The sequence below is a fragment of the Thiobacillus sp. genome, assembly GCF_013693775.1.
GTDB lineage: Bacteria > Pseudomonadota > Gammaproteobacteria > Burkholderiales > Thiobacillaceae > Thiobacillus.
Map to the genome: position 1 here is coordinate 288,358 of NZ_CP059257.1, position 115,343 is coordinate 403,700.

Annotated in this window: 116 protein-coding genes, 5 tRNA genes and 3 pseudogenes (2 of these 124 only partly in view); 70 read left to right on the top strand and 54 right to left on the bottom strand. The window is 62.7% G+C overall.

Annotated elements, in window-relative coordinates:
* Both HZY77_RS01395 and HZY77_RS01400 read right to left on the bottom strand, forming a co-directional pair.
* Positions 1 to 276, bottom strand: partial view of an HD-GYP domain-containing protein gene (locus HZY77_RS01395; RefSeq protein ID WP_296818006.1) — the beginning only. 933 nt of this gene lie to the left of the window's left edge; 276 of the gene's 1,209 nt are visible here — the first part of the coding sequence; it begins with the start codon at positions 274 to 276; its stop codon lies off the left edge, out of view.
* Between the two features lie 149 nt (positions 277 to 425).
* Positions 426 to 782 (bottom strand): thermonuclease family protein, encoded by a 357-nt coding sequence (locus tag HZY77_RS01400; protein ID WP_296818008.1) that lies wholly within the window; start codon positions 780 to 782, stop codon positions 426 to 428.
* Between the two features lie 334 nt (positions 783 to 1,116).
* Between HZY77_RS01400 and HZY77_RS01405 the strand changes: the two genes are divergently transcribed.
* Entirely contained in the window at positions 1,117 to 1,407 is a 291-nt protein-coding gene (locus HZY77_RS01405; RefSeq protein ID WP_296818011.1) for a high-potential iron-sulfur protein, read from the top strand.
* 161 nt (positions 1,408 to 1,568) lie between these two features.
* Here HZY77_RS01405 and HZY77_RS01410 read toward each other — a convergent pair.
* A tRNA-Arg gene (locus HZY77_RS01410) sits at positions 1,569 to 1,645 on the bottom strand.
* A 238-nt stretch (positions 1,646 to 1,883) separates the two neighbouring features.
* Here HZY77_RS01410 and HZY77_RS01415 point away from each other — a divergent pair.
* The 20 genes from HZY77_RS01415 to HZY77_RS01510 all read left to right on the top strand — a co-directional run bounded on the left by HZY77_RS01415 (position 1,884) and on the right by HZY77_RS01510 (position 14,590).
* Positions 1,884 to 3,107 (top strand): site-specific integrase, encoded by a 1,224-nt coding sequence (locus HZY77_RS01415; protein ID WP_296818013.1) that lies wholly within the window; start codon positions 1,884 to 1,886, stop codon positions 3,105 to 3,107.
* Between the two features lie 57 nt (positions 3,108 to 3,164).
* Complete coding sequence (locus HZY77_RS01420; RefSeq protein ID WP_296818015.1) at positions 3,165 to 3,419, top strand: type II toxin-antitoxin system HicA family toxin; 255 nt, start codon at positions 3,165 to 3,167, stop codon at positions 3,417 to 3,419.
* Positions 3,416 to 3,751: a type II toxin-antitoxin system HicB family antitoxin gene (locus tag HZY77_RS01425; RefSeq protein WP_296818017.1), complete on the top strand. Its 336-nt coding sequence runs from the start codon at positions 3,416 to 3,418 to the stop codon at positions 3,749 to 3,751. The genes HZY77_RS01420 and HZY77_RS01425 overlap by 4 nt, the downstream gene beginning before the upstream one ends.
* 492 nt (positions 3,752 to 4,243) lie before the next feature.
* A complete protein-coding gene (locus HZY77_RS01430; RefSeq protein ID WP_296818019.1) occupies positions 4,244 to 4,873 on the top strand; it encodes a hypothetical protein in 630 nt (209 codons plus the stop codon).
* Entirely contained in the window at positions 4,870 to 5,274 is a 405-nt protein-coding gene (locus HZY77_RS01435; protein ID WP_296818021.1) for a hypothetical protein, read from the top strand. The genes HZY77_RS01430 and HZY77_RS01435 overlap by 4 nt, the downstream gene beginning before the upstream one ends.
* Positions 5,275 to 5,514: 240 nt before the next feature.
* On the top strand, positions 5,515 to 5,742 hold the full coding sequence (locus tag HZY77_RS01440; RefSeq protein ID WP_296818023.1) for an AlpA family phage regulatory protein: 228 nt from the start codon (positions 5,515 to 5,517) through the stop codon (positions 5,740 to 5,742).
* Positions 5,743 to 5,745: 3 nt separating this feature from the next.
* Positions 5,746 to 7,260, top strand: coding sequence for a DEAD/DEAH box helicase (locus HZY77_RS01445; RefSeq protein ID WP_296818025.1), 1,515 nt, complete (start codon positions 5,746 to 5,748; stop codon positions 7,258 to 7,260).
* Entirely contained in the window at positions 7,241 to 7,444 is a 204-nt protein-coding gene (locus HZY77_RS01450; RefSeq protein WP_296818027.1) for a primase-helicase zinc-binding domain-containing protein, read from the top strand. Before HZY77_RS01445 ends, HZY77_RS01450 begins: the two co-directional genes overlap by 20 nt.
* Before the next feature lie 76 nt (positions 7,445 to 7,520).
* Positions 7,521 to 8,216 carry a toprim domain-containing protein gene (locus HZY77_RS01455; RefSeq protein ID WP_296818030.1) on the top strand — a complete coding sequence of 232 codons (696 nt, stop codon included), beginning with the start codon at positions 7,521 to 7,523 and terminating at the stop codon, positions 8,214 to 8,216.
* Entirely contained in the window at positions 8,213 to 8,407 is a 195-nt protein-coding gene (locus HZY77_RS01460) for an AlpA family phage regulatory protein (protein ID WP_296818032.1), read from the top strand. Before HZY77_RS01455 ends, HZY77_RS01460 begins: the two co-directional genes overlap by 4 nt.
* A gap of 124 nt (positions 8,408 to 8,531) precedes the next feature.
* Positions 8,532 to 9,563, top strand: coding sequence for an AAA family ATPase (locus HZY77_RS01465; RefSeq protein ID WP_296818034.1), 1,032 nt, complete (start codon positions 8,532 to 8,534; stop codon positions 9,561 to 9,563).
* A gap of 404 nt (positions 9,564 to 9,967) precedes the next feature.
* Complete coding sequence (locus HZY77_RS01470) at positions 9,968 to 10,438, top strand: hypothetical protein (protein ID WP_296818036.1); 471 nt, start codon at positions 9,968 to 9,970, stop codon at positions 10,436 to 10,438.
* 74 nt (positions 10,439 to 10,512) lie between these two features.
* Complete coding sequence (locus HZY77_RS01475) at positions 10,513 to 10,953, top strand: Bbp16 family capsid cement protein (RefSeq protein ID WP_296818038.1); 441 nt, start codon at positions 10,513 to 10,515, stop codon at positions 10,951 to 10,953.
* Between the two features lie 14 nt (positions 10,954 to 10,967).
* On the top strand, positions 10,968 to 11,639 hold the full coding sequence (locus tag HZY77_RS01480) for a hypothetical protein (protein ID WP_296818040.1): 672 nt from the start codon (positions 10,968 to 10,970) through the stop codon (positions 11,637 to 11,639).
* A 796-nt stretch (positions 11,640 to 12,435) separates the two neighbouring features.
* Complete coding sequence (locus HZY77_RS01485) at positions 12,436 to 12,888, top strand: hypothetical protein (protein WP_296818042.1); 453 nt, start codon at positions 12,436 to 12,438, stop codon at positions 12,886 to 12,888.
* 12 nt (positions 12,889 to 12,900) lie between these two features.
* Positions 12,901 to 13,428: a hypothetical protein gene (locus HZY77_RS01490; RefSeq protein WP_296818044.1), complete on the top strand. Its 528-nt coding sequence runs from the start codon at positions 12,901 to 12,903 to the stop codon at positions 13,426 to 13,428.
* Between the two features lie 15 nt (positions 13,429 to 13,443).
* Entirely contained in the window at positions 13,444 to 13,626 is a 183-nt protein-coding gene (locus HZY77_RS01495; RefSeq protein ID WP_296818046.1) for a hypothetical protein, read from the top strand.
* A complete protein-coding gene (locus HZY77_RS01500) occupies positions 13,623 to 13,847 on the top strand; it encodes a hypothetical protein (RefSeq protein ID WP_296818048.1) in 225 nt (74 codons plus the stop codon). The genes HZY77_RS01495 and HZY77_RS01500 overlap by 4 nt, the downstream gene beginning before the upstream one ends.
* Before the next feature lie 6 nt (positions 13,848 to 13,853).
* Positions 13,854 to 14,114: a helix-turn-helix domain-containing protein gene (locus tag HZY77_RS01505; protein WP_296818050.1), complete on the top strand. Its 261-nt coding sequence runs from the start codon at positions 13,854 to 13,856 to the stop codon at positions 14,112 to 14,114.
* Entirely contained in the window at positions 14,111 to 14,590 is a 480-nt protein-coding gene (locus HZY77_RS01510; RefSeq protein WP_296818052.1) for a hypothetical protein, read from the top strand. The genes HZY77_RS01505 and HZY77_RS01510 overlap by 4 nt, the downstream gene beginning before the upstream one ends.
* A gap of 2,075 nt (positions 14,591 to 16,665) precedes the next feature.
* Here HZY77_RS01510 and HZY77_RS01515 read toward each other — a convergent pair.
* From HZY77_RS01515 to HZY77_RS01540, 6 genes and pseudogenes are all read right to left on the bottom strand, one after another.
* Positions 16,666 to 16,742: transfer RNA gene (locus HZY77_RS01515), tRNA-Arg, on the bottom strand.
* Between the two features lie 119 nt (positions 16,743 to 16,861).
* A tRNA-Ser gene (locus tag HZY77_RS01520) sits at positions 16,862 to 16,955 on the bottom strand.
* Between the two features lie 43 nt (positions 16,956 to 16,998).
* Positions 16,999 to 18,228 carry an aspartate kinase gene (locus HZY77_RS01525; RefSeq protein ID WP_296635932.1) on the bottom strand — a complete coding sequence of 410 codons (1,230 nt, stop codon included), beginning with the start codon at positions 18,226 to 18,228 and terminating at the stop codon, positions 16,999 to 17,001.
* A 47-nt stretch (positions 18,229 to 18,275) separates the two neighbouring features.
* Entirely contained in the window at positions 18,276 to 19,574 is a 1,299-nt protein-coding gene (gene rlmD / locus HZY77_RS01530) for a 23S rRNA (uracil(1939)-C(5))-methyltransferase RlmD (RefSeq protein ID WP_296818054.1), read from the bottom strand.
* Positions 19,571 to 20,346: pseudogene (locus tag HZY77_RS01535) on the bottom strand (3'-5' exonuclease). The gene rlmD and the pseudogene HZY77_RS01535 overlap by 4 nt, the downstream one beginning before the upstream one ends.
* 36 nt (positions 20,347 to 20,382) lie before the next feature.
* Complete coding sequence (locus tag HZY77_RS01540) at positions 20,383 to 21,675, bottom strand: HDOD domain-containing protein (protein WP_296818056.1); 1,293 nt, start codon at positions 21,673 to 21,675, stop codon at positions 20,383 to 20,385.
* 103 nt (positions 21,676 to 21,778) lie between these two features.
* Between HZY77_RS01540 and HZY77_RS01545 the strand changes: the two genes are divergently transcribed.
* Entirely contained in the window at positions 21,779 to 23,224 is a 1,446-nt protein-coding gene (locus HZY77_RS01545) for a DUF4139 domain-containing protein (RefSeq protein ID WP_296818058.1), read from the top strand.
* On the opposite strand, the gene pgi is transcribed toward HZY77_RS01545, so the two are convergent.
* Positions 23,214 to 24,866: a glucose-6-phosphate isomerase gene (gene pgi, locus HZY77_RS01550; protein ID WP_296818060.1), complete on the bottom strand. Its 1,653-nt coding sequence runs from the start codon at positions 24,864 to 24,866 to the stop codon at positions 23,214 to 23,216. The genes HZY77_RS01545 and pgi overlap by 11 nt on opposite strands.
* A 106-nt stretch (positions 24,867 to 24,972) precedes the next feature.
* Here pgi and HZY77_RS01555 point away from each other — a divergent pair, with 106 nt between their 5' ends.
* Complete coding sequence (locus HZY77_RS01555; RefSeq protein ID WP_296818062.1) at positions 24,973 to 25,299, top strand: hypothetical protein; 327 nt, start codon at positions 24,973 to 24,975, stop codon at positions 25,297 to 25,299.
* Positions 25,296 to 25,457 carry a hypothetical protein gene (locus HZY77_RS01560; protein WP_296818064.1) on the top strand — a complete coding sequence of 54 codons (162 nt, stop codon included), beginning with the start codon at positions 25,296 to 25,298 and terminating at the stop codon, positions 25,455 to 25,457. The genes HZY77_RS01555 and HZY77_RS01560 overlap by 4 nt, the downstream gene beginning before the upstream one ends.
* A gap of 67 nt (positions 25,458 to 25,524) precedes the next feature.
* Here the strand turns inward: HZY77_RS01560 and HZY77_RS01565 are convergent, their stop codons facing one another.
* The 5 genes from HZY77_RS01565 to HZY77_RS01585 form a co-directional block, all read right to left on the bottom strand.
* Positions 25,525 to 26,034 (bottom strand): SCP2 sterol-binding domain-containing protein, encoded by a 510-nt coding sequence (locus HZY77_RS01565; protein ID WP_296635914.1) that lies wholly within the window; start codon positions 26,032 to 26,034, stop codon positions 25,525 to 25,527.
* Positions 26,035 to 26,355: 321 nt separating this feature from the next.
* A complete protein-coding gene (locus tag HZY77_RS01570; RefSeq protein WP_296818066.1) occupies positions 26,356 to 26,802 on the bottom strand; it encodes a hypothetical protein in 447 nt (148 codons plus the stop codon).
* A 216-nt stretch (positions 26,803 to 27,018) separates the two neighbouring features.
* Entirely contained in the window at positions 27,019 to 27,945 is a 927-nt protein-coding gene (locus HZY77_RS01575) for an MlaD family protein (protein WP_296818068.1), read from the bottom strand.
* Positions 27,942 to 28,349, bottom strand: a complete 408-nt coding sequence (locus tag HZY77_RS01580) for a hypothetical protein (RefSeq protein ID WP_296818071.1) — start codon at positions 28,347 to 28,349, stop codon at positions 27,942 to 27,944. The genes HZY77_RS01575 and HZY77_RS01580 overlap by 4 nt, the downstream gene beginning before the upstream one ends.
* A 26-nt stretch (positions 28,350 to 28,375) precedes the next feature.
* Entirely contained in the window at positions 28,376 to 29,170 is a 795-nt protein-coding gene (locus tag HZY77_RS01585; protein ID WP_296818072.1) for an ABC transporter permease, read from the bottom strand.
* A gap of 84 nt (positions 29,171 to 29,254) precedes the next feature.
* Between HZY77_RS01585 and HZY77_RS01590 the strand changes: the two genes are divergently transcribed.
* The 4 genes from HZY77_RS01590 to HZY77_RS01605 all read left to right on the top strand — a co-directional run bounded on the left by HZY77_RS01590 (position 29,255) and on the right by HZY77_RS01605 (position 33,705).
* A complete protein-coding gene (locus HZY77_RS01590; RefSeq protein WP_296818074.1) occupies positions 29,255 to 29,785 on the top strand; it encodes an SH3 domain-containing protein in 531 nt (176 codons plus the stop codon).
* 304 nt (positions 29,786 to 30,089) lie between these two features.
* Positions 30,090 to 30,722: a M48 family metalloprotease gene (locus tag HZY77_RS01595; protein ID WP_296818077.1), complete on the top strand. Its 633-nt coding sequence runs from the start codon at positions 30,090 to 30,092 to the stop codon at positions 30,720 to 30,722.
* Positions 30,719 to 32,935: an adenylate/guanylate cyclase domain-containing protein gene (locus HZY77_RS01600; protein WP_296818079.1), complete on the top strand. Its 2,217-nt coding sequence runs from the start codon at positions 30,719 to 30,721 to the stop codon at positions 32,933 to 32,935. The genes HZY77_RS01595 and HZY77_RS01600 overlap by 4 nt, the downstream gene beginning before the upstream one ends.
* A gap of 2 nt (positions 32,936 to 32,937) precedes the next feature.
* Positions 32,938 to 33,705, top strand: a complete 768-nt coding sequence (locus tag HZY77_RS01605; RefSeq protein WP_296818081.1) for a 3',5'-cyclic-nucleotide phosphodiesterase — start codon at positions 32,938 to 32,940, stop codon at positions 33,703 to 33,705.
* Positions 33,706 to 34,042: 337 nt separating this feature from the next.
* On the opposite strand, the gene HZY77_RS01610 is transcribed toward HZY77_RS01605, so the two are convergent.
* The 7 genes from HZY77_RS01610 to HZY77_RS01640 form a co-directional block, all read right to left on the bottom strand.
* Complete coding sequence (locus HZY77_RS01610; protein WP_296818083.1) at positions 34,043 to 35,077, bottom strand: hypothetical protein; 1,035 nt, start codon at positions 35,075 to 35,077, stop codon at positions 34,043 to 34,045.
* Between the two features lie 86 nt (positions 35,078 to 35,163).
* Positions 35,164 to 35,895 carry a DUF302 domain-containing protein gene (locus HZY77_RS01615; protein ID WP_296818085.1) on the bottom strand — a complete coding sequence of 244 codons (732 nt, stop codon included), beginning with the start codon at positions 35,893 to 35,895 and terminating at the stop codon, positions 35,164 to 35,166.
* Between the two features lie 52 nt (positions 35,896 to 35,947).
* On the bottom strand, positions 35,948 to 38,476 hold the full coding sequence (locus tag HZY77_RS01620) for a response regulator (protein ID WP_296818087.1): 2,529 nt from the start codon (positions 38,474 to 38,476) through the stop codon (positions 35,948 to 35,950).
* Positions 38,477 to 38,480: 4 nt separating this feature from the next.
* Positions 38,481 to 39,548 (bottom strand): ABC transporter ATP-binding protein, encoded by a 1,068-nt coding sequence (locus HZY77_RS01625; protein WP_296818089.1) that lies wholly within the window; start codon positions 39,546 to 39,548, stop codon positions 38,481 to 38,483.
* 6 nt (positions 39,549 to 39,554) lie between these two features.
* Entirely contained in the window at positions 39,555 to 41,144 is a 1,590-nt protein-coding gene (locus HZY77_RS01630) for an iron ABC transporter permease (RefSeq protein WP_296818091.1), read from the bottom strand.
* Between the two features lie 88 nt (positions 41,145 to 41,232).
* Positions 41,233 to 42,240, bottom strand: coding sequence for an extracellular solute-binding protein (locus HZY77_RS01635; protein WP_296818093.1), 1,008 nt, complete (start codon positions 42,238 to 42,240; stop codon positions 41,233 to 41,235).
* A gap of 146 nt (positions 42,241 to 42,386) precedes the next feature.
* Positions 42,387 to 42,863, bottom strand: coding sequence for a C40 family peptidase (locus HZY77_RS01640; RefSeq protein ID WP_296818095.1), 477 nt, complete (start codon positions 42,861 to 42,863; stop codon positions 42,387 to 42,389).
* 75 nt (positions 42,864 to 42,938) lie between these two features.
* Between HZY77_RS01640 and HZY77_RS01645 the strand changes: the two genes are divergently transcribed.
* Positions 42,939 to 43,628, top strand: a complete 690-nt coding sequence (locus HZY77_RS01645) for a DUF6781 family protein (RefSeq protein WP_296818097.1) — start codon at positions 42,939 to 42,941, stop codon at positions 43,626 to 43,628.
* 133 nt (positions 43,629 to 43,761) lie between these two features.
* Positions 43,762 to 45,441 carry an AarF/UbiB family protein gene (locus HZY77_RS01650; protein ID WP_296818099.1) on the top strand — a complete coding sequence of 560 codons (1,680 nt, stop codon included), beginning with the start codon at positions 43,762 to 43,764 and terminating at the stop codon, positions 45,439 to 45,441.
* A 9-nt stretch (positions 45,442 to 45,450) separates the two neighbouring features.
* Here the strand turns inward: HZY77_RS01650 and HZY77_RS01655 are convergent, their stop codons facing one another.
* Complete coding sequence (locus HZY77_RS01655) at positions 45,451 to 47,724, bottom strand: EAL domain-containing protein (protein WP_296818101.1); 2,274 nt, start codon at positions 47,722 to 47,724, stop codon at positions 45,451 to 45,453.
* Positions 47,721 to 48,548: an alpha/beta fold hydrolase gene (locus tag HZY77_RS01660; protein ID WP_296818103.1), complete on the bottom strand. Its 828-nt coding sequence runs from the start codon at positions 48,546 to 48,548 to the stop codon at positions 47,721 to 47,723. The genes HZY77_RS01655 and HZY77_RS01660 overlap by 4 nt, the downstream gene beginning before the upstream one ends.
* Positions 48,549 to 48,695: 147 nt before the next feature.
* Between HZY77_RS01660 and HZY77_RS01665 the strand changes: the two genes are divergently transcribed.
* On the top strand, positions 48,696 to 50,663 hold the full coding sequence (locus HZY77_RS01665) for an ATP-dependent DNA helicase (RefSeq protein ID WP_296818105.1): 1,968 nt from the start codon (positions 48,696 to 48,698) through the stop codon (positions 50,661 to 50,663).
* A 138-nt stretch (positions 50,664 to 50,801) separates the two neighbouring features.
* Here the strand turns inward: HZY77_RS01665 and HZY77_RS01670 are convergent, their stop codons facing one another.
* From HZY77_RS01670 to trxB, 4 genes are read right to left on the bottom strand one after another with little or no spacing between them, the layout of a single operon-like run.
* Positions 50,802 to 51,332, bottom strand: a complete 531-nt coding sequence (locus HZY77_RS01670) for a peroxiredoxin (RefSeq protein ID WP_296818107.1) — start codon at positions 51,330 to 51,332, stop codon at positions 50,802 to 50,804.
* A gap of 18 nt (positions 51,333 to 51,350) precedes the next feature.
* On the bottom strand, positions 51,351 to 51,689 hold the full coding sequence (locus tag HZY77_RS01675) for a Smr/MutS family protein (RefSeq protein ID WP_296818109.1): 339 nt from the start codon (positions 51,687 to 51,689) through the stop codon (positions 51,351 to 51,353).
* Between the two features lie 56 nt (positions 51,690 to 51,745).
* Positions 51,746 to 52,012 (bottom strand): hypothetical protein, encoded by a 267-nt coding sequence (locus HZY77_RS01680; RefSeq protein WP_296818111.1) that lies wholly within the window; start codon positions 52,010 to 52,012, stop codon positions 51,746 to 51,748.
* Between the two features lies 1 nt (position 52,013).
* Positions 52,014 to 52,973 (bottom strand): thioredoxin-disulfide reductase, encoded by a 960-nt coding sequence (gene trxB / locus HZY77_RS01685; RefSeq protein ID WP_296818114.1) that lies wholly within the window; start codon positions 52,971 to 52,973, stop codon positions 52,014 to 52,016.
* Between the two features lie 109 nt (positions 52,974 to 53,082).
* Between trxB and HZY77_RS01690 the strand changes: the two genes are divergently transcribed.
* From HZY77_RS01690 to HZY77_RS01715, 6 genes are all read left to right on the top strand, one after another.
* Complete coding sequence (locus tag HZY77_RS01690) at positions 53,083 to 55,359, top strand: DNA translocase FtsK (protein WP_296818116.1); 2,277 nt, start codon at positions 53,083 to 53,085, stop codon at positions 55,357 to 55,359.
* Positions 55,356 to 56,057 carry a 2-C-methyl-D-erythritol 4-phosphate cytidylyltransferase gene (ispD, locus tag HZY77_RS01695; protein WP_296818119.1) on the top strand — a complete coding sequence of 234 codons (702 nt, stop codon included), beginning with the start codon at positions 55,356 to 55,358 and terminating at the stop codon, positions 56,055 to 56,057. The genes HZY77_RS01690 and ispD overlap by 4 nt, the downstream gene beginning before the upstream one ends.
* Positions 56,050 to 56,532 carry a 2-C-methyl-D-erythritol 2,4-cyclodiphosphate synthase gene (ispF, locus tag HZY77_RS01700; RefSeq protein ID WP_296818121.1) on the top strand — a complete coding sequence of 161 codons (483 nt, stop codon included), beginning with the start codon at positions 56,050 to 56,052 and terminating at the stop codon, positions 56,530 to 56,532. Before ispD ends, ispF begins: the two co-directional genes overlap by 8 nt.
* The gene (gene thpR, locus HZY77_RS01705) at positions 56,525 to 57,082 is read left to right on the top strand and encodes an RNA 2',3'-cyclic phosphodiesterase (RefSeq protein ID WP_296818123.1); all 558 of its coding nucleotides are present in this window, start codon (positions 56,525 to 56,527) and stop codon (positions 57,080 to 57,082) included. Before ispF ends, thpR begins: the two co-directional genes overlap by 8 nt.
* Positions 57,083 to 57,462: 380 nt before the next feature.
* Positions 57,463 to 59,355: an FG-GAP-like repeat-containing protein gene (locus HZY77_RS01710; RefSeq protein ID WP_296820776.1), complete on the top strand. Its 1,893-nt coding sequence runs from the start codon at positions 57,463 to 57,465 to the stop codon at positions 59,353 to 59,355.
* A gap of 12 nt (positions 59,356 to 59,367) precedes the next feature.
* Complete coding sequence (locus tag HZY77_RS01715) at positions 59,368 to 62,799, top strand: RHS repeat domain-containing protein (protein ID WP_296818125.1); 3,432 nt, start codon at positions 59,368 to 59,370, stop codon at positions 62,797 to 62,799.
* A gap of 780 nt (positions 62,800 to 63,579) precedes the next feature.
* On the opposite strand, the gene HZY77_RS01720 is transcribed toward HZY77_RS01715, so the two are convergent.
* The 14 genes and pseudogenes from HZY77_RS01720 to gspG form a co-directional block, all read right to left on the bottom strand.
* Positions 63,580 to 64,248: a nucleotidyl transferase AbiEii/AbiGii toxin family protein gene (locus HZY77_RS01720; protein WP_296818127.1), complete on the bottom strand. Its 669-nt coding sequence runs from the start codon at positions 64,246 to 64,248 to the stop codon at positions 63,580 to 63,582.
* A 42-nt stretch (positions 64,249 to 64,290) separates the two neighbouring features.
* A complete protein-coding gene (locus HZY77_RS01725; RefSeq protein ID WP_296818129.1) occupies positions 64,291 to 64,878 on the bottom strand; it encodes a type II secretion system protein in 588 nt (195 codons plus the stop codon).
* Positions 64,865 to 65,245 (bottom strand): prepilin-type N-terminal cleavage/methylation domain-containing protein, encoded by a 381-nt coding sequence (locus tag HZY77_RS01730; RefSeq protein ID WP_296818131.1) that lies wholly within the window; start codon positions 65,243 to 65,245, stop codon positions 64,865 to 64,867. The genes HZY77_RS01725 and HZY77_RS01730 overlap by 14 nt, the downstream gene beginning before the upstream one ends.
* Positions 65,246 to 65,249: 4 nt before the next feature.
* Positions 65,250 to 65,726: a type II secretion system protein gene (locus HZY77_RS01735; RefSeq protein ID WP_296818133.1), complete on the bottom strand. Its 477-nt coding sequence runs from the start codon at positions 65,724 to 65,726 to the stop codon at positions 65,250 to 65,252.
* Between the two features lie 2 nt (positions 65,727 to 65,728).
* Positions 65,729 to 67,690: a secretin N-terminal domain-containing protein gene (locus HZY77_RS01740; RefSeq protein ID WP_296818135.1), complete on the bottom strand. Its 1,962-nt coding sequence runs from the start codon at positions 67,688 to 67,690 to the stop codon at positions 65,729 to 65,731.
* A gap of 1 nt (position 67,691) precedes the next feature.
* Complete coding sequence (locus tag HZY77_RS01745) at positions 67,692 to 68,210, bottom strand: hypothetical protein (RefSeq protein WP_296818137.1); 519 nt, start codon at positions 68,208 to 68,210, stop codon at positions 67,692 to 67,694.
* Positions 68,207 to 68,512 (bottom strand): GspMb/PilO family protein, encoded by a 306-nt coding sequence (locus HZY77_RS01750; protein WP_296818139.1) that lies wholly within the window; start codon positions 68,510 to 68,512, stop codon positions 68,207 to 68,209. Before HZY77_RS01750 ends, HZY77_RS01745 begins: the two co-directional genes overlap by 4 nt.
* The gene (locus HZY77_RS01755; protein ID WP_296818141.1) at positions 68,482 to 68,739 is read right to left on the bottom strand and encodes a hypothetical protein; all 258 of its coding nucleotides are present in this window, start codon (positions 68,737 to 68,739) and stop codon (positions 68,482 to 68,484) included. The genes HZY77_RS01750 and HZY77_RS01755 overlap by 31 nt, the downstream gene beginning before the upstream one ends.
* Positions 68,736 to 69,251, bottom strand: coding sequence for a hypothetical protein (locus HZY77_RS01760; RefSeq protein WP_296818143.1), 516 nt, complete (start codon positions 69,249 to 69,251; stop codon positions 68,736 to 68,738). Before HZY77_RS01760 ends, HZY77_RS01755 begins: the two co-directional genes overlap by 4 nt.
* Positions 69,252 to 69,253: 2 nt before the next feature.
* Positions 69,254 to 69,595, bottom strand: coding sequence for a hypothetical protein (locus HZY77_RS01765; protein ID WP_296818145.1), 342 nt, complete (start codon positions 69,593 to 69,595; stop codon positions 69,254 to 69,256).
* A complete protein-coding gene (locus HZY77_RS01770) occupies positions 69,592 to 70,020 on the bottom strand; it encodes a hypothetical protein (RefSeq protein WP_296818147.1) in 429 nt (142 codons plus the stop codon). The genes HZY77_RS01765 and HZY77_RS01770 overlap by 4 nt, the downstream gene beginning before the upstream one ends.
* A complete protein-coding gene (locus HZY77_RS01775) occupies positions 70,001 to 71,677 on the bottom strand; it encodes a GspE/PulE family protein (protein ID WP_296818149.1) in 1,677 nt (558 codons plus the stop codon). Before HZY77_RS01775 ends, HZY77_RS01770 begins: the two co-directional genes overlap by 20 nt.
* Complete coding sequence (locus HZY77_RS01780; protein WP_296818151.1) at positions 71,674 to 72,858, bottom strand: type II secretion system F family protein; 1,185 nt, start codon at positions 72,856 to 72,858, stop codon at positions 71,674 to 71,676. The genes HZY77_RS01775 and HZY77_RS01780 overlap by 4 nt, the downstream gene beginning before the upstream one ends.
* A 9-nt stretch (positions 72,859 to 72,867) precedes the next feature.
* Positions 72,868 to 73,298: pseudogene (gspG, locus tag HZY77_RS01785) on the bottom strand (type II secretion system major pseudopilin GspG).
* A gap of 174 nt (positions 73,299 to 73,472) precedes the next feature.
* Between gspG and HZY77_RS01790 the strand changes: the two are divergent.
* From HZY77_RS01790 to HZY77_RS01840, 11 genes are all read left to right on the top strand, one after another.
* A tRNA-Val gene (locus HZY77_RS01790) sits at positions 73,473 to 73,549 on the top strand.
* Between the two features lie 195 nt (positions 73,550 to 73,744).
* Positions 73,745 to 75,658 (top strand): threonine--tRNA ligase, encoded by a 1,914-nt coding sequence (gene thrS, locus HZY77_RS01795; RefSeq protein ID WP_296818153.1) that lies wholly within the window; start codon positions 73,745 to 73,747, stop codon positions 75,656 to 75,658.
* A gap of 118 nt (positions 75,659 to 75,776) precedes the next feature.
* The gene (gene infC / locus HZY77_RS01800) at positions 75,777 to 76,301 is read left to right on the top strand and encodes a translation initiation factor IF-3 (protein WP_296820778.1); all 525 of its coding nucleotides are present in this window, start codon (positions 75,777 to 75,779) and stop codon (positions 76,299 to 76,301) included.
* Positions 76,302 to 76,457: 156 nt separating this feature from the next.
* On the top strand, positions 76,458 to 76,655 hold the full coding sequence (rpmI, locus tag HZY77_RS01805) for a 50S ribosomal protein L35 (protein ID WP_296631552.1): 198 nt from the start codon (positions 76,458 to 76,460) through the stop codon (positions 76,653 to 76,655).
* A gap of 12 nt (positions 76,656 to 76,667) precedes the next feature.
* Positions 76,668 to 77,027, top strand: a complete 360-nt coding sequence (gene rplT / locus HZY77_RS01810; protein ID WP_296818156.1) for a 50S ribosomal protein L20 — start codon at positions 76,668 to 76,670, stop codon at positions 77,025 to 77,027.
* Between the two features lie 167 nt (positions 77,028 to 77,194).
* On the top strand, positions 77,195 to 78,214 hold the full coding sequence (gene pheS / locus HZY77_RS01815) for a phenylalanine--tRNA ligase subunit alpha (RefSeq protein ID WP_296818158.1): 1,020 nt from the start codon (positions 77,195 to 77,197) through the stop codon (positions 78,212 to 78,214).
* 16 nt (positions 78,215 to 78,230) lie between these two features.
* Positions 78,231 to 80,576 (top strand): phenylalanine--tRNA ligase subunit beta, encoded by a 2,346-nt coding sequence (gene pheT / locus HZY77_RS01820; protein ID WP_296818160.1) that lies wholly within the window; start codon positions 78,231 to 78,233, stop codon positions 80,574 to 80,576.
* A gap of 91 nt (positions 80,577 to 80,667) precedes the next feature.
* Positions 80,668 to 80,979, top strand: coding sequence for an integration host factor subunit alpha (locus HZY77_RS01825; RefSeq protein WP_018508200.1), 312 nt, complete (start codon positions 80,668 to 80,670; stop codon positions 80,977 to 80,979).
* On the top strand, positions 80,957 to 81,325 hold the full coding sequence (locus HZY77_RS01830) for a MerR family transcriptional regulator (protein ID WP_296818162.1): 369 nt from the start codon (positions 80,957 to 80,959) through the stop codon (positions 81,323 to 81,325). The genes HZY77_RS01825 and HZY77_RS01830 overlap by 23 nt, the downstream gene beginning before the upstream one ends.
* Before the next feature lie 47 nt (positions 81,326 to 81,372).
* A tRNA-Pro gene (locus HZY77_RS01835) sits at positions 81,373 to 81,448 on the top strand.
* A 134-nt stretch (positions 81,449 to 81,582) separates the two neighbouring features.
* On the top strand, positions 81,583 to 82,167 hold the full coding sequence (locus tag HZY77_RS01840) for a Fe-Mn family superoxide dismutase (protein WP_296818164.1): 585 nt from the start codon (positions 81,583 to 81,585) through the stop codon (positions 82,165 to 82,167).
* A gap of 50 nt (positions 82,168 to 82,217) precedes the next feature.
* Here HZY77_RS01840 and HZY77_RS01845 read toward each other — a convergent pair whose 3' ends face one another.
* A complete protein-coding gene (locus HZY77_RS01845) occupies positions 82,218 to 82,901 on the bottom strand; it encodes a DUF6499 domain-containing protein (protein WP_296818166.1) in 684 nt (227 codons plus the stop codon).
* A 1-nt stretch (position 82,902) separates the two neighbouring features.
* Positions 82,903 to 83,250 (bottom strand): hypothetical protein, encoded by a 348-nt coding sequence (locus HZY77_RS01850; RefSeq protein ID WP_296818168.1) that lies wholly within the window; start codon positions 83,248 to 83,250, stop codon positions 82,903 to 82,905.
* A 79-nt stretch (positions 83,251 to 83,329) separates the two neighbouring features.
* Between HZY77_RS01850 and HZY77_RS01855 the strand changes: the two genes are divergently transcribed.
* A complete protein-coding gene (locus tag HZY77_RS01855) occupies positions 83,330 to 83,677 on the top strand; it encodes a hypothetical protein (RefSeq protein ID WP_296818170.1) in 348 nt (115 codons plus the stop codon).
* Here HZY77_RS01855 and HZY77_RS01860 read toward each other — a convergent pair.
* Positions 83,620 to 85,086: a protein adenylyltransferase SelO gene (locus HZY77_RS01860; protein WP_296818172.1), complete on the bottom strand. Its 1,467-nt coding sequence runs from the start codon at positions 85,084 to 85,086 to the stop codon at positions 83,620 to 83,622. The two genes, HZY77_RS01855 and HZY77_RS01860, sit on opposite strands and share 58 nt — an antisense overlap.
* Before the next feature lie 345 nt (positions 85,087 to 85,431).
* On the opposite strand from HZY77_RS01860, the gene HZY77_RS01865 reads away from it, so the two are divergent.
* Positions 85,432 to 86,613, top strand: a complete 1,182-nt coding sequence (locus tag HZY77_RS01865; protein ID WP_296818174.1) for an MFS transporter — start codon at positions 85,432 to 85,434, stop codon at positions 86,611 to 86,613.
* Between the two features lie 146 nt (positions 86,614 to 86,759).
* Here the strand turns inward: HZY77_RS01865 and selD are convergent, their stop codons facing one another.
* A complete protein-coding gene (gene selD, locus HZY77_RS01870; protein WP_296818176.1) occupies positions 86,760 to 87,830 on the bottom strand; it encodes a selenide, water dikinase SelD in 1,071 nt (356 codons plus the stop codon).
* A 63-nt stretch (positions 87,831 to 87,893) separates the two neighbouring features.
* Between selD and senA the strand changes: the two genes are divergently transcribed.
* Positions 87,894 to 89,051, top strand: coding sequence for a selenoneine synthase SenA (gene senA / locus HZY77_RS01875; protein WP_296818178.1), 1,158 nt, complete (start codon positions 87,894 to 87,896; stop codon positions 89,049 to 89,051).
* A 7-nt stretch (positions 89,052 to 89,058) separates the two neighbouring features.
* On the opposite strand, the gene moaA is transcribed toward senA, so the two are convergent.
* Positions 89,059 to 90,060, bottom strand: coding sequence for a GTP 3',8-cyclase MoaA (gene moaA, locus HZY77_RS01880; protein WP_296818181.1), 1,002 nt, complete (start codon positions 90,058 to 90,060; stop codon positions 89,059 to 89,061).
* 89 nt (positions 90,061 to 90,149) lie between these two features.
* Here moaA and mobB point away from each other — a divergent pair.
* The 7 genes and pseudogenes from mobB to HZY77_RS01915 all read left to right on the top strand — a co-directional run bounded on the left by mobB (position 90,150) and on the right by HZY77_RS01915 (position 96,221).
* A pseudogene (gene mobB / locus HZY77_RS01885) lies at positions 90,150 to 90,649 on the top strand (molybdopterin-guanine dinucleotide biosynthesis protein B).
* On the top strand, positions 90,624 to 91,817 hold the full coding sequence (gene glp, locus HZY77_RS01890) for a gephyrin-like molybdotransferase Glp (RefSeq protein ID WP_296818183.1): 1,194 nt from the start codon (positions 90,624 to 90,626) through the stop codon (positions 91,815 to 91,817). The pseudogene mobB and the gene glp overlap by 26 nt, the downstream one beginning before the upstream one ends.
* A gap of 117 nt (positions 91,818 to 91,934) precedes the next feature.
* The gene (locus tag HZY77_RS01895) at positions 91,935 to 92,063 is read left to right on the top strand and encodes a MoaD/ThiS family protein (RefSeq protein ID WP_296818185.1); all 129 of its coding nucleotides are present in this window, start codon (positions 91,935 to 91,937) and stop codon (positions 92,061 to 92,063) included.
* A 4-nt stretch (positions 92,064 to 92,067) separates the two neighbouring features.
* A complete protein-coding gene (gene moaE, locus HZY77_RS01900) occupies positions 92,068 to 92,526 on the top strand; it encodes a molybdopterin synthase catalytic subunit MoaE (protein ID WP_296818187.1) in 459 nt (152 codons plus the stop codon).
* Between the two features lie 181 nt (positions 92,527 to 92,707).
* Positions 92,708 to 93,247 (top strand): cytochrome b, encoded by a 540-nt coding sequence (locus HZY77_RS01905; protein WP_296766092.1) that lies wholly within the window; start codon positions 92,708 to 92,710, stop codon positions 93,245 to 93,247.
* 384 nt (positions 93,248 to 93,631) lie between these two features.
* Entirely contained in the window at positions 93,632 to 94,234 is a 603-nt protein-coding gene (locus HZY77_RS01910; RefSeq protein WP_296818189.1) for a YceI family protein, read from the top strand.
* Positions 94,235 to 94,268: 34 nt separating this feature from the next.
* Positions 94,269 to 96,221 (top strand): U32 family peptidase, encoded by a 1,953-nt coding sequence (locus HZY77_RS01915; protein ID WP_296818191.1) that lies wholly within the window; start codon positions 94,269 to 94,271, stop codon positions 96,219 to 96,221.
* Positions 96,222 to 96,296: 75 nt separating this feature from the next.
* Here the strand turns inward: HZY77_RS01915 and HZY77_RS01920 are convergent, their stop codons facing one another.
* Positions 96,297 to 96,953: a DUF599 domain-containing protein gene (locus tag HZY77_RS01920; protein WP_296818193.1), complete on the bottom strand. Its 657-nt coding sequence runs from the start codon at positions 96,951 to 96,953 to the stop codon at positions 96,297 to 96,299.
* 139 nt (positions 96,954 to 97,092) lie between these two features.
* Entirely contained in the window at positions 97,093 to 97,290 is a 198-nt protein-coding gene (locus HZY77_RS01925) for a hypothetical protein (RefSeq protein WP_296818195.1), read from the bottom strand.
* A gap of 300 nt (positions 97,291 to 97,590) precedes the next feature.
* Here HZY77_RS01925 and HZY77_RS01930 point away from each other — a divergent pair, with 300 nt between their 5' ends.
* A complete protein-coding gene (locus tag HZY77_RS01930; RefSeq protein WP_296818197.1) occupies positions 97,591 to 99,087 on the top strand; it encodes a sensor histidine kinase in 1,497 nt (498 codons plus the stop codon).
* Positions 99,087 to 100,448 carry a sigma-54 dependent transcriptional regulator gene (locus HZY77_RS01935; protein WP_296818199.1) on the top strand — a complete coding sequence of 454 codons (1,362 nt, stop codon included), beginning with the start codon at positions 99,087 to 99,089 and terminating at the stop codon, positions 100,446 to 100,448. The genes HZY77_RS01930 and HZY77_RS01935 overlap by 1 nt, the downstream gene beginning before the upstream one ends.
* A 13-nt stretch (positions 100,449 to 100,461) precedes the next feature.
* On the opposite strand, the gene HZY77_RS01940 is transcribed toward HZY77_RS01935, so the two are convergent.
* On the bottom strand, positions 100,462 to 100,797 hold the full coding sequence (locus tag HZY77_RS01940; protein ID WP_296818201.1) for a LysR family transcriptional regulator: 336 nt from the start codon (positions 100,795 to 100,797) through the stop codon (positions 100,462 to 100,464).
* A gap of 88 nt (positions 100,798 to 100,885) precedes the next feature.
* Here HZY77_RS01940 and HZY77_RS01945 point away from each other — a divergent pair, with 88 nt between their 5' ends.
* The 5 genes from HZY77_RS01945 (at position 100,886) to HZY77_RS01965 (ending at position 103,058) form a co-directional block, all read left to right on the top strand.
* Positions 100,886 to 101,344 (top strand): DUF302 domain-containing protein, encoded by a 459-nt coding sequence (locus HZY77_RS01945; protein WP_296766113.1) that lies wholly within the window; start codon positions 100,886 to 100,888, stop codon positions 101,342 to 101,344.
* Between the two features lie 68 nt (positions 101,345 to 101,412).
* A complete protein-coding gene (locus tag HZY77_RS01950; protein WP_296818203.1) occupies positions 101,413 to 101,568 on the top strand; it encodes a DinB family protein in 156 nt (51 codons plus the stop codon).
* A gap of 52 nt (positions 101,569 to 101,620) precedes the next feature.
* On the top strand, positions 101,621 to 101,995 hold the full coding sequence (gene crcB / locus HZY77_RS01955; RefSeq protein WP_018508224.1) for a fluoride efflux transporter CrcB: 375 nt from the start codon (positions 101,621 to 101,623) through the stop codon (positions 101,993 to 101,995).
* Entirely contained in the window at positions 101,992 to 102,306 is a 315-nt protein-coding gene (locus tag HZY77_RS01960; RefSeq protein ID WP_296818205.1) for a DUF190 domain-containing protein, read from the top strand. Before crcB ends, HZY77_RS01960 begins: the two co-directional genes overlap by 4 nt.
* A gap of 20 nt (positions 102,307 to 102,326) precedes the next feature.
* On the top strand, positions 102,327 to 103,058 hold the full coding sequence (locus tag HZY77_RS01965) for a sulfite exporter TauE/SafE family protein (protein WP_296818208.1): 732 nt from the start codon (positions 102,327 to 102,329) through the stop codon (positions 103,056 to 103,058).
* Between the two features lie 3 nt (positions 103,059 to 103,061).
* Here HZY77_RS01965 and HZY77_RS01970 read toward each other — a convergent pair whose 3' ends face one another.
* From HZY77_RS01970 to HZY77_RS01980, 3 genes are all read right to left on the bottom strand, one after another.
* Positions 103,062 to 104,573, bottom strand: a complete 1,512-nt coding sequence (locus HZY77_RS01970; protein ID WP_296818210.1) for a diguanylate cyclase — start codon at positions 104,571 to 104,573, stop codon at positions 103,062 to 103,064.
* Positions 104,574 to 104,814: 241 nt separating this feature from the next.
* A complete protein-coding gene (locus tag HZY77_RS01975; protein ID WP_296818212.1) occupies positions 104,815 to 105,765 on the bottom strand; it encodes an MBL fold metallo-hydrolase in 951 nt (316 codons plus the stop codon).
* 31 nt (positions 105,766 to 105,796) lie between these two features.
* On the bottom strand, positions 105,797 to 109,360 hold the full coding sequence (locus HZY77_RS01980) for an EAL domain-containing protein (RefSeq protein ID WP_296818214.1): 3,564 nt from the start codon (positions 109,358 to 109,360) through the stop codon (positions 105,797 to 105,799).
* 217 nt (positions 109,361 to 109,577) lie between these two features.
* On the opposite strand from HZY77_RS01980, the gene HZY77_RS01985 reads away from it, so the two are divergent.
* Genes HZY77_RS01985 through ppx form a run of 4 tightly spaced genes read left to right on the top strand, consistent with a single transcriptional unit; the run spans position 109,578 to position 113,747 of the window.
* On the top strand, positions 109,578 to 110,105 hold the full coding sequence (locus tag HZY77_RS01985) for a hypothetical protein (protein ID WP_296631465.1): 528 nt from the start codon (positions 109,578 to 109,580) through the stop codon (positions 110,103 to 110,105).
* The gene (locus HZY77_RS01990; RefSeq protein ID WP_296818216.1) at positions 110,105 to 111,022 is read left to right on the top strand and encodes a CobD/CbiB family protein; all 918 of its coding nucleotides are present in this window, start codon (positions 110,105 to 110,107) and stop codon (positions 111,020 to 111,022) included. Before HZY77_RS01985 ends, HZY77_RS01990 begins: the two co-directional genes overlap by 1 nt.
* A 20-nt stretch (positions 111,023 to 111,042) precedes the next feature.
* Complete coding sequence (locus HZY77_RS01995; RefSeq protein ID WP_296818218.1) at positions 111,043 to 112,266, top strand: spore maturation protein; 1,224 nt, start codon at positions 111,043 to 111,045, stop codon at positions 112,264 to 112,266.
* Positions 112,263 to 113,747: an exopolyphosphatase gene (gene ppx, locus HZY77_RS02000; RefSeq protein ID WP_296818221.1), complete on the top strand. Its 1,485-nt coding sequence runs from the start codon at positions 112,263 to 112,265 to the stop codon at positions 113,745 to 113,747. Before HZY77_RS01995 ends, ppx begins: the two co-directional genes overlap by 4 nt.
* A gap of 24 nt (positions 113,748 to 113,771) precedes the next feature.
* Here ppx and HZY77_RS02005 read toward each other — a convergent pair whose 3' ends face one another.
* Positions 113,772 to 114,488 (bottom strand): DUF1223 domain-containing protein, encoded by a 717-nt coding sequence (locus HZY77_RS02005; protein ID WP_296818223.1) that lies wholly within the window; start codon positions 114,486 to 114,488, stop codon positions 113,772 to 113,774.
* Between the two features lie 451 nt (positions 114,489 to 114,939).
* Between HZY77_RS02005 and cfa the strand changes: the two genes are divergently transcribed.
* On the top strand, positions 114,940 to 115,343 hold the 5' end (the start) of the coding sequence (cfa, locus tag HZY77_RS02010) for a cyclopropane fatty acyl phospholipid synthase (RefSeq protein ID WP_296818225.1). It continues 769 nt past the right edge of the window; 404 of the gene's 1,173 nt are visible here — the first part of the coding sequence; it begins with the start codon at positions 114,940 to 114,942; its stop codon lies beyond the right edge, outside the window.

Consider the following 115,343-nt stretch of genomic DNA (forward strand, 5'->3'; position numbering starts at 1 on the left):
CGATGCCGGTTTGAGCGCATCGATTCCGGGTGCAATCTCGGTATGCATCACAGCGGTAACCGATGGCCCGGGTTCTTCCTTGGCCGTGGGTATGTCGAGGCCTTTGGCGACATCGATCCAGACCTCGGTGATGCCGCTATCGCAGATGCGGCGGATGTCCTCGGTGTCCGTNNCAGTAAACTTGCTGCGCCAGAATGGATGTTCCATCCATGAGCCGCACAGCCCATGGAGATGCATGCCCAGTTGCAGATCTCGGGCCTTGATTTTCTTGAGCACGGCGTTTATTCGATCAATCTATTTAATGGCCATTCTAGGTGAAAACGACGTTTTGTACCGGACATGATTCCTGGATATGTCCGTTTCAGCATGATTCGTCGGTGTTCGATCTTGCCGAGCCTGATCCGTGGCATCGCCATTGCCTGGTACTAGCGATGGCGGGCCGTGCCTGATTGGCAATAGTCAGGCAAGGGGAGCTTTTGTGCCTCCGGTCTTTCAATCGGCCAATATCGGCCGCCGGATACAGCGGGGCAGTCCCGGGCCAGACCAGCCCGGATCACCGCTGCGGCAATATCTTGTCCGGCCACATAACAAATCCCGACTTCGTGCATTTGAAATTGAGTTCCATCAAGCGTGCAGTGCACCGGCTCGCCTTCCGCATAATGTTCCAGGAATGCTGTTGCTTCATTTCCACCGGACTGCTGGTTGTCTGGGGCTGCGATGCCCAGTAAACGCACCTTGATTGTTCCATGATCGGTGGTGACGTGAATCGTATCGCCGTCCACGACATGGGCCGTGCCGGATATTTCAGATTGTGCGAAGACCGGAAGTGAGACCAGAAGGCAGAGCAGGCCAATTTTTTCATCGTGAACTCCCGTGTATTCTGGGACTCATAATTCTACTGCCTCAGCACATGCGAAACAGGGCGCCGGATTGGAGGCAGTTTTTCTTGTTTGAACGGAACGGTGAAAACAGGATCACTGTGTCTTTATTTGATATATATTAGGCACGATCTGATTCAGGCGTAAGCCCAAGTCAGCCTCAAGGCGAACCGGTTCCCTGTCGTCACGTAGTATGCCGGAGCGCCATTTATTAACCGCCAGCAAAAGGAAGCCAGCAATGAAAGAAGAACAGAAGCCTTCACGTCGTCAATTCCTGAAGATCAGCGGCGCAGCGCTCGCCATAATTCCCGTGGTCGCTGTATCGGGAAAGGCAATGGCCGCAACCAATGCCGCCATGCGCACTTCGATGAAATACCAGGACAAGCCCAACGGAGACAAGCACTGCGCAACCTGCATGCATTTCGTTCCGGGTAAAACACCGAAGGCGCTTGGCGGCTGCAAGATNTTTCCCGGAGACACCGAAATCTCNCCGCAGGGCTATTGCGTGGCTTGGGCTGCCGCCAAGTAGTTATCAGTAATCAATGAGTGATTCACGCATCTGAGCGAAGGCAGGCATGGATGCGCACGTGAGGCGGTGATTCGTTCACCGGCGGGCCAGCTTTACGCCGAAAACACGATCTACTGTTGAAATGAAAGGCCGATTCCATTTGGAATCGGCCTTTTGTATGGTGGTGCGCCCGAAGAGATTCGAACTCCTGACCCCTTGGTTCGTAGCCAAGTACTCTATCCAGCTGAGCTACGGGCGCTTTGAAGGTTGCGCATTATACGCAGTTTTGAGATATTGGACAGATGAAATCTGTCTGCAATCTGAATTTGGCGGAGACGGAGTCCGCCAAAGCATGGTCCGCTACAGTCCGTCACGGTAATGGAGTTGCGCGCATAGAGCCTTGCTGCTGTTGGTTTATTTACTGTTTGTAATACTAGAAAGTTCGTATTCGTCCGCTATAATCCAGCTATCAAATGGTGGGTATGGTGGAGGGTAGAATGTTGAGCGAACTGAAGATCAAACACGCGAAGCCTGGCTACTTGCTGGATGACAACGGGCTTTACCTGCAAGTGTCGAAGTCCGGAACGAAGTCCTGGATATATCGCTACCAGATGAACGGCCGACGCCGTGAGATGGGCTTGGGTGCCTTGGTCGACGTCCCCGCCAAAGAGGCGCGCCGTCGCGCTGCACAGGCCCGCGCCCTGGTACACGACAAGATCGACCCTGTTGAACACCGCAAGCAGCAGGCGGCTGCTGCAGCCGCAGAAGCTGCGAAGATAGAAGCCGGCGCCGTGACGTTCAAGCAAATGGCGCAGGCGTTCATTGAGAAGGAGCGGGTTGGCTGGAAGAACGCCAAGCACGCCTCACAGTGGGAGAACACGCTTGAAACCTATGCTTACCCGGTAATGGGAAATGTGCCGGTCGGTGAGGTGGACACCGCAATGGTGCTCGAAGTCGTCAAGCCCCTTTGGCTTACGAAGACCGAGACGGCGACGCGCTTGCGCGGGAGGATCGAGAGGATTCTTTCTTACGCCAAGTTCGAGGGTTTTCGGGAAGGGGAGAACCCGGCTGCATGGCGCGGACACCTTGAGAACGTGCTCCTGAAACGGTCCAAGGTTCGTCCGCCAAAGCACCTTGCGGCCCTGCCATACGGCGAGATGAGTCAATTTATTGGCATGTTGCGCGAACGCCANGGGGTCAGCCAGTTATGCCTTGAATTCGTGATCCTCACCGGTTGCCGCAGCGGCGAAGCCCTTAAGGCAACCTGGGGAGAGATCGACATGGAAAAGGGCGTTTGGATCATCCCGGCTTCGAGGATGAAGGCTGGCAGGGAGCATCGGGTGCCCCTCTCGGAGTCGGCGCTGGCCGTGCTCAAGAAGGCCGAGGAGGTGCGTCAAAGCGATTTCGTGTTTCCTGGGGCGCGCAGNCGAAAGCCGATGTCGGATATGAGCCTCACCATGGCCTTGCGCCGGTTGCACCCTGGATGCACTGTTCACGGTTTCCGTTCATCCCTTCGAGACTGGGCGGCGGAGGTAACGGACTACCCCGGAGAAATGGCCGAAATGGCATTGGCGCACGCGGTCGGCAACAAGGTGGAAGCGGCTTACCGGCGCGGCGACATGTTCGAGAAGCGCCGCCAGATGATGGCCGATTGGGCCGCGTGGTGCGAACCGAAGATGGCCGACAACGTGCGACCGATCCGAAGCAAGAAAGCGGCGTGACGATCTCGATCAAAAGAAAACGCTTTACATGGTTCCATTATTTGATACCATTCAAACATGAATGCCAGCCACCGCAAGACACTGATCGCCGTCTTTACCGACCCGGTCTCCAAGACACTTGAGTGGCGCCGCATCGAGGCATTGCTGGTGGCTGTCGGCTGCCAGGTGATCGAGGGCAACGGGTCACGCGTTCGCTTTGAGAAGGCGGGCCATATAGCCACCTTTCACCGGCCGCACCCTGCCAAGGAGGCGAAGCCCTACCAGGTGCGCGATGCAAGGCAGTTCCTGGAAAACCTTGGAGTAAAGCCATGAGCACGATGACACACAAAGGGTTCGCTGCCCGGGTCGAATACAGCGAAGAGGACGGCTGCTTCATCGGCCACATCGCCGGCATACAGGACGTGATCGGCTTCCACGGCGAGAGCGTTGCCGAGTTGAGGGCCGCTTTCGAGGAGGCCGTCGAGGACTATCTGGAGACCTGCCGGAAGCTGGGCAGGGAGCCGAGTCGCCCTTACTCAGGGCAATTCCGACTGAGGCTCGCCCCTGAGCTTCACGCTCGCGCCGCCATGGTGGCGGAGTCGCACGGCAAGAGCCTAAATGCTTGGGTTTCCGACGTGATCGAGAAGGGTATTACCGCCGCCTGACGGTCCTCGGGCAAAAGCGGGCCGGCAGGGTGCGTCAACACCCAACCAGCCCTGACCACAAAGCAACCTGTTTAGGAGATTGCATATGGCTGAAGCCAATCGTACCAGCAACGCGCACGACATGCCTGTGCGCGAGTACAACCAACTCCCTGGGGAGACCTCATTTACGGCACGAAGGAGCAGCTGCAGAGTATCGGCATCGCTGTCGGAATGGCGTTTCCCGGCGAACCCGGNGGACCGAAGCGCAGCCTTCGAGTTACAGATCCCCGCGGCCTCACTGCGAAGGTGGAGGCTTCTGGATACAAGGGGAAGGAATTTTCAGCGNNTGAGCATTCCTTTCCTGGTCGGGACATACCCGCTTCTGCCTCCTCCATTTTTGCTCCAGGCGTAAAAAGGAAGAGCTCACATGGGGCNGACTCGTATACGGGCACGGCTCTAGCGCTCGCTGCTGCCGGTTTAGTTCGCTATGAACGACTTCCGGGGCAGCCAGGAATGCGCAAGACGATAGTGACGATATTGCCCGACGGCTCGCTCCCTACCGGCGCGCCAACGGCAAATTGTCGAGAGGCCCGCGAGCCGGGGTCGATTCATATCACCAGAAAATCGAAGACGACATACCGCGTTGACGTTATGTTGCCCGACCATGAGAAGGAGCGCCGGCGTGAAGAGCAGTCTCGTGCTGAGCGCGAATGGGAAACCAGGATGAAGTCTTTGCCGCGCCCCGCGCCATTGTGCCGCACCAGCCAGGAACTTAGGGAAATTGAGGCCGCAAAAGACCTGATGGACTCGTGGCCCAAGTCTGCGGGCGCGTTCCGCGAGAGTTCACTCAACTATGCCGATTTCAGCCTCGGAATGCTAGAGGGCATGTTGCTTGATGGGCGTAGCGGCGGCTATCGGCTGTCTGACGATGCGGCACGTCGGTTCGAGGGGCTGGTGGATGAAATGATGGCGTTGATCAAGACGGGGGCGATCGTCATGGATCATGCACTGCGGGACAAGAACACGCCGTCTTGCGTTTTCAAAGCGGTGAAAGCCGCAGAGGAAAGCGCGCTGGCTCAGTACAGCGGGAACGTGGTTCCGTTTCGATCTCGGCAGACGCATCGCAAAAAGGGTTTATCGTGAACGACGACACATCATCTCTTGCCATGCAATCAGCAGGCCTTGCTGCGAGCACGTCTCGACAACTGCTTCGATCAGACGGTGAACAAACATTGCTCACAGCCCCTGTACCGCCAGAGATTGAAGCAGAGATGCGCCGCAAGGAAGAGCGGATCGAACGGGCGCGAATTCTGGTTCTGGAAATATGGCTTCAGGCCTACAAGTCCGGCGATTTGACGCTAGAGAAGCTGTGCATGAAGTCCAGGCAGGCGCTTAAGCGTGTTGGGGAAGGACACCGCCAGCGTGCTCTAGGCCAAATGCTCGACGCCGCTTTGGGGGCTTATGAAAGAGGCGAGGTTCCGCCGCGGTCGCGCGGAAATAAAGGCGAGCCCCTCATCTGCGTGAGCTTGCGAGGGGTTTGGTGACGATCGCAAATGAGGAATACGGCCACCCACTGAATCGCGCCGGTACTGACAAGCCAAGCGCCTTTGAGCGTGCTGCGGAAATTCTCACTGATCTTGGGGTGGGTGGCTTAACTCCGCGACAGATCGAGGAGTGGCACTACGAACCACCGAAGTAATGAGAATAGGCTGGGATTATTGATCTAACTGGAAAAACGAGGATGCACGTAACGGTCGGCAACGGCCATTTACGGAGCATCCCGAATGAACTACCAACTACCTGAAACTGGCTTTCTTCGCCTGTCTCAAATCATCGGCAACCCGAAAGCCGATCCACCGATCCCCGCGATCATCCCGGTCAAAAAAACCACTTGGTGGAACGGCGTCAAGAGCGGCATCTACCCCAAACCAGTAAAACTCAGTCCGCGCGTCACCGCCTGGCGTGTCGAGGACATCCGCAAGTTTATCAACGCGACGAACAGCGAGGGCTGAGCCATGACGGCCCCCGTCGAGCTTCGCCCCTACCAGGCGAATGCCATCGATCTGGCCAGGGAAAACGGTCGCGCCGGTGCCCTGCGGCAGATAATCTACTCGCCCACCGGCAGCGGCAAGACCGAGATCGCCATCGAGCTGATCCGCTCAGCCAACAGCAAATGCAAGCGCGTGGCCTTCATTGCCAACCGCATCGAGCTGGTCGAGCAGGCAGCGCGCCGGCTTCGTCGATCAGGGCTGAATGTCGGCGTGCTGCAGGGCGACAACACCCACCGGCTCGACGCGCCCGTGCTGGCGTGCTCGATCCATACCGTGGCCCGGCGTGGGCTGCCTGACATCGATCTGATCGTGATCGACGAGGCCCATGGGGTCGCCGGTTCTCGGCACTATCGGGAACTCCTCTTCCGGTACAACTTCATGCCGGTGATCGGACTGAGTGCCACGCCGTTTGCCAGGGGGCTAGGCAAGCACTACACAGAGCTAGGCGGGCCGCTGTTCGAGCGCATCGTGAAGGCCGCGAGCATCCGGGAACTGATCGACCTGGGCTTCCTGGTCGACTGCGACATCTTCGCGCCGTCCGAGCCTGACTTGTCGGGAGTGAAGCTGCGCAAGAACGAATTCGGAGAGTACGACTACGCCGAGAAGCAACTCGCGGCGGTCGTCGACAAGCCGTCCCTGGTTGGCGACATCGTGACCCACTGGAAGCGACTCGGCAACAACCTGCCGACCGTCTGCTTTGCCACCAGCATCGCCCACAGCAAGCACATCGCCAACGAGTTCAACGCCGCCGGAATCCCGGCCGAGCACATCGACTGCCACACCGACGAGGAAGAGCGCCGCGGCATCCTGGAGCGAGTCGGCAGCGGGCAGACGAAGGTAATCAGCAACGTGGGGATACTGACGGAAGGATGGGACTTCCCGGCCTGCGGCGTGATGATCCTGGCGCGGCCGACGCGAAGCCTGACCCGCTGGATTCAGATGGCTGGCCGGGTGCTGCGCCCCTATCCGGGAAAAGAGCGCGCCACCATTCTCGATCATTCCGGCAGCGCTGCGCGCCTGGGATACCCGACTGATGACCTACCGCTCGAACTGGATGACGGCACGCCGAAGAAATCCAGCGGCACCCGGCAGAAGGACGAGCCGAAGCCGAAGAAATGCCCGTCCTGCAGCTACGTCAAGCCGCCCAGCGTCCACGAATGCCCGGCCTGCGGGTTCAAGCCAGAGCGGCAGTCCGAGGTCGAGGTGGAGGCCGGCGAACTCGTCAGGCTCAAGCGCACCAAGAAGCCGACACGGGAAGAGAAGCAGGCTGCGTATTCCGCCTTGCTTTGGATGGCGCGCGAAAAGGGCCGCAAGCTTGGATGGGCTGCGCACATTTACCGCGACATCTTCGGGGTGTGGCCGAGNGGGCTTGATGACGTTCCGGCGCCAGCATCGGAAGCCCTGATCAACTTCGTGAGGTCACGAGATATTCGCCATTCCAAGCGGAAGGAGGCGGCCAATGCTGCAGCCCGTCCGTGAGCTGGCACACGGTCGCTGGCCCGGCATTCTGTCCCGCTTCGGCCTGACCGACAAGCAGCTATCCGGCCGGCACACGGCATGCCCTGTCTGTGGCGGCAAGGATCGATTCAGATTCGACGACAAGGAGGGGCGCGGGACGTTTTCTGCTCGCACTGCGGCGCTGGCGATGGTGTTGCCCTGGTGATGGCGCTACGCGGTTTCGACTTCAGGACGGCCGCCCAGGAGATAGAGGCTATCGCAGGGTGGTGCAGCCGGTGCCAGTGGCGAAACTCCCCGACGAGACCCAAAAGCTGGATGCGCTGCGGCGTGTGTGGAGCGAGTCCAAGCCCCTGGCCATGGGTGATGAGGTGATGCGCTACTTGGCTTGGCGTGGGCTCGATCTCTCGACGCCACCCGACAACCTGCGACTGCACCCGGCCCTCCAATACCACGACGGCGACAAGTTCATCGGCAAGTTCCCGGCGATGGTCGCGCTTGTCCAGGCACCAGACGGTACGGGCGCAACCCTGCATCGAACCTATCTTAAGGAAGGCCGCAAAGCACCTGTCGAGTGTCCGAAGAAATTGATGTCCGGCAAGCCCGTCACAGGGGCCGCCATTCGACTTTCTGGGGTGGATGAAGGGGTAGGCATAGCCGAGGGCATAGAGACGGCCCTGGCGGCTTCTATCCAGTTCGGCATTCCTGTCTGGTCATGCGTCACGGCGCACGGCATCGAAACGTTCGAGCCTCCTGCCGGCGTGAAGCGCATCACGATCTTTGCGGACAACGACGCCAGCTTCACCGGGCAGAAGGCCGCCTACACCGCCGCTTTCCGCCTGGTGCAGCGGGGCTTCGACGTGGAGGTGAGGGTGCCGCCGACAGTCGGCGACTGGCTTGACGTGCTGGAGGGTGCGCGTATTCCCCGGCCACAAGCCGACACTGAACGCACGGGACAACACAAGGAGCAACACGGATGAAGCTCATCAGCTACGAAGCTGTGCAACGAATGCTCGGCGGAGAGGAAGGGCCGAGTCGGCGGACGATCGAGCGTATGGTCGACCGTGGCGAGTTCGTTCAGCCGGTGCAGGTTGCGCCCAGGCGATTGATGTTCGTGCAGGATGAGGTCAATGCCTGGATCAAGCAGCGCCAGCGCAAGGGGACGGCATGACGATAGAAGCCATCGCACATTCGCCACCTATGGCGGCCGCACAAAAGAAACGCCCCACGAAGGGCGGGGCGCACAAGGTAAAACACTCAATGACCATGGTAGCACACAGAAAAATCAAGGCCGCATGACGGCCGACCCGTTCGGTGAAATTGCGCCGTCGCAAGATGAACTGAGCGTCGTGTTTGCCGACGAGCTGCCGGAATCCTTCACGCCGCCGGATGAAATCGTCCAAGACGTGCTCACGTCAGGTGGCGGAAGCATGCTGTATGGCGACAGCAACAGCGGAAAGACNTTTTTCGTGATCGACATGGCGTGCGCCGTTGCGCGCGGCGCCACCTGGATGGGAAAGCGTACGGAGCCGGGGCTGGTTGTCTATCTTGCCGCGGAGTCGCCCGAATCCGTGCGAAGCCGCCTGCAGGCGTATCAGCGACACCATCGGGTGCGAGTGCCGAATCTTGCAATCGTCCAAAGCCCTATAGACCTGTTTGACGGCGAGTCGGACACGGATGCTGTGATTCGCTTGGTGCGCCAAATCGAGCGCGTCCGGGGCCAGAAGGCGCGTCTGATCATCGGCGACACATTGGCGAGGATGTCGGCAGGCGCCAACGAGAACGCAGGTCAGGACATGGGCCTGGTGATCCGCCGCTTCGACCGGATTCGCACCGAATGCCGCGCGCACTTCCTGATGATTCACCACTCTGGCAAGAACGCGGCAGCAGGCTCTCGCGGGTGGAGCGGGGTGCGCGCCGCCGTTGACACTGAAATCGAAGTCACAGACTCCCCAGCCGGTCGCTGCGCAGAGCTCACCAAGCAGCGGGATCTGTCCAGCAAGGGGCTGCGCATCGGGTTTCGCCTCGCCGTGGTGCCATTGGGTGAAACCAAGTGGGGATCGCCGGCAACCAGCTGCGTCGTGGAGCCTACTGACGCTCCACAGAAGGCGTCTGGCAAGCGGCCCAGCGAAGTCAGAGGGGCGATCATCGAGATGCTCAGGGCGCAGGGAAAGCCGATTCGGAAAGCCGGGGTCGCAAAGCATTTTGACGGCCGGTACACGACGAGTGCCGTTTATCGCGAACTCAAGAAGATGGGCAGCGACGGAATTGTGAGAGAAATCGCCGGAACCGTTGAACTGCTTGGCTTTGACAGTGGTGCCAAATGATGCCGAATAGTGCGAATCACCAATCGGCACCACGGCAAAAATAGTGCCAATTGGTGCCGAGTCCTTTAGGACGGCACCAATCAGCACTATGCCCGGCATTGTTGCCATGCTCGGTATCGCCGCGACACTTCGGCGACACCCGGCGACACCCAAGCGGAAGTATCAGGAGTGGGGGAATGCCCTAGCCATGAGAGAGGGTGGTGGAACTGAGCAGCCGCATCCAATCATGGCGGGGCAAAGCGGGCGTAGGCTGCAACTCATAACTGAACTTGGCGCGAGTTCCTCACAGCCCGCCGGAATCGAGTATGGCGGAGCAATAATCCGCCCGGTGAGCTTGATTGCTGGGCATTACGGGCATTCACGCATAACTACCCGCCACAGTACCCACCACTATGGAGGCAAGAGTGACCGATCTTGATTTCCTCAAGCAAGCCCACGCCGCCCTGCGCGATGCGGCCAATGCCGAGCGCGACCCGGACAAGCGCCGGCACCTGGGCGTACTACGCGACGAGGCGTGGTACAGGATGACCGGCCGCATCGTCTTCGAGCTTGCCGACGGCGTGTGCCTGGTCGACGGCGTGCCAGTTCACTATCGGTCGAGGGGCGTGCCAATCGCCTGGCTGGTCCTCGCTGCTCACCGGCACCGCACCGGGCTAGGCCGAGTTGAATGGTTCTATCCTGGCACCAGCGGGCACCGTTGCGCCGTGCAAGCCCTGCGCCGCGCCGCCGATGAGCTTGAGCGCGTATCGGTCAGGCTGGCGAGCGTGATCCGCAGCATCGGCACCCACGACGGCACGCTGGTCGTGAGAGGGGACGCGGGCGCCATCGAGTGCGTATCGCCTACGCTTGCGCGTGCCGTACGAGGGGGCGCGTGACTTCCGCGTGACTTTTCAACACTGACCGCGCAACCCACGCGATGCTGAGGCCATCTTCAACCAGGAGCCCCGCCATGCTGCTCGATGCAAACCTGCAACTGTCCAACGCCCAGGCCGTCACCGTCACGGCCTTTTCCACGAACACCGTTGACCAGGGGGCCATCCCCATGGTCCAGCGTAAGCCGCTGTATGCCGCCATCACCGTTGACCAAAGCGCGACCGCTGCCGGCGCGGCAACCGTCACCTTTCAGCTGGTGAGCTCGGCCAGCGCCAACCTGTCGAGCCCCACCGTGCTGGGCTCATCCGACGCCATCCCCATCAGCGACCTGGTGGCCGGCCGCAAGCCCATCTTCGTCAAGGGCGCCATGACCAGCATGCCGGCCGGCCATCGCTACGTAGGCCTGCAGTACATCGTCAGCACCGGCCCGCTGACTGGCGGCGCGTTCAGCTGCTGGCTCACTGACGACGACATCAACACCGGCGCAGTCTATGCCGGCGGCTTCAACGTGGCTTAACCAGGAGCGCGACCATGCCCACCAAAACCCAAATCCTCTACGAACAGATCCAGGAGCTCGAAACCGAGCTGGAGAATGCCGACCGTGCACACCGCACAGCGGTGAACGATGTGGCTGCCTCGCCCAGCGATGCGGACGCGCGCAACCGGGCGCGGGAAGCCGCCACACGCGGCGCCGACCTGCGCGGCGAGCTGGCCGTGATGCGCCAGGCGCTCGCCACCGCCGAGGAGGAAGAGCGCAGCGAGGAAGTCCAGGAACGCAAGCGCGAAGCGGTCGCGGCACTGCGCCGGGCCGAGGCGCTGGCGCCCAAGTGCATCAAGGCCAGCGAAGCGATCGACGAAGCCCTGGTGAATCTTGCCAAGGCGGTGCGCGCGCGGGTTGAAGCGGTCGACAAGTTCAAGGACCAGGTTGTCGACTTCTACCGCCTCGGCGCTGGTGAATTACACAACCCTTGGGACATTCACATGGTTCGCTCCGGCATCACCGATTCGGCGAACAACGCGATCGCATGCCAGATCGAGGAAGCAGTGCGCCCCCTGAATGCGCGCCAGTACAGCATGTCGTTCAATTTCGTACGCAATAGCCCCGACGAGCCCGAGCTTGCTGCGCGTGACACGGCGCGCGCAATCGACGGCGCGATCATGGCCGCCAAGTCCGCAGCGAGTAACCGGGGCCTCCCGCTATGAGCTACCGCACCGCCGCTGAACTGGGCGAGGCGATGTACGGCACGCCCTCGGAAGCCTCAACACCAGCCGCACCNCCACAGCAGCGGTCGCCCTCCGAACTTGCCGAAGCGCTCTACGGCACGCCCGACCCGGCAGCGCGGCCCCGAGCGCGCCGCAGCTTCGAACCGAGGCCGAACTCGGCGAAGCGNATGTACGGCAAGCCGCCGCCCCCGCCGGTCCAGCAGCCGCCATCGGATGAACCCACCCAGGCGCGCACCGCCGAGGAACTGGCCGAAGCCGCCTACCCCAAGCCGCCCGAGCCGGTGCAGCTCGACCCGGTGCCGGCCGAGGTGCAGGAACTGCGCGACGACGTGGCCCGGCGCCTCTACTCGGCGCAGGACACCTTCCGCGATGCCATCCCCGACGCGGACGAGGCGCAGCGTGCGGAACTGGCGGCGCAAGGCATNCACCCCGAGGCCGGGCGCAAGGCCACGGCCGAGCTGCGCGAGATTGCCGCCGACCTCGACCTCTCGCCGGCTGACGTGGCGAAGGTGCGGCAGCGCGCCACCCTGGTGCGCGACACGCAGCCCGATGTAATCGCCCAGCGCGAGGCCACCGTCGACGCGCTGAACCGCGAATTCGGCAACGACGCCAAGCAGGCATGGCGCGATGCCCGCGCCCTGGTGGCGCGCGATCCACGCGTCGGCCGGATGATCGAAGCGATGGGCGTCGGCGACGACCCCGAGGTGGTGGTGATGATCGCCCGCATCGCCCGCCAGCAGCGCGTTGCAGGGAAACTCAAGACGAGGTGAACGATATGGCCGCATCCACTGACCTGCAGCGCGACCTCGGTGCCACCATCGCCCATGTCGTCGGCCAGGCCGTCGTCGCACGGGCAGCCGGATGCGACATCCACCTCGCTGTGGATCTGCACTCGGATGGAGGGCATTTCGAGGGGGAATGCTGGGTGCGTCACCCGGACGGCGAGCTGCCCGAGCATGCCAAGCGCCCGCTCGGCGTGGCCGGGTGCCTTGCCTCGCTTGCCTTCCTGCGCGGATCACCTGACGAGCTCGACGCCGCAGAGCTGTTCGACCAGCTGCAGGCCGGTGAAGTCCACCTGTCACCCGCCGACGCGCAGATGGCCGAGGGCTTCACCCTCGCCGATGTGGCGCACGCACTCGACACCCTGCGCGCCCGCTGGCCGGTTGTCGCCGACGAGGTGGTGCGCATGTCGCCGCAGATTTTGAACAACATCGCCACAACACACTGAAAGGAGCCCTGAATGCCCACCATTTCACCTATCGGAACCGCCTCCCTCGCCCTGCAGGCCGCTGGCCTCGCCGCCAGTACGGTCGGCAGCTACTACTCGGCCCGCTTCCAGAAGAACCAGCTCGCGTTCGACGCCAGCATGGCCGACATCAACGCGCGCATTTCCGAACTTGGCGCGCAGTCCGCACTCGATCAGGGGCAGCGGCAGGTCGGCGCGCTGACCATGCAGGCCGGGAATCTGAAAAGCCGCCAGCGCGCAGCCCTCGCGGCAAATGGCGTCGACCTCGGCGAAGGCAACGCCGCCGAGATTCAGGCCTCGACCGCGATCATGTCGGAAATGGACAAGAACACGCTCGAAGCCAACGCCGTGCGCACGGCATGGGGCTACCGGACGCAGGGCACCAACTACCAGAATCAGGCCGTGATGGATCGCGGCGCCGCCGGCGGAATCAGCCCGTTTTCTGCTGGCGTCGTATCCCTGCTGACGGGTGGCGGGCAGGTTGCCGCGTCGTGGTATCAGCTGGACAAGGCATCACGGTAAGCGGCGGATAAGCCAGTGAAAACGGCGCAGCTCATCCCGAACCGGCTCGGCGCGAAGCTCACTCCCGAAGAGCGGCTTGCCGAGCGATACATTGACCAGCCGGCGCGCCTGCTGGAGCTGGCGGCGGAAACCCGCAATCGGGCGCTGTACCAGGTTGCGCGCGACATGTTGAGAAAGCCGAAGCGCGGCGAGGCATGATCCACGGCACTTCGTACATCGAGACAGCAGACACGCCCACCACGCGGGGCGATGAAGTCTACTCAACGCTCGAGGAAGTCGCCGCAGCGCTCTCCGAGGAGGAAGGCCGCACGGTGACAGTTCAGGAGGTGAGGAAGATCGAGTTCATGGCGCTGCGGAAGCTGCGCCGGATGCTGGCCACGATGGGCTTGACGTCCATGAATATGTTACCGGGAGACTGAGAAAAGATGCTCACGAAAATCGAGATTCTGTTCTGCAACGCCATCGGCAAGCTTGTCGGCACGTCGCACGGGATGGTGCGGCACGGCGATGATGTCGTCGCCAAGGCCCGCGAGATGCACGCGGCTGGCGTGGGGTATCGTGCCATTGGCAAGGCGCTCGGCGTCCATCGCTCAACCGTCCAGTCATGGGTCGGGAAGAGCGGCAACAAGAGCCGGAACGTCGAACCTGTCCGCATCAAGGTTTGCAGCCGAACGGTGCGGCCATGACGGAAGAAGCGAAGGTTGAGCGGGATGAGGCTGGAAAGCTTCTCCCTGGTCATGGCCTGAAGTCACCGGGGCGCCCGCATGGCAAAAGCCCGTCTGAGCAGGTGCGAGAGCTTATCGAGCCGCACAAGGAATCCATTATCGCCAAGGCCGTCCAGCTCGCCACTATGGGCGACCCGACCAGCATCAAGGTGTGCCTGGAGCGACTGGCGCCAGCGCCTCGCCCGGAAGCCGAGAAGGTGGTCGTGCCGGGCTTGAAGGAGGCAAAGACGCTGCAGGAAAAGGCGACCGCGATCCTTGCGGCGGTGGCTGACGGACAAATCAGCGCCGAGGCGGGCGACAAGCTGCTGCGCATGCTCGACACCTACGCGAAGGCGGTGGTGGTCGACGAACACGAGCGGAGGCTGCGCGCCCTCGAAGGCAAGCCGCCGATCGAAGGCAGCACAGGGCTGCTGCAACACGAGGACAAACCGGAATGACGGCCATCAACATTTCCCGCCGGCTGGAGAAGATCGAGGCCGCGCAATCCATCGCCCATGACGTTCGCGCCGAAATCCTTGCCGCGCGGCGCAAGCCGNNCCCGCCGACCCACACGCGAGAGGAATTGCAGGCACTCGCCGTAACGCCTGGCGACGTGGGGCGGATCGCCCGCGGGTGGTTGCGCATCGGGTTCGTCGCCGAGCGATCGACGCGCCGCAAGATCGACCCGGCTGCCGCATTGGCTGGGATGGCCGGGTACTTCTACGACAAGCCGCTGGCCTTCGTCCTGTTCTCCTACGAGTGGGACCGCGACCGCTCGCTGCAGGTTGTCAAGCTGCCCGAAGAATACCGCTCTGCCTATGACAGCGAGCACGGCCCCGATGCCTGGGCCTGCGAGTTGCTGGAGAGCGCGGGCCGGCAGGTGCGCGAGCGCGGCTTCAACGGCCGGCAAGCGGTCGATTCCATCAGATCCGCGATCAGCAGCGGCCATGGCATCGGCAAGAGCGCGATCACCGCATGGCTGGTCAACTGGATCATGAGCACGCGCCCCAACTCCCGCGGCGTGGTGACAGCCAACACGGCCCCGCAATTGGAATCCAAGACCTGGGCGGAAATCGGCAAATGGAACAAGCGCTGTATCTTCGGAGAGTGGTTTGATGTCACGACCGGAAAGGGCGCGATGCGCATGACCATGGCCGAATATCCCGAGTCCTGGCGCTGCGACGCGCAGACATGCCGGGAGGAAAACAGCGAGTCCTTCGCCGGCCTGCACGCTGCCGACTCGACGCCGTTCTACATTTTCGACGAGGCGAGCGCGATCCCGGCCAAGATTTGGGAGGTTGCCGAAGGCGGCATGACCGACGGCGAGCCGATGTGGTTCGCGTTCGGCAACCCGACCCGTACCGGCACCAAGTTCTTCGAATGCTTCAACGGCCAGCGCCACCGCTGGAACACGCGCCAGATCGACAGCCGCACATGCCAGATCACCAACAAGAAGCAGATCGAGGAGTGGGTGGCCGACTACGGCATTGGCTCGGACTTCGTGAAGGTGCGCGTGCTCGGCGAGTTCCCCAGCGCGTCCAGCCTGCAGTTCATCTCGCGCGATGTGGTCAACGATGCCCAGGCGCGAGAAGTGTCCAGCGAGCGCCACGAGGCTTTCGTCGTCGGCGTCGACCCGGCACGCTTCGGCGATGACAGCAGCGTGATATGGACGCGCTGCGGGCGTGATGCGCGTTCCTGGGAACCGATCAGGTTGAAAGGTGCCGATACAATGACACTTGCCGCCCGCGTGGTCGAGCATGTCAACACGCTGCGCATGGCCGGCAACCTCGTCATCGTCAATGTCGACGGCGGCGGTGTGGGCGGCGGGGTGATCGACCGGCTGCGCTCCGTCGGTTTTGATGTGAACGAGGTTCAGTTCGGCGGCCGGGCGATGGATCCGCGCAAGTGGGCGAACCGTCGTGCCGAGATATGGGGCGCGATGCGTGAATGGCTGGCCGGTGGGGCGATCCCGAAGGACGAACTACTGGCGACCGACCTCACCAGCGTCGAGTACGGCTACAACGCCGCCGACGCCATCTTGCTGGAGAAGAAGGAGAGCATGAAGGCGCGCGGCTTGGCGTCGCCTGACTCGGCGGACGCCCTGGCGATCACCTTCGCAGTGCCGGTGCCGGTGGGGAGTCTTGACGACATCGGCCGCGCTGTCACGCGCAATGTGCCGGAGTATGACCCGTATGATGGCATGAACCATGGGCACGAGCCGCTGATGCTCGCTAATCGGACAACTTGACTGTCAAGAATGGGGTATCGTAGCAAGTAGGAACTGGTCAAGCATTGAGGTGATCGACATGCGGAACAGCACAAAAGCTCTCTTGCTTCTGACCGGGGATTTGTCGTTTTACTGGCGGCAAGTTTTGCGCTGACCGCGCTGTTCAGCGAGCGCGTCGCCTACCTAATCCTCTTCGGAATCTACATGGTGGTGATGGTTTGGGTGCTGCGCAAGACCTTCGCCAATGATGCAGATGGAGAAACATGATCAAATGAAAAGAGGCTTCCAAGTGGAAGCCTCTAGAATTGGTGCGCCCGAAGAGATTCGAACTCCTGACCCCTTGGTTCGTAGCCAAGTACTCTATCCAGCTGAGCTACGGGCGCTTTGAAGGTTGCTCGTTATGCGCAGCTGTTGCATGTACCAAATTCGCAAACCCTGCGGTGGGTTCACTGGTGGGTAAAGTGCTCACTACAACTATAACTATTTGATTCTTTTGGTTGTTTGGCGGAGACGGAGGGATTCGAACCCTCGATGCAGGTTTAAGCCCGCATGCTCCCTTAGCAGGGGAGTACCTTCAACCACTCGGCCACGTCTCCGAACCGCCGCGCATTGTAGCGGAATGCGCGGCGGAAAGCCACCTCAGGCAGGGGCCTTGTCGAGTTCGAAGGCCTGATGCAGGGCACGCACCGCGAGTTCCATGTATTTGTCCTCGACCACCACCGAGATCTTGATTTCCGAGGTGGAGATCATCTGCAGGTTGATGTTTTCCTTCGACAGAGTTTCGAACATCTTGCGTGCGATGCCCACGTGCGAGCGCATGCCGACGCCGACGATCGAGACCTTGGCGATCTTGTCGTCGCCGGTGACCTCGCGTGCGCCGGTGGTTGCAGCATTGGCCTTGACGATGTCCATGGCCTTGGCGAAGTCGTTGCGGTGTACGGTGAAGGTGAAGTCGGTAGTGTTCGCGTGGCCGACGTTCTGCACGATCATGTCGACGTCGATGTTGGCGTCGGCCACTGGGCCGAGAATCTGGTAGGCGATGCCGGGCTGGTCGGGCACGCCGACCACGGTGATTTTGGCTTCGTCGCGGTTGAACGCGATGCCGGAGATGATGGCCTGTTCCATGTTGTCGCTTTCCTCGAAGGTGATGAGCGTGCCGTCGCCTTCATCCTGAAAGCTGGACAGCACACGAAGTTTGACTTTGTATTTGCCGGCGAACTCGACCGAACGGATCTGCAGCACCTTGGAGCCGAGGCTCGCCATTTCGAGCATTTCCTCGAAGGTGACGGTCTTCAGACGGCGTGCTTCGGGGACGATACGCGGGTCGGTGGTGTAGACGCCGTCGACGTCGGTGTAGATCTGGCACTCGTCGGCCTTGAGTGCGGCAGCCAGCGCGACGCCGGTGGTGTCGGAACCGCCGCGGCCCAACGTGGTGATGTTGCCGTCGGCATCGACACCCTGGAAGCCGGCGACCACGACCACATGGCCCGAATCCAGGTCGCGCCGCATGTTGGCTTCGTCGATGCTGAGGATGCGCGCCTTGGTAAAGGCGTTGTCGGTGAGGATGCGCACCTGCGCGCCGGTATAGCTCTTGGCTTTCAGGCCAAGGTCTTTCAGCGCCATGGCGAGCAGGGCAATGGTGACCTGCTCGCCGGTGGACACCAGCATGTCGAGTTCGCGCGGGTCGGGTTGCGCCTGAATGCCTTTCGCCAGCGCGATCAGCCGATTGGTCTCGCCCGACATGGCCGAGAGTACGACCACCACCTGGTGGCCGAGCATTTTGAATTTGGCGACACGTTCCGCCACGGCGCGGATGCGTTCGACGTTGGCGACCGAGGTGCCGCCGTATTTTTGTACGATGAGTGCCATGTTAGGGCCAAGGGTTGAGGGCTAGGTAAAAGCGGGATTTTAATGGATTACCGCGTAAACAGGGCAATCGACTCCACATGTGCGGTATGCGGGAACATGTTGGCGACGCCGGCGGCTTCGAGCCGGTAACCCTTGACGTGCACCAGCACCTCGGCGTCCCGTGCCAGCGTGGCGGGGTCGCACGAAACATAGACGATGCGCTGTGGTCCGCGGCCGCCGGGCAGCGATTTGACGACCTCGATGGCGCCGGAACGCGGCGGATCGATCAGCAGCTTGTCGAAGTGCCCCAGGGCAGCGAATTTCTCGGATGTCATCTCGAACAGGTTGTCGACCACGAAGTGGGCGTTGGGCAACGCGTTATGCAGGGCATTCGCACGTGCACGGGCGACGAGTTCCGTGCTGCCTTCGATGCCGAGCACATCGGCCCCGCTTCGGGCGATGGGCAGGGTGAAGTTGCCCAGGCCGCAGAACAGGTCGGCAATGCGTTCGCCCGGTTGCGGGTCGAGCAGGCGCAGCGCGCGGCTGACCAACGCGCGGTTGATGGCGGTGTTGACCTGGGTGAAATCGGTGGGTCTGAACGGCATCGTCAGGCCGAATTCGGGCAGGCTGTAGCTGAGCTCGGGCGCGATGTCGGGCCAGAACGGGCGCACGGTGTCGGGGCCTTNTGCCTGCTCCCAGATATGGACGCGATGCCGGTCGGCAAATGCTCGTACCTGGGCGGCGTCCTCGTCGGTCCAGGGTTCGAGCAGGCGAAATACCAGCACAGTAATATGTTCGCCGACGGCGATCTCGATCTGCGGGATGCGATCGGCGTTCGACAGTTGCACGATCAGCTCGCGCAGGGGCTGAATCAGTGCCGAGACGTCGGGCGTCAGCACCTCGCAACTCGCCATGTCGGCAATGAAGCTGGAGCGCTTCTCGTGGAAACCGACCAGCACGCCGCCTTTCTTGTCGACCCGTCGTACCGACAGCCGCGCGCGGTGGCGATAGCCCCAGGTCGGCCCGTGCAGGGCGCGCAGCATGATGTCGGGGCTGACCTTGCCGATGCGGGCGAGATTCTCTTCCAGTACGCGCTGCTTGGCGGCTACCTGGGCGCTGGCTTCCAGATGCTGCATCGAGCAGCCGCCGCAGCGGCCGAAGTATTTGCAGCGTGGTTCCGCGCGCTGGGCGCTGGCCTTGAGGATAGCGACCGCGTTGGCCGAGTTGTATTTGGCGTGCTTGCGGTAGACCGCGATGTCCGCGCGTTCGCCCGCCAGCGCACCGTCGACGAAGGTGACCTTGCCGTCGAGGCGCGCGACGCCGTGGCCCTCGTGGTCGAGGGAGAGGATGTCGACCGTTTGCTTCATGCCCAGGCCGCCAGGAATTCCTGCCAGTGCGGAGCAGGGTGGGTCTGGACCGTATTCCGCGCGAGCTCGATCTCGGCTGCGTAGGCCGACTCGGTCAGCGTGCCGCGCATCTTCTGGAAGCGCAGGTAGACCAGCCAGGTGTTCATCACGTCGGTTTCGCAGTAGTTGCGGATGGCATCGATCTCGCCGTTCTGGAAGGCATCCAGCACCTTCGATCCGTCCATCCCCAGCTTGCCGGGGAAACCGCACAGCTTGGCCATCTGGTCGAGCGGGGCATTGGCGCGCGCCTGGTACATCGCCAGCACGTCCATCAGATCCAGATGCCGGGTGTGGTAGCGACCGAGGTAGCTGTTCCACTTGAACTCCTTGTCGTCGTCGCCCCAGTCCCAGTAGCGCGCCGCGGCCACGCCATGGATCAGGGCACGGTAATGCAGCACCGGCAGGTCGAATCCGCCGCCGTTCCACGAAACGAGCTGGGGGTATAGCGTTCGATGCCGTCGTAGAAGCGCTGGATCAGCTCGGCCTCGCTGCTGTCGGGTTCGCCGAGCGACCAGACCTTGAGCTGGTCGCCGCTCCTCAGCACGCAGGAGATCGCGACGATGCGGTGCAGGTGATGCGGCATGAAGTCGCTGCCGGTTTTCTGGCGACGGGCGAGCAGGGCCATTTCGGCGAGCTCGGCCTGCGGCAGGGCGGCTTCGTCTATGCCGTTGACGGCGGCGAATCCGGCGAGGTCGGGAATCGTTTCAATGTCGAAAACCAGGGTGGGGTGCATGGCGCGAGCGGCAAACAAAACCGCCATTTTACGCTGTCAATGCAAGGCGGCGTCGAGTTCGGATGCGGCGATCAAGGCGTCCAGATAGGCCACGGAAATCTGGTGCAGCGGAATATCCAGTTGCTGCGCATACGAGGCCAATGTCTCGGCGTCGTTGTTCTCGCAGGCATAGGTCAATTGCAGCATGGCCCCTTCGGGCGAAGGGTGCGCGCTCAGTGCGCGTGCGCTGGTTGCCGACAGGCCCAGCTTGCGGATGAGCGTTTCCACCGGCAGCGACAGCGCAANGGGAGCGGTCGACAGCAGGCCGATTTCGAATGCGGCGGCGGCGCTCTCGGCCGGTGCGCCCAGGCGGGTGATCTTTCCCATGAACAGCGCACGCGTCAACGCGGTGATGGCATAGTGACGCGAGGATTCGGTGGGCTGCCTGCCAGCCAACGCCAGCAGGGCTGCCACGCGGCCGGCGCGTTGCGAGCCCAGCATGATGAGCGCATGGGCCGTCGATTCGGCAGGCCGGCTCAAGCCGCCGGCCTGGGAGTTGGCAATGGCAAGCAGGCGCGGCGCCATGTCGGGGTTCAGCCGGAAGAATTGCACCAGGGTTTCAACCGATTCGCGCAGGGCGATGGCCAGCAGATCCAGCTGGACGGCCTGTTCATGGCTGATTTCGGCGGGCTGGGTATCGCCGGNAAAGAAGCTGCCCCGAAACCAGGTGTTGCCGGGCCAGCGAGCCTGGGCGTGGGCATGCCGCACGCCATCCACGATCAGGCGCGCAGCAACGGCCGGCGGCGTGTCGTCGGCATTGCAGGCAAGGTAGCGCCAGGCGGACATACTGTCCTGCACGACCGCATCCTGGGGGTTGAGTGTGGGACAGAACGTCAGCCCCGCATCCTGCAGGGCCAGAGCACGCGCCAGGTGCTGCTCGTTGTCGAGGTTCACGCACCAGATCAGCTGGCGGTGGTTGAGTTGCTGCGGCACTTCGCTGAACAGCATGCCCGTACTGATTCTCACCAGAAGGGGCAGTTCGCCGGTCAGGCCGTCCTGGGTCAGGGAATACAAACCGGTCAGCAACATGTCCTCTTCCATTTGCCGGAGTTCGGNGGGCGCATCGGCGCCGGCGGCCCGGCCGCGCAGGACCAACTGGTGCGCAACCAGACTGGAGGCGACGTCGAACAGCGGATCGAACGAGAGGAAACGCGCCCGCAAGACTTCCTCCCGAACCGGGTCGCTGCTCGCTATGCCAAGCATCTGCGTCACCACCACGGGCTGTTCGGATTCACTGGTATTGATGCCGCCGCCGACGATGCGCGATGGAGTGGAGTCGTCTGAGATCATGTCGCTCACTGCGGAATTCGTTTGTTCATTCTAGCGCCGGGAAGCATTTTTCGCGTGCTTGCGTCATCATGGAATCTTGTGGAAAGACCTGGACGAGGACCCTATGATGAAGGAAATACTGCGCAACACGATAATCGCCGGCCTGATGCTTACATCACAGGCGGGTTGGGCTGCGCCGCGCGATGAGATCGTCAGCACCGCATCCGACCAGTCAGGCGTGGCGGTTACGATCTATAACGACAACCTGGCGCTGGTGAAGGATACGCGGCGGGTCAGGCTGGGACGCGATTTCAATCAGCTGGCGTGGCGTGAAGTGTCGGCGCAGATGCGCCCGGAAACCGCGCAGTTGCGCAATCTGTCGAATCCGGCCGGATTCCGGCTACAGGAACAGAATTTCGATTTCGATCTGCTGACCCCGCAAAAGCTGCTCGAAAAATATGTTGGACGCGAGGTCAGCGTCATCCGCATGCATGCGGGCACCGACGTGGAAACCCGCGAAACCGCCACTGTGCTTTCCACCAACAACGGCGTGGTGCTCAAGTTTGCCGACGGCCGCATCGAAACCGGCGTACCGGGACGGCTGGCGTTTCCCGGTGTGCCCGACACGTTGCGCGATACGCCTACCCTGGTCATCTCGCTGATCAACCCGTCTGCGGGCTTGCAGAACCTGGAGTTGTCCTATCTGACCTCCGGTTTGGCATGGCGTGCGGATTACGTAGCCGAACTGAATGCCGATGACGACCGGCTCGATCTGAACGGCTGGGTGACGCTGACCAACCAGAGCGGGGCGGCCTATCCGAACGCCAAGCTGCAGTTGGTGGCAGGCGATCTCAACCGGGTGCGCGAGGCGCAGCCGATATCGCGTGCGACGATGGCCATGGCGGCGAAAGCGGCCGACGCTGCCGACATGCAGCAGGAATCGCTGTTCGAATACCATCTCTACACGCTGCAGCGCCCCACCACGCTGGCGGAGAACCAGACCAAGCAGGTTGCACTGATGGCGGCGAGCCGGGTGCCGGTGAGAAAGGAATTCCTGCTCGAGGGTGCGAATTACTACTACTCGGGGCAGGTCGGCGAAATCGGCCAGAAGATCAAGGTCGGCGTGTTCGTCGAATTCGACAACAAGGGCGAAGGCCTCGGCGTGCCCTTGCCCAAGGGCGTGATCCGCGTCTACAAGCGGGACGGGCAAGGCAACGCGCAATTCGTCGGCGAGGATCGCATCGACCATACGCCGAAGAACGAGACCGTGCGCCTGAAGCTGGGCGAGGCGTTTGACATTACCGCGGACAGGAAACAGACCGCCTTCCAGAAACTGGCGGGTAGCGGCCGCTTCAACTATGTATTCGAGTCGGCCTATGAAGTCGTGTTGAAAAACGCCAAGCCGGAAGCGGTGACTGTCACCGTGCGCGAGCCGATGCCGGGCGACTGGACGATGGTGAGCGAGTCGCAGCCGCATACCAAGGCGGCATCCGGCACGGCGGAGTGGAAAGTGAAGATTCCTGCGGAAGGCAAGACGACATTGACCTACCGCGTGCGAGTCAGGTACTGAGCCCGCGCCGCCGGCGGATGTCGGCGATCAGCCCCTGGGTGGAACCGTCGTGTTCCCCGATCACGCGAACTGAACTCAGCGCGGCGCGGATCGGCGGCGCCAGTTGCTTGCCGAGCTCGACGCCCCACTGGTCGAAGCTGTTGATCTGCCAGATCACGCCCTGCACGAAGACCTTGTGCTCGTAGAGGGCGATCAGCATGCCCAGCGTGTGCGGATCGAGCTTCTGATAAAGCAGGGTGTTGCTGGGGCGATTGCCGGGGANGACCTTGTGCGGTGCGAGTGCTTTCGCGTCTTCCCGGCTCATGCCCTGGGCGATCAGTTCGGCCTCGATCACCGCACGTGACTTGCCTTTCAGCAAGGCTTCGGTCTGCGCCAGGCAATTGGCCAGCAACCATTCGTGCTGGTCGGCCAGCGGCGTGGAATTGACCGCCGCCACCAGGAAATCGGTCGGAATCAGGCGCGTGCCCTGATGGACCAGTTCGAAGAACGCATGCTGGCCGTTGGTGCCGGGCGCGCCCCAGACGATGGGGCCGGTGTTGTAGTTGACCAGCTTGTTGGTGCGGTTGACGTTCTTGCCGTTCGATTCCATGTCGAGTTGCTGCAGGAACGGCACCAGTAGGCGCAGCCGCTGGTCGTAGGGAAAGATGCCGTAGGTGTCGGTGCCCCAGAAGTTGGCATACCAGATGCCGAGCATGCCGAGGATTACCGGCATGTTGGCCTCCAGCGGCGCTTCCTTGAAGTGGATGTCCATCGCATGGGCACCCGCCAGCAGCGCCTGGAAGTTGCCCCAGCCGATCTGCAGCGCGATCGACAGGCCGATCGCCGACCACAGCGAGTAGCGGCCGCCGACCCAGTCCCAGAAGATGAACATGTTGTCGGGGTCGATACCGAAGGCCTCGACTGCCTGGGCGTTGGTCGACAGGGCCACGAAATGTCGTGCCACCGCAGCTGGCGCGCGCAGCGCAGCCAACAGCCAGGCCTTGGCCGAATTGGCGTTGGCCAGGGTTTCCAGTGTGGTGAAGGTTTTCGAGGCGACGATGAACAGCGTGGTTTCGGGATCGAGCTGCTTCAGCGTGCCGGCCAGGTGCGCGGGATCGAGGTTGGAGACGAAATGCACCCGTACGTTTTCCACCGCGTAATGGTCGAGCGCATGACACACCATGGCCGGTCCCAGGTCCGAGCCGCCGATGCCGATGTTCACCACGTCGCGGATGGGCTTGCCGGTATGGCCGCGCCAACTGCCATTGTGAATCGATTCGACGAAACGCTGCATGCGGTTCAGCACTTTGGCGACTTCGCGTTCGACGTCCACGCCTTCCACCACCAGCGGCGGACGGACCGGCGCACGCAGCGCCGTGTGCAGGACGGCACGCTGTTCGGTGAAGTTGATGCGCTCGCCGCTGAACATCGCAGTGCGCATGCCCTCCAGTTCGGACTCGCGTGCGAGTTGCATCAGCAGGCCCAGGGTGTCGGGCGTGACGCGGTTTTTCGAATAGTCGAGCAGCAGGTTCCCGCAGCGTAGCGAGAGCTGGTCGAAGCGGCCGGCGTCCTCGCGGAATGCGGCGCGCATGTCGAAGGTGCGCATGGCCTTGAAGTGCTGTTCCAGGTCCTTCCAGGCGGGCAGATGTTTGAGCAGTTTCATGGGGGTGCGGTGTGGACGTGGACTTCGAAGGTATCATATGCGGGCGGCGCATGAGCTCGTCAGACACAGGCGTGGCGCTTTATTCGATGAAGATGGATGAGACAGCATGGTCACCGTGACACACAACACACTCGTATACATTACCTATTCCATCCTGGATTCGCGCGGCATGGTCGTCGAGCAGCATGATATTCCGGTGGGCTATGTGCAGGGCGCCAACAGCGGCATCCTGCCGGCGATCGAGGCGGCGGTGGCGGGGCGCAAGATAGGCGACCGCGTCGAGATCGCCTTGTCGCCCGAAGAGGGATACGGGCTACGCGACGAGAGCCTGGTGTTCGTTGACGACATCGAGAACGTGCCGCCGGAATTCCGGCGCATCGGGGCGGAAGTCATGTTCGAGAATGAGTCGGGCGAGACCAAGGTTTTTACGTGACCGCGATCGAGGACGGCAAACTCACGCTGGACGGCAATCCTTCACTGGCTGGGCAGAGCGTGACCTGCCTGGTGAACGTGATGGATATTCGTGAGGCCACGCCGGAGGAAATCCGCAATGGGCGGCCGCTCGACGTGCAGACCGGAACGGTGCATTAGACTGGGTCCGATTCACCGACGTAAAAAAGCCGGGAAATCTCCCGGCTTATTGTTGCGGCTCACCCGTTTACTTGGCGGGGCAGGCCTTGTCGCCCGGGATTTTGCCCGGCAGACGCAGGAAGGCCTCGAACGGACCCATCACGCCCATCGCTTCCATTTTAGGGCCAGTGAATTTGAGACGGCCAAACATCATAGCTTTCATCGGGCCATATTCACCCGCGCCCATTTCGTTCCAGCGATCGGTGGTGGCATGCATCGTATAGTCGACCGCATAGTCCATCTGGTGGTTCTGGACCGCGCCGCCATAGACGCACATGGCCTTGCCATCCTTGGCGGCGATCTTCAGCTCAGTCTGCGTCGCTTCGCCGCAGTCCGTGCGATACAGATGAATGATCTTGTAGCCGCGGCCTTTGTCGTTCTTGATCCATTTTTCGCCCAGGCCGTCCGTCAGGGTGGCATCCTTGTTCCAGGCGTCGCAAGCCTGAGCGGTCCATTCAACGGACATCATGGCGGGTGTGGCGTGAGCTGCAGTGGCGAATATGGCCAGGGCAGCCAGCGCGATCGTAGTGTATTTCATGGGTAACTCCTCCTTTTAATTAAATGTCCTGGTTGTAGCTTGGTTTTTATTTACGAAGAAAAACTCTTCGAGCGAGCACGGTAATCATCATGCGTAGGCTTGTCAATGCGGCAGCAGTTTTTACGAATCTGTACGGCCTGGCGCCATGCAGGGCGATCAGTACACCGATGGGCTCGGCCTGTCGGCCCATGAGAAGTTGAAGCCAATAACTTGATTCAGATCATTCCCGCGACGAGGAAGCGCGTGATGCCGTGAAGGCCCGGAAGGGCATGGAAGAACATTTATATTCTTAAGTCTTTATATGTTTATTTAGTCGTCAAATCACGGCTGGGCCAAGCTTTCCTCGACCAGTCGGATGCGGCGGGCAAGTTGTGCCGACTCCGCAGTCCGGCCAAGTTTGTCCGCCTGCTGCTGCCGCAGTTTCAGGTAAGTGAGCAGGGGTTGCCGCCAGCCCTGCTCCGATGCGGTTTCCGTTGCTGTCGCCAGGGTGCCCGCGTCGGCTTCTTGGCGCATCACCAGCAGGCTGGCGTCGAGCAAGCGGGCAAGCGGGTCATCGATCCGCTCCAGTGCCGCACGTCGTTTGTCTGCGGGCGCACGCACGAGATCGCGATGCTGGCTGGGTAGCAGGGCAAGGTCGAGGCCGTCCCAACGCAGGGTGAGGAAGCGGTAATAGGCCTGATCGGCCGGATTCGGTTGATTGCCGGCGAGCTCGGCATATTCGCTGCAGGCATCGTCGATCAGCATGGCGCGGCGGGTGGCGCAGTGCACCAGCCACAGACGCGCGGTCTCGCCGACACGACCTGCCCCCGGTGGCGGCGACCGCCTGCCGGAAGTAGCGCTCCGCCAGCGTATTCTCGCCGAGCAGCGCATGCTTCTGATAACGCGCGACCAGGTCGGCCGAGTCGACTTTCCAGTCTGGCGGCGGCGGGCCACCGCTGCCGCAGGCGGCGAGCATGAGCAGGCTGGCGAGGGCGAGAAGTGTCTTCATGGCAGCTTCACCTCGGGCTCACGCGAGAACGGCCATTTCTTGTTGATCTCGTTGATCAAGCCATTGGCCTTGCGCACGGCATCGTCGATCTCGGCGCGCAGCTTGGCGATGTCCTGGGTGCCGTNCCTGACGTTGGCGGAAATCTCCACGGCATTAGACATCACTGCGTCGGCTTTCTTCAGACTGGACTGCGCATCGTTCAGCATCAGCCGGACCTGCGCCAGCGAGGCTTTCGTCTGTTCGGCCATGCCGTCCTGGGCAAACAGCCACTGGTCGGTCTTGGCGGTCATGGCATCGAGCTTGGCGATGAGGGCACGGGTCTTGTCGAGCGAGTCGGTCACCGCACGCGCCTTCTCCGGACTGCCGAGCACGCCTTCGAGCACACCGTATTCGCCGGTCATGCGTCCGGTCACGGTCTTCACGTTGGCCAGCGTGGCGTTGATCTCGCCATCCTTGCGGGTGAGATACTCGACGTTGGCAAGGATTGCCTTGACCCGTTCGACCAGCGCCGGGATCTCCTTGCTGATGTCCGACGTGAGCAGCAGCATGGTGGCGTTGTCGGGCAGCGCAGGCGCCCTGAGATCAGGCGAGTCGACCCGGATCTTGGCGCCGCCGACGATGGGCTTGTCGAGGGTGAAGCTGCTGTTCTCCTTCAGCCATTTGGCATTGCGGCTGAGGAATTCGGTATGGATGATGATGCCGCCGTTCTCATTCAGGCCGAGTGTGGTGACGCGGCCGATCTCGATGCCGGAGAACACCACCGGCACGCCGGGCGCCACGCCGTCGGCACTGGCTGCGGCCAGTTGCAGGTGGAAGGTTTNTTCGAAGAAGCCGCGTGCGTGCAGCAGGTAGACGATGAAGACCGCGGCCAGCACCAGCGATGCGACGGCAAACAGCCCGACCTTGAAATGCAGTTTGTTCATGCTTGATAAAGTGCCTGGTTCCAGCTGAAGTCGAATATTTCCCAGGTGCCCGTCATCTCCGCTTGTACGGCCAGTTGCCGGATGAAGCTCGGATAAGGCACATCGTAAAGCATGGCACCGGGGCGGTCGATGACCAGTCGCGGGCGCTTCAGGATGAGCGCGCGTGCCAGCTTGGTGATAANGCGCTGCGCGGGGGTCATGTCGGGGTCGCGTAGCGGCGCGATGCCGGCATGGCCCAGCTGTTCCAGCAATTGCAGGGCCTGGCAGTTCGATTCGGCGACGTTGAAGTGGCCCCGGTAGATCGGGATCAGTGCGATGTTGTCGAGCGCAGATAGGTTGGCGCGCAGCGGCAGGTTGAGTGCGACGCGCGCCACGTCGTCGGGCAGGGCGTCGACTGCCGCCATCAGGGTGTCGCGGTCGTCGAACGGGATCAGATGTATTTGAGCGCTAATGACACCACCTCGATCGCCACGATGGCGAAGAACACCCGCATCATGCCGCGCAGCACGGAAACCGGCACCATGAAGAGTTNTTTCGGCGTCTCCAGCCCGGCAGTGACCGGGATCAGCGTGACTGCCAGTCCGAATAGCGCGCATTTGGCGATCAGACCCGCCATGATCCTGAAGTCGAAGATTTNTGCGATGGTCCGGGTATACGGCTCGAAGCCGGCCACGTTCATGCCATAAATGGCGAGGTAGCCCATCAGGAGGGCGAGCAGGCCGGCCAGGCCGGCCAGGGTGACGACCGATACGATCCCGCCAATCAGCCGCGGCAGGAATTCGAACTGCATCGGCGGAACCTTGCAATGCGCCAGCGCATCCAATTCATTGTTGACCTGCATCAGTGCGACTTCGGTGTTGATGGCGCTGCCCGAGCGCAAGGCGACGAACAGCGCCGTCAGGAAGGGCAGCAGTTCCAGAACCAGGACGCGGATGGTCATTTCGCTGGCGAATTCGGTGAGACCGAAGTCGCGTGCGGTGGACAGGATGATGGTTATGATGAGCCATGAAATCACCAGCGCGTAGCCGAGGAATACATGCAGGATCTGCACCGCGGTGAAGTAGATCTGTTTCACCACGACATCGAAGGTGGCGCGGTTCCAGGTGGCGGGTTCCAGAAGCAGCAGGCCAGCCTTGGCCAGAAAGGCGAACATGCCGTACCCGACGGTGAACCAGCCGACGACCTTGGCGCCGAGCGATTCGATGGAAGCCGCAAGAAAATTCATCGCGGCATCTTAACGCCATTGCCGGCGCTTGCACCATCGGGTGGCAGGCCCTACAGTTTCGCAGTCACACGGAGAAGACACACGATGAAGACATTCCTGATTCCGGCAAGCGCGCTGGTGTTGTGCATGGCGGCCGCATCGGCGATCGCCGCGCCCGGCACGGTCCTGCGCAACGACAAGCTCTACAGCCAGCCGAGCGCATCGTCCAAAGTGGCAGCGAGCGTATCCAAAGGCGCCAGCGTCAACATCCTTTCCAAGCAGGGCGGCTGGTTGCGCGTGACCTCGGGCAAGTCGACCGGCTGGATCCGGTTGCTGTCGGTACGGGCCGGGGCAGGCGGGTTGGGTGGCGCCGGGCTGGGCGACGTGGTGGGCGCGGCCACGACACGATCCGATCCCAGCCGTGTGGTGGCTGTGGCGGGCCTGCGCGGCTTGAACGACGAAGATCTGAAACAGGCCAAGTTCAATGGCGAAGAACTGGCCCGATTGAACACCTGGCAGGTCACCCCTGCACAGGCCCGCAGTTTTGCAGCCGAGTCCGGATTGACGACGACCAATGTGGCGGCCTTGCCTGTGCCCCAGTCCGCCAAGCCATCCTCGCCATGGGAGACCAACTGATGAAATTCAAATGGATGGTTCTGGCCATTGCCCTGGTGTCGTTCAGCGGGGTGGCGTCGGCGTTGGATTTCGGCAAGCTGCTGGAAGAGCGCATCAACCAGGAGCTGAACAAGGACAAGAAGGCGCAATCGGCCCCGGCACAGACGTCGCCCGCACCTGATGCCTCGCAAAATACCACTGCGTCTCGCCGCCGGCCAAACAAAAAATCGATGCCCAGCAACTGGGGTTTGCACTGTTCGGCAATTACTCGCCAGAAGAAGAAACGCGCATCGGCAAGCAGATCGCGGGCAACCTACTCGGCGCCGTGCCGTTGGTACGCGACGACAAGCTCCAGCGCTACGTCAACCTGGTCGGCAACTGGGTGGCGCTGCAGAGCGGCCGCAAGGATGTCACCTGGCATTTCGGCGTGCTCGATACCGAGGACATCAACGCATTCGCTGCACCCGGCGGCTACATCTTCGTGACCAAGGGCCTCTACCAGCGCCTGAATAACGAAGCCGAGCTGGCCGGCGTGCTGGCGCATGAAATCGCGCACGTCACCCTGAAACATCACCTCAAGGTGCTCAAGCAGTCCAGCCTGATTGGCGCACTGGGCCAGGCGGCCAGCAACAAGGTGAAGGACAGCGACCAAGTGGTGCAGAACCTGATCGGCAACGGCGCGGAAATCATGGCGCGCGGACTCGACAAGAATGCCGAATTCGAGGCCGATCGTGTCGGCATCGTGTTTGCGGCGCGCGCCGGCTACGATCCCTGGGGGCTGCCCGAGGTATTGCAGGATCTGGCTGGACTGCCGGCCAAGGACAGCCGGACCAGCCTGCTGTACAAGACCCACCCGCATCCGGCCGATCGCCTGGCTGAACTGGGCGAGGCCGTCGGCAGCCGTCTTGATGCCGTGCATGGCAAGGACCTGCCCGGCCGCTTCTACCATCTTCGGTGAAGCGCGTTTCGTCCCGGCTGGCGCAGGCAGGCCTGTCTGCGCTGTTTGTCCTGCTGATCGCGGCCCATGTGGGTGGGCTGATCCATATCGCTCCCATGCAGCGTGCCGAGGCCTGGCTGTATGACGTCTGGCTGAAGCGCACGGCGCTGTCCGGCCAGGACGACCGCGTGGCCATCCTCGACATCGACGAAGCCAGCCTGAAGAGCGTTGGGCGCTGGCCGTGGAGCCGCGACACCATGACCCGGCTGATCGCGCAACTGTTCGACCGCTACGGCGTGGCGGCAGTGGGTTTCGACGTCGTGTTCGCCGAACCGGACCACAGTTCGGGACTCGATACCCTCAAACGGCTGGCGCAGCATGACCTGGCGGGCAGTCGCGATTTTCAGAACGCGCTCGAGCACCTCGCGCCCCGGCTCGATTACGACGCCCGTTTTGCCCAGGCGCTCGCCGAACGTCCGGTTTCGCTGGGCTATTACTTCATCCCGGCGGGCTACGGCGACGCTCGCACCGGCACGTTGCCGCCATCGTCCCTGCCGGGCACGGCGTTCGATCCGCTGCACCCGGGTATGCCGTCGCCTACTGGCTATGGCGCGAATCTGGCGGCATTCCAGCAAGCGGCACCGGCTGCCGGGTTCTTCAACATGCGGGCCGACACCGATGGCACGGCGCGCCAGATGAACCTGGTCACCCCGTTCGACGCCGGCTATTACCTGGCGCTGTCGGCGTCCACCCTGCGGGTGGCGTTCGGCGGCGATCCCGTGACAGCTGGCGTCGAGCAAAGCCGTCTGCTCGGCAGGACATATCGTACGCCGTGGATCGAAGTGGGCGGCATTCGCATACCCTTGAGTGCCGGCGGCACCGTGTATGTGCCGTATCGCGCCGGTTCGCCGTTCCCCTACATTTCGGCGGCACAGGTGCTGGCGGGCAAGGTGGCGCCGGCACAACTGGAAAACCGCATCGTGCTGGTGGGGTCGACTGCGCCAGGGTTGACCGACCTGCGCGTGACGCCATTCTCCAATACCTTCCCGGGCGTCGAGATTCACGCCCACCTGATTGCCGGGATGCTCGACGGCACCACCCGCAGCATGCCCGCGTGGGCCGACGACGTGCGTCTGCTAGCCGTGTTGTTGCTGGGCGCGTTGCTGACGGGTGTATTGCTGCGCTTCGGCCCGGTGGCCGGCCTGCTGGCGAGCTTCGCGATGCTGGGATTGCTGCTGGCAGCCTATGCAGCCGCCTGGTCGCGTTTCTGGGTGGTGCCGATGGCGGCGCCGATGCTGACGATATTGGGTCTGTATGCGCTCAACACCGCCTACGGATTNTTTGCGGCGACGCGCAGCAAACGCCAGATCACCAAACTCTTCGGCCAGTATGTTCCGCCCGAACTCGCCGACGAGATGAGCCAGGATCCAGCCCACTACACGATGGAAGGACAGTCGCGCGAGATGACGGTGCTGTTCTCCGATATCCGCGGCTTTACAAACTTCTCCGAGAAACTGCCGCCGGTCGAGCTGGCCGAAGTGCTGAATGCCTACCTGTCGACCATGACGCGCATCGTCCAGCAGCACCGGGGCACCATCGACAAATACATCGGTGATGCCATCATGGCGTTCTGGAACGCGCCGGTGGACTTGGGCGATCATGCCAGTCGTGCCGTACAGACTGCGCTCGACATGCAGGCTGCGCTGTCGCAACTGAATCAGGAATTCGCCGCGCGTGGCTGGCCCGAGGTGAAGATCGGTGTCGGCGTCAACACCGGTCGCATGAGCGTCGGCAACATGGGCTCGGAATTCCGCATGTCCTACACGGTGATGGGCGACGCGGTCAACCTCGGCTCGCGTCTCGAGGGCATCACCAAGCAGTATGGCGTCGGCATCCTGGTCACGCAGACGACGGTCGAGGCCGATCCGGAGCACGTCTTCATGAAAGTCGACGACGTGCGCGTCAAGGGCAAGGAAACCCCGGTGGCGATATACGAGCCGTTGGGTGGCAAGGCCGGCCTCGACGAGTCGGTGCGTCAGGGCGCAGCCGATTTCGAGCTTGCTTTTGCGAGTTATCAGTCACAGGATTGGGAGGCGGCCGAATCGGCACTACGCGCGCTCAATGCCCGCACGCCGCGTACGCTGTACGATATCTATCTCGAACGCATCGCGCATTTCCGCGAAACGCCGCCGCCCGCCAACTGGGACGGCGTGTTCGTCTACACGACAAAGTGACCATGAAACTTACCGTATTGGGTTGCAGCGGCGGCATCGGCAGTGGGCGTCATACCACGTGCCTCATGGTCGACGACGATGTGCTGATCGATGCCGGCAGCGGTCTCACCACACTCGACTTCGAGCAACTGGTGAAGATCGACCACGTGCTCCTCACCCATGCCCATCTCGATCATGTGCTGGGGCTGCCGCTGCTGCTCGACAGCGTCGGCGACCTGCGCGGTACGCCGGTGACGGTGCATGCGCTACCCGAGGTGCTGGAGGTACTGTCCACCCATCTCTTCAATTGGCAGCTGTGGCCGGATTTTCGCAAGATTCCGAGCGAGGAGGCGCCCTGGCTACGCTTCGCGCCGCTCGGCCTGGGCGAGGCGTTCACCCTGAGGGGACGCACATTCCGCCCATTGCCGGTCAACCATGTGGTGCCGGCATGCGGCCTGCATGTGGCCACGGCATCCGGCAGCCTGGTGTTCAGCGGCGACACCACTCACAGCGCTCCCTTCGTCGCCGCGCTCAACGCTATTCCCGACCTGCGCCACCTCATCATCGAAACCTCGTTCGAAAACGAACTGGTCGAGATCGCCAAGGCGTCGAAGCATCACTGGCCGGATTCGCTGGCGGCGGAGTTGAATGGGCTCAGCGCGCGGCCAGAAGTGTGGATCACGCATCTGAAGCCGGGCAATGAGTCGGCGATCATGAACGAACTACGCGAGGCAGCGCCTGGCTGGGGCGTGGAGGCTTTGCTGCAGGGGCAGGTGATCATACTGGAATGACCGCTGGCTAGCACCCGTGCGAGGTGCGTTTACGTCCGAGCGGTATCAATATCGGAAGCAGCGTTACGACCAACCAGGGCGTTGCGGGCTCTGGCACGGCGAGGCTTATGATGCGAGGCCCGTGGGGGTAACGGGTCATTGGCACCTGAAATACTGATGGTCGAGGCAGCCGAATGGAAAGCTGCGCTCAGTGCGAGAATCAGCGTCAGGGCATGAATCCATTTGCACACGGCCGTTTCTCCTCAGGTAAGCCTGGCGAGCTTAGCGATGAGGTCTTGACACGGTGATGTGTGGGTTATGCCAGTTTGGGCCAGGGGATACGGGGACAATCGCCCCGTCAGGGCGCAAAGCCCGCCAATTCCGCCTCGAATTCCGTCGCATTCAAGTTTTCAAACGTTTCACGACTGAACAGAGTGACCGCGCCCGCCATTTCGCTCCAGCCGTAACCGCGGCTATCCGCACACAGTTTGTCGCTGTCCTGCGGCACGCGGGCGATGAGATGCAAGCAGTTCTTGCTGTAGATCAGGTTGTAGGGGATGTTGCGCGCATGCAGGCGATCGATCTCGAGCCAGGCGTCGGCGGGTTCGGTGAAGCGTTGGCACGGAAGTGGATAGGGTTCGCTGCCGCCGTTGTGGGCAAAACACGGATATTTCACCGGCAAGGGATTCGGCTGCACGAAGCTCTGGAAGTGCAGATGGTTGACCGAGGCGCCGGCACCGGTGCTGTTGTAGGCAAGGGAAAGGCCGTGCGCGCCTGCATGGGCGCAGAGATGCCAGGCCCAGCCGTGCAGTTCGGNGGTGAGGAACTGCGGCAGTTCGCGCTCGGGATCGGGCACCAGCAAGCCATGCAGCCGGGCGAAGGGGAATTTGTTGTACAGCAGGCGTGCCGGCTTGGCGGCGAGTTTGCCTTCCCACAGGATTTCCCTGGCGAGAAAGGATTTGTTGAAATGGAAACCCGCGGGGTCGAAGGGGCGCAGCAGACTGTCGAATTTCGTTCCGCTGATGCGGGGCGGGCGCAAGGCGCGGATGGGGTTGAAGAATAGGTGCCACGGTCCGGCGCTGCGGCTTTCCATCGTTTTCAGATGGTCGAAGCCGATGGCGAGGAGCTTGAGGAAAACCAGCACGTCATCCTCCGGATCGGCCAATTTCCTGCCGTCGCGAAGGGTGTCGGTGAGGGCCGCTGCGAGTTCCGCATGACGTGCCGACAGTGCAGGCGCGAGTCGTGTCCACAGCTTCGGATCGTAGGCGGCGTTGGCGAGGACGAGGATGTAGACGCCCAGGACGCGATGGTTTTCCAGCATGGCGGCGAGTCCGTCGGCGAAATTCCGCTCCAGCACGGGGAGCGAGATGAACGGGGAGAAAAGCGTAGGCATGCGGTTAGGGGCCGGAAACGAATCCCGTATGGTGCCATCCGGCTGCGATAGCGGGCATTCAGATTTTTGCGGGCAGCGCCCGGCGTTTATAGCGCGCCGTCGGCGCCGGCACGCATCACGCTATCCAGTTTCTCGCGGATGTCCATCGCGCCCTTGCGCAATTCCGGCGTGATGCCCGCCTGCTTGCCGGCCTGGTCGAGCCAGGTCACGTCCCAGTCCAATGTCAGTACCCAGATGTTCTTGTCGGCATCCTCCATCACCGCGATGCGGCAGGGCAGGAATACGACGATCTCCGGAATGATCTTGAGGAGGTCGCGGCCGACGGCGATGTCGCAGAAGCTGAATACTTCGACGCGTGGCGCCTTGTCGTCGTGCAGCATGGCCCTGAATTCCTTCCATATCAGGTTCTTGCCGACGAACTTGAGGTTCAGCTGATTGGCGCGCAGCATCATCGATTCGACCACCTGGTCGAACGACACGCCAGGCTTGGCTTTGTACTTGAGGGCGAAATAGTTCATCGCCTCGCGCGCGTCCATCTGCATCAGATGGGACATCATGGGCATGGCCGTCTGCAGCCAGTGTGCCTTTTCCTCTGGCGTCAGGATGCGGTTCATCTGGTAATCGCGGTAGGGTGGCGGCGGTGCCTGCTGCATCAGCATCGGGCCGTAGGGTGTCGACGTGACGTCGATCCAGCTTTGTTCGGGCGAAGCGGGTGTGGCTGGCGCTGCGGTCGGTGGGGGCGTGGCCGCAGGGGGCGGCGGCGANNTTGCAGACAGGCTGCAAAGGCTGGCGAGTAGGAGGGGAAGCGAGCGCATCATGACGTGTCTCCTGGACGGCTAGGTTTTTATCCTACGCGCCGCAGGGCGTGCGTCAATCTGCGCCGCCGCCATGGGTGCGGAAGTGTGCTTCCAGCGCCGCCAGTTCCGTTGCCGCGGCGGCGAAATCGCCGCTTTGCACGCGGGTTTCGATGCGCGCGGCGCCTTCGCGGATGACGGTGGCCATCACGCTGGCGGCTGCGCCCTTGAGGGCATGCGCTTCCTTGCGGCAGAGCTCGGTCTGGCCTTGTTCGATTCCGTGTTTCAGCGCGCTCAGGCTGGCTTCTGTAGTGGAGACGAAGAGCGTTTCCAGGTCGTGCACCAGCTGCGGATTGCCGGGGTAGCGCGCATGCAGGGCGGATAGGTCGAGCAGCGGGGCGGTGGCTGCAGCTGGCGCAGCCTGCGGCAGCCATTGCATCAGCAGCGCAGACAATGCGGCTTCGGTGTAGGGTTTGCTGAGGTAATCGTTCGCGCCCGCTGCCAGGCAGGCTTCGCGGAAACCTGCATTGGCATTGGCGGTCAATGCAATGATCGGAATGTGGCGGGCATCGGTTTCCAGCCGGCGAATCCGCTGGGTGGCTTCGAGGCCGTCCATCTCCGGCATTTGCCAGTCCATCAGCACCAGATCGAATGCTTCGGACGACAACAGGTCCAGCGCCTGGGTACCGCTGGCGGCCACGGCAAACTGCAGGCCCATTTCGCGCAGCTGGTGCGACAGGACCTTCTGGTTGACGGGATGATCTTCCACCATCAGGACGCGGCCGTGCAGCTGGATGACGGACTGCGTCGGAAGCTCGACCAGTGGCAGGGTGGTCGCAGGAAGCGAGAGATGGAGGGTGAAGCAGCTTCNCCTGCCCGGTTGGCTCTCGACCGTGAGCCGCCCACCCATCAGGCCGGCCAGCTGGCTGCTGACCGCAAGGCCCAGGCCGGTTCCGCCATAGCGTCGGGTGGTCGATGAATCCGCCTGCGAAAAAGCCTGGAACAGACGTGTCTGGGTTTCTTCATTCATGCCGATGCCGCTGTCACGCACGCTGAACTGGCATCCGATACCGTCCTCGTTCGTTGCGAAGCGCGCGTGCAGTTCGACTTCGCCCTGATGGGTGAATTTGATGGCGTTGTCGACCAGATTCAGCAGGATCTGGCGGATGCGCGTGGGATCGCCCAGCAGCGCGGGAGGCGCGTGTTCGGGCAGCGACAGGGCGAGTTGCAGATTTTTCTCCAGCGCGCGCGCCTGGAACAGGGCCGTCACGCCCTGTACCAATGCAACCGGCGAGAAGGCGACCTGTTCGATGGAAAGCTTGCCCGCCTCGATCTTGGAGAAGTCGAGAATGTCGTTGATGATCGTAAGCAGGCTTTCGGCCGAGCTTCTCAGGGTGGAGGCATATTCGCGCTGACGGCCGTCGAGCGGGGTTTTCAGCAGCAGCCCGCTCATCCCTAGGATGCCATGCATCGGCGTGCGGATTTCATGGCTGACGTTGGCGACGAACTCCGATTTGGCGCGCGCCATCTGGACGGCTGCCTCGCGGGCCGCTTCCTTGGCGGCCTCGGCGGCCCGGCGTTCGGAGACGTCGCGCATGATCGCCTGGATCACCGGCTTGCCTTCCAGCGTCATGGCATGAAGGGCGATCTCGGCCGAAAATACCGAGCCGTCCTTGCGCACGCCCTGCCAGTCTATGGCTGAATGCCCCAGGCGGCGCGCCAGGTTGATGGCCCGCATGGCGTTGTCGATGGCCATTCCGCCATTGGCCTGGATGGGCGTGCCGAGTTTCTGTATCGGCGTGTGAAGGAATTCTTTGACCGTATCCATGCCGAACAGCGACAGCGTGGCCGGATTGCAGTCGGTGAATCCTGAGTTGTCGAGGATGACGACGGCGTCCGAGTTAGTTTCGAACAGGGTCTGGTACTTCTGCCTTTCCACTTCCAGTTGGCGTGTCTGGGTCAGCATGCGGCCTACCAGTATGGCCACCAACGAGGCCAGCAAGGTCGCGAAGATGCCCAGCACCAGCATCAGGTTGCGCGTGGCCTGGTAGGCGGTGAAGGTTTTGCCCAGTGCGGTCTCGTTTTCCTTGCGCTGCAGGTTGGTCATGTTGTCGAGCGCTTCGACCAAACGGTTCTGCAGGGGAATGGCCTCTTTCTGCAGCAGGGTCAATGCGTTGTAATTGTTGTCATCGAGCGCCGCTTCGACCACGTTGAACATGACCGGTTGATTGGCCAGCGTGATGGCATCCAGGTCGGCCATCAGCTTGATTTCCTCGGGCGTGCTGAGCATCGTCACCAGTTGGCTGCGGTCCTTGGAATAGCGTTCGCCATACTCCTGGAACTGCAGGAAGAGCGTGTCTTTTTCCCAAGGATCGATGGAGACCACGATGTTGTGCATCAGCATCGCGCGGTCGCGCAGGGTGTCACGCATGTGTGAAGCCAGACGCGTCTTGACGTTGTTGACGGATACGACTTTCGAGAGCTCAGCGTTGAGATAGGCCATCTGGGTGACGCCCAGGCCGATCACGGCCAGCATCAGCAACAGGGCGGCAGTGAAACCCAGCCCGACATTGAACAGCAAGCCGCGGAGAGGGGCAGGCAGCATGGAATTATTCGCGGCGGAATGCCACGACATGATCGACGGCCAGCTTGATGCCGATCTTCTCGCCGATGGCGTGATTATGGTGCGACGGCACCAGCGACAGTGCGCGCTGGCCGCTCGGCAGCTTCAGCGTGTAGAGGAATTCGGCGCCACGGAAGGCCTTGTTCTCGACTTCCGCCAGCAGCAGGCTGTCGTCGTCGTGGACGATGTCGTCGGGACGCAGCAGCACGTCGACATGGCAGTTGCGCACGCATTCGTCGCAGCCGCTGGCGTCGCATTCGACCGGGATGTGGCCGTCGAGCACGCCGAGCTCGATTTCGACCTGATGGTCGTTGACGACTTCGCCGGTGAGCAGCGTGCCCTGGCCGACAAAGTCGGCGACAAAGCGGTTCGCCGGTTCGTGATACAGGTTGTATGGCGTGTCCCACTGCTGGATGCGGCCTTCATGCATGACGCCGACCCAGTCGGCGAGCGCGAAGGCCTCGTACTGGTCGTGGGTGACGATGAGCGCGGTGGTCGCCTCGCGCTTGAGGATGTCGCGCACTTCGAGCGACAGGCGTTCGCGCAGTTCGACGTCGAGATTGGAAAAAGGCTCGTCCATCAGGATCAGGCGCGGGCGCGGCGCCAGCGCGCGGGCAAGGGCCACGCGCTGCTGCTGGCCGCCGGAAAGCTGGTGCGGGAACTGCCCGGCGTGGCCGGCCAGGCCGACCAGCGCCAGCAATTCGTCGACTCGCGCCAGACGCGCAGTCGAGGGTTGGCCGCGCAGGCCGAAGCCGACGTTGTCCGCCACGTTCAGGTGCGGGAACAGCGCGTAGTCCTGGAACACCATGCCGACGCGGCGTTTTTCGGCGGGCAGCATCCAGCCGGGGCGGCTGACAACTTCGCCGCCGATGCGGATCTCGCCCGCCTGGATCGGCTCGAAGCCGGAGATGCAGCGCAGTGCGGTGGTCTTGCCGCAGCCCGACGGGCCGAGCAGGCAGCCGATCGCCCCTTCGGGCAGGGTGAAGGAGAGGTCGGCGATGATCTGGCGTGCGGCGTACGACTGCGACACCGAGTCGAGGATCAGTTCAGCCATAGGGGGTCAGTCAAGCGGGCGCGTACCGCGCCAGGTCAGGAGAATGATGGGGATGATACCGGCAACGACGATGGCGAGCGAAGGCAACGCGGCGCGCTCCCATTCGCCTTCCGAGGTCATCTCGAACACCCGCACTGCCAGTGTGTCCCAGCCGAATGGGCGGGTCATCAGGGTAATGGGCATTTCCTTCATGATGTCGACGAAGGTCAGCGCCGCGGCTGTCAGCAGGCTGGCACGCAGGATGGGGAAGTGCACACGGGTGAGCAATGCGGTGGTTGAGCTGCCGAGGTTGCGCGCGGCTTCGTCGATACTGCGGGTGATGCGGTGCAGCCCGCTGTCGATGGGACCGAAGCCGACTGCAAGAAAACGCACCAGATAGGCCAGCAACATGATCAGCAGCGTGCCTTTGAGGATCTCGGTGCCGCCGAAGCCGAACCAGCTGCGGCCGCGATCGATCAGCCAGTTGTCCAGCGCCGCCATCGGGATGAACAGCCCCACCGCCAGTACGGCGCCGGGGAAAGCATAGCCGAGCGTGGCGAGGCGTTGCGTCCAGGTCATTGCGGCACCGGGGCGTTGACGTCCAGCGTAGGCGAGCAGCAGTGCGACGGCTGCCACCATCAGTGCGCCGATGCCGGCCAGCAGCACTGAATGCCATGCGAAGTCCCAGTAGCGCGAATCGAGATCATCGGTGAGAACCGTGCGTGCCCACAGGGCAAGCTGCATGACCGGAATGAGGAAGGCGACGGCCAGCACCGTCCCGGCATACAGGAACGCCAACCCGGCCAGGGCCGGCGGCAGCCGGATTCGGCGCTGCGCGGCACTGCGGCCCACGGCACCATAGCGCATCCGCGTGCGTGAACGCTGCTCGAACACCACCGCGACCAGCACGAACAGAATCAGGATCGAGGCCAGCTGCGCCGCTGCCGGCAGGGAGAACAGGCTATACCAGGCCTTGTAGATGGCGGTAGTGAAGGTGTCGTAGTTGAAGATCGCCATGGTGCCGAAGTCGGCCAGGGTCTCCATCAGCGCCAGCATCAAGCCGGCGGCGATCCACGGTCGCGCCATTGGCAGCGCCACCCGGAAGAATCCTTGCCAGCGCGACAAGCCAAGCGATTGTGCGGCTTCCAGCGCGATCGCACCTTGCGTGGCGAAGGCGTTCTTCGCAATCAGATAGACATAGGGGTAGAGCGCCAGCGACATCACCAGGATGACCCCACCGCGCGAGCGGATCTCGGGCAAGCCGGTGATACCCCAGCTTTCTCGCAGCCAGGTCTGCAGCGGACCAGTGAAATCCAGCAGGCCGATCGCGACAAAGGCGGTGACGTAGGCGGGCAAGGCCAGCGGCAGCAGCAGTGCCCAGTCGAACAGGCGGCGTCCGGGAAAGTCGCACATCGCCGTGAGCCAGGCCAGCGACACGCCCAGCACGCTGACGCCGATCCCCACGCCGAGTAGCAGCCACAAGGTATTGCCGACCAGTTCGGGCAGGACGAATTCGGTCAGGTGGGCAAGGATATCGCCGTCTACCTGTGCAAACGACGAGAAGGTGACCACGACCGGCACCAGCACCAACGCGGTGATCGCAAGGGCGAACAGCATCCAGCCGCTGGGAGGCGACCAAACAAAAACGCCCGCAGCGGGCGTTCTTGAGGGCATTGCAAGCTTGTCAGACAAGATGGGGCACTTCTTACTTGTAGCCGGCGCGATCCATCAATTTTACGGCCTTGGCCTGCAGGCTGCCAGCCTCCTTCACGTTGATGAGGTTCTGTCTGAAATTGCCCCAGGCGGCCACGGTCTTGTCAGGCGTCACGTTCGGGTTGACTGGGTATTCCAGATTGACGTCGGCGAACAGGTTCTGCGCCTTGTCGGACGACAGCCATTCGATCAATTTCTGCGCACCGGCTGGATTCCGGGCGTAGCGCGTGACACCCGCCCCGGAGATGTTGACGTGCACGCCGGCAGCCTTGTTCTTCAGGTTCTGGTTGGGCCAGAAAATCGCCAGCGGCAGGTTCGGCTGCTTCGCCATCAGGCGGCCGAAATAATAGGTGTTGACCAGCGTGACATCGCATTGGCCGGCCGCCACGGCTTCCATCGCCTTGGTGTCGTCGGGGAAGGGCGACGTGGCGAGGTTGGCGATCCAGCCGCGCACCATGTCCTCGGTTTTGCCTTCGCCGTATTCGGTGATCATCATGGCGACCAGGCTCTGGTTATAAACTTTCTTCGACGTGCGCAGGCAAAGGCGGCCTTTCCATTTCGGATTGGCCAGGTCTTCATAGGTCGACAGATCGGCAGGCTTGACCATGTTGGTGTTGTAGACCAGGGTGCGCGCGCGTACCGACAGACCGAACCATTCGTTGTTGGGATCGCGCAAATGGGCCGGCACGTTGGCCTGCAGGGTCTTCGACTGGATCCGGCGCAGCAGGCCTTCTTCCGCGGCCTGCCACAGATTGCCGGCATCGACCGTTAGCAGCACGTCGGCGGGGGTGTTCCTGCCTTCGGCTTTCAGCCGTGCCATCAGCGGACCTTCCTTGTCCGTGATGAATTTGATCTGTACGCCGGTGTCGCGGGTATAGGCATCGAACAGGGGTTTGATGAGCTGTTCATTGCGCGCGGAATACACCACGACGTCCTCGGCTGCTGCGGGCAGGGCTACAGCGGCCAGGAGCAGCGCGGTGATCAGTCTGGGGAATGGCATGTTGCGGGCTTTCCTGCTGAGATTAAGAATGCCTGCATCGTACTAAAAATGAGAACGCTTATCAATTCTGGATTGCGCGGATTGGAGCCTTGCGGCGCTTCCCTGGATATCCGGCAGAGGCGAGTGGGGAAGGACTTCGGGCGGCCCTACTCGAACGAGGCAACCGTCACGGACGGGTCCGCAGGCAGGGCGACGCGGCGAGCGCCGTCGAACCGCTCACGCCAGTAAGGATCGCTGAGCCTGGACACCATGACCGAACCGGTCCGGCTGCTCGTGGCATGCACGAAGCGGTCGTCGCCCAGATAGATGCCGACGTGGGAGAACGCGTGGCCGAGGGTGTTGAAGAAAACCAGATCGCCGGGCTGGAGATCGGCCTGGTTGAGCGTTTGCGTGGATTCGCTGATCGCCAGACTGTCGTGGGGCAGCTTGACGCCGGTGATCTGGCGGAAGACGTGGTCGACGAAACCGCTGCAATCGAGTCCGGTCTCGGGCGACGTGCCGCCCAGGCGATAGGGGCTGCCCACCAGGCTGACCGCATAGATGGATATGTCGTCGGACGGCGCGGCATGCGCAGGTTGCGTGAGCAGAACGACCAGAATGGCTGACAGCAGGACGGACTTCATCGAATGGCAATCTGCTCTATAGTTGAAGCGAAACTACGGCCAAATGCGGCAAATCTTGACCCTGAGGACTGCATCATGAATGACGTGAACACGCCTGCCACAGGCGAAATGAGTATCCCTGAAAATACGCAGCTTGTGCAATTGCACGACGAGGCCGCGGCGGCAGTGTCCGCGCCCGACCTGCACGAGCGCGTCCGTGAATTGACTGCGCGCGTGCTGCACGAACGGCGCATGGCGCTGAATGACATACGCGAGTTGGTCGTTGCCATCTCGTCCGGCGTGGGCAGCGGCCTGACTTCGCGCGGCGGCGAAATGAAGGATGGACTCAAACAGGCGATCGCCGGTCTGGACGAGGCCGTCGGCAGCGCGGCACAGGCGGCGTCCTATACCTTGCGCGAAGCGGCCACCCAAGGCCAATCCTTCAAGGACAATGAACTGAAGGCGAGCCTCGAACAACTCCGCGACCTGGAGGGCCAGATTGTCGAAGCCCTGAAGCAGACCGCCAGCCAATCGGGCGGCAAGCTGAAGGAAGAACTCGGCTACCTGAGCGATCACCTGATAATCAGCGGCACCCGCACCGGCGAACAGGTGCGCGAAGCGCTCCAGCAACTGGCGAACGGCGTGAAGGCCAGCGGCGCCGCGGGACGGGCCGGGCTGAGCGAATCGGCCAGTAAGGCGACCGAACGCCTGTCGTTAGTGGCGAGCGGCATCCTGGAGGCTCTGTCCGATTCGCTCAAACGGCAGAGCGAGCGCCTGCGTTCCTGACCTCTCCGCGACGGGCGCGGGTTATCCCCGCCATGCGGCTTGCGGCGACAGCAGGTCGTTGCCGCAGTGGCTTACGGATCCGACGTGCCCTTGCGGGTACACTCTCGGCATTAACTGATTCCAAAAAACAACGATGCTCTGGGAAACCATTTCGGTCGTGCGCGACCTGCCGCGATTGCATGAAATCGCCTCGGTGATGATCCGTTATGGCTGGGGCGATCTGGTGCGCGTCCTGGGCATCAGCGGCGCACTGGAGCGCGCCGGCCGGGTTTTGCACTGGCACAGCACCAGCGAGATCAGCCAGCTCGACGCGCCGGTGCGCGTGCGCCGCGCACTGGAAGAACTCGGTCCGACCTTCGTCAAGCTGGGCCAGGTGTTGGCGACGCGGGTCGACATGTTCCCGCCGCACTGGATCACCGAATTCGAGAAGCTGCACAGCCAGGTGCCGGCAGTGCCTTACGAGCGGTTGCATCGTGATCTGGTGGCGGCCATCAAGGGCGATCCCGCCGAAGTGTTCGCGGAATTCGATACGGTGCCGCTGGCGGCGGCCTCCATTGCGCAGGTATATCGTGCCACGCTCAAGGACGGCACGCGGGTCGTCGTCAAGATGCGCCGGCCCGGCATCGAAGGGGTGATCCAGGCCGATCTGCGCATCATGGAGCACGCCGCCAAGCTGCTGGAAAGCGAAGTACCGGATTCGCGCCGCTACGATCCGGTCCAAATCGTGTCGCAGTTCCGCCGCTCCTTGAATCGCGAACTCGACCTGGCGAAAGAAGCACGCAACATCGACCAGTTCGCGCGTCATTTCGCCGACGAGCCGCTGGTGAAAATTCCCCGGGTGTACTGGGAGTACACCAATGATCGCGTCAATGTGCAGGAAGAAATCATCGGGATGGCCGGCGTCGCGCCCGACAAGCTGCGCGCGCAGGGACTCGATCCCAAGCTGCTGGCGGCACGCGGGGCCGATGCCGTGCTGCGCATGGTGCTGGAACATGGCTATTTCCATGCCGACCCGCATCCCGGGAATGTTCTTTTCCTGCCAGACAACCGCATTGGCATGATCGACTTCGGCATGGTGGGGATGCTGACCAATCCCCGCCGCAACCAGATCGTCGATCTGCTGCATGCCTTGACGCGCAAGGACGAGCAGGCCTTGCTACAGGTGCTGCTCGACTGGAGTGGCGAGTCGGTCGGCGATGAAGACCGCCTGGCCTACGACGTGGCGGAACTGCTGCAGAGCTACGACGATCTGCAACTCAAGGACGTGAAAATCGGTGGATTGCTGAACGACATCACGGCGGTCATGCGTGACAACAACCTGGTCCTGCCGGCCGATCTGACCCTGTTGTTCAAGACGCTGATCACGCTGGAGGGGCTGGGCCAGCAACTCGATCCGGAATTCCACATGATCGACCATGTGACGCCCTTCGTGGAACGCGTCATCCAGCAGCGTTACACGCCGCAGGCCTTGCTTGCGCGCGGGCGCAAGAGCGTGCGCGAGACGCTGGAGGTGCTGGCCGATGTGCCGCGCGATCTACGGCATCTGTTGCGCGATATGCGGCGGGGCCGGGTCAAGGTCGATCTCGACCTGAAGCGACTGGATCAGTTCGGCCATCAGCTGGACCGTGCCAGCAACCGGCTGACCATGGGCATTCTGACGGCCTCGCTGGTCGTCGGCTCGAGCATCATCATGACGGTGAAAGGCGGCCCCCAGCTATTCGGCCTGCCGCTGTTCGGCCTGCTGGGATTCCTGATCGCGTTTTTCAACAGCCTGTGGATCATTTTTTCCATCTGGCGCTCGGGCAAGCATTGATGCCCGGAATCAGGCGGTGCAATTGACGTCTGCGTTCTGGTCGTCGAAGCTGGCGGCCACTTTGGCCAGCGGCATGGGACGGCTCAGCAAGTAACCCTGCACGTGTGCAATGCCCAGGCTTTCGACCTTGCGCAGGATGGTGTCGGTTTCCACGCCCTCGGCTACCAGCGAGTAGCCCGCATCGCTCATCATGCGGGCGAAGTCGGCTACCACCTGGCTTGCACGGTTGTCCTGTCCCAGCTTGTTCACCAGCGAGATGTCGAACTTGACCACGTCCACCGGCAGATCGACCAGATAACGCAACGGCGAGTAGCCGGTGCCGAAATCGTCCATGGCGATGCGGTAGTTCACGGTACGCAGCAGGTCGAGATAGGTGCGCACCTCCGACATTTGCGTGATGAGCGAGGTTTCCGTGATTTCCAGCATCAGCGGGTGGCGGGCATTGTGACGCGACAACTCCAGCAGTTGCGACACGACCTCGGGGTGCGAAATGCTTTGAGCGGACAGGTTGATCGATACCCCGATGCCGGGCGGCAGCTGCTGTGACGACAGGTCGGCATCGACCTGGTTCAGCACCGCCAGATCGAACCCGGCCTCCAGGCGGCGGCTGCTGACAACCGGCAGGAAGGCGTCCGGCATGATGAGGTCGTTGCGGTAGCGGATGCGCGCCAGGGCTTCGTAATAATCCACCTTGCGCCCGGGCAGCGCGTGAATGGACTGGTAATGCATTTCGATCATGCCGGGGCTGGCCAGGGCTTGGAACAGGGCGCTGGTTTCGCGGCTGGCCACCAGCGTCTGCGAGGCGCGCTCGGTATCCTCGCCATACAGGGCGATGCGGGTACGGCCGGGCTGTTTCGCGGTGTACATGGCGATGTCCGCCTGCTTGGGCAGGTCGTTGATATGCTCGAGCTGATCGGGCGCGCAGAAGGCGATGCCGATGCTGATCCCGACTGGCTCATTGATTCCCAGATCGCTGAAGACCGACGCGTCGAGCAGGCTTTGGCAGCGCTGCGCGATCTGCTTGGCCTGGGCCGGGGTGGTGCGTGACAGGAAGGTGGCGAACTCGTCCCCGCCGAGGCGGTACAGGCGGTCGTTGGCGCGCAGCGCCATCACCAGTGCATCGGCGATGATGGACAGCACGCGGTCGCCCTTGGCGTGGCCGTAAGTGTCGTTGATGGTCTTGAAGCGGTCGCAATCGAACAGCAGAAAGGCCACGCCTTGTGGCGCATTTTTCAGCTCGATACGGAATTTCTCCCAGTCTTCTTCATAGGCGCGCCGGTTGTGGCAGCCGGTGAGCGCATCCTGGCGTGCCTGCGAATGGAATTCGCGATTCTGGTGTTCCAGCGAGCCGTGCAGTTCGCGCAATTGCAGCTGATAGTCATACAGCGAGCGGCGGACATTCTCCAGTTCGCTGATGCGCATGGCCTGCGAACGCGAGGAATGGGGGCTGAACCGGCCGTGCTGCATGGCATCGATATCCTGCGATAGCCGGCGTAGCGGACGCACCAGCAGGCGGTTGTAGACGACGAAACCGAGCAGGGACATGGCCATCAGGAGCACAAACAGCGCAAGCAGGGTGCGTGACAGGATGCTCTGAAAGCGGAGCCGGTCGGGGTCGGGCTGGGCTTTGAACGTCAGCCTTGAAAGCAGCTTGGTGGCAGGCAGGTTTTCGCCCGGTTTCAGCGTCAGCTTGATGCTGGCCTTGTCCGCGAAGTGGAGCGCTTCCTGCTGCAGCAGGGCCGGCATGAAATCGAGCCGGATCATGCCGTAGCCGAGCAGGGTTTGATGCCGTTCGTCGATGTAAACCGGGAAGGCATGATACAAAACGGTGGCGCCCGCCTCATCGGCCAGCCAGCTGGATAGCCGATGAAGCGGGACGTCGGCGGGCAATCTGGCCGGCAGGCTGATTTTTGCCGGGCTCGGGGCCAGCAGCGACCCCGATGGGGTATACAGTGCCACCCGGACAAAGTGGCTGGGCAGCATGCCGCTTTCGTAGACCCGTTGATCGCGCCAGTATGAGTAATACTCGGGCAGTACCAGTTGTTGTCGGGTTTCGTCCCAGTCTGCCAAGTTGGCTGCCTGGTCATCCGTCTGGCGCAACAGGCGCTGAACGGCCGAGGTCAGTTCGGAAGCGGCCGCATTCTGGTTGTGCTGTTCCAGGCTGCGGGTGACCTCGCGTGTCTGGTAGGCGGCAAAGCCGCCGATCAGGCTCATCAGTACCAGGAGCCCGGTAATGAAAGCGAGCGCGATCTGCTTGATGGAAATGGCATCGGGCCATTTCATTGGGATGATCCTTGTTGCTGCGCTTCAAGGAACTTGAGCGTGTGGTCCAGCAGATCGAATTCATGCTCGCCATCCATGAAATGGCTGCCTCCGTGCACGATCACCAGAGGAACCTGGATATGCTGCAAAGCCTTGAGCCAGCCTTGGCCGAGCATGCCGTCGGCATCGCCCATGATGAGTTGCACGCTGGTCGGTACCTGCTTCAACGCGGTCAGCAGGCGAGGCTGGTCCCAGCGCACATACGACAACAGGCCGTCCGGCGTCGAGGTGTATTTCCGGCAGAATGACAGGCGCTGGGTGACCAGGGTTCGTTGTTGGTTCTGTATCTGGGCTTCCAGCTGGGCAATCAGGGCCTGGCGCGATGTGGTGCCGATCTGGGCTTCGACCAGCGAGGCGCCGATGTAGGCCTTGATCGCCGGATCCGGATGGGTACTCAGATACGCCAGCAACTGCAAACTGCCGAAACTGTGACCGACCAGTACGATGGAGCGATGGCCGTGCGCCTTCAGCCAGCCCACCCAGCGCCCGATCTCGGCCACGTCGTCCTCCATGCTGTGTTTGTGTACTGCTTCGCATGCCAGGCTCTGCATGCGGTTGGGGATATTGAGGCTGAGCGTGGGCAGCAGGACCGTGTAGCCCGCATCCTGCAGTCCGCGGGCCAGCGTGGCGACGGTGGGGAACTCGCGCGTTTGCAAGAAGCCATGCAACAGCAATACGGCGGGCTTGCTACGCTGCCCGATCAGATATTCGGCATTGGCGGGGATTCCGGGGCGCATCTCCTGCTGGACGATGGCCGCGTGTGCCGCGACTTGGAATACCGACATCAGCAAGCAAAGCAGGTATAGGCGCATGGCGGGACTGGATAGGCAAAGTCTAAGGTTCTAACGGCAGAAGAAGTGTGGAACTGAAGCAACTGCAAACGGTTCTGCCTAGGGTGAATGTTACACTTCGTCTTGAAATCCGGCCCAAAAATGTTTGATCTGAAACAGCTCTTTTCCCCCGATGGCGCGTGTGCCGCAGTCCTGCCGGGCTGGCGTGCGCGTCCGCAGCAACTGGCCATGGCCGAGGCAGTCGAGCGTGCGGTCGCCGATAACAGCGTATTGCTGGCCGAAGCGGGAACCGGTACGGGGAAAACGCTGGCCTATCTGATTCCCGCCTTGCTGTCGGGCGGCAAGGTGGTGATCTCCACCGGTACCAAGGCCTTGCAGGACCAGTTGTTTCACCGCGACCTGCCGGCTGCGCGTCGTGCGCTGAAATCGCCGGTCAAGGTGGCACTGCTGAAAGGCCGTGCCAACTATGTCTGTCATCACCATCTGCAACGCAATCTTGCCGATGGCCGCTTCGCCCACCGCGACGATCCCGTCTGGCTCGCCAAGATCGCCCGCTTTGCCGAAACCAGTTCGAGCGGCGATCGTGCTGAGGCCGAAGGCATCCCGGAAGACGCCACCGCCTGGCATTACGCGGTCTCCAGCCGCGACACCTGCCTCGGCAGCGAGTGCAGCCATTTCAAGGACTGCTTCGTGATGGCGGCGCGCAAGGCCGCGCTCGACGCCGAAGTCGTGGTGGTCAACCACCATCTCTTCTTCGCCGACCTGTGGCTGAAGGACGAAGGCGTCGCCGAACTGCTGCCGGCTTGCAACACCGTGATCCTCGACGAAGCTCACCAACTCGCCGAAACCGCTGCACAGTTCTTTGGCGAAACGTTGTCCACCGCGCAACTGCTCGATCTGGCAGGCGATGCCAAACGTCTCGCTGCGGTGAAAGCGGGTGATTTTCCGGCACTGCGCCGCGCCGCTGAAGAGCTGACCAAGATCACGCGCGACCTGCGTCTGGTGTTTCCGCAGAATCCCGTCAAATCGACGTTCGCGGAACTGACGCGCTACGACAAATGGCCGGCTGCCTTGAGCGCGCTGGCTGCCGGTCTGGATGAGATGACGAAACTGTTGGAGAGCCAGGCCGAACGCGATGCCGATCTGAAGAACTGTTTCGAGCGCGCGCAGGCCGTGCAGGGCACGCTCGCCAGTTGGCAGCGCGAGGACGACCCCGATAACCCGCGCGTGCGCTGGCTGGAAACCACGATGAGTTCGCTGCTGCTGCACGCGACGCCGCTGTCGGTCGGCGCCATGTTCGGCGCCAAGCTCACCGAGCGGGCGCAGGCGTGGATCCTCACCTCGGCCACGCTGTCCGTCGGCGGCGATTTCACCCACCTGAAAACGCGCCTGGGCATCGAGGCCGTCGAAACCCTGTGCGTCGACAGCCCCTTCGACTATCCGCGCCAGGGCGTGCTCTATGTCCCGCAGAACCTCCCCGCACCCAACACGTCCGAATTCACCGATGCCGTCGTCAAGGCCGCACTGCCTGTGCTCGAAGTCAGCCGCGGCCGCGCCTTCATTCTGTTCACCAGCCTGCGTGCGTTGGAACGGGCGCGCGGCCTGCTGATCGATGCATTCAAATTTCGCGGCTGGGACTACCCGCTGCTGGTGCAGGGCGAGGCCCCCAAGAACGAATTGCTGGCCCGTTTCCANAAGGCCGGCAACGCCGTGCTGCTGGGCAGTCAGAGTTTCTGGGAGGGCGTCGACATGCCCGGCGACGTGCTGTCGGTCGTCATCATCGACAAGCTGCCGTTCCAGCCACCCGACGACCCGGTCGTCGCCGCGCGCATCGCCCAGGCCGAGAAGAACGGCGGCAAGCCCTTCATGGATTATCAATTGCCGCACGCGGCGATCAGCCTGAAGCAGGGGGCCGGGCGGCTGATCCGCACCGAGACCGATCGCGGCGTGCTGATGATTTGCGACACGCGGCTGGCGGACAAGCCGTATGGGCGCTTGCTGTTGAATGCGCTGCCGGCGATGACGCGGACACGGAAGCTGGAGGTGGTGGAGCGGTTNTTTGCGGCAGAGAGTAGNGGGGATTTGGCTGTGCCGATTACGGTGGAGTAGGGCCCACCGCCGCTGACCTAACCACCGTTCGCGCTGAGCCTGTCGAAGCGCCGTTGGCAATAGCTGAGCTCTCGCAGGACTGTTGACCGTTGGCCAGGCTACCCCCGGCCAACGAGCCTCAGTCCTGCGAAGCCAACACTACTCAGTGGCTCTCCGGTGCTTGATCCGCACTGGATTGCTTCGGCGCTGCACATCGCGCAATGACGAGGCACACTTACAGCCCTGCACAAACCCCAACACCTCCGCCGCATGCCCCGGCGCCTTCAGCCCGCGCCAGCTCTTCACCAGCTTGCCGTTCACATCGAACACGAAGGTACTGCGCTCGACCCCGCGCACCTGCTTGCCGTACATGTTTTTCAGCTTCATCACGCCGAACTGTTCGCAGACGATTTCGTCCTTGTCGGACAACAGTTCGAACGGAAAGCCGAATTCGGCCTTGAAGCCCTCGTGCGACTTGATGCTGTCGCGTGAAATGCCGACGACGATCGTGTTGGCCTTGCCGAAATCGGCATACAGGTCGCGGAATTCCTGACCTTCGAGGGTGCAGCCCGACGTGTTGTCCTTGGGATAGAAATAGACGACGACGTTCTTGCCGCGATGGTCGGACAGCTTGAAAGGCGTGTTGCCGGTGGACGGCAACTCGAAATCGGTGATGACGGGATCGCTCATGATGGGTCTCTCTTTCTTTCAGCGTGACGAGGATTTGAGTAGCACGATGACGGCACCGGCGCCGCCATCGACCGTGCGGGCCTGGCAGAAGGCAAGCACGTCCTCGCGCTGCATCAGCCAGTGGCGTACCTTGTTTTTCAGTACCGGCAGGCGGTTCTTCGAGCCATGCCCCTTGCCGTGGATGATGCGTACGCAGCGCCGGTCTTCGAGCATGCAGCGGTTGAGGAAGGCGGCCACCGCCATGCGGGCTTCGTCGCCGGTGTGGCCGTGCAGGTCGAGTTCGCCGCGGATGACCCAGCCGCCACGCCGCAGTTTCCTGAGTGCGGCGGTGGGGACGCCTGGGCGTGAATACAGCATTTCTTCGCCTGTGGAAACGGCGGCTTCCCAGTCCCACGGATCGGAGAGGGCGTCGATCAGGGCTTGCTGCTCGTCGGCCCGCCGTTGGTGGGCGATGGGTTTGGGACGCGGGCGTGCGATATCGGCGCGGTTTGCGGGGGAAGTGGAACGGCGTCGGCGACGGCACGGCGGAACAGCATGGCGCCGTCCGGTTTCGGTTTCGGTTTATGCGGTGCTTGGTGCAGCGTGGTCGGCGCAGCAGCAGCCTGCTCGCGCAAGGCGCGGCGCACACGTGCCAGCGCCTCGAACGAGGCGGGCGCGAGCGCACTGCGGCTGCGTTTCATCTCACTTGGTCTTGCCCAGTGCGTCGAGGTAGCGCTCGGCGTCGAGCGCAGCCATGCAACCGGTACCGGCGCTGGTGACAGCCTGGCGATAGATGTGATCCTGCACGTCGCCGGCCGCGAACACGCCTTCGATGTTGGTGGCGGTGGCATTGCCCTTGTTGCCGCCCTTGGTGACGATGTAGCCGCCCTCCAGCGTAAGCTGGCCTTCGAAGATGGCGGTGTTGGGCTTGTGGCCGATGGCGATGAAGATTCCGGTCAGCGCGATGTCCTTGGTCGCGCCGTCCTTGGTGCTCTTGATGCGCATGCCGGTGACGCCGGTCTTGTCGCCCAGCACTTCGTCCAGCGTGTGGTCGAGTTCGAGGCTGATCTTGCCTTCCTTGACCTTTTCCATCAGGTGGTCGACCAGGATCTTCTCGGACTTGAAGGTGTCACGGCGGTGCACCACGGTGACGTGTTTCGCAATATTGGCGAGATACAGCGCTTCTTCAACGGCGGTGTTGCCGCCGCCGATCACGGCGACGTCCTGGTTCTTGTAGAAGAAGCCGTCGCAGGTAGCGCAGCCCGACACGCCCTTGCCCATGAAGGCCTGCTCGCTTTCCAGCCCCAGGTACATGGCCGAGGCGCCGGTGGCGATGATCAGCGCATCGCAGGTATAGGTGCCGGAGTCGCCGATCAGCGTGAAGGGCTTCTCGGTTAGCTTGGCGGTGTGGATCTGGTCGAAGATGATCTCAGTCTTGAAGCGCTCGGCGTGGCGCTGGAAGCGATCCATCAGTTCGGGACCCTGCACGCCGTCGGCGTCGGCCGGCCAGTTGTCGACTTCGGTGGTGGTCATCAGCTGGCCGCCCTGCTGCATGCCGGTGATGACGACCGGCGAGAGGTTGGCGCGCGCGGCATACACCGCAGCCGAATAGCCGGCGGGGCCGGAACCGAGAATGATGAGTTTGTGGTGTGCGGTGCTCATGTCTGTAATCAGCCGTGGGGAAAGGGCACTATTATAACCAATCTTGGCGGCGGCATTTCCATGCAGCCAGCCCGGTATAATCAGGGCCACTTTCAGCCCTTAAGTTCCCATGGCGCGTCCCGCTTCCCGTTCTTCGACTCCCTTGTCACCGCGCATGCAAAGGCTGCTGCGCGAAGCCCGTGCCTTGCTGGTGGGGTGTGCGGCGCTGCTGCTGGCGGCCATCCTGCTCACCCACAACGCGGCCGACCCAGGCTTCAGCACCACGGGCGACGGCGGTCCGCTGCACAATCTGGGCGGGCGTGTCGGCGCGTGGCTGTCGGATCTGCTGTTGATGCTGTTTGGACTGTCGGCCTGGTGGTGGGTGGTGTTGGCGGCGGCCTATGTCGTTCATACCTTTCGCCATCTCGATGAAACCCCGCTGACAGGNGGGCGTCAGCGCTGGTTCAGGCTGGGCGGGTTCGGCTTGCTGTTGCTGGGCAGCACCGGTATCGAATGGCTGCGCACCTGGCACTGGGCGGTGGCGCTGCCGGACGCGCATGGCGGCGTGCTGGGCGCGGGACTGGGTGCCACTGCGGGTGCGCTGCTCGGGTTCACCGGTGGCTCGCTGGTCTTGCTGCTGCTGATGGCGGTCGGGTTCAGCCTGTTCACCGGCGTGTCGTGGCTCAGTATGGCCGAGCGCACCGGCGCGGGGGTGGAGTGGGCCTGGTGGACGTCGATCCAGACCTGGCAGGCCTACCGCGACCGCAAGCTGGGCGAGGCGGCACAGCAGAAACGCGAAGCGAAAGTGTCGGTTGAGAAGAAGAAGCGCGTCGAAGCACCGCCCATTCGCATCGAACCGGTGGTGAAGGAAGTGCCGCAGTCCGAGCGCGCCGTCACCGAAAAGCAGGCGCCGCTGTTCTCCGACCTGCCGGATTCGCCGCTGCCGCCACTGCACCTGCTCGATCCCGCCGACGAGGCGGTAGAAACCGCTAGCCCCGAGGCGCTGGAGTTCACCTCGCTGATGATCGAGCGCAAGCTCGCCGAATTCGGCGTCGAGGTGAAGGTGGTGTCGGCCTCGCCCGGCCCGGTCATCACGCGCTACGAGATCGAACCGGCAACGGGCGTGAAGGGCAGCCAGATCGTCAATCTCGCGAAGGACCTGGCGCGAACGCTGTCGGTGATCAGCATCCGCGTGGTCGAGGCGATTCCGGGCAAGCACACCATGGGGCTGGAAATCCCCAACCCCAAGCGGCAGATCGTGCGACTGAGCGAAATTCTCGGCTCCAAGGCCTATCACGACAGCGCGAGCCCGCTCACGGTCACGCTCGGCAAGGACATCGCCGGGAATCCGGTGGTGGCGGATTTGGGAAAAATGCCGCACCTGCTGGTCGCCGGCACCACCGGCTCGGGCAAGTCGGTTGGCGTCAATGCGATGATTTTGTCGCTGGTCTACAAATCCGACCCGAGCGCCGTGCGCATGATCATGGTCGATCCCAAGATGCTCGAGCTTTCCATCTATGAAGGCATCCCGCACCTGCTGGCACCGGTGGTCACCGACATGAAGCAGGCCGCCAGCGCGCTCAACTGGTGCGTGGGCGAGATGGAGCGGCGTTACAAGCTGATGTCGGCAGTCGGCGTGCGCAACCTCGCCGGCTACAACCAGAAGGTGCGCGATGCCAAGAAGGCCGGCACGCCGCTGACGCACCCGTTCAGCCTGACACCCGACAACCCGGAGCCGCTGGAAACCATGCCGATGATCGTGGTGATGATCGACGAGCTCGCCGACCTCATGATGGTGGTCGGCAAGAAGGTCGAGGAACTCATCGCGCGGCTCGCCCAAAAAGCCAGGGCCGCCGGCATCCATCTGATCCTGGCGACGCAGCGGCCGTCGGTCGACGTCATCACCGGCCTCATCAAGGCCAACATCCCGACCCGCATCGCCTTCCAGGTGTCGAGCAAGATTGACTCGCGCACGATTTTGGATCAGATGGGCGCCGAGGCGCTGCTGGGGCAGGGCGACATGCTCTACCTGCCGCCCGGCACCGGCCTGCCGCAGCGCGTGCACGGCGCCTTCGTGTCGGACAACGAAGTGCATCGCGTCGTCGATTATTTGAAGTCTCTGGGCGAACCGGAATACATCGAAGGCGTGCTCGAATCACCGGAAGAGGTAGGTGAGGGCGGCGGCGAATTCGGCGAGGCGGGCGCGGAAGCCGATCCGCTCTACGACCAGGCCGTCGCCTACGTGCTGAAGTCGCGCCGCGCGTCGATCTCGTCGGTGCAGCGCCAGCTGCGCATCGGCTACAACCGCGCCGCGCGCATGATCGAGGACATGGAGCGCGCCGGACTCGTCTCGGCGATGCAGTCCAACGGCAACCGCGACGTGCTCGCGCCGGGAGGCGAGGCATGACGTTCTACGCGCTGATTCCCGCCGCCGGCTCCGGCTCGCGCATGGGCGGCGCCGTCGAGAAGCAGTACCTCGACCTCAATGCCGTGCCGATGATCGCGCACGCCATGATGGTGCTGGCCCGCGAGCCGCGCATCGCGCGCATCTTCGTCGTGCTGTCGCCGACCGACCGCCGCTGGAACAACTACGAATGGCGTGGCTGGGAAGAGCGCATCGAGGTCTTGCGCTGCGGCGGCAAGACCCGCGCGGAGACCGTGCTGAACGGTCTCGACGCGATTGCCAGGGTGTGCGATCCCGACGACTGGGTGCTGGTGCACGACGCCGCGCGGCCCTGCCTACCCGACGAGATGCTCGACAAGCTGCTCGACGACGTCGCCGACGATCCCGTCGGCGGGCTGCTCGCCATGCCCGTGGCCGACACGCTCAAGCGCGCCGCGGCCGACACCGCGCACGGCGCACGCGCCGAGGCGACCGTACCGCGCGCCGGCCTGTGGCAGGCGCAGACGCCGCAGATGTTCCGTCATGGCATGCTGACCCGCGCCCTGCGCGCCGCCGGCAGCGACATGACCGACGAGGCCTCGGCCATCGAGCAACTCGGGCTGCAGCCCAGGCTGGTCGAGTCAGACAGCCGCAACCTCAAGGTTACCTACCCGCAAGACCTGGAGTTGGCGGGTCTGATTCTGGGAAAGCTGAATGAATGACTTCCGCATCGGCCACGGCTTCGGCGTCCATGCCTTTGCCGAGAATCGCAAACTCATCATCGGCGGCGTCGAGATTCCTACGACNCGCGGACTCGCCGGCCATTCCGACGCCGACGTGCTGCTGCACGCGGTCTGCGATGCACTACTGGGCGCCGCCGGGCTGGGCGACATCGGTCGCCACTTTCCCGATACCAGCGCCGAATTCAAGGGCATCGACAGCCGCATCCTGCTGCGTCGCGTCGCCGAACAGTTGCAGCAACGCGGCTGGCGCGTCGGCAACGTCGACGCCACCATCATCGCCCAGGCGCCGAAAATGGCGCCGCATGTCGCGCGCATGACGGCGCACATCGCCGACGACCTCGGCATCGCCATCGACCACGTCAACGTCAAGGCGACCACCACCGAGAAACTGGGCTTCACCGGACGCGGCGAAGGTATCGCTGCCGAGGCGGTGTGCCTGATCGCGCGTGACTGAATCCGCTCCGGCTGAGTTTCATTCGGCCAAGCCCGATACTCTACGTCTGTTCTTCGCCCTGTGGCCGGACGACGCCACCCGCGTAGCACTCAATCGTACTGGGAAATGGTTGCACCAACACTGGGGTGGCCGGCGCATGCGTGCCGACACCCTGCATCTCACCCTGGCCTTTCTCGGCAGCACGCCGGCCGAGCACCTGGATGCCCTGGTCGCCTGCGCCGACACCGTCCAGTCACACGCATTCGAACTGATCCTCGACCAGGCCGGCTACTGGCGCCACAACCGCATCGGCTGGCTGGGTGCGAGTGAGACGCCGTCGCAGCACGTCGAACTGGTCGGCGCGCTGAATGCCGCCCTGCAGGCGACCGGTTTTCCCGTCGATGCGCGGCCGCATGTGCCGCATGTCACGCTGCTGCGCAACACGGTGGGCGGCGAAATCCCAGTATGCGAGCCGGTACGCTGGCCGGTGAGCGATTTCGTACTGGTGAAGTCTGTCACCGAACCAGAAGGCGCGCATTACGAAGTGATCAGACGCTGGCCCCTGGATTGATGTCCCCGGCAAACGGCATAAAACAGGTTTGTCATGAAATTTCACTTGACACACTCAAAAACCACCCTGTAAGTTTCGCCCCATCCATACAGGCCGATGCCAAGCACGTCGGCCACCTCTGCGGAAAACTGAAAAACAATTAACCAGTGCAGCTTTTGGGAGAGCCGCATGTCCTTCAGTTTTGCCGTCTATCGTCCCTCGCCTGGACGAGTCTTTGAACGCATCATCGCCCTGTTCGGGTTGGTCGCCTTAATACCGGCGTCGTTCGCGCCGTCCGCATACGCTACCGCTGTCGGCGCCACCCCGGCAGCCATCAGGTCAGCCCCAGCGGCGCCTTCACCTACACCCTCCCCATCGCCGTTCCGCCCGGCACCGCGGGCATCGAGCCCAAGCTCAGCCTTGTCTACAACAGCCAGGGCGGCAATGGCCTGCTCGGCATGGGCTGGAGCCTCGCCGGCCTCTCCGTCATCCATCGCTGTCCCAAGACCATGGTCCAGGATGGTGTCATCGGCGGCGTCAACTACAACGCGAACGACCGCTACTGCCTCGACGGCCAGCGTCTTGTTGCCGTCAGCGGCACCTATGGCGCCGACACCACCGAATACCGCACCGAGTCCGAAAGCTACAGCCGCATCGTCAGCTACGGCAGCCAGGGTAGCGGCCCTGCCTGGTGGAAAGTCTGGACCAAGAGCGGCCAGATCCTCGAATACGGCAACACCGCCGATTCCCGGATCGAAGCCCAGGGCAAGACCGAAGTCATGCTATGGAGCCTGAACAAGCTCTCCGACACCGTCGGTAACACCCTCACCGTCAGTTACATCGAAGACAACCCCAACGGGCAGTACTACCCGGATCGGATCGACTACACCGGCAACGGCAATGCGGGCAAGACGCCGGGCAACTCGGTGCGGTTTGTCTACGAGGCACGACCGGACATCACACCGCTGTATCAGGCGGGATCGGTCAACAAGACCACGGTCAGGCTTACGAATGTGCAGACGTTTGCGGGCAGCACGACAGTCAAGGACTATCGGCTGGCATATGAGCAGAGTTCATCGACTCAACGTTCGCGTCTATACAGCCTTGCAGAGTGTATAGAGGATGGAACGTGTTTGCCGGCAACAAATTTTCAGTGGAGCGATTCTAACGGCCACTTTGAAGGTGCAACGATAACGAACAACTATGGCACGTTGTCAACGTTGCAAGGCTTCCTTGCTGATGTCAACGGCGATGGCTGTGCAGACGTGGTTCGTCTTGATACCGGCAGTCAGCAAATATGGACTTACAAGTCCAACTGTAACGGGACATTCCAGGGTGCAACGATAACGAACAACTATGGCACGTTGTCAACGTTGCAAGGTTTCCTTGCTGATGTCAACGGCGATGGCTGTGCAGACGTGGTTCGTCTTGATACCGGCAGTCAGCAAATATGGACTTACAAGTCCAACTGTAACGGGACATTCCAGGGTGCAACGATAACGAACAACTATGGCACGTTGTCAACGTTGCAAGGCTTCCTTGCTGATGTCAACGGCGATGGCTGTGCAGACGTGGTTCGTCTTGATACAGGAACTCAAACAATCTATTCATATCGTGAAACTGGAGAGGCAACAAAATTGTCTCAAATTACTACCGGCCTCGGCGCCACCACTGCGATCACTTACAAGCCCCTGACCGACAGTTCCGTCTACACCAAGGACGCGGGTTCTGTTTACCCCTACGTCGACGTCCAATCCCCGCTGTACGTCGTCTCCAGCGTAGCGGTGAGCGACGGCCTCGGCGGCACCTATTCCACGTACTACACCTACGCCGGCGCCAAATCCCACCTTCTCGGCGGCGGCTTCCTCGGCTTCCGTCAGGTCACCGTCCACGATCCCCAGGCGCACATCCGTTCCACCACCACCTACCGCCAGGACTACCCCTACCAGGGCCAGCCCCTGAGCACCCAGAAGCGCACCAATGGCGGCGTCCTCCTGAGCCAGAGCCTCATCACCTACACCGACCAGCTCCTCAACACCGGCATCAGCCCCACCTGGCACCAATCCCTGCCTACTCATACGGTCGAATCCAGCTACGAACTCACCGGCGGGCTGATCTCCACCGTCGTCACCGACACCCAGTACGACGCCTGGGGCAACCCCACTGCCATCGCTGTCGACTCAGGCGGGGGCTACAACAAGACCACAACAAATACCTACGACAACATCATCGACGCCAATCGCTGGTTCTTGGGACGCCTGCGTCGCAGCACCGTCACCAGCATCACGCCATAAGGGGAAGGGACCATGCGTAGCGTATTGTTGAGCCTGATTCTGGCGCTGACCCTGCCTGCCTGGGGTGCGCAACTGACCCGTACCTCTTCGTTTGAGTACGACCCCGATACCGGCCTCCTGGTCAAGGAAACCATCGAGCCCGACCAGCCGCAGATGCGGCTCGATACCGCCTATACCTACGACGCCTTCGGCAACCGCACCAGCGTCACCGTCAGCTCCCCGGCCACCGGCACCGCCGCCATCGCGACCCGTGCCACGACGACTACCTGGGACGCCAACGGCCAGTTCCCCCTCACTGCCGCCAATGCGCTTGGCCACACCGAAACCAAGGCCTTCGATCCCCGCTTTGGCGCCGTCACCAGTCTCACCGGCCCCAACAACCTCACCACCACCTGGCAGTACGACGGCTTCGGCCGCAAGACCCAGGAGAATCGGGCCGACGGCACGCAGACCGTCTGGACCTACGACGGGTGCGACGCCGCCTGCCCCGCCAATGGCGTCTATCGCATCGTCACCCAGGTGTTCGGGGCCGGAACCCAGATCGCTCCGGTTTCCGTCGACTACTTCGACAGCCTCAACCGCAAATTGCGCACCGCCACCCAGGGCTTCGACGGCAGCTGGATCTACAAGGACACCGTCTACGACAATTCAGGCCGCGTACAGAAAGTCTCGCGTCCCTATTTCGCCGGTCAGGCCGTGTATTGGGTCACCAGCGAATACGACGATCTCGGCCGCGTCGTCAAGGTCTATGAGCCCGACGTGCCGGACACCCCCGCGCTCAGCGTCGATTACAACGGCCTGACGATTGCCCGCACCAACCGCAAAGGCCAGATCACCACCGAGATCAAAAACAGCCAGGGCCAGAAGGTCAGCGTCACCGACGCCATGGGTAANCGTCACCACCTATGCCTACGACCCTTCGGCAACCTCGCCCGCACCACCGATCCGGCGGGGAACAGCATCGTCAATCTCTACGATTTACGGGGCCGCAAGATCCAGACGACCGACCCCGATCTGGGCACCTGGACCTACGAGTACAACGTCCTCGGCGAACTGGTGAAGCAAACCGACGCCAAGAATCAGGTCGCAACCATGAGTTACGACGTACTCGGCCGCATGACCCGGCGCGTCGAGAACGGGCTGACCAGCGACTGGATCTACGACACGGCCGCCATGGGGAAAGGCAAGCTCCAGCAGGCCAAGACCAGTGCGGGCTATATCCGTACCCATTACTACGACAACTATGGCCGTCCCCAGATCACGCTTTCCAATATGGGGGCGGGCAATCCNCTGCTCTTTAGCAGCGTCACCTACGATGCCTTCGGCCGGGCGTCCCAGCAGAGCTACCCCAACGGCCTCACCCTCAAGACCGTCTACAACGCCTACGGCTACGTCGCCGAAGTCCGCAACGCCGCCACCAATGCGCTCTACTGGCAGCTCAACACCATGGATGCCGAGGGCCACGCCATCCGCGAAACCACCGGCAACGGCGTGGTCACCGACCATGGCTATGCGGCCGACACCGGCCGCATCCAGAACATCGTCGCGAATACCGCGAGTGGCCAGCAGATCCAGGGGCAGGCCTATGTCTACGACACGATCGGCAACGTCGCGATCTACGCCGACGGCCCGGGCAACCAGCTCGAAATCCGCGGCGGTTACGATGCGATCAACCGCCTGACGCAGATCGATTCCACGATCGACGGCGTCGCCTCCAGCCAGACGCTGGTCTACGACGCTCTGGGCAACCTCGTCAGCAAGACCGGCGTCGGCAATTACGCCTACGGCGATGCCCTGCACAAACATGCCGTCACCGCAGTCACCGGCGGGCCGGCGAATCTCGGCTACGCCTACGACGCCAACGGCAACCTTACCAGCGGTGCCGGGCGTTCCGTCGCCTGGACCGCGTGGAACATGCCAGCCAGCCTGACCCAATCCGGACAGACCCAGAGCTGGCTCTATACGCCCGAGCACGACCGCTACAAGATGGTCGCATCCGGCCGCACGACCTGGTACCTGAACCCCAGCGTGCATCAGGGCGGGCACTACGAGCGGACCCTGTACACGAGCGGCACTATCGAGCATCGGGTCACCCTGTACGGCGGCGGCCGTGCCATCGGCGAGGTGCTCACCTTCGAGGTCAGCAGCGGCACTGCGCCTGCGGCGCAGACGCGCTATTTCCACAGCGACACCCAGGGTTCGATCACCGCGGTCACCGACAGCGCAGGCGTCGTGCTGACCCGCTTCCGCTACGACGCCTGGGGCAAGCAGACCCTGACCTACGGCAACAACACGGGGATCAACGCCACTCGCCAGGGGCATACGGCGCATGAAATGCTGGACGGCGGGCTGACGCATATGAACGGGCGATTGTACGANCCGGTGCTCTCCCGCTTCGTCAGCGCGGATCCGACGGTCGACAATCCGTTCGATCTGCAGAGCCTGAACCGATACAGCTATGTGAACAACAATCCGATGGGGTTCACCGATCCAACGGGGTATTTCAAGATCTTTGGGATGAAGTGGTCGAGCTTTAGGGACAAGGTGGTCAAGCCAGTCGTGGCAGTGGTTGTGGCCTGGAATCTTGGCCCCATGCTTTCAAACATGGCGTGGAATGTGGCAGCGACACACGCCATCAGCGTTGGTACACTGAATACGATGCTTTATGGTGGGGCGGCATTGACAGGAGCCACCGCTGGCTACATTGCCTCGGGCGGAGATATGCGTGCCGCTGGGTATGGCGCGTTGGGTGGAGCGCTTTTTTTCGGTGCNGGGGAAATTGGTGATGCCTATGGGCAAGCGGCCCGGGTTGCTGCGCATGCGGGTGCAGGGTGCATCAGCGCATCGGCTTCCGGTGGGAACTGTGGATCGGGCGCGTTGGGTGCCGGGTTCTCGGAATGGGCGGGAAGCAATCTGCCGAGGCAATACGATGGATTTGTTATGCGCGTGGTGCTAGGGGGAACGGCGGCAGAGCTGGGCGGCGGGAGGTTCGCCAATGGAGCTACTACAGCTGCATTTGGGTATCTGTTTAACTGTGTGCAGCATGGTTGTCAGGAAAAGGTACAGAAACTGGCGGGTGGTTTGTCGAATGCCCATGCGGTTGAAACATTCGGATTTTTCTATCCCCGTGATGCGTCTGCGCTAACAGTTGGGCAAATTGACTCCACAGGAATAAATTTGGCAGCTGATCTAGTGGTGACGGCAGCGGAGGTTCAACGCGTTGGCAATATCGTGTCGCCGTTTGTTGGCCCGGCTACTTCGCCCAAATCATTCGTTAACACGGTGATCGATTCGCTCAAAGGCTATTTCTCGCCCTCATTGCAATTCTCGTCCGACCCGAAAGTGTATGCGGGGCAGTTGCGGGAGACGTTTGGGTATGCGGCGCGAAATCAATCTGCGCTCGTCCACAAAACCGATTACGAAACATATAAGCAGGGGCAATGACTATGGGAATAAGACGATTATTTCTCAAGCGGTTGCCCCTTTTTTATTGTGGGCTGCGGTATTTATATTGTTGTTGGCTATGGGAAGCTTTATTTTTGGACTGGTCGACAACATTAGTTGAATACGCCATTCACCCAGACGACAATGAAAAAAATGGCGACTGCTGCCGTTTGTTGATAAGGTTTCGTTGGCAATATTGAAGGGCAGGAGTCCTGAAATTATTCAGCAGGATTTCTCGCATATTGGCCTTACGCTTGGGGCAGTGGTTGGGGGCTTTCGATACCACTCACGAGAACTGACTCCCGAGCAGCGTCAGAAATCCAAAGAGTTAGCTGTATTGATGCATAACAAGGGGTTGGCGCTGGCATCGAGTTTGTCGATGCCGGGGTTGCACTGCACTTCAAGGGGCGATAGTTGGCAAGGATGTCTACGTAGCTAGAACTCTACTGGAGATAGGAGGCGCGGCCGCCACGGTTGCTAATCCCAACGCCAAACTGAAATCTTGCCGACTGGATGCCTACACCCTTGCCAAGGAAAAGGCGTTTCCTCTCCCACCGTTAAACGGCAAGTGAAACCAGCGTCCACGATTGAATAAATGGGGTCAGACTAAACTGACCCGGGTATTTCGGACATTTTTGAGTGGAGTCACAATTCACTTGGAGATGTCAGATGGGCAAGGAAAGAGGGAAGGTCAATAGGGAGCGCGTGCGGCAGTTATCGGGGACGCTTGCCCAACTCTGGCCGATGAGGATGTGCAGTTCCACTCAACGGTTTGCCAGTCTACGCAGGCTGATTGTGTTTTCCCGCTTTGCTGGCGGCGACGCTTTCGACAGGCTGAGCCAATCGAAGGAAGGTTGCCAACTGCTCCACCCAGCGCAGTTTGTCCTCGGGCGAAAGCGCGCGAAAGGCGCGCAGGCGTTCATCGCTGACATGGTAGGTGCGGTTGCTGCGATCAANAGGCATGTTCANGATTTCTTTCAGACGCTTGAGATGTTCGATGTCCGCAAGATCGATTGGGCGGCCTACGGCCTGTTTCAGCGCGATCATGTCGTCGATGGAAGCGACCACGACGGGTACGTCGCCCGCCAGGAAGGTAACCGCGCGGTTGCGCATTTGGGCGTAGTCAACCGGCGGGTAGAGCAATACGTCCAGCGTGACGCCAGACAGGCCGGGCGCACGGAGTGCGAAGGCTTCCAGATTGCGTTCGCGATGCCACTGAGCCAACTGGTCGAGATCGGAGAGGCTCTCGAGCGCCACTGGCAGTACCGGCGTCATGCCCAGCTCACGCGCCATCTCCACCAGCGCCGACAAGTTGTCTGGAGTCATGGCCACGGTCACGTCAATATCCATCGTCGCCCGCTCGATCCCGTGCAGCGAAATCGCCAGGCCGCCGATCAACACATAATCGACATGGCGGTTGAGCGCGGCAAAGAGGTCGAGGTAGAACATGCGGGGATTCTACTTGGTTGGCGGCGTGGGAGCGACTTCCGATCAGCGTCCTGCATTACCTGCCCTCGAGGCGGGGGCCCAAGGGTGCTCTTGCGGCGTTTGTGCTGAGCCTGGCGTCTGATTTGGGTTCGGCGACTGGGGCGAAGCCGGACCCGCAGCGACGGCCGAGGCCGGAGAAAATACGAACCGCCACTCGGCATAGCTCTTCGCATCCTTGAACGCCTCGTCTTTCGCTGCAAACCCCGCATTCTTGAAAGGATGGCCCGGCGCCGGGCTGTACACGCCGGCGATGCCCTGCGTGCCGGGCTCGCGGATCAGCACGAACGGGCGGCCGGTCAACGGGTCGCGCCAGGCGCGGCGCAGATGCCGCACGACGTTGGGGCGGCGGTTGTCTTCCAGCAGGTCGTCGAGGCTTTGCGGCAGGCGCGGCTGCGCGGGATCGAGTTCGTAGTAGCTGCGGATGGCCTGGCGGTACTGGTCGCCGATGAACAGCAGGTCGGCCTCGCGCTCGCGTTGCGACTCGGTGTGCCAGAGGGTGCCCGCGGCGGCCAGACCCATGCCGATCAGCGCGACCAGCATCAGCACGAACAGGTAGGTGAAGCCGGATTGTGCGGGCTTACCAGTCGGCATAGGCGCTGCCGTCGTGCGCCATTCCCGGCGCGCCGCTCTTGATGTCGACCATCGCCCCGGCGTCGCCGCCCGAGGGCGCCACGACCTGCCAGGTGTCGGGGCGCTCGGTGATCGGGTCGACGGGGAGCGAGCGCAGGTAGCGTGCGCTGACCAGGGCATCGAGACTGTCCGGGTAACGGCCGGTGTCGCCATGATATTTGTCGATGGCGTCGCGCATGACGGCGAGATCCTGCTTGAGGATGGTTTCGCGGGACATGTCCAGGTGCTTGAAATAGCGCGGCAGCGCCAGCGCCAGCAAGAGCGCGATGATGGCCATCACGACCATGAGCTCGACCAGGGTGAATCCGCGCCGCATCCGTTTCAGCATGATTTCACCATTCCCGATATGGCACGCCGTTCAGGCCGGTGGNCGNGGCGAGCGAATACACGTCGAACACGTCGCGCCCCGGCGCGGGTGTGTCGGGTGGGCTGGCGTAGCTGCGCAGGCCCCAGGTGGTGGCCGGCGGAGCGGCTGCGTCGGGGAAGAACGGGTCCCGCGGCAAGCGACGGATGAAATAGATCTTCGTGGCATCCGGCTTGGTCTTGTCGGCCACGCCCTGCCACAGCACGTCGAGATCGGGCGGATAGCCGCTGCCGTCGGCCGGCGAATCGACGCGGCCTTCCTTGACGCTCTGCTTGTAGGCATCGAGCGCCGTGCGGATCTGCCGCAACGCGTCGCGCAGTTCGGTTTCCTTGTGGCGCTGCTGCACCAGCTGGGCGAACGGCACGGCCATGCTCGCGAGCAGCGCGAGGATGGCCAGGGTGACCATCAGCTCGATCAGGCTGAATCCCTTGCTGCGCCGCGCCATGTCTAGTTGTCCGGCGCCGGGGGCGGCGGAATCTGCGGGACGGGGATTGCGGACGGGGCATCCGGCGGCGGCGCCGGTTCGGCGGCCGGCTCAACCTGAGGGATGTCGGCAGGCTGGGGCGTCGGGACAGGCGGCAGCCGGTCCACACCGGGCCGGAACGNAAGGTTCGCGCCGCCACCGCCGATGTCACTTTCGGTGCCGCCTCGGAATTCGGTCAGTGCCGGCTGGCGGGTGGAATCGCTGCGCAGGATGCGGGNGGTGATCAGCAGCACGATCTCGGTCTTGTTACGCTCGCTGTGATGGTTGGAAAACAACCGTCCCAGCAATGGCAGGTCGCCCAGCCCGGGGATCTTGCTGGCGCTGCTGCGATCCTCGTCCGAGATCAGTCCGGCCAGCACCTGGGTTTCGCCGTCCTTCAGGCGCAGCGTGGTGCCGGCGTTGCGGGTGCCGATCTGGTAGGTGAGGGTGCCGTTGTTGCTGCGGATTTCGCGCACGATGTTGGACACTTCGAGCCCCACCTTGATCTGCACGTCCTGGCGCATCAGCACCGTCGGTTCGACGTCGAGCTTCAGGCCCACGTCGAGGTAGGACACCGATTCCGACACCACGCCGGTCGACGTGGTATTGGAGGTGATGACCGGCACCTTGTCGCCGATGTGGATCTTGGCTTTTTCGCGGTTCTTCACGCGGATGCGCGGGTTGGCCAGGATGTTGACGTCGCTGTCCACCTTGTTCAGGTTGGCCTGCGGAGTGTTCATCGTGATGTCGGCGCCGGTAAGGTGGCGCAGCTTGTCGACAGTCAGTGGCAGCGGCGACAACGTGGTGTTGGTGGTGACCACCGGCGCACCCACGGTCGACGAGGTGGCCGTATCGGTCGTGATGGTGTTCAGCAGGGAAAACTGGTTGGGATACTGGATGCCCAGGTCAAGCAGCCGTCCGCGCTTGATCTCCAGCACCTCGGCGTCGAGCATCACTTCCGGCTCGGCCAGGTCCTGCACCGCAACCAACTTCTCGGCCAGCCGAATGGCGTCGGGCGTGTCGCGCATCACCAGCAGATTCAGCCGGTCGTCGACATACATGTCCCGCGTCTTGACCAGCGTGCGCAGCATGGCCATGGTGGCCTTGGCGTCGGCGTTGCCCAGGTAGAAGCTCTTCACCATCAGGTCCTGGTAGGCCTTCTGTTTTTGCGGTTGGTCGGGATAGATCAACAGCGTATTGGCATTGACCACTTTCTTGGCCAACTGGCCGGTCATCAGGAGCATGTCCACCGCGTCGGCGATCGGCGTGTTACGGGCAAACAGCGTGGCCTTGGCGTCCGTCCGCACGTCCTTGTCGAAAATGAAATTGAGGCCTGACTGCCGCGAGATCATGTCGAACACGCTGCGCAGCGGCGCATCGCGGAACTCCAGCGTGATCGGCTTGCGATAGGCCGCCCCAAGTTCCGGCAGCTTGAGTTCGTCCGGCGTGCGTGCGGCCTGGATCTGTTGTAGCAGCGCCTGCGCGCCGGCGTGGCCGGAGACTCTGCCAGGATCAGGCGCGCGGCCTGTTCCGCTTCGTCGAGGCGGCCTGCCGCAAACGCCTCNGCTTGCCGCCTGCAGGCGCGTCTGGTTCTGGCGCGCCGCGGCGAGATTGTCCAGCAGGGTGTGCGCACGCGGGTTCTCGGGGTGGATTGCCACCACTTTGTTCAGCGCGGCTTCGGCCGCATCGAAGCGTCCGGCGTCGAGATCCGCCTGGGCCTGGGTGAGCAACTGGCTGGCGATACGCTCACGCTGGGTGTGGTAATAGGCCTTGAGTTCGAGATTGTCGGGCTCTTCGGCCATGCCTGTGCGCAGCCGGGCAATGCCGGCTTCGGGCTGGCCAGCGTCGATCAGCTTGCGGCCTTCGGTCAGCCNCGTGCTGGCGCAGCCGGCGAGGCCGAGCACCAGGCATACTGCGGACAGGCAAACATAATGGGTGCGTTGCAACTCAATCTCCTGTGCGCAGGCTGCGCGTCTGGTTCAGCGGTAGGTAAGTGAAATTCAGCATGCCGCCGGTCACGGGTTCGAGCCGCCACACGCCGTCGAGTACCTGGCCCGCGTGCACGCTGACCGGCGCGGTGCCGCGCGCCAGGTAGTACGTGGTCTGGCCGCCTTCCTGCCAGCGGCCCATGTAGCTGAAAGGCAGGGCCGGTGCTTGGGGTGGAGGCGGCGGGACATAAGGTGGCGGAGGTGGTGGCGGAGGCGGGACATACCAGGTCTGTTCGGGAAACAGATTGGTGCGTGACAGGGCCAGCCGTGGATCGGCCTCCTGCGGCTTTGCCCGGATGACGGCAGGCGCCGACACCTGGACTGCACGGGCAGGGCGGGGTGCGTGCGCCGCCGGCTTGGCCACGCCGAGATCGCCTGCGTCGTCATTCGATCGTTCGTTAATCGCCAGCCAGATGGACCATGCGGCTACTCCCGCCAGGGCGGCAAACAGGACAGAACGCCGCGTCTTGTCGGTCATGGCGCCGCCTCCACGAACAGGCTCATGCGCAGTTCCGCCTGCAACTCGGCGGATTCGATCCGTTCGCGCTTCAGCTTCACCTCGTCCAGCGTCAGGTTGGGCAGGCGTTCCAGCGCCGTCGCGAGAAAGGCATGCAGGTCGGGGTAGGCCGTCTTCACCGGCAGGACGAGCTGCCAGCGCTGCAGCGAGGTACCCGCCAGCGACGACACGCTGTATTGGCCGCGCGGCAGTTCCAGCCCATGCAGGCGGGCCAGGCGTTCCAGTTCGCCGATCAGTTGCGCCGCTTCGCCTGTCGGCGGCAACAGGGACAACGGATTGGCAGGCGGGAGGGCAGCGGCGCGGCAGCCCGGCGGGCGGCGGCCTGTTGCAACGCGGCCAGGCGGACCTGCTGCGTGCGGGCCGTCTGCTGCAGCGACGCGACCTGGATCGTCTGCAGCAGCAAGGCAATCGCCAGCAGACCCAGGCCGGCCAGACCGGCGGGTCCCAGGCGGCGTCCCCATTGCCGCAGGTGCCATAGCCAGCCGTTCATGCGCCCATCTCCACCAGGATATTGAAGCGCAGCGGTTTCTGCGCATCGTCGGCCTGCAGTTCGTGCTGGAGCAACTCGACGCGTCGGATTCCCGGCTGTTGTTGCAGTGCGTCGATGAAGGCGATCGCATCGGCCAGATGCCGCGCTTCGGCCACGAGTTTCAGACGCGAAGTGGATTGCACCGCGTCGAGCGAGACCAGCGCGATCTTGCTGCTGCGTGCGGCTGCCAGGGCCTCGAATGCCGGCTGCCAGGAATAGGCAAGCTGTGCCGAGACTTGCGACCGGGTGCGCTGGGCCGCGTCGTCCGTGCGCTTGACGGGGTGCACGGATGGTCGCGCCTGACTTTNTTCGAGGGCGGCGATCCGCATCGCCAGACCGGCCTCGGTTGCGTGCGCCGTCTGCAGATTCATCCAGACCCAGGCCATGGCAGCCACGCCAGCCAGCGCGAGCGCGACGCCCAGGGTGCCGGGGCGTACGGGGCGCGAATGAAAGTCGAAATCGAGCCGCGCCATCGTTATATGCCTGCCAATGCTAGCGCGCCGCGGGTGTCGGGATCGTGCGGCAGCATCTGCCAGTGTCCGGCGTCGGCAGCCGGTTGCGGGATCGGGCCGGTGCCCACGGTCTGGACCCAGACTGCGGACGGCAAGGTTTGGGTGGCCGATATGGCTTCCCGTTCGATCAGGTCGGGCAGGGCGTCGACCCAGTCATCGCCGACCGGCTGACCGCCGAGATGATGCCAGACGCCGTTCGCACTGCCGAACAGCGTCAGCCAGCCGGGTTCGGCCAGCGCCCACCAGCCTGCAAATTTCCCCGGCAGATGTTGTGCCGCGATGCTGGCGAGCGGACGGATCGTCACCTCGCGAAACCCGCGGCGCGCAGCAAGGCGTCCAGTTGCTGGATGAACGACGCGTCCATGGCGGCACCGACCAGACCATACTGCGGCGGTTGGCTGAGCACCTGCACGTTCCATTGCAGGGCATCGTCGCCGTAGATGCCGCGCAGGCTGGCGCTCACCAGTGCGCGTTCCTCGGCACGCGAGAGCGCCTTGCCGGGCGGCGGCGTCAGCACGTGGCGCACGAAGTGCTGCGACAACACGACCTCGACCCGCCGGCCATGCCAGTCCGGATCGGCGAGCGCCTCGTCCAGCAGCGGTAGCAGGCTGGCTGCGCTGCGTTCGTTCGAGGCAAGCGCGCGGCTGGCGGGCGTGCCGCGTGGGCGCAGCAAGGCCGCTTCGCCCGGGGTGAGCGCAATGCGCAGGGAATCAGCCGACCAGCGTGACACGGTTGATCTCCTCCAGCGTGGTGTCGCCCGATTTCACCAGCGCGAGCGCGGCGTCGCGCAGGCTCTTCGTGCCGCCGCGCACGGCAGCTTCCTTGATCTGGCCGATCGGCGCGCGCGTGACGATGAGCTCGCGCAACTCGTCGGTCAGCAGCAGGATCTCGGCGACCGCACGGCGTCCCTTGTAGCCGCTGCCGCGGCAATGGCCGCAGCCGCTGCCTTGGCGGAATTCGTAGTCGCGGGTCTTGTCCCGCGTCAGGCCAGACAGTTCCAGCAGGTCGTCGGCGGGCGTGACGGGCGCCGCGCAATGCGGGCAGTTCACCCGCAGCAGGCGCTGCGCGACTATTCCATTCAGCGCTGAGACAAAACTGTAGGGATCGACACCCATGTGGATGAAGCGGCCGATGACGTCGAACACGTTGTTGGCGTGCACGGTGGTGAACACCAGGTGTCCAGTCAGCGCCGACTGCACCGCGATCTGCGCGGTGTCGGCATCGCGGATCTCGCCGACCATGATCTTGTCGGGGTCGTGGCGCAGGATCGAGCGCAGGCCGCGCGCGAAGGTCAGTCCCTTCTTCTCGTTGACCGGAATCTGCAATACGCCCGGCAACTGATATTCGACCGGGTCCTCGATGGTGATGATCTTGTCGCGGCCGTGGTTGATCTCGGAAATCGCCGCATACAGCGTGGTGGTTTTTCCAGAACCGGTTGGTCCGGTCACCAGCAGCATGCCGTAGGGTTCGGCCGCGAGCTTGCGGATACGTGCCAGCGTCGCCCCGGCGTAGCCGAGGCCTTCCAGCGTCAGGCCTGCCAGCTCCTCGGACAGCGCCTGCCGGTCGAGGATGCGCAGCACGGCATCCTCGCCGAACACGCTCGGCATGATCGACACCCGCACGTCGACCTCGCGGCCCTGCATCGACACCTTGAAGCGTCCGTCCTGCGGCACCCGACGTTCGGCGATGTCGAGTTCGGCCATGACCTTGATGCGGGAGATCGCTTGCTCGGCGACTTCGGTGCCCGGCGCGTGGGCGATGTGCGAGAGCACGCCGTCGATGCGGTATTTCACCGCCAGCCCGCGCGCGTCGGTTTCGAGGTGGATGTCGGAGGCGCCGGCTTTCAGCGCGTCGTACAGCGTCGAGCGCACCAGCCGCACGACCGGGCTGGCGTCCTCGGCGATGCTGGCGAACGACAAGGCCTCGGCGCCGGAATCCTGCGCCACCTGCGGCCCGCTGCCGCCCACGCCTTCCATCGCGCGCAGGCCTTCCTCGTGGCGGGCCAGCAGCGCCGCCAGGTCGGCGGGATGCGCGAGGCCGGTCTTGAACGGTGTGCCCAGGACGTGCCCGGCATACGCGCGGCTCGCGCTGTCCCAGGGATCGGTCAGCAGCAGCCAGAGTTGGTCCTCGGCATCGTGTGCGACCAGGCAATGCCGCCGGGCGGCTTCATTGAAGCCCAGCTTGCCGAAGTCGACCGCCAGCGCATTCAGCGCAGCCATGTCGAAAGCGGGCAGACGGCAGTGGGCCGCCAGCAGGTGCAGCGTGGTATCGACATCGAGCCCGAACTGTTCCTGCAGGCGCAGCATCACGGCCTGGCCGGCGGCGTTCGCCGCCTGACGCAGGTTGGCCAGCGTGTCGGGCGTGAGGGCGGGGTGGGGCGCGTTCACTGGATCGACCCCGCCAGATCGAAAATCGGCATGTAGAGCAGCACCACGATCAGACCGATCGTCAGACCGATGAACACCATCAGCAAGGGTTCGAACAGACGGGTGAACCAGTCCACCCAGCGCGCCATCTCCTCGTCGTGGAAGATCGCGATGCGCTCCATCATCTCGCCCATGCGGCCGCTTTTCTCGCCGACGCGCAGGAGCCGGGCGGCGACCGGCGTGGTCAGTTCGCCCTGCGCGAACGCGGCAGAGATGGATTCGCCGCGCCGCATCGCATCCATTGCCGCCGCCGCGCCGCTGCGCAGATGCGCGGAGAGCAGGCCCGACACCATGCCGAGCGCCGACACGACCGGGATGCCGCCGGTCAGCAGCATGCCGAGGCTGCGGTAGAAGCGCGCCAGCTCGAAGGTGCGCAGATGTTCGCCGATCGCCGGAATGCGCCAGGCCAGACGGGTGAGGGTGGCGCGCGTGGCGGGCTGCGCCAGTGCCAGCACGAAACCGGCAATCCCGGTCGCCGCCCCCAGCAATATCCAGACGCCGTGCGCCTCGACCGCTTCGCCCCAGGCCAGCAGCATCTTCGACATCCACGGCAGGTCGCGTCCGGCGTCAGCATAGACCGAGGCGAAACGCGGCACCACATAGCCGAGCAGAAACCCGATCACCAGCGTGCCGACACCGATCAGCAGCAGGGGATAGATCGAGGCCGACAGGACTTTCTTCTTCACCGCGTCGATCTGGTTCTGGTAGCCGACATAGCGGGCCAGCGCCGGCGAGAGGTCGCCAGTGCTTTCCGCCGCACGCACCGTGGCGGCATACAACGGCGGAAACGCCTCGCCCTGCATGGCCAGCGCCGCCGAAAACGGACGGCCCTCGCGCATGGTGGCGAGCAGGCGTTCGATCAGTTGGCGCGACTCGGCCCGGCTCTCTTTCTCACCCAGGGTTTCCAGGGCTTCGGTCAAGGTCAACCCCGCCTCCAGCAGCGCGATCAGTTCCTGCGTGAACAGCAGCAGCGGGAAGCGTGCGCTGCGCCCCGCCAGCCATCGGCCGCGCTCGGCCACGATGGACAATACCTGCGCACCCTCGCGCTGCAGCCGTGCGGCGGCCTCGGCCTCGTCGAGCGCCTCCACCGTCGTGGCCGTCACTCCCATGCCGGGATGCAAGGCTTTTATGCGATAACGCATGAGGCGGCTTTACCAGTTTCCGATGTCGGCGTCTTCGCCGCTGCCGCCCGACGTGCCGTCGCGGCCGAAGGAGAAGATGTCCACCTCACTGTGTTCGCCGGGCATCTTGTATTGATACGGCTTGCCCCAGGGATCGTTGGGCACCGCCTTTTTCAGATAGGGGCCCTCCCAGTGCGGCTCGTCCGCCGGCAGCATTCAGCGCAGCCAGTCCCTGCTCGGTGTTGGGATAATGGCCGGTATCGATCCGATACTGGTCGAGCGCTTTCCAGGGCGACGATCTGCGCCTTGGCGGTTTTCACTTCCGACTTGCCGATCTGGGCGAAATACTTCGGCGCCACATAGCCGGCCAGCAAACCCAGGATCACCAGCACTACCAGGAGCTCAAGGAGGGTGAAGCCGCGCGATGAAGAAATCGGGACATAGGGTTGGGCGGTACGCATTGCGAACTTCCAGTCGGGTTTGTTACGAATGTGTGCCCATCATAAGAAGCAAGTGTGAACGCAGTGTTAAAGGCAACTACGTGAACAGATGTACCGTTCCCGCCAGGGCCAACATAAAAAAGCCGCCCCGACTCGACAGCGGCTTGGCCTTTCGGTTATGATGCGCCCCGCATTAGGCGCGTAGCTCAGCTGGTTAGAGCACCACCTTGACATGGTGGGGGTCGTTGGTTCGAGTCCAATCGCGCCTACCAATATCTAAGGGGTCGGGATGACCCGGTTTCAAGAGGGCTGAACTGCCCACGGAGGTTGCGAAATGTCACCGCGAACTAGTCAGGCTGTCACTGGATAACAAACCGGCGCATAGCTGTTCGCAGGAAACTGCAATCTTCAAACTGTAGTATCCAAAAGCGCGGCCGGTCCGCGCTTTTTCGTTTCTGGAGTCTGAAATGGTCAACGTCACGCTTCCCGATGGTTCGGTCCGCCCGTTCGANGGGCCGGTCACGGTCGCGCAGGTCGCCTCCAGCATCGGCGCCGGGCTCGCCAAGGCCGCGCTCGCCGGCAAGGTCAATGGCAAGCTGGTCGATACCAGCCACCTGATCGACGCGGACGCGCAGCTCGCCATCGTCACCGCCAAGGACGCGGAGGCGCTCGACCTGATCCGCCACGACGCGGCGCACATCATGGCGCAGGCGGTGCAGGAGCTCTACCCGGGCACTCAGGTGACGATCGGCCCGTCGATCGAGGATGGCTTCTACTATGACTTTGCGCGCGAGCAGCCTTTCACGCCGGAGGATCTGGTGGCGATCGAAAAGCGCATGGACGAGATCGTCAAGCGCGATCTGCCGATCCAGCGCGAGGTGTGGGAGCGCGAGGCCGCGAAGAAGGCATTTGCCGAACTCGGCGAGACCTACAAGGTGCAGATCATCGAGGATGTGATCCCGCCCGGCGAGGAGCTTTCCATTTACCGCCAGGGCGACTGGTTCGACGTCTGCCGCGGCCCGCACTTGCCGTCCACCGGCAAGCTGCCGCGCGCGTTCAAGCTGATGAAGCTGGCCGGCGCCTACTGGCGCGGCGATTCGAAGAACGCGATGCTGCAGCGCATCTACGGCACCGCGTGGGCGAAGAAGGAAGACCTCGAGGCCTATCTGCACCGCCTGGAAGAGGCCGAGAAGCGCGACCACCGTCGGTTGGCCAAGCAGCTCGACCTGCTGCACATACAGGACGAGGCGCCGGGCATGGTGTTCTGGCATCCCAAGGGCTGGATCGTGTGGCAGCAGATCGAGCAGTACATGCGGCAGAAGTTCGTCGAATACGGCTACCAGGAAGTTCGCACCCCGGCGGTGATGGACCGCAGCCTGTGGGAGAAATCCGGCCACTGGGACAACTACCGCGACAACATGTTCACCACCGCGTCGGAGAACCGCGATTACGCGGTCAAGCCGATGAATTGTCCGGGCCACGTGCAGATCTTCAACAGCGGCCTGCATTCCTACCGCGACCTGCCGCTGCGCCTCGCCGAATTCGGCTCGTGTCACAGGAACGAGCCGTCGGGCGCGCTGCACGGCATCATGCGCGTGCGCGGCTTCACCCAGGACGACGCGCATATCTTCTGTACTGAAGATCAGATCGAGGCGGAAGTAGCGGACTTCATCGTCATGCTACAGAAGGTCTACGCCGATTTCGGCTTCAACGACGTGCTGGTCAAGCTGTCGACCCGGCCGGACAAGCGCGTCGGCTCGGACGAGAGCTGGGACAAGGCTGAAGCCGCACTGGCGGCGGCGCTCGACAAGAACAAGCTGGCCTATGACCTGCAGCCGGGCGAGGGCGCGTTCTACGGGCCCAAGATCGAGTTCACGCTGAAGGACACGCTCGGCCGCCTGTGGCAGTGCGGCACCATCCAGCTCGACTTCAACCTGCCGGTGCGCCTCGGCGCCGAGTTCGTCGACGAGGACAACAGCCGCAAGCCGCCGGTGATGCTGCATCGCGCCATCCTCGGCTCGATGGAGCGCTTCATCGGCATCCTGATCGAGCACCACGCCGGCAACTTCCCGCTGTGGCTGGCGCCGGTGCAGGTCATGGTCCTCAATATCAGCGAGCGCCAGGCCGAATATGCCCAAAAAGTCGTGCAGGCGCTGCGCGAGGCGGGCATCCGCGCGGTGTCGGACTTGAGTAATAACAAGATTACCTATAAAATTCGGGAACATAGCTTGCAGAAGCTGCCTTACCAGGTGGTCGTCGGCGACAAGGAAATGGAGACCGGAGTGGTCGCCGTCCGTGCCCGTGGCAACCAGGATCTGGGGCAGCTCGGTTTGAATGACTTGATTGCGCGCCTGAAAGCGGAAACGCTGGCGCGCCAGTAACAGCGGTCAAACAAGGCGTCGGGACCTCCGTGATCGGGAACAGCCCCACGCCTTCTTTAATTGGTTTGACCTTTTTGCCTCGGCGCCTGGCGTCAGGTTTTTATTTGGAGAACGGCTCATCGCGACAGAAAAGAAGCAGACACGCATCAATGGTGAAATTACAGCCCCGGAGGTGCGGTTGGTCGGTGTGGAAGGCGAGCAGCTCGGAATCGTGAAGATCTACGATGCGCTGCGTCAGGCAGAGGATGCCGATCTTGATCTGGTGGAAATTGCGCCGACGGCCCAGCCGCCCGTGTGCAAGATCATGGACTACGGCAAGTTCAAGTACCAGGAAAGCAAGAAGCAGCACGAAGCCAAGCTGAAGCAGAAGCAGGTCCAGATCAAGGAAATCAAATTTCGTCCGGGTACGGACGAAGGCGATTACCAGATCAAGCTTCGCAACCTCATCAAGTTTCTTGAAGAAGGCGATAAGACAAAGATTACATTGCGTTTTCGGGGCCGCGAAATGGCCCACCAGGAAATCGGCATGGCGCAGTTGCGACGTGTGTCGAACGACTTGGCCGAACTCGCGGTGGTCGAGCAGTTCCCGAAGATGGAGGGTCGCCAGCTGGTGATGATGCTGGCGCCCAAGAAGAAGGGTTAAGGAATATTTTGATTGCATTCACTTGAGTACAAGTGAATATGAGACTGGCGTTTCTCAGGCCTCTTGGGTCAAAAACGCCAACAATACGTGCAGTCGGGTAGGTGAAGCATTCCGCGCCGCGGGATCACCTGACCGCATGAAATAAAAGGAAGCAACATGCCTAAGATGAAAAGCAAGAGCGGCGCCGCCAAGCGGTTCCGCGCGCTGGGCGGCGGCGGATTCAAGCGCTCGCATGCATTCATGCGTCACATTCTCACCAAGAAGAGCACCAAGCGTAAGCGCCAGTTGCGCGGCATGGAAACGGTCAATGCCAGCAACCACAAGTCGGTTGCCCGCATGTTGCCCTACGCATAAAGGAGAGAAAGCATGCCACGCGTCAAACGGGGCGTAACCGCCCGCGCCAGCCACAANAANATCCTCGATGCCGCCAAAGGCTATCGCGGTCGTCGCAAGAACGTATTCCGCGTCGCCAACGAAGCGGTGATGAAGGCCGGTCAGTATCAGTACCGCGACCGTCGTCAGCGCAAGCGCCAGTTCCGCGCACTGTGGATTGCCCGTATCAACGCCGCGTCGCGTCAGCACGGCCTGACCTACAGCGTGTTCATGAACGGCCTGTCCCGTGCCGAGATCGGCATTGACCGCAAGGTGTTGTCCGACATCGCGATCTTCGACAAGGATGCCTTTGCCAAGATCGTCGATCAGGTCAAGGCCAAGCTCGCTGCGTAAGCGGCATCGAAACAACAAGAAAAGGCCGCAAGGCCTTTTTTGTTGGTGCTGTCCTAAAGCAAAATGTTTATCCATGAAGAGCACGAAGAGTTGCGAATATCTGATTGTTTTTATTCGTGAATTGCATGTCCTTCGTGGACAAGTTTGAGATTTTCCAGATAACCGCCATGCGCAATCCCAACGAAATCGTTGCCGACGCTCTTAACGCGATTCACGCTTCNCCTGATCTGTCGAATCTGGAACAGGTGAAGGCGACCTATCTGGGCAAGAGCGGCCAGCTGACCGAGCTGCTGAAAAGCCTGGGTGCGATGCCCGCCGAGGAGCGCAAGACCGCCGGCGCACGCATCAATGAAGCCAAGCAGGCGGTGGAAGCGGCGCTCAAGGACCGTCGTGAAGCCTTGCAGCAAGCCGAACTGGACCGCCAGCTGGCGGCCGAAACGCTGGACGTGACGCTGGCGGGACGGGGGCTGGCGCGAGGCGGTTTGCATCCGGTGTCGCGCACGCTGGCACGCATCCAGGCACTGTTCCGCTCGATCGGCTTCGAGGTGGCGACCGGACCCGAGATCGAGACCGATTTCTACAACTTCACCGCGCTCAACATCCCGGAAGACCACCCGGCACGCGCGATGCACGACACCTTCTACCTGCAGAGCGGCGAGCTGCTGCGCACCCACACCTCGCCGGTGCAGGTGCGCTACATGCAGACGCACCAGCCGCCGCTGCGCATCATCGCGCCAGGCCGCGTTTACCGCTGCGATTCCGATGTCACGCACACNCCCATGTTCCACCAAGTCGAAGGCCTGTGGGTCGACGAGTCGGTGTCGTTCGCCGACCTCAAGGGCGTGCTCGCCGACTTCATGCGCAACTTCTTCGAGCGCGACGACCTGCCGGTACGCTTCCGTCCCTCGTTCTTCCCGTTCACCGAGCCGTCGGCCGAAATGGACATCGGCTGCGTGATGTGCGGTGGCGAAGGCTGCCGCGTGTGCTCGCACACCGGCTGGTTGGAAGTGCTGGGCTGCGGCATGGTGCATCCGAATGTGTTCAGGCATGTCGACATCGATACCGAGCGTTTCGTCGGCTTCGCGTTCGGTCTGGGCGTCGAGCGCCTCGCGATGCTGCGCTACGGCGTCGACGATCTGCGATTGTTNTTTGAAAACGATCTTCGCTTCCTTAAACAATTCAACTAATTAGAGCGCATTCATCATGCAATTTCCTGAATCCTGGCTGCGCAATCTCGTCAACCCTGCGCTTGATACCGCGCAACTTGCCCATGTCGTGACCATGGCAGGTCTGGAAGTCGAAGCGCTGACGCCTGCTGCGCCGCCGTTCAGCAACGTGGTGGTGGCTGAAATCCTGTCGGCGGACAAGCATCCCGATGCCGACCGCCTGCGCGTGTGCCAGGTCGATGTCGGCGAAGCGTCGCCCGTGACCATCGTATGCGGTGCGCCGAATGCGGCGGCCGGGCTCAAGGTACCCTGCGCCCGGCCCGGAGCGATCCTGCCGGGAATCGAAATCAAGGTCGCCAAGGTGCGCGGCGTCGAGTCGTTCGGCATGTTGTGTTCGACCAAGGAATTGGGGCTTGAAGGCGCGGCGGACGGCTTGATGGTGCTGCCGGAGGATGCGCCGGTGGGCGAAGATTTCCGCGGCTGGCTCAATCTGGACGACACCCTCATCACGCTCAAGCTCACGCCCAACCGGGCGGACTGTCTGTCGATGCAGGGCTTGGCGCGGGAAGTCGGCGCGATCACCGGGGCCGACGTACGCCTGCCCCAGATCCAGGCAGTCGACACACGCATCCAGGACACGGTGCCGATCCAGGTATCGGCCAGCGACGCCTGTCCGCTGTATCTGGGGCGGGTGGTGCGCGGGATCGATGCGCAGGCGCCTACGCCGCGCTGGATGGCCGAGCGCCTCGAACGCAGCGGCATCCGGCCACTGCTGGCGCCGGTCGACATCACGAACTACGTGTTGCTCGAACTCGGCCAGCCGATGCATGCGTTTGCCCTGTCGCGCCTCGATGGGGGCATCGAGGTGCGCATGGCGCGTGCGGGCGAGCAATTGGAATTGCTGAACGGCCAGACGGCCGAACTCGCTCCCGACATGCTGGTGATCGCCGACGCCAGCGGTCCGGTGGCGTTGGCCGGCATCATGGGCGGACTGCCGACCAGTGTCGAGAAATTTACGGTCGATGTCTTCCTCGAGGCCGCATTCTTCGCGCCGACGGCGATCGCCGGCCGTGCGCGCCGGCTGGGCCTGTCCACCGATTCATCGCACCGTTTCGAACGCGGCGTCGATTTCGGCGCAACCCGGCGGGCGATGGAGCGTGCGACGGAATTGCTGATCGACATCTGCGGGGGCCAGGCCGGCCCGATCACCGAGGCAGTGGCCGAACTGCCGCAGCGGCAGCCGATCACGCTGCGGCTGGCGCGACTGAAGCGCGTGGCCGGCATCGAAATGGAGGCCGATCAGGTAGCGCGNGGGCTCGCTGCACTCGGCGCACACATCGAGCGCCAGGAGGATTGTCTCGTCGTCACTCCGCCGAGTTTCCGCTTCGACCTCGCGATCGAGGAAGACCTGATCGAGGAGGCGGTGCGCCTGTTCGGCTACGACAACATTCCGGCGCAGCCACCCGCTGCGCCTTCGCGCATGCTGCCGCAGGACGAAACCGTGCTGGGCGATGACGCCCTGCGCCAGATGCTGGTCGACCTGGATTACCAGGAAGTCATCACCTACAGCTTCGTCGATCCGGCATGGGAAACGGCGCTCGACGCCGATGCCCGTCCGTTGCCGCTGGCCAACCCGATCGCCAGTCAGCTGTCGGCGATGCGCACCACCCTGTGGGGCGGCTTGATCGAGACCTTGCGCCACAACCTCAACCGCCAGCAGGAGCGGGTGCGCATCTTCGAACTGGGACGGGTGTATACGTCGCAGATCAAGCAGCCCATGAAGCTGGGCGGCTTGGCTTATGGCGACGGGTTGCCCGAACAATGGGGCGCGCCGTCGCGCCGGGTCGATTTCTTTGACCTCAAGGGCGATCTTGAGCGCATCTTCGGCCACCCGCTCGATACCCGGCGTGGCACCCATTCCGCGCTCCACCCGGGGCAGAGCGCCGAGATATGGATTGATGGCCGGGCCGTCGGCTGGATCGGCGCACTGCACCCGCGACTGGTGCAGGCCTTCGACTTGCCCGCTGTACCGATGCTGTTCGAGCTCGACAGCCAGGTGCTCAGCCAGCGCGCTCTGCCGCGCCATGCGAGCCTGTCGCGTTTCCCGCTGGTACGACGAGATCTGGCGTTCGTGCTGGATGCCCATACCCCGGCAGGTGAGTTGCTGACCGCCTTGCGCGAGGTTGCGCCGGGCAGCGTGCAATCGATCGAGGTATTCGACGATTACCGTGGGAAGGGTGTGGCGGAAAACCANAAAAGCCTTGCTATACGGGTAGTTATGCAAGATACTGAACGCACATTGACGGATCAGGATGTAGAGGATGCTGTACAGAAACTGGTCAGTGCCGCGCTTCGTCAGTGCAATGCCGCATTGCGTGCCTGACGCAAAATGTCGTTGTGCGTGCCTGATACCCCATCTTGTGGCGCGTACTTGACGCGATTTCCCATCAGACATCCCAGATAAACATATACGTATGACCACCCTTACCAAAGCTGATCTGGCCGAACTGTTGTTCGAAAAAGTGGGTTTGAACAAACGCGAGGCGAAGGATGTCGTCGAGTCGTTTTTCGATGAAATCCGCTTGGCGCTCGAAAAAGGCGACATCGTCAAACTGTCCGGTTTCGGCAACTTCCAGTGCCGCGAGAAGCCGCAGCGTCCGGGACGCAATCCCAAAACCGGCGAGGAAATGCCGATCTCCGCGCGTCGCGTGGTGACCTTCCACGCCAGCCAGAAACTCAAATCGCAAGTCGAAGGCGCCCAAATTGGAACGCCCAACGCGGAGTGAACTTCCGCCGATCCCGGCCAAACGCTATTTCACCATCGGTGAAGTATCCGAACTATGTGCCGTCAAGGCGCACGTGCTGCGTTATTGGGAACAGGAATTCACCCAGTTGCGCCCGGTCAAGCGGCGCGGTAATCGACGTTATTACCAGCACCACGAAGTCCTGCTGATCCGCCGCATCCGCGAACTACTGTACGAAGAGGGTTTCACTATCAGCGGTGCACGGCAGCGCCTAGAGCATGATGCCGATACGGTCACCGAATCCGTAACCGCTTCCTCGCCGGAACCCTCGCTGGACGCCGGCAAATTGCGCGCCGAAATCAGCGCCATTCTGAAAATATTGGGTTGACGGGCTTCCGCCTCATGCTGCACCTCTGTTAGAATCTTGGGCTTCGTCGGGGCGTAGCGCAGCCTGGTAGCGCACCTGCATGGGGTGCAGGGGTCGGAAGTTCGAATCTTCTCGCCCCGACCAACAAATCAAGGAATCGGGGTCGGTCATGCCGGCCCTTTTTCTTTACGACGGCAGAAACCCTGTTGTCGTTGCGGCATCTGCAATGTTCGGTAGAGGCACTATATTTACCGTTTGTTCAATATCAGGAGAAAGCTATGGAACACACCTTGCCCGCACTGCCCTTTGCCATGGATGCGCTCGCACCGCACATGTCCAAGGAAACCTTCGAATACCACTATGCCAAGCACCATCAGGCCTACGTGACCAATCTCAACAACCTGATCAAGGGCACCGACTTCGAGAACAAGTCGCTCGAAGACATCGTCAAGAGCAGNCCTGCCGGCGGCGTCTACAACAACGCAGCCCAGGTGTGGAACCACACCTTCTTCTGGAACTGCCTGACCCCCAATGGCGGCGGCGCACCCGCCGGCGCACTGGCCGACGCCATCAACAAGAAGTGGGGCTCGCTGGACGAGTTCAAGAAGGCCTTCCAGACCAGCGCCGTGGGCAACTTCGGTTCCGGCTGGACCTGGCTGGTGAAGAAGGCCGACGGTTCGGTCGACATCGTCAACATGGGCGCCGCCGGCACGCCGCTGACCACCGGCGACAAGGCCCTGCTGTGCATCGACGTGTGGGAGCATGCCTACTACATCGACTACCGTAACCTGCGTCCCAAGTTCGTCGAGACCTTCCTCGGCAATCTGGTGAACTGGAAGTTTGCCGAGGCGAATTTCGCCTAAGCTCGCTTCGTAACAGGCTGCAAACCGGACCGGGGCATGACGCCCCGGTTTTATTTTGCGTTCGCGCCGACATCCGCCAGTCGCAGGATATCCAGGTAGCCGCTCTGCGTCATTGCCTGGGCTTCGCGCAGGTCATCAAGATTGCCTTCCGGCGGCATATCACCGTCCAGCACCCGCAGCATGCGTATCCAGCGTGCGCACTGATTCGCCACGGTCTTCGGCGCTAGGATGCCCTGTCTGCGCAGTTCGGCGGCGCGGCCGACGAGGCGGAATTTGGCCGCTTCCAGTTGCGGCGGTAGCGGCAGTGAAAGGTCGAAGCTGATGTCCAGCCGACAGACCTCGTCAACGTGCGGCGCAGGCTGTAGCGGCGGACGCCACGACAGTTCGTCGGCGCCAGGTGGCGTGCCGCGCTCGGGGTCGAGCGGGAATTTGTAGAATCCCCATTTGGCGCCCATCCAGCATTCGAGCAGCACACGTTCGTCTTCCACTACGCACAGCTCGCCGGTGGGAGCGGCGAGGTCGACGTCGCCGGGCAGGGGGCCGTAGGCGCGCGGGTCCTGCTTCCAGCGCGGGAAATCGCGATTGGGCGGGGCGCCATAGTCGGCTTCGAGCGCGTGCCACAACGTGATGAAGCGGCGGTAATCGGCCCGGTAGTCGGGATTGCGACGCAGGAATTCCCATGCCCACTGGTCGCGCGTCAGGACGGCGCAATACGCGTAGGCATCGGTCCCCATGTCAGACCGGCAGGAACACCATGCTGGTGAGATTGACGACGCCGAAGCGGATTGCGCGGTTGCTTTTGTCCTCGACGATCCGGGCCAACGTGTCCTGGTTGCCGATGAGTTTGCCGAATTCGCGTTCGAAGCTGAGATTGGTCACGCCGTTACCGTCGGTACCGTTGGACAGCAGCAAGGGTTCGTTGCGCGCGTTCCGGGCCGTCGCCAGTTTCCAGGCCACGGCCTCGGTGTTGCGTGCGGCGTTGTAGAGTTTCTGTGCGTCGACGCCGCTCAGCAGATAAAACTCGGTGCGGTGGTCGAACGCCGCCATATGCATCACCAGCAGTCCGTCCATCAGCGCCTTCACCCGGTCTCCCGTAATCCTCGCGCCAGGCATCGCGCAGGCTGGCCTGCCAGTCGAGATCCTTTTGCGGGGACAGGTACCAATGGGACAAGGGCTTGAACAGGGTTTCGGTCGCCTCGCCGGCGCTGGCGTATCCGGATTTCCGCCATTCGCCCGGATTGCGACGGTAGAGTTTGAAGGTCAGTATCTTGAGGCTGGCCAGGGCGGCCTGCTGATGGATCTCGATGACCTCGTCGACGTCGCTCTTGGCCAGATCGCGCAGGCTGAAACTGCGTACGCTGCTGCTACCGTCCTTGCGCTGGATGGCCGAACTGCTGCAGGCGCCGAGCAGGAGTGCGGTCAACAGGGAGGCGGACAGGGCAGCGAGTCGGTTCACGACGAACAGCTTACCTCAATCTTCCTCGCCCAATCGGGCGGCTCGGCAGCGTAGGCTTCGTGTTCCGGCTGCTCGTCGAACGGACGGGCCAGCAGCGTATGCAGGCGGTCGACCTCGCTGTAGTCGCGTTCGTCCGCCGCCCGGCGTATGGCGATCTCGGCCAGATGGTTGCGCAGGATGTACTTGGGGTTGACCGCGCGCATCGCCTGGCGACGTGCCGCGTCGCTGGAGCCCAGCTGGCGCAGGGCGGCGGCATAGCGTGCCGCCCAGGCGTCGAAGCCCGCACGGTCGAGGAAGAGGTCGCGCAGCGGTGTATNTGATGCATCGATCGCGCTGTCGAAGTCGCACAGGCGGCGCAGGAAGATCGTGTAGTCGATCCGGTTCTGCGCCAGCAGTTGTAGCGCGTCCATCACGAGAGAAGCAGTATCGCCTCCCGGCGGCAGGCCAAACTTGGCGGCCATGCGTTCGAGGTAGGCCTTGCCGAATGCCTGGGGATATTCGCTGATCGCGCCGGATGCGGTTTCCACCGACATCAGCGGCACCAGCGCCTGCGCCAGCTTGGTGATGTTCCACGCCGCGACGTCGGGCTGCTGGTCGAAGGCGTAGCGGCCGCCGGTATCGGAGTGGTTGCAGACGTAGCCGGGCTCGAAGGCGTCGAGAAAACCGAACGGACCATAGTCGAGCGTCAAGCCAAGGATGGACATGTTGTCGGTGTTCATCACGCCGTGCGAGAAGCCGACCGCCTGCCATTGCGCCATCAGATCAGCCGTGCGCAAGCTCACCTGGCGCAGGAATTCGGGGTAGGGATTGGCGAGATCCTTCAGGTCCGGATAATAGCGTTCGATCACGTAGTCGGCCAGCTGCTTGATCGGCTCGACCTGATTGCGGTAGTAGAACACCTCGAAGGAACCGAAGCGTACGAAGCTTGGCGCCAGGCGCGTGACCAGCGCTGCAGTCTCCTCGTCTTCGCGGTAGACCGGGCGGTCGCTGCCGATAATGGCGAGCGCGCGGGTGGTGGGGATGCCGAGCGCGTGCATCGCTTCGGAACACAGGAACTCGCGGATGCTCGAACGCAGCACCGCGCGGCCATCGCCGCCGCGCGAGTAGGGGGTACGGCCGGCGCCCTTGAGCTGCACTTCCCAGCCTTCGCCTGCCGCATTCCGCACTTCGCCCAGCAGGATCGCGCGGCCGTCGCCGAGTTGCGGCACGTAGTGGCCGAACTGGTGCCCGGCGTAGAGCGCGGCCACGGGTTCCATGCCCGGCAGCACGCGGTTTCCGGCCAGGGTTTCGATCAGTTCGGGGTGGCGGATGGCGTCGGCGTCCAGATCCAGAAGATCGAGCGCGTCCGGGCTGTGGCAGACGAGGTAGGGGTCGGGCACGGGCGTGGCCTGCACGCGCGAATAAAAGGCGTCGGGCAGTGCGGCGAAGCCGTTGTCGAAGGTGAGGTCGCGATGGGAAGGCATGCGCCGATTGTAAAGGCCTGCCGCGCGCCTGCCACCCGGTTGCCCGCATGGTTACCCCGGAGGATACACACGCAAAACGTCATGGCGCGTCGCCCGGGCACGTCATGCGGGTTGGCGGCTTGTACGCTAGTATGCTTTCCTCTCCGCGCGGCTGCCGTCGAGGCCGTGCTGGATCGCGCCGCGTACGGCAAGCCTGGCCGGCCGCGCCGGCATTATTTTGTTCGAGACTGTACATGCCCGACCCTTTCAGTTCGTTCTCTCTGACCGCCCCATCATTGCACCGGGTGTGGCCGGACACCGGCACCGCGCTCACCTGGCTTCATGGCAATGCTGCATAGCCCCCGCATGTCCATTCTGCTGTGGCTGGTCACGGTGGTGGTGGTCACGCTGAACCTGCGCCCATTTCTCACCGCCATCGGCCCGCTGAGTCCGGCCATCCAGGCGCAGACCGGCATGGGTCTGGAAGCGCTGGCCTGGCTCACGCTGCTGCCCATGGCCCTGATCGGCGCGGGAACCTGGCTGACGCCCGCCGTGCAGCAGCGTCTGGGCGTGCGGCCGGCGATGATGCTGGCGCTGGCGTTCATCGCTCTGGGCTGCGTACTCCGTCTGGCCGGTAGCGTGTCCGCCGTGTTGATCGCCACTGCTGCCCTGTGCGGTGTCGGCGTGGCACTGGTACAGGGCATGCTGCCGGGCTTGATCAAGTTCCACACACCCCGCCATGTGGCGCCCATGATNGGGGTCTACTCGGCTGCGCTGATGAGCGGCGGCGCGCTGGGCGCGCAGTTCTCGCCGCTGGCGATGCAATGGGGGCTGAGCTGGCAGGGGGCGCTCGCACTATGGGTCTGGCCGGTGCTGCTGGCGCTGTGGCTGGCCTGGACCACGCTGGGCGCCATGCCGCTGCCTTCGGCTGCGCGGCGGACTGGCAGCGATACGGCCTGGCTGCTGCGTCGTCGCCGCACCTGGCTGCTCATGCTGGCCTTCGGCTTGATGAACGGTGGCTACGCCACGATGGTGGCCTGGCTTGCGCCGTATTACCAGGAGCAGGGCTGGAGCGCGACGCACAGCGGCCTGCTCGTAGCCGTGGTGTCGGTGGCGCAGGCCGTGGCAGCGCTCGCTTTCCCGACGCTGGTTGCGCGCCATCTGGATCGCCGGCCCTGGATCTGGCTCACGCTGGCCTGCCAGGCCGTAGGCTTTGCCGCCTTGGCCTGGCGGCCCGACGCGGCGCCCATGACCGCAGCCGTGGTGCTGGGCGTGGGGATCGGCGGTTGCTTCGCCCTGTTCATGGTGGTGGCGCTGGATCACCTGCACCATCCCTTGCGGGCCGGCGCGCTCAACGCGCTGATGCAAGGCGGCGGATTCATGCTGACCGCGCTGGCGCCCTGGGTGATGGCACGGCTGCACCAGGCCACCGGCGGTTTTCATGCGGGCTGGCTGGCGCAGTTCGGCGCGGTGCTGGTGGTGGCGCTGCTGGTGGCACGGTTCAAACCCGGACACTACGACGAGGCGATGCGGCCGCCCGCTGGATAGCACCAAGCCGCTTGCCGAAGACGAAGCCGGTACGGCCAGCATGCTCGATTGCCGGGGAAGGTTGCTGTGCTCCGGCGACTACGCTCGGTTTCCAAGGGGTGGCGAACCGCGAAGCTCGCGCGCGCATCCCGCGGGGGCAAATGACCTCAGGGCGTGACGGCTACGTTGCGGCCAGCCTGCAATTGGCCAATTTCCGTCGCACGGTCGAAGCCATGACGGCGGAAGATGTCGAACACAGCCTCCCTGGATGCGGGCGCACAGCTCACCAGCAGTCCGCCGCTGGTCTGCGGGTCGGTGAGCAGGGCGCGTTGCCAGTCGGCGATGCCGTCGGCGAACTGCACTTCGCTGCCATAGCTTGCCCAGTTGCGCTGGCTCGCGCCGGTGATATGCCCGCCCCGTGCCAGTTCGTCGACGCCGGGCAACAGCGGCAGCCGTCCCAATCCGACCTGGGCCGACAGCTTCGATGCGCGGGTGATTTCGAGCAGGTGGCCGAGCAGGCCAAAGCCGGTGATGTCGGTCATCGCGTGCACGCCCGCGGTATCGGCCAGGTCGGCACCCGCGGTGTTGAGCTGGGTCGTGGCGGCGATCATCGATGCGTACTGGTCGGGGCTGAGCAGGCCCTNTTTCAGCGCCGCGCTGTAGATCCCCACGCCCAGCGGCTTGCCCAGGATGAGGCAATCACCGGCTTGGCCGCCGCCGTTCTGCTTGACCTTGCGCGGGTCCACCACGCCGATGCCAACCAGGCCATAGATCGGTTCCGGCGCATCGATGGAGTGGCCGCCCGCGATCGGAATCCCGGCCGCCTTGCACACCGATTCGCCACCGGCGAGGATCTGGCGGATGACGTCGTTGGGCAGCTTGCCGATCGGCATGCCGACGATGGCCAGGGCGAACAGCGGACGCCCGCCCATGGCATAGACGTCGGACAGCGCATTGGTTGCGGCGATGCGGCCGAACTCGAAGGGATCGTCTACGATCGGCATGAAAAAATCGGTGGTCGCCACGATCGCCTGTTCGTCGTTCAGCCGGTAGACCGCGGCATCGTCGCCGTGCTCGATGCCCACCAGCAGGTCGGGATAGGCCGCCGCCAGGTTCGAGGCAAAGGGCGTGTCGGCCAGGATGTCGCGCAACACCGCCGGGGCAATCTTGCACCCGCAGCCGCCGCCGTGGGAAAACTGGGTCAGCCGGATGGGGTCGTTGGGAGGGGGAGTGCTCATGGTCCGATTTCGCCTTCGAGAGTGGGCGCCTAGAATTGAAGTGGCTACAGTGCGTTATATAACATGAACCGAACCCGACCCGTCAGCGGCTATTCCACCGCGCACCTCATCGACCGCTTGATGCAGGCGCGCAAGCGGCTGCGCCAGTTCATCGACGTGCTGCCGGCAGACGGCTGGCTGGGGCCACGTGCCGGCCATCTGAATCCGCCGCTGTGGGAATATGGGCATATCGTCTGGTTCCAGGAGCGCTGGTGCCTGCGCGAACGGCCCGACGGCACTTGCGGCCCCAGCCTGCTGAGGGGTGCCGACGCCCTTTACGATTCCTCCAGCGTGCCGCACGACATCCGCTGGGACCTGCCCTTGCTGCAACCGGCAGCAGTCGACGACTACGCGGGCGAGGTTGCCGCCGCTGTGGCAGGCCGCTTGCGCAGCGGACTCGACAACGACATCGCCTACTTCGCCGAACTGTGTCTCTATCACGAACTGATGCACATCGAGGCGTGGTGGATGGCATTCCAGAACCTCGGCTATGCACCACCCGAGCTTGCGGACGTCGCCGTCTCCCTGTCCGCACAGCGCCTGACACTTGCTGATGGGGAGGTGGAACTCGGCAGCGGACCCGATACGGGTTTCGTCTTCGACAATGAAAAATGGCGCCACACGGTGCCGGTTTCCGCGTTCGACATCGACGCGAGCCCGGTGTCGGAAACGGCCTTTGCCGAATTTGTCGATGCGGGCGGCTACCAGCGCAAGACGCTGTGGTCGGAAGCCGGCTGGTCCTGGCGCTCGGCCAGCGAAGCCAGCCATCCTGTGTACTGGAGACGGGACGCGGGTGACTGGCAGGTGCGCCGCTTCGACCGCTGGCAGCCACTCGGCGAAGCGGTACCGATGCTGCACGTGAACCGTTACGAGGCCGAGGCGTTTGCCGCATGGCAGGGCCGGCGGCTGCCCGTGGCGGCACAGTGGCTGTGCGCGACGACGCGACCGGAATTTCAATGGGGCAAGGCGTGGGAGTGGCTGCGCGACCCGTTCGTGCCGTATCCGGGCTTCGTGCCGGATCCGTATCGCGACTATTCGCAACCCTGGTTCCACACGCATGGGGAATTGCGCGGCGGCGGACCGGTGACCGACAGGGCGCTGAAATACCCCGGTTTCCGCAATTTCTATCTGCCGGACCGGCGCGATCCTTTCGCCGGTTTTCGTACCGTGAACGCGGATTGAGGTGGCGTCAGCCGCCGGTCATCGACATGAAGCGCAGGATCTTGTGNNGCGCTTCGCGGAATTCGTGGCGTTCCGGCTTGAGATCGATCGCGTGCAGGATGGCGGCTTCCAGTTCGGCGTCGCTACAACCCTCGCGCAGCAGCGGACGGAATTCGAATTTCTCTTCCTGCCCCAGGCACATGTAGGCCGTGCCGTCGACGGCGATGCGGATGCGGTTGCAGGTTTCGCAGAAATGCTGCGAGATCGGCGTGATGAAGCCGACATTGAAGCGGCCGTCCGACGTGCCGAGATAGCGCGCAGGACCGCCACCGGACAGGGCGGTCTCGACCAGGCCGAACTGGGTACGCAGACGCTCCTTCACCGGCTGCAGGTCGAGGTATTCGGCGTTGCGGCCGGTGTCGCCCATCGGCATCGCCTCGATCAGCCGCAGCACGAACCCGCGTTCCATGCAGAAGGCGACCATCTCGTCGATCTCGTCGTCGTTGGTGCCGCGCAGGGCCACCATGTTGAGCTTGATCGGCGCGAAACCGGCATCCTGTGCAGCAGCGAGTCCGGTCATGACCTTGGCGAGCACGTCGCGGCCGTTGATGCGTTCCACCCGAGCCTGCTGCAGCGAGTCGAGGCTGACGTTGAGTCGTGTCACCCCGGCAGCTTTCAGCGCCTCGGCGTGCTTGTCGAGCTGAGTGGCGTTGGTGGACAACGATAAATCTTCGATGCCGGGCAGGGCGGCGATACGTCCGGCGAGTCCGGCGATGTTGCGTCGCAGCAGCGGCTCGCCGCCGGTCAGGCGGATGCGGCGCACGCCCAGGCGCGCAAAGGCGCCGATCAGGTGCTCGATCTCGTCGAAGTTGAGCCAGTGTTCCGGCTCCTCGAAACCCTTGAAGCCTTCCGGCATGCAATAGCTGCAGCGCAGATCGCAACGGTCCGTCACCGACAGGCGTACGTAGTCGATGTGGCGGCCGAACTGATCAATGAGGCCCGGCTGAGCGGTTGAAACAACTGCGTTCATGAGGACGGGTTGGCAGGAATAGGTTATATATGAAAAATATAGCCTCAAATATAGCCTGACACGGCCTGACTGACAATGAAGGTGCCACCATGAAAATCTTTGGCATCGCCGGATACAGCGGCAGCGGCAAGACCACGCTCATCGAGCGGGTACTGCCGCACCTGGCTGCGCGCGGCCTCAAAGTCGCGGTGATCAAGCATACTCACCACGATTTCGACATCGACCGTCCCGGCAAGGACAGTTGGCGCGTACGCGAGGCCGGTGCGATGGCAGTGCTGCTGGCGTCCGACCACCGCACGGCGGTACTGACGGAGCACCGCGACACGCCGCCACGGCTGGATGACTTGTTGAGTAAGTTTCCGCCTTGCGACCTGGTGCTGGTCGAGGGTACAAGCGCGAAGCCATCCCCAAGTTGGAAGTCCATCGCGCCGAGACCGCCAAGCCCTGGCTGTTTCCCGACGACCCGAATATCCTGGCCGTGGCGTCGGACATTGCGCCGCCCGACGGATTTCCCCACATCGACATCGATACTGTTCAATCCCTTACCGACTTCATCCTGAACCATGCTCACAGCCAACCAACTGCTTGACGCCCTGCTTGAACGCGCACGCAGCGCAAGCGAAACCGAAACGGTTGCAGTGACTGCTGCGCTCGGTCGCGTACTGGCCACACCGCAGACTTCCGCCATCACCGTACCGCCGCTCGACAACAGCGCGATGGACGGCTATGCCGTGCGCGTTGCCGACGTGGCGGCAACCGGCGCCCGACTGCCGGTCTCGCAGCGCATTCTTGCCGGTGCGGTGGGCGAGTCCCTGCAGCCGGGCACCGCTGCGCGCATCTTTACCGGCGCGCCGATCCCGCCAGGCGCCGACGCCGTGCTGATGCAGGAATACTGTTACGCCGAAGGAGACGGCGTCGTGATCAACGCATTGCCCCGGCGGGGCGAGAATGTCCGCCGTGCCGGCGAGGACATCGAAACCGGCGCGCAGGTGATTGCCGCCGGCACCCGCATCGGTGCAGCGGAGATGGGACTCGCGGCGTCGGTCGGACTGGCCGAGTTGCCGGTGTTCCGGCGGCTGAAGGTCGCGTGCTTCTTCACCGGCGACGAACTGGTGACGCCGGGCACGTCCCTGGGGCCAGGCCAGATCTACAATTCCAACCGCTATACCCTGACCGGGCTGGTGAACGGCCTCGGCTGCGAACTGATCGATCTCGGCATCGTGCCCGACTCGCTGGAAGCGACCGAGGCTGCGCTGGCCGGTGCCACCAGTGTGGCCGACGTCGTCATCACCAGTGGCGGGGTGTCGGTGGGCGAGGCCGATTACGTGAAGGCCGCAGTCGAAAAACTGGGACGCGTCGAAATGTGGAAAGTCGCAATGAAACCCGGCAAGCCGCTTGTCTACGGACGCGTGGATGAGGCCGACTTCATCGGCCTGCCGGGCAATCCGGTGTCGGCCTTCGTTACCTTCTGCCTGTTCGTGCGGCCGTTCCTCTTGAAGCGCATNGGGGTTCGCGATGTGCTGTATCGGGCGTTTCCGGTCAAGGCGGATTTTGCCTGGACCAAGCCCGGCGTGCGGCGCGAATTCCTGCGCGCCCGCATGCAGGAAAACGGTCGCGCGGCAATCTATCCCAACCAGAGTTCGGGTGTGCTGACATCGTGTGCGTGGGCCGATGGGCTCGTCGATATCGAGATCGGCCAGACGGTGCAACCGGGCGACTGGGTACGCTTCATTCCNCTTGCGGAACTGCTGGCATGAAACTGCGCGTGCTCTATTTTGCCCGCCTGCGCGAGCGCCTCGGATGCGCGGAGGAAACGCTGGATTGCGCCGGCTGTACCGTCGCCGATCTGGTCGCCCAGTTGCAGGCCCGCGGGGATGTGGGCGGAAGAACTGGCCGCGGACCGGGCATACCGGGTGGCGGTCAATCAGGACATCGTCGCGCTCGATGCGGCTTTGAGCGAGAACGCCGAAGTCGCGATTTTCCCGCCGGTCACCGGAGGCTGAAACGATGAAGATAATGGTCCAGAGCGCGGCTTTCGAGTTGGGCGCGGAAGTCGACGCCATGCGGCGCGGCCGTTCCGACATCGGCGCCATCGCCAGCTTCGTCGGCCTGGCACGTGACATGAACGACGGCAGCGATGTCGCCGCGATGACGCTGGAACACTATCCGGGCATGACCGAGAAGGCGCTGGCCGCGCTGGTCGAGGAAGCGCAATCGCGCTGGACTCTGCTCGACGTCACGCTGATCCATCGGGTGGGCCGGTTGCTGCCGGGCGATCCCATCGTGCTGGTTGCCGTGGCGGGTAGCCATCGCGGCGAGGCGTTTGCCGCCTGTGAATTCATCATGGATTATCTGAAAACCCGTGCGCCGTTCTGGAAGAAGGAAGAGACTCCGGAGGGCGAACGCTGGGTTGAGGCGCGCGCCAGCGACGATGCAGCGGCCATGCGCTGGGGAAAAACTGATTGATGCACCGTCCCCGCACAATCGGCCATACGTTTTTACATGGCCCTGTCTCGGTTTGATCCGTATTCGGCGACGCCCCGCAATCGCGGAAACCGAGTAGGATTCTTTTCGTTGCCTGGCTGACTGGACTCCACATTCTGTCGGCCGCTTTTCCCCTCTGAATGGTTTCAAACATGGAGATTGCATGACTTCCGCAATGCGTTATTCCACNCCCGCGATCGTGCTGCACTGGCTGGTTGCCCTGCTGATTTTCGTGGCGTTCCCGCTCGGGCTGTACATGGCCGACCTGCCCTTGTCGCCCGAGAAACTCAAGCTCTTCAGCTACCACAAGTGGATCGGCGTCACCGTGTTCATGCTGGCGGGACTGCGGGTGGTGTGGCGGCTGACGCATACGCCGCCACCGCTGCCTGCCAGCGTCGCCGGTTGGCAGCGTCGTGCGAGTGCCGTCGCGCATGGCCTGTTGTATTTGCTGATTCTGGTGATTCCGATTTCGGGCTGGCTGATGAGCTCTGCCAAGGGCGTGCAGACCGTGTGGTTCGGCGTATTGCCGTTGCCTGACCTGATCGGCAAGGACAAGGCTCTGGGTCATCTGCTCGAGGAGGTGCACGAAACGCTGAATTACACCCTGCTTGCCCTGGTCGTGCTGCATGTGGCTGGCGCTCTCCAGCACCACTTCATCGAACGCCAGCCGTTTTTGCAGCGCATGGGCTGGAACAAGACTTAAGCGACAAACCTGCATCGTTCCACTTGATGTACATGCGTGGCGCCGGCCACGCATGTACCAGGCCTGCCGCCGGCAGACCGCCTATACCCAATCTCCATCTTGAAGGGCCTGCGCGTTCCCATGCGGGGCTCGGTGTTGTCCCCGGTTCGACGTTGCGTGTGGGATTTCCGTCATTTGGCGGCCATTCGCGGCGAATCCGTATGGAGCGTAAAATCACAACATACTGATTTTGTTGATTTTAATTTGATCGACTTCAGCGCCCGGCAGCGGGCACACGCGTTGCAACACCTGCGAGGCTCTCGGAGGAAACGATGACCGGGAGCGGTCGGGCGGCATGACCGCCGGGCAAATGGATCCCGATGTTCACCTTTCGCAGGAGCATCTATGAAACGTTTTGTCTTGTTGACCACGCTTGTTGCCAGTGCCACTTCGGCCTTGGCTGCACCCGAAACCTATGTGATCGACAGCAGCCGCACGTCCTCGCAGTTCAGTTATCGCTATCTGGGGCTCTCGAGCCAGACCAATCGGTTCGATAAAGTCAGCGGCATAGTGGTATTCGATCGCGACAGCCAGTCAGGATCGGCCGAGGTAAGCATCGACGCCGCTTCGGTCAACACCGGCCAGGCTTTGCTGGATACGCAAATGAAAGCGGCGGATTTCTTCGATGCCGCCAACTATCCGGTCATTACCTTCAAATCCGGCAAGATGAACCTGAACGGCGAGCAGTCGAGCCTGTCGGGCGATCTCACGATCAAGGGGGTGACCCGGCCGGTGACGCTTGCCGTGACGCATTTTCAGTGCATGCAGGATCCCGAGTCCCGGGTGGAGACCTGCGGCGCCAATGCGACACTCACGCTCAGGCGCTCGGACTTCAACATGGGCAAGTACGCCTTCCTCGTTGGCAACGACATCACGCTGAACCTGGCCTTCAAGGCAGTCAAGGCGCAATCGTATCTGCAGTTGGCAAGCCGCGACCCCGCCAAGTAAGTAAAATGGCGTTTTGCTGTCCGGAACGCCGCCCGTGGAACCCCATCAACTCGAACTGCTCGCTCCTGCGCGCGATGCCGACATCGGCATCGAAGCCGTCAATCACGGTGCCGATGCAGTGTATATCGGCGGGCCATCGTTCGGCGCGCGTGCGGCCGCATCCAACGAGATAGCCGACATCGCGCGGCTGGCGGCGCATGCGCATCGCTTCAATGCGCGCGTGTTCGTCACCCTCAACACCATCCTGCGCGACGACGAACTGGAGCCGGCCCGGCAACAAATCCGGCAGCTTTACGAGGCCGGCGTCGACGCGCTGATCATCCAGGACATGGGCCTGCTGGAGCTCGACCTGCCGCCGATCCAGTTGCATGCCAGCACCCAGACCGATATCCGCACNCCCGAGAAGGCCCGCTTCCTGCAGGACGTCGGATTGAGCCAGATCGTGCTGGCGCGCGAGCTCGACCTCAAGCAGATCGCCGCAATCCGCGCCGCGACCGATCCTGCGCGCTGCACGCTGGAATTCTTCGTCCACGGCGCGCTGTGCGTCGCCTACAGCGGCCAGTGCTACATCAGCCATGCCCACACCGGGCGCAGCGCCAATCGCGGCGACTGCTCGCAGGCCTGCCGCCTGCCGTACCAGGTCACCGACATGGAAGGCCGTATCGTCGCCCACGACAAGCACGTGTTGTCGATGAAGGACAACAATCAGAGCGACAACCTCGAAGCGCTGATCGATGCCGGTATCCGCAGCTTCAAGATCGAGGGCCGATACAAGGACATGGGCTACGTGAAGAACATCACGGCCCATTACCGGACATTGCTCGACGAGATCCTCTCGCGCCGCCCGGAATTCGCACGCGCGTCATCCGGCCGCACCACGTTCAGCTTCACGCCCGACCCCAACCAGAATTTCAACCGCGAATTCACCGATTATTTCGTCGGCGGACGCAAGGACGATATCGGTGCATTCGACACGCCGAAAAATCCCGGTTTGCCGATCGGCCATGTGCGCAAGCTTGGCGACAAATGGGTGGAACTGGAGACCGATATGCCCGATACCGTACTCAACAACGGCGACGGCCTCTGCTACTACACGCTGCAGAAAGATCTGGCCGGGCTTGCGATCAACCGTGCCGAGAAATTGGGCGAGGGCGTGTGGCGGGTGTTCCCAAAAGATCCCATGGCGGGTTTCAAGGACTTGCGCGCTGGCACGCCGGTCAACCGCAATCGCGATATGAACTGGATACGCATGCTGGACAAGGCATCCAGCGATCGTCGTATCGGTGTGTGGATGCGCCTGGGCGAAACCGAAGACGGGTTCTCGCTCACCTTGACCGATGAAGATGGCCACAGCGCCGTAGCGGCCGCCGCACATCCCAGGGAAGCAGCCAACGACACCGCCAAGGCCGAGGCCACGTTGTGCGCGCATCTCGGCAAGCTCGGCACTACGTCCTTTGCCGCCATGGGGATTGCGCTTGAATTGACGCAGTCCTGGTTCATTCCGGCTTCTTTCGTCAACGCCTTGCGTCGCGATGCGGTCGCCGCACTGGAAACGGCGCGTGCTGCGGCCTATACGCGCCCGCCGCGTATGCGGCCGGTCGAGCCGCCCGTAGCCTATCCCGAAGACACGCTCACCTATCTGGCCAATGTCTACAATCACAAGGCGCGCGATTTCTACGCGAAGCACGGCGTGCACGTCATTGCCGCAGCCTACGAAAGCCACGAGGAGCCTGGTGAAGTCTCGTTGATGATCACCAAGCACTGCGTGCGCTATTCACTCTCGCTCTGCCCCAAGCAGGCCAAAGGTGTCACCGGCGTGCAGGGTACGGTACGTGCTGCGCCGCTGACGCTGATCAACGGCAGCGAGAAGCTCACGCTACGCTTCGATTGCAAGCCGTGTGAGATGCATGTGGTGGGAAAACTGAAGCCGGCGGTTGCGAAGAACAGTGCGCCGTTGACGTTCTACAGGGCGCGTCCCAGAGCATAGTCGGTCGCGTCGTGAGGGTACGGCAGGTGCGGTTCACAAGAACCACACCTGTACCTGTCATTTACTTACCGGGATTTACTTGGCGTACTTGGCCTGTATGGACACGACCGGCGCGTTCTGCTGCTTTTGCTTTTTCGAGGGGCCGACATCCATGACGCCTTCGGATTCGCTGCGGTCGAGGCGGTAGAGCGCAATGATCAGGCCGATCGACGCTGCCACCAGGAAATAAGGCCCGAACAGCCAGAACACCAGCGGGATGGCAAACAGGAAGGCGCGCATGCCGATCGAAAACATGGTGCCGGAACGATGCAGGCGGCGAGCCACGGATTCCGGCGACAGATTGTGATGTGCTTCGAATTCCGGCACGTTGATCATGAATACCACGTGGTTGGCCAGGCGTACCGACATGGCAAAGGCAAAGAACGCCACGATGAAAGTGATCAGCAGGGCCATGACCTTGACGATCCACAATTCGGCTGCATGGCTGCTGGTCATGCTGAGCACATGCCAGCTACGCGTAATGCTCTCGGCCTGACCGGAGAGCGTGAGCGTACCGATGATCAGGATGGCAGCAGTGGAGGCCATCAATGTCGAGCCCATGATCCAGTTACGCAGCGTTTGCACGCCCATGATGCCCTGGGCGGGATTGCGCATGATGTTGGCTACCCACAAGCGGCGCGCGAGCTCGTGCACGCCATGTATCGTGTAGGTGGGGTTTTCCCGCACTTTCATGCTGAGGAAAAGGTAGTACGCGACAACACTCAGGACGCTGATTACAAGCGCCACAATATCGGTTTCAAATTCGGTTAACAATTCCATCCTCTCGGTTTCCAGGTCAATTCATCGGCCCATGTTGCACAGGGGATAGCGCTCACAGAGCGCTCTGGGCATGCCGGATGCTCGGCGCAGAAGAGGACGCGTCGGCGCGTGCGGAAACCGCTCCGCACGGAGCAGCATCCAGCTTGGAAGTAGATGACGGTTCGACCTGACGCAGCAGGACGTTGAATTCATTCTGGTTGCCGACGTTGGCGAAGGCCAGGGCATTGATGATTCGGGTCATGACGTTCATGGTTTTCTCGCAATTTGTTGTTGAGGTCGCTCCTTTAATTGCATATTGCGTGCCATTTTATAACCAATTGTTTATTAAATAGAAAATCATTACAGGCCATGTGCTCAGCATGCTTGAATGTTGCCTAATGCAACAGTCCATCCTGATTGTTATCGTTTAAATTACTGTAATTAAATATGAAAATAGATCGTCTAACGTGGCTGTTGCATAGGGTTCAATTTGTTGCAAATTGCAACTATACTGGGCGTGTTGGCGATGCGTCTGGAGGATGGAATCGTGATACCTGCTATTCGAGGCGCTGTGCTGCGTCATTCCCTACGNGGGAAAATCACGCTGGGGTATTACGCGGTGGCGGCGATCATTCTGGTGGCGTCCCTGTTTTTCGTNGGGGAGCTGCGTACGCTGGAGATGCGGGTGGTCCTGGGGCAGCGCGCCACCGATCTGTTCAACACCGTACTGGAGATACGCCGTTTCGAGCGTAATTACTTTCTCCATCACCAGGTCGCCGATCTCGAGGAAAACGCGGGGTATATCAAGCTGGCCCAGTCGATGCTGACAGACAACCAGGCCGATTTCTCGGCCATCGTCACGCAGGTGCGCCTGCAGGAACTGAACACACTCCTCGGCGAGTATCAGCACCGGATGTCGGCGTTCACCGCCGCCGATCAGGCGTCCCTGGAGCAGGAGCCGCGCGTGCGTGCATTGGGCCAGGAACTGGTGGCGATCGCCGAGGACATGGCACGGGCGGAGCGACGCCAGATCCAGACGACCCTGGCTTCGTTCCGCACGCTGCTGCTGGGAGTCATTCTGACGATGGCCTTCATGATCGTGGTGATCGGCCGCGCGCTGTCGCAGCGGGTCGTCCGGCCATTGAAGGAGATGGAAGCCAGCGTGGCGGCGATTTCTGCCAACCGGCACGAAAGCCTGTCGGCCCCTTCGAACGATCGCGAGATCATTTCCATCATCGCGGCCTTCAACCACATGTTGAAGGAACTGGACCTGCGACAGAAATCGCTGATGCGCTCGGAACGGCTGGCGTCGCTCGGCACCATGTTGTCCGGCGTGGCTCATGAACTGAACAACCCGCTGTCGAATATCTCGACCTCTTGCCAGATCCTGCAGGAAGAGGCGGGCGACTGCGATGTGGCGATGCAGAAGATGTACCTGGAGCAGATCGATCAGCAGACCGAGCGTGCACGCCATATCGTTCGTTCCCTGCTCGATTTTTCCCGCGAACGGGCGTTCAGGAAAGAGCGCGTCCTGCTCAAGCAACTGGTTGCGCAGACGGTCGGTTTCGTGCGTGGCGAAGTGTCGGCCAAATCGGTCGTGCGCCTGTCCATTCCCGAAGACCTGCGCGTGGCGGCCGATGCGCAGCGCCTGCAGCAGGTGTTCGTGAACCTGATTCGCAATGCCATGGAAGGTCTGGGCCCGCAGGGAAGAATCGATATCTCCGCGCAGGTCGTGAATGCCCGCGAACCGCCTGCAGGCACTGCACTGGGCGAGGGATGCGGGACGAAGGGCGAGATGGTGGAAATCATTGTTGCGGACAACGGGCCGGGTATCGCAGCGGACATCCTGCCGCGAATTTTCGATCCGTTCTTTACCACCAAGGACGTTGGCCGCGGCATGGGATTGGGGCTGTTCGTCGTGTATGAAATCGTCGACGAACATGGCGGCTGCATCGCTGTACGCAGCACGCCCGGCGAAGGGGCCACGTTCTGCATCCGCTTGCCGCTGGAGGATGCGGACGGACAACCTGCGGCAACCGTCGGTGACGACAACAAGGGAGCGCAATGATGGAAGCAAGCCTGCTGATTGTGGACGACGAGGAGATCGCCCTGCGCAATCTCCAGCACGTGATGGAAAAAGCGGGTTACCAGGTCACCGCCACCCAGAGCGGGGCCACCGCGGTCACGTTGCTGGCGTCGCGGCGTTTCGACGTGGTGCTCACCGATCTGCGCATGGAAGGCGTGGACGGCATGGACGTGCTGAAGCAGAGCCGCGAACTGCAGCCGGAGGCAGAGGTGATCTTCATCACCGGCTACGCGACGGCAGAATCCGCCGTGCAGGCGCTGAAGCACGGAGCGTTCTACTACATCGCCAAACCGTTTCGTCTCGATGAAGTGCGCAAGGTGGTGGCCGAAGCGCTGGAAAAAGTCCACCTGCGCCGGGAGAACGACGCATTGCGCCGTGAAGTCGAGGGCTACCGGGATGGCGAAGGCATCGTCACCCAGGATGTCGACATGCAGCGTTTGCTGGAGATTGCGCGGCAGATCGCGCCGACGGACTGCAGTGTGCTCATCACGGGCGAGAGCGGAACCGGCAAGGAACTCTTCGCGAAATACCTTCACAAACACAGTACGCGGGCCGATGGCCCCTATGTGGCGATCAACTGCGGCGCATTCAGCGAGCAATTGCTGGCCAATGAATTGTTCGGCCACGAGAAAGGCGCGTTCACAGGCGCATCGGCATTGAAGAAAGGCCTGATCGAAGTGAGTTCCGGTGGCACGCTGTTCCTAGACGAGGTGACGGAAATGGCGCCATCCATGCAGGTCAAGCTGCTACGCGTACTACAGGAAAAGGAAGTGTTGCGGGTGGGCGGGACGCGGCCTGTGAAGTGCGATGTGCGGGTGCTGGCGGCGACCAACCGGGACGTCAGCGAGGCGGTGAAAGAGGGACGCTTTCGTGAAGACCTCTACTTCCGGCTGAATGTGGTGAATCTGAACATTCCCCGCTCACGCAGCGGAAAGGCGATATCCTTGCTCGCGCAACATTTCCTGCTCAAGTACGCCAGCCGGATGAGGAAACCGGTGGCGCGGATTTCCAGCGAGGTGATGGCATTGCTGGTGGATTATCCGTTCCCCGGCAATGTCCGAGAACTGGAAAACCTGATCGAGCGCGGCACGGCCATGGCGCAAGGCGACACCATCGAGGTGGCGCATCTGCCTGAAGCCTTGCAGAAAAGGGAGAGCGTCGACTTCCGCAGGATCGGGGGCCGTCTGCCTACTCTGGAGGAACAGGAACAAAGCTATATCACCCAGGTGCTGGATGAAGTGCAGGGCAACCAGACGGCGGCGGCGCAGATCCTCGGCATCAACCGGGCTTCATTGTGGCGAAAACTGAAGGCCCGGCGGAACGAGGAATCGTCTGCCAAATAAGGCGGCCGGTTGACTATGCGCCGGGCCCGGGCAGGCTCTGTGCCAGTTTCAGCATGAAGGCCGCGTGTCGCGCCTCGGCCTGTTGATAGGCGGCGATGAGCCGCTCGGCATCAGGTGTGAGCCGGCTGCCGGCCGGACCACTTTCAACCAGAGGCGTGTCCCAGGCCGTGTTCATCGCATCCACGGCGTCCCATGCGGCCTTGTAGCTCATCTTCATCGTCTTGGCAGCTTTGGAAATGGAACCGGTCTCGCGGATGCGTTGCAGTAGCTCGACCCGGCCCCGGCCGAGAAAGTNTTTGCCGTCCAGTGTCAGCCAGAAACGGCCGTCTGCTCGGAGTTGCGTGTTCATGCGGCGAGTGTAGCAAACGACCATTGCGGTTCGATCGTGCACGACAGAAAATCACGATCTGAAATATTGAAATATTCAGGAGAGTGCCATGAAGAAAATCCTCGCTGTGTGTGCGATCTTGTGCCTGCCGCTTTCCGCGATGGCGTCCGAGGGCTACACGGTCCTGTTCAAAACCCAGGGCACCTTCCAGGATGTGCGCGACGCGCTTCAATTCGCGATCGAGGGCAAGGGTCTCAAGATCAACCACACCAACAAGATCGCCGAAATGCTGGCGCGCACCGGCCCTGAAGTCGGTGCGACCAAGCAGGTATACGTGGAGGGAGAACAGTTCGAGTTCTGCAGCGCCACGATCTCGCGGCAGATGATGGAAGCCGATCCGCATGCGATGGTGATGTGTCCGTATATCGTATCGGTGTACACGATTCCGAACGACAAGCACGTCTACATGGCATACCGCAAACCTGGCCCCACCTCGAATCCGGCGCTGAAGAAGGCGCTGGGCGAGGTGGAGACTCTGCTGACCGGCATCATCAAGGACGCGATGTAAGGCAGCGTCAGAGCCGCCGTGCGCTGACGGCGCGACAGCTCAGTCGCCGTATCGACTACGTCAGCCTGATGACGGGGCAGCCGAAATCGCTCCAGCTCGGCACCTTGCTCACACACGTGTTCCACCATCAGACGCACCATCGCGGCCAGATCACGACCCTGCTCAGCCAGCTCGGCGTCGATTTCGGCGAGACGGACATGGCCTGGATGCCGGATGTGAATTGAATCGTCTGCATTAGAATGGCGGCATGCCCCGTCCCTGCCATTCGTCCCAGCCATGATCGCCTTTCTCGCCATCGGCTTGGGCGCAGCCATCGGTGCGTGGCTACGCTGGGGGCTGGGACTCTGGCTCAATCCCCTGTTTCAACCGATGCCGCTGGGCACGCTGGCCGCGAACCTGATCGGCGGCTATGTCATTGGCCTGTCTATCGCATGGTTTACCGAACATCCCGGCCTGCCGCCGGAAGCCCGGCTGTTTCTGATTACAGGCCTGCTCGGCGGACTCACCACGTTTTCCACGTTCTCCGCCGAAGTGGTCACTACGCTGATGCGNGGGTTCTGGCTGACCGGTAGTCTGATTGCCTTGACCCATATGATCGGCTCCTTCCTTGCCACCGGATTGGGGTTTTATTCGATGAGGTTTTTCAAATGAACACAGTCTGCTTGCAGGTGTTTGTGTCCGAAGCCAGCCGTCATCATGGAAAACTGACCTATGAATGGCTGCTTGATGTCGCGCAGGAACTTGGCATCGCCGGCGGATCGGCATTCGGTGCGCTGGCCGGATTCGGTCGCCATGGCCGGCACGATGCGGGGTTCTTCGAACTGGCGGGCGAGTTGCCGGTGGTGGTGGAGTTCTTCGTCGAGACGGCAATGGCCGACCAGTTGCTGAAGCGCATCGCCGACGCGGGATTGACGCTGGTTTATGCCAAGCTGCCCGCTGAAATCGGGGTCACGGTCCAATAAACGCGTTCGACCAGCTGGTTTTGTTCGTCGCCTCGCTGGCGGCGAANTTTTTCTCGGCACTGTCCGGCGGCGGGGCCGGTCTGATCCAGTTTCCCGTTCTCATCTTTCTGGGGCTGCCTTTCGGGGTGGCGCTGGCCACGCACAAGATCGCCAGCGTGGCGCTCGGACTCGGCGCCACGCTCCGGCATCTGAAGGAATCGCATCTCGAACGCCGCTTCTCGCTGATCATCCTGGGCGCGGGGCTGCCAGGCGTGGTGCTGGGGGCGCTGACGATCCTGCATGTTCCCGAGCGGGCCGCCACCCTGGCGCTCGGGGTGTTGACGCTTGGTCTCGGCCTGTATTCGGTATTCAAACCGAGCCTCGGCATGACGCACCAGCCCAGGAACCGGCAGGGCGCTGCGCTTGCCGGCGGCATGGCGGGGCTTTTCTTCGTGGGTTTTCTCAACGGCTCGATCACCAGCGGCACCGGGCTGTTTCTCACCATCTGGCTGATCCGCTGGTTTGGCCTCGACTACACCCGCGCGGTGGCCTATACGCTGATCCTCTGCGGGTTGGTATGGAACGGCACCGGCGCACTGGTGCTGGGCGTGATCGGCACGGTGGCGTGGGGATGGATGCCGGCGCTGCTGGCCGGCTCGATCCTCGGCGGCTACCTCGGCAGCCACATGGCCATCAAGAAGGGCAATCTGTGGATCAAGCGTTCGTTCGAGATCGTGACCCTATTGATCGGCCTGAAACTGATCCTGGGCTAGTCCCTAATCGTCGCTGCTGTGGATGCGGTTGCGGCCGCCGCGTTTGGCCCGGTAGAGCGCCTCGTCCGCGGCCTTGATCAGGGCGTCGCCGGTCTGATGGAGTGGATAGGTGGCGATGCCGCCGCTGGCGGTGGCCAGAAAATGGGTATCGCGATAGGGATGCTTGATCTGCGCGAAATCGTGGCGGATGCGGTCCACGATGGTGTAGGCCTCTTCGGCATCGGTGTGCGGCAGGCCGATGAGAAATTCCTCGCCGCCGTAGCGACAGAGGATGTCGTGCTTGCGCAGGCGCTGCTTCAACAGCCAGGACAGGCTGCGGATGACCTGGTCGCCGACCGGGTGGCCGTAGGTGTCGTTGACCAGCTTGAAATGGTCGATATCCATCATCACCACCGACAGGAAACCGCCTTCGTGCGTCACGCCTGACAGCAGCATGTCGAGGGTGTTCTTGCCGCTGGAATGGTTGAGCAGGCCGGTCAGGCTGTCGTGGTACATCGAGCGGCGCAGGGCGCGATAGCGCTCGATCTTGCTCATGACGATGGTGTTCAGGAACACCGGATTGAACGGCTTGGTGAGGAAATGGTCGCCGCCCAGCCGCATGGCGTCGACCTGCAGGGCGACGTTGGTCTCGCCCGACAGGTAGACGATGGGCATGCTGAGAAATTCGTTGTGCTGGCGGATGATGCGTGCGACCTCGACGCCCGTGCAGTTGGGCATGTACATGTCCATCAGGATCAGGTCGGGATTGAACTGCTTGAGCGCGTTCAGCGTCTGGCGCGGGTCGTTGACGATCTCCGACACGATCTGGTTTTCCTGTAGTGTGCGCCGGATCAGGTGGCTGGCGGTCTTGGAATCCTCGACGATCAGCACGCGGTACGCTTCCTGCTCGTGCCGCTCGTTCAGCTCCATGATGTGCTCGATGATGGCGTGCGGCGGGGTGCCTTCCAGCAGGCAGCTGTCGCAGCCGCCGCTCAATGCCTGCTGCAGTTGCTCGAAGTCGGACCGTACGCCGAGGCAGATCAATTGCCCCATTCCGAATCGCTGTCGTAGCGCCTGTATCCGGGCGCGCCATTCGTTTTCGGGCAGGCTGCTCATGTCGAGCAGCAGGAGGGGAGCGACACCCGCGCTGTCCGGCAAATCCTGGTCCCAGGTGACGAATCCGGCCGCCATGCCGAAATAGCCGAGTTGTGCTTCGAGGCCGGCCCAATCGGCCCGGTCGCGCGCGATCAGCCAGGTCTGGCCGATGCGTACGGATGCGGGCGAGGCGTGATGCGTGTCCTGGCAGTGCTCGATCAGCCCGGCCGTGGCCGTGGCGTGGGCATGGGTCATGCGTGCAAGCGCGCCGACGCGCTCGCTCAGATCGTCCAGCGCGGTCTGCGGCAGTGGATGCCCAACTTCCCGGTTGAACAACGCGAGCGTCACCTGTTCGAGCTGATGGCTGGCGTGATGCAATGCCGCAATGCCCTTGTCGATCAGGAATTCGGTAAAACTGTTGATGGAAACCGCCAGTTCCACAAAGCTTTCAAAGCTCGGTTCCGCGCGATATCGATGCCACGAGTTCGACACGGCCTGATTTTTCTGCAAGAGCTCTTCGGGGGCAAAGCATTGACGATAAGTTTTATACTATTTTCTTATGAAACTCGATTATTACGCTTTATGGGGTGCTTTAGTCAATGACAGTCGTCAGTCCGGCGACGGAAGATTGTTCCGCAGGTGATTTTCGATACGGTACAGGGGTTACGCCATTCTCTGCGGGCTACTCGCCGGGATCTTCCGTCTCCAGCCGCAGATACTGGTTGTAGGCATTCACCCGATTGGCTTCGTTGAATGCCGGCATGGCACGATATTTCGACCAGTCGGTTTNTTCGTAGGCTTCGTCGAAAGGAACCAGGTTGCGGGCCGCTTCGCCCATGCTGCTGCGCAGGTAGCTCAGATAGTCGCGTGTGAAGACGAGATCGGCACGCGGTGTCCGTGACGGCGCGCCATGACCGGGAACCAGGATTCTGGGATGAACTGCGATCAGTTTGTCGAGCGCGGCGATCCAGGCGCGGCTGTCGGCGTCGCCGACAAACGGTACGCGTCCACGAAACACCACGTCGCCTGCGTAGAGCACGCCATCTTCCTTGACCAGCATCGCGAGATCCTCGCTGGAATGGGCCGGGCCGACGTGACGCAGGATGAAATGCAGGCCGCCCATCTCGAACTCGGTGTCACCCTCGACGAAATGGTCCGCTTCCAGCAAGTGGGTATCGTCATCCACCCAGGNGAAGAGCGCCTCTTTGCGCTGGGCCAGGCGTAGGGCTGCTTCCGGGGTGCGGGTGGCGCCTTCGGCGGCGCGCTGCGCCCAGATTTCGGCGCCTTGCGCCTTGAAGACCTGCAGACCGTAGAAGTGGTCGGCGTGGTAGTGGCTGACAATGACCCGTTTGATCGGTTGTTTGGTGACCGTACGGATCAGGCCAAGCAGTTTCTCGGCCAGCGGGGGCGAGGCAAGGGCGTCGAAGACAACCACGCCGTCGCGGGTGACCACGAACCCGGCGTTGGACATGAAGCCCTGGTTTTCGCTGGAGGCTGCGCCCGACTGGCCCTGGACGAAATAGCTGTGGGCGCCAAGACGCACAAGCTTCATCGGTACGGTGACATCGTTGTTGGTGGCGTGAGCAAGGGGAAACAGATTGAGCAGCAACAAGGCGAACAACAGGCGAATCATGGTGACGGGGCCCTCCTGATAGCAGGCGATATTATAGTTGCGGGACTCCGGCGGGCGGCGCTGTGCGTACCTGTTGCGTGTGCGCCCACGCCTCGAATACGGCGGGCGGCTGGGGGCGGTTGAACAGATAGCCCTGGTAGGTCTGGCAGCCGCGATCGGCGAGAAAGACGTGTTGGGCCTCGGTTTCCACGCCCTCGGCCACCACGTCCAGATTGAGACTCTGTCCCAGGGCCAGGATGCTGTGCGCAATGGACGCATCGTTGGGGTCGCTCAGCACGTCGCGTACGAATGACTGGTCGATCTTGATCTCGTCCAGCGGCAACCGCTTCAGATACGCCAGCGACGAATAGCCGGTACCGAAATCGTCGAGCGAAAAGCCGATGCCGCGTGCCTTGAGCGCGCTCATCTTGACGATGGTTTCTTCCATGTTGTCCACCAGCAGGCTCTCGGTCAGTTCCAATTTCAGCCGGTGCGGATCGGCACCGCTGCGGTCGATGACGTCCAGTACCTGAGACACGAAATCCGGTTGGCGAAACTGGCGTGCGCTGACGTTCACCGCCAGATTCAGCGATGCCATGTGCGGCTGGGCGGCCCAGGCCACCAGTTGTAGGCAGGCGCTTTCCAGTACACGCAGCCCGATCGGCAGGATGAGGCCGGTTTCCTCGGCCAGCGGGATGAAGGTGGCCGGCGCGATCCAGCCGCGTTCGGGGTGATGCCAGCGCAGCAGCGCCTCGGCCCCGCAGAGGTGTCCCCGGCTGTCGACCTGCGCCTGATAATGCAGCTCGAAGGCATGGTTCTGTAAAGCGTGGCGCAGATCGGCTTCCAATTCGGCGCGGACGGCCGCCGCCGCCTGCATGGCTGGATCGAAGAAGCGCAGGGTGTTGCGGCCTTGTGCCTTGGCCTGGTACATGGCGAGATCGGCGCGTTGCAGCAATTCGTCCTGGGTGGCTGGCTGGTCGTTGAAGAGTGTGATGCCGATGCTCGATGTGCTGTGGTGCACATACTCGGACAGCAGAAAGGGCGATGCAAAGCTGGCCAGTACCTTCTCGCCCACCAGCATTGCATGGGCGGCAGCTTCATGCGGAGTGCCGGCAAGGTTTTCCAGCACGATCACGAATTCGTCGCCGCCGAGCCGTGCCAGCGTATCGCCCTCGCGCAGGCAGGCTTGCAGGCGCTGGGCAAGCTGTTGCAGGAACAGATCGCCGATGGCATGACCCAGCGTGTCGTTCAGCGCTTTGAAATTGTCGACGTCGATGAACAACAGGGCACCCACCTGTGACAGGCGTGCATCGATCGCCAGCGCATGGCTCAGGCGATCGCGCAGTAACTGGCGGTTGGGCAAGCCGGTGAGATGGTCATAAAACGCCAGGTACTGGATCTCGCGCTCGGCAGCCTTGCGTTCGGTGATGTCGGTATTGATCCCCAGGATGGCATCCGGCACTTGTTGTTCGTCGCGCAGCAGGGTCCAGTGGGCTTCGACGATGAGCGTGCTGCCATCCTTGCGCCGCTGCATGATTTCGCCGTTCCATTCGCCCAGTTCCCTGACTGCACGCGTGCTTTGGTGGAAGTCATCCGGATCGGCATACAGCAGCGTGTCTGCCGGCTGGCCAACCGCCTCGTCACGGGTCCAGCCATACAGGCGCTCGGCCCCCTTGTTCCAGTAGCGGATGACGTGGTCGAGGCCGCGGACCACGATGGCATCCTGTGCCTTGTCGAGCAGCGAGGCCTGTTGTCGGATATGGGCGTCGGCGGCTTGACGTTCGAGCTCCGAGGCCACGCGGGAGGCAAAGATCTGCAGCGTGGACGTGATGAAAGCCGTGTCCCGCAGAGGATGGCTGAATAGCACGAACAGCTGCCCGATCGGCTGGCCGGCCGAATTGTCCAGCCGGTGGCCCACGTAGGCCTGGGCGCGGTGCGCACTGAGTTCTGCAGTGCAGGGAAACAATTCGCTGACGCGGGCGGGGATTACGTAATTGAGCGTGTCGCTGAGATGCTGGCAGGGCGTGCCTGAGAGTGGATATTCAAAGTTGGGAATGATCCGGCTATCGAGGTAGGCCACCTCGGTGCGCGCCGAGGCCGGTTCGCCGGGCTGGATTCGTGCAATGAACCCGGCGCTGGCGCCGAGTGCCTCGGTCATGTTGCACACCAGCTCTTCGAAAAAGGCGTTGCCCGAATTGGCGGATACGCCCGCGGCGATCTTCAGCACGGCGGCCTGGATCCGATCCTGCTCGAGGCGGTTGCGCAGCGTGGCGATGGCGAATGCCAGATCGCCGGTCAGTTGCTGCAGCAGACGAATCTCCTCGGCACCGAAGTGGCGCACCTTGGACGAGAACAGGGAAAATACCCCGTAGACATGCTGACCATCGTGCAAGGGCAGCACGACCAGACTGTGATAACCATGGTGCAAGGCAATTCCGAGCCAGGGTGCGGAGCCGGGATCGGACTGCAGGTCCTCGACCGTCACCACCTGGTTGCTGCGCAATGCCCGTCCGACCGGCCCGCGGCCCACGGCCTTGTCGTCGGACCGGCTGAACGAAACATCCTGCAGCGAGTCTGTGCCCATGCCTGCCCAGGCGATGGGCAATACCGATTGTTCGACATCGTCCTGGGTATAGCCGATCCAGGCCATGCGATATCCACCGACGTCGACGGCAATGCGGCAGATCTCGTTCAACAAGCCCTGCTCGTTTGTCGCGTGGACCACGGCTTCGTTGCAGGCGCTTCGCATGTGCAGAGCGCGGTTGAGGCGAGCCAGTTCAAGTTCGGCGTCATTGCGGCTAGTAAGGTCGGTCATGCCGCCGACCATGCGGAGGGCACGCCCGCTGCCGTCGCGGATCACCGACCCGCGATCCAGCACGTAGGCATAGTGGCCGTCCTTGCGCTGGAAGCGGTATTCGGCCGCCCAGTTGGTCCCGCCGTTGTCGATTACCTGGCGGATGCTTTCCAGTACCCGGCCATGGTCGTCGGGGTGGAGATGCCGAGTCCACGAGCTGCTGTCGAGGGGCAGGTCGGCCGGCACATGGCCGAATGTGCTTTGCATGCCTTCATTCCACCAGATGCGGTCCAAAAGCAGGTCCCAGTCCCAGATGGTATCGGAGATGACGCGAGCGACGGTCTTGAAACGTGCCTCGCTTTCGTGCAGTGCCTGCAGGACCCGTTTGCGTTCGGTGATATCGCGTTGCACTGCCACGAAGTGCGTATGCCGGCCGGACGCATCGGTGACTGGGACGATGTCGAGATCGAGCCAGACGGGTTCGCCCGCCTTGGTGTAATTGATGAGTTCGCTGCGTACCGGCTGTCGGGCTTCCAGCGCGGCACGGATGCGGTCGAGCTCGTGGCGGTCGGTCAGGGGACCTTGCAGGAAACGAGGCGATTTTCCCAATACTTCTTCGCGTCGATAACCGGTGAGCCGTTCGAACGCATCATTGACGAACACGATGCGCGGCCCCGGTTCGTCGCAGGGATCGGCCTCCGTGATAAGCACGATATCGTTCAGGCGGGCAACGCTCGCCTCCAGCAGCGCAAGCTGCTGAAGACCGCTATGCTCGTCGGCAAGCGGATGCGGAGGAGCGTCCACGACGTCGAGACTAGACATGGCTACCTAGCTTGGAGACGGCGAATACGCATGCGGGATATCGTCGCAGGGGTCGGATCGATCCGGTCGGTGCGTGCATGGCGGGTCAGGGCGTCAGCGTATGTCTAGGTTAACGTCCATTTTACGGCTGAACTTGAAGACAGGCCGGCGGAAAGGCGCGCATCGGGCGCGGCACGAGGCTGTGGTATCTTCTCGCGTTGTAGAAGGGGTTGCATCCGTGTTCAAGAAACAGTGGCCGGCGTTTGTGCTGGCGTTCGTATTGCCGATCGTCGCAGTTTTCTGGTGGTGGGGCGGGTTCAACTCGGTCAGCGTGACCGAAACCGTGGCCGGGCCGCATCGTTATGCCTATCTCGATTACGAAGGTCCGATCAGCAACATGCGTAAATCGCAGAATGCGGTACTGGACCGGTTCACTGAGGCCCGGGTGACGGCAGGCGACACAATCAGCGTCATCCTCACCGATCCGCGCGCCGACAATGGCAAGGTGCGCGCGCAATTGGGCTATACCCTGGCCGATGACGCCCCGGTCCCCGCCGGCCTGAAGGAGGGCCGCATCGAGCGGCGTCCGGTCTACCTGGCGCGCGTTCAGGCGGCGGTACTGCTGGCACCGTCCAAGGCCTACCAGGCGCTGGATGACATGCTGGAAGCGCATGGCAAGGGCATCGTCATGCCGACGGTGGAGCTGTACCGTCCGGCAGGCCAGGCCGACCGGATCGGCGTTTTTACCCTGGAAATGAACCGCTGATGGCGTTCTTCTCCGTCTTCGCTGCCCTCGTGCTCGAGCACGTACGCCCGTTGCGGCAGCCGTTACCGCATTACCAGCGCTATACCTTGTTCATCCAGTGGCTCCAGCGCAAGCTCAACGCTGGCGAATACAGCCACGGCGCGATCGCCTGGACGCTGGCAGTCATGCCGGTGCTGATAGGTGTATGGCTGGTTTTCTTTCTGCTCGGCGGCATCAGCCCGTTTCTCGGGTGGGTGTGGAATGTGGGCGTACTGTATGTCACCCTGGGCTTCAAATATTTCAGCGACGATGCCGAGCGCATCGCACGCCTGTTGCGCGCCGGCGAGCTCGATTCGGCACGTACGCAACTCGGCGCATGGCGTGGTGGCGATGCCAGCGCGTTCAGCGCGGATGACATCGCGCGCGTCACTATCGAGCAGGTGATGGCAGCAAGCCAGCGCCAGATGTTCGGCGTGCTGTTCTGGTTCGTGCTGCTGGCGCCACTGGGACCGGTCGGGGCAGTACTGTTCCGCACCGCCTCGATCCTGGCGCGACGCTGGACGAACACCCAGGGTCGATTTGGCCTGTTCGCCCTGCGAGCCTTCCATGCCATCAACTGGTTGCCGGCCCGGCTGACTGCACTGACCTATGCCATTGCCGGCAACTTCGAGGATGCCACCTTCTGCTGGCGCAGCCAGGCGCCGGGCTGGCCGGAAGAGGAAGAGGGCGTGGTGCTCGCCGCCGGCGCCGGCGCCATGGGGGTGCGTCTGGGCCAGAGCCTCAACGTGGGGGACGAAACCGTGTGGCGGCCCGAACTGGGCACGGGCCAGGCCCCTGACGCCGACTGCATCGACAGCGCCATTAGCATGATCTGGCGCGGGCTGGTGATCTGGCTGGTGGCCGGGCTGCTGGTTGTCGTCGCCAGCTGGATTTCCTAAGGTCCCATGCTTAACGCGCTGTGGGTCGGTTTTTTCTAGTCGCCTTCCTGATCGCACTGTTCAAGCTGGTTTTCCTCGGCGACGCCGGGGTGTTTTCCGCACTGGTCAAATCACTGTTCGACAGCAGCAAGACGGCATTTGAAATCGCCCTCGGCCTCACCGGCGTGATGGCGTTGTGGCTGGGGGTGATGAAGGTCGGCGAACGGGCCGGCATGCTCGACGTGCTGACGCGCGGGCTCGCGCCGCTGTTCCGCCGCCTGTTTCCCGACGTGCCGCCCAACCACCCTGCGCTGGGCGCGATGACCATGAACATGGGGGCCAACATGCTGGGGCTCGACAATGCCGCGACGCCGCTCGGTATCAAGGCGATGCAGGAGCTGCAGAAGCTCAACCCCTCGCCCGACACCGCCAGCGATGCGCAGATCCTGTTTCTGGTGATCAATACCGCGTCGGTGACCCTGCTGCCGGTCACCATCTTCACCTTCCGCGCGCAGCTTGGCGCCGCCGATCCCACCGACGTCTTCGTGCCGCTGCTCATCACCACCTATATCGGCACCCTGACCGGGATCCTGGTTACCGGCCTGTTCCAGCGCCTGCACCTGTGGAATCGCGTCACGATGGCCTACCTGGGCGGGGCCACGGCGCTGATCGGCGGGCTGGTCGCCTATTTCTCCAGCCTCGACGCGGCCGAGATGACGCGGCAGTCGGCCATCCTCAGCAACGTCGTGCTGTCCGGCATCATCGTGACCTTCCTGCTGATGGCGGTGTGGCGGCGCGTCAATGCCTACGAGGCCTTCGTCGAGGGGGCCAAGGAGGGCTTTAACACGGCGGTCACGATCATCCCGTATCTTGTCGCCATGCTGGTGGCGATCGGCGTGTTCCGTGCCAGCGGCGCGCTCGACCTGCTGATGAATGGCGTGCGCAGCACCGTGCTGGCGCTGGGCTTCGATGCCCGCTGGGTTGACGCGCTGCCCACCGCGCTGATGAAGCCATTTTCCGGCAGCGGCGCGCGTGCCATGATGATCGACACCATGCAGGCCCACGGCGCGGACTCCTTCGCCGGGCGGCTCGCGTCCATCGTGCAGGGCAGCACCGAGACGACGTTCTACGTGCTGGCCGTATACTTCGGCGCGGTCGGCATCAAGCGGGTGCGCCACGCCGTCACCTGCGGTCTGGTCGCCGACGTCGCCGGCATCCTCGCCGCCATCGGCATGGCCTATCTGTTTTTCGGCAAATCCGCATGAAGACCTACGACACCCTTGCCGCCGTCGACCTCGGATCCAATTCCTTCCGCCTGGAAGTGGCGCGGGTCGCCGGCGACCAGCTCTATCCGCTCGACTCGCTGAAGGAGACCGTGCGCCTGGCCGGCGGGCTCGGTGCCGACAAGCGGCTCGACGACGCCACCCAGGAACGCGCGCTGGCCTGCCTGCAGCGCTTCGGCGAACGCCTGCGCGGCCTGTCGCCGGAAGCGATCCGCTGCGTCGGCACCTCGGCGCTGCGCGTCGCCAAGAATGCCGGCGAATTCATTCCNCGGGCCGAAGCTGCGCTCGGGCATCCGATCGAGATCGTCGCCGGGCGCGAGGAGGCGCGGCTCATCTATCTGGGCGTCGCGCATTCGCTGCCGGCATCGCCTGACCGGCGCCTGGTCGTCGACATCGGCGGCGGCTCCACCGAATTCATCATCGGACATGGACTGAAGCCGCACGAGCGGGAAAGCCTGCACATGGGCTGCGTCAATTTCTCCAAGCGTTTCTTTGCCGACGGGGTCGTCGACAAGGCGGCGCTGAAAGCTGCCGAGACCGCGGCCCGCGTCGAGGTCGAGCGTATTGCGAAAGCGTTTTCNCGGGGCAACTGGCAGCAGGCCGTGGGTTCCAGCGGCACCGCTCGCGCGCTGCGCGAGATCATTGAACAGAGCGGCTGGTCGGCACACGGCATCACGGCCGATGGACTCGCCCAGCTGCGCGCCCAGTTCATCCGGGCTGGCCACCTCGACGCGCTCGAACTGCCCGGCCTGACGCGCGACCGCCGCCCGGTCATCGCTGGCGGCTTCGCCATCATGGCGGGCCTCTTCGCCGAGCTTGAAATCGAACAGATGGACGTCGCCGAGACCGCCATGCGCGAAGGCATCCTCTACGATCTGCTGGGACGTTTCCACAAGCACGACATGCGAGAGGCGACAGTGGGTGAGTTCATGCGTCGTTACCACATCGACGCCCGCCAGGCCGCGCGTGTCAGGCAAGTGGCGATGAATCTGCTGACTGCCCAGGGCGGCAGTGGCGCTGGCGACGACAATGACGTGCGCTTTCTCGACTGGGCCGCGCGCCTGCACGAAATCGGGCTCATGGTGTCGCACGGCGGCTACCACCGTCATTCCGGCTACATCCTGGAAAATGCCGACATGCCGGGTTTCTCGCGTACCGACCAGGCGCGCCTGGCGCTCTTGGCGCGCGCCCAGCGCGGCGCGCTGACGAAGCTGCCGGCATTCGCCTCCGGTACGGTGTCGGACAACGACCGTTTGCTGGTGTGGCTGCTGCGCCAGGCTGTCATCCTCTGCCGTAACCGTGCCGAGCCCCACCTGCCCGAGGTGAAGGTGGACGCGAGCAACAAACGTTTCCGCCTGACCTTGCCCGAAGGCTGGCTGGAAAGCCGGCCGCTCACCCAGCGTGCGCTGGAAGAGGAGGCGGCGCACTGGCAGGCGGTGGGAATCAAGTATCCGTTTGCCTAGGACGGGGTCACACAACGGTTCAAGCTAAGGACAGGCTGGCAATGCCAGCGCCTGCAAGGTCGCCCCGCGTGCATCGAGCACGAACGCCGTCACGCCCAGATCGGCAGCTTTCCATCCGGGCTGCAGTCTGAAGCGTTGGCGGGCATGGTGCGGATCGAACGGCCCGGCCAGTTGGCGCACGACATGGTCGTGGTGCAGGACCCGCCGGGCGTTTTCCCCTGCAGTGACCTCCGAGTCCAGGCGGTTCTCAGTCAGGGCCAGATACAGTTGCGCCTCATGTCCGGCAGCCTGGTCATCGAAGCGGCTGTCGGCCTGGACGTCCAGGCGGTCGGTCGATTGGGTCAGCGTGAGTGCCAGACGGACCGGTGCGGGCGCGGTCGAGCGAGGNNGCAGGCCGCGTTGCCAGGCGCGGTAATCCTTGCCGTCGAGCATCACCTGAGGCGTGTAGACCCAACCGGTTCCGTTGTTGCGTGCCCGCTGGCGTTGGCTGAAAGCGGCCTGGGCAAACGGGTCGCGCCAACCCAGCCGGTCCCAGTAGTCCACGTGGAATGCCAGCGGTACCACTCCGGCATCGTCAGGCAGGTGCGATAGCCAGCGGTCGGCTGGCGGGCAGGAACTGCAACCCTCCGAGGTATACAGTTCGAGCAGGCTGTTGCGCGATGCGCCGCTGACGGCATTGCAGGTGGCGGCATCCGCGACAGGGATGGCCAGGACACAGCAGAACAGCAGGACGATACGCATGAGATCTCCTGTCGGGAATCTCTTGGTCGCCCCGGACGAACTGTCCTTACAAGTTGAAGCGCGGCCAGTCGTGCTGGACGGATAAAATCACAAAAATATATCTTATGCGCTTTGCCAGCCGCAGTGCGTTCCTGCGAGGTGGATTGTCCGGCGCGGATTGAAAGGCGTGTACTGAACCGCCAGAGATGCTGCGGGCATTGCCGGCCGGCGGCGAGGCGTGGTGTCTGAATACCCTATGGATACAGGCGTGGATGGTAATCCGGCGATGGGTCTCCCCACCGAATTGCCGTGTCCCGGTTCCTGGAAATCTAACCAGCTGGACGTCATGATGCCAGCAATGTGAAGTACAAGTATCGATATATACGATATATAAGATATAAAAAAATCGTTTGTTAAATAATTGTCGAAAATCTACTCTGGGCGCCTCAAGGTTTTAGAAAGGGAACCCTCGATGCAAACGGAAGATGCGCTCGTCCTTGACCCTGCCGGGGATGCGCCAACGCTNCCCGCCGCCCCCACCATCCTCCGCGAGCTTGCCGGCGATGCCGGCGTCACGATCAATGGTGACGCCCCGTGGGATATCCGGATACTCGATGAACGCGTCTACCAGCTTGTCTTGACGAAGGGGTCGCTCGGTTTCGGCGAGGCCTATATGGACGGGATGTGGGAGTGCGAGCGGCTGGACCAGCTTTTCCACCGTCTTCTGAGCGCCCGGGTCGAGGANAAAATCGACAACTGGTCGCAGCTGCGCCTGCTGGGCGAGATTCTGCGCCACAGCCTGTTCAACCTCCAATCCAGCCGGCGCGCCTTCCAGGTGGGCGAGCAGCACTACGACATCGGCAACGACGTGTTCGA

Excerpts from the sequence above, each read along its gene's own strand:
- HZY77_RS01420 (WP_296818015.1), top strand. The coding sequence starts at position 3,165 with ATGAATGCCAGCCACCGCAAGACACTGATCGCCGTCTTTACCGACCCG.
- HZY77_RS01425 (WP_296818017.1), top strand. The coding sequence starts at position 3,416 with ATGAGCACGATGACACACAAAGGGTTCGCTGCCCGGGTCGAATACAGC.
- HZY77_RS01430 (WP_296818019.1), top strand. The coding sequence starts at position 4,244 with ATGCGCAAGACGATAGTGACGATATTGCCCGACGGCTCGCTCCCTACC.
- HZY77_RS01440 (WP_296818023.1), top strand. The coding sequence starts at position 5,515 with ATGAACTACCAACTACCTGAAACTGGCTTTCTTCGCCTGTCTCAAATC.
- HZY77_RS01450 (WP_296818027.1), top strand. The coding sequence starts at position 7,241 with ATGCTGCAGCCCGTCCGTGAGCTGGCACACGGTCGCTGGCCCGGCATT.
- HZY77_RS01460 (WP_296818032.1), top strand. The coding sequence starts at position 8,213 with ATGAAGCTCATCAGCTACGAAGCTGTGCAACGAATGCTCGGCGGAGAG.
- HZY77_RS01475 (WP_296818038.1), top strand. The coding sequence starts at position 10,513 with ATGCTGCTCGATGCAAACCTGCAACTGTCCAACGCCCAGGCCGTCACC.
- HZY77_RS01480 (WP_296818040.1), top strand. The coding sequence starts at position 10,968 with ATGCCCACCAAAACCCAAATCCTCTACGAACAGATCCAGGAGCTCGAA.
- HZY77_RS01485 (WP_296818042.1), top strand. The coding sequence starts at position 12,436 with ATGGCCGCATCCACTGACCTGCAGCGCGACCTCGGTGCCACCATCGCC.
- HZY77_RS01490 (WP_296818044.1), top strand. The coding sequence starts at position 12,901 with ATGCCCACCATTTCACCTATCGGAACCGCCTCCCTCGCCCTGCAGGCC.
- HZY77_RS01500 (WP_296818048.1), top strand. The coding sequence starts at position 13,623 with ATGATCCACGGCACTTCGTACATCGAGACAGCAGACACGCCCACCACG.
- HZY77_RS01505 (WP_296818050.1), top strand. The coding sequence starts at position 13,854 with ATGCTCACGAAAATCGAGATTCTGTTCTGCAACGCCATCGGCAAGCTT.
- HZY77_RS01510 (WP_296818052.1), top strand. The coding sequence starts at position 14,111 with ATGACGGAAGAAGCGAAGGTTGAGCGGGATGAGGCTGGAAAGCTTCTC.
- HZY77_RS01525 (WP_296635932.1), bottom strand. The coding sequence starts at position 18,228 with ATGGCACTCATCGTACAAAAATACGGCGGCACCTCGGTCGCCAACGTC.
- HZY77_RS01545 (WP_296818058.1), top strand. The coding sequence starts at position 21,779 with ATGATGAAGGAAATACTGCGCAACACGATAATCGCCGGCCTGATGCTT.
- HZY77_RS01555 (WP_296818062.1), top strand. The coding sequence starts at position 24,973 with ATGGTCACCGTGACACACAACACACTCGTATACATTACCTATTCCATC.
- HZY77_RS01565 (WP_296635914.1), bottom strand. The coding sequence starts at position 26,034 with ATGAAATACACTACGATCGCGCTGGCTGCCCTGGCCATATTCGCCACT.
- HZY77_RS01590 (WP_296818074.1), top strand. The coding sequence starts at position 29,255 with ATGAAGACATTCCTGATTCCGGCAAGCGCGCTGGTGTTGTGCATGGCG.
- HZY77_RS01605 (WP_296818081.1), top strand. The coding sequence starts at position 32,938 with ATGAAACTTACCGTATTGGGTTGCAGCGGCGGCATCGGCAGTGGGCGT.
- HZY77_RS01625 (WP_296818089.1), bottom strand. The coding sequence starts at position 39,548 with ATGGCTGAACTGATCCTCGACTCGGTGTCGCAGTCGTACGCCGCACGC.
- HZY77_RS01630 (WP_296818091.1), bottom strand. The coding sequence starts at position 41,144 with ATGCTGTTCGCCCTTGCGATCACCGCGTTGGTGCTGGTGCCGGTCGTG.
- HZY77_RS01635 (WP_296818093.1), bottom strand. The coding sequence starts at position 42,240 with ATGCCATTCCCCAGACTGATCACCGCGCTGCTCCTGGCCGCTGTAGCC.
- HZY77_RS01640 (WP_296818095.1), bottom strand. The coding sequence starts at position 42,863 with ATGAAGTCCGTCCTGCTGTCAGCCATTCTGGTCGTTCTGCTCACGCAA.
- HZY77_RS01645 (WP_296818097.1), top strand. The coding sequence starts at position 42,939 with ATGAATGACGTGAACACGCCTGCCACAGGCGAAATGAGTATCCCTGAA.
- HZY77_RS01650 (WP_296818099.1), top strand. The coding sequence starts at position 43,762 with ATGCTCTGGGAAACCATTTCGGTCGTGCGCGACCTGCCGCGATTGCAT.
- HZY77_RS01655 (WP_296818101.1), bottom strand. The coding sequence starts at position 47,724 with ATGAAATGGCCCGATGCCATTTCCATCAAGCAGATCGCGCTCGCTTTC.
- HZY77_RS01660 (WP_296818103.1), bottom strand. The coding sequence starts at position 48,548 with ATGTCGGTATTCCAAGTCGCGGCACACGCGGCCATCGTCCAGCAGGAG.
- HZY77_RS01670 (WP_296818107.1), bottom strand. The coding sequence starts at position 51,332 with ATGAGCGATCCCGTCATCACCGATTTCGAGTTGCCGTCCACCGGCAAC.
- HZY77_RS01675 (WP_296818109.1), bottom strand. The coding sequence starts at position 51,689 with ATGCTGTATTCACGCCCAGGCGTCCCCACCGCCGCACTCAGGAAACTG.
- HZY77_RS01680 (WP_296818111.1), bottom strand. The coding sequence starts at position 52,012 with ATGAAACGCAGCCGCAGTGCGCTCGCGCCCGCCTCGTTCGAGGCGCTG.
- trxB (WP_296818114.1), bottom strand. The coding sequence starts at position 52,973 with ATGAGCACCGCACACCACAAACTCATCATTCTCGGTTCCGGCCCCGCC.
- ispD (WP_296818119.1), top strand. The coding sequence starts at position 55,356 with ATGACGTTCTACGCGCTGATTCCCGCCGCCGGCTCCGGCTCGCGCATG.
- HZY77_RS01725 (WP_296818129.1), bottom strand. The coding sequence starts at position 64,878 with ATGCCGACTGGTAAGCCCGCACAATCCGGCTTCACCTACCTGTTCGTG.
- HZY77_RS01730 (WP_296818131.1), bottom strand. The coding sequence starts at position 65,245 with ATGCTGAAACGGATGCGGCGCGGATTCACCCTGGTCGAGCTCATGGTC.
- HZY77_RS01745 (WP_296818137.1), bottom strand. The coding sequence starts at position 68,210 with ATGACCGACAAGACGCGGCGTTCTGTCCTGTTTGCCGCCCTGGCGGGA.
- HZY77_RS01755 (WP_296818141.1), bottom strand. The coding sequence starts at position 68,739 with ATGAACGGCTGGCTATGGCACCTGCGGCAATGGGGACGCCGCCTGGGA.
- HZY77_RS01780 (WP_296818151.1), bottom strand. The coding sequence starts at position 72,858 with ATGCGTTATCGCATAAAAGCCTTGCATCCCGGCATGGGAGTGACGGCC.
- rpmI (WP_296631552.1), top strand. The coding sequence starts at position 76,458 with ATGCCTAAGATGAAAAGCAAGAGCGGCGCCGCCAAGCGGTTCCGCGCG.
- HZY77_RS01825 (WP_018508200.1), top strand. The coding sequence starts at position 80,668 with ATGACCACCCTTACCAAAGCTGATCTGGCCGAACTGTTGTTCGAAAAA.
- HZY77_RS01845 (WP_296818166.1), bottom strand. The coding sequence starts at position 82,901 with ATGGGGACCGATGCCTACGCGTATTGCGCCGTCCTGACGCGCGACCAG.
- HZY77_RS01855 (WP_296818170.1), top strand. The coding sequence starts at position 83,330 with ATGGGACAAGGGCTTGAACAGGGTTTCGGTCGCCTCGCCGGCGCTGGC.
- senA (WP_296818178.1), top strand. The coding sequence starts at position 87,894 with ATGAACCGAACCCGACCCGTCAGCGGCTATTCCACCGCGCACCTCATC.
- HZY77_RS01895 (WP_296818185.1), top strand. The coding sequence starts at position 91,935 with ATGTGGGCGGAAGAACTGGCCGCGGACCGGGCATACCGGGTGGCGGTC.
- moaE (WP_296818187.1), top strand. The coding sequence starts at position 92,068 with ATGAAGATAATGGTCCAGAGCGCGGCTTTCGAGTTGGGCGCGGAAGTC.
- HZY77_RS01910 (WP_296818189.1), top strand. The coding sequence starts at position 93,632 with ATGAAACGTTTTGTCTTGTTGACCACGCTTGTTGCCAGTGCCACTTCG.
- HZY77_RS01920 (WP_296818193.1), bottom strand. The coding sequence starts at position 96,953 with ATGAAAGTGCGGGAAAACCCCACCTACACGATACATGGCGTGCACGAG.
- HZY77_RS01925 (WP_296818195.1), bottom strand. The coding sequence starts at position 97,290 with ATGAACGTCATGACCCGAATCATCAATGCCCTGGCCTTCGCCAACGTC.
- HZY77_RS01935 (WP_296818199.1), top strand. The coding sequence starts at position 99,087 with ATGGAAGCAAGCCTGCTGATTGTGGACGACGAGGAGATCGCCCTGCGC.
- HZY77_RS01945 (WP_296766113.1), top strand. The coding sequence starts at position 100,886 with ATGAAGAAAATCCTCGCTGTGTGTGCGATCTTGTGCCTGCCGCTTTCC.
- HZY77_RS01950 (WP_296818203.1), top strand. The coding sequence starts at position 101,413 with ATGACGGGGCAGCCGAAATCGCTCCAGCTCGGCACCTTGCTCACACAC.
- HZY77_RS01960 (WP_296818205.1), top strand. The coding sequence starts at position 101,992 with ATGAACACAGTCTGCTTGCAGGTGTTTGTGTCCGAAGCCAGCCGTCAT.
- HZY77_RS01980 (WP_296818214.1), bottom strand. The coding sequence starts at position 109,360 with ATGTCTAGTCTCGACGTCGTGGACGCTCCTCCGCATCCGCTTGCCGAC.
- HZY77_RS01990 (WP_296818216.1), top strand. The coding sequence starts at position 110,105 with ATGGCGTTCTTCTCCGTCTTCGCTGCCCTCGTGCTCGAGCACGTACGC.